Here is a 112005-nt window from a genome sequence, read left to right on the forward strand (position 1 = left end):
AGGCGGGTGGCTGAGACATCCGTGCGGTGGAAAGCCGCTGCGTGACCAAGCTGCGCAGCGCCGGCAGGTCGCTGAACTCCAGCGTGACCGGGAATGCCGTGATCGCCAAGTCGCGTTGCTCCGCCCCGCTGACGCGCAGCCGCGCGAAATCCTTCTCCGTCGTCACGAGGCTGAGCCCATCGCGCTTCGCGGCCTTGACCAGGGCCCCGATATCGTCCGCCGTGAACGGATGATGATCGGCAAACGCCTGCTCGGCCTTGATGTCGAGCCCGCTGGCACGCAGGGTCCGGAAGAAGCGCTGGGGATCGCCGATGCCGGCAAAGGCCAGGATCGGCCGCCCCATCAGTGCCGCCACGACCTGCGGATCGGGCTGCAGCCGAGCCCTGAACACCGGCTTTCCGGCTGCCGCGACGCGTGACGCAACGGCCTCGCTTGCGTTGCCTTCGCCGACCACGACGAGCGCGTCGGTGCGCGAGAGCTGCGGCGGCAGCGGCGCCCTCAGGGGCCCGCCAGGAAACACGCGGCCATTGCCGAGCCCGCGGACGCCGTCGAGCATGATCAGCGCGAGATCCTTGGCGATCGAGGGATTCTGAAAGCCGTCATCCATCAGGACGACGGACGCGCCCTGCGTCTTGACCAGCCCGATGCCTTCGGCGCGATTGCGCGACACCACCACGGGCACGCGGGCTGCCATCATCAGCGGCTCGTCACCGACATCGCCGGCGTCATGAGCGGCCGGATCGACCAGCACCGGCCCACGCAGCCGGCCGCCATAGCCGCGGCTCAGCACCACCGGCTGCTCGCCGAGCTCGCGCAGCAGATCGGTCAGCGCCAGCACGGTCGGTGTCTTGCCGGCGCCGCCGACATGGTAGTTGCCGACGCAGATCACAGGCACGCCGGCGTTAACGCCCGCCTGCATCATACGCCGCGCAGCCACGGCGCCGTAGAGCAGCGAGATCGGAGACAGCAGACGCGATTGCCAGGATCGGGGCCGATGCCAGAAGGCCGGCTCACGCATCGCCGGCGGCTCCCATCTCCAGCCTGATCTGCAGCAGATACGGCTCCAGTGCGGACATCGTCCGCTCCAGCGCGCCGCCGAGCTGATCGACGACGCCGGCGCCTGCGGCGACGAGGGCGTTGCAGGCCTCGGGCTCGGCAAGCAGCTGCCTGAGCTGCCGCACCAGCGCGTCCGGATCATGCGCGAGCCGCGCACCGGCCGCCTTGTCCAGCGCCTCGTAGACGTCCGTGAAGTTGAAGACGTGCGGTCCATGCACGATGGCGGCGCCGAGCTTCACGGCCTCGATCGGATTCTGGCCGCCATGCTCGACCAGCGAGCCGCCCATGAAGACGACAGGTGCGAGACGATAGAACAGGCCGAGCTCGCCCATCGTATCGGCGACGTAGATATCCGTTCCGGCGAGCGGCTGCTCTTCCCGCGAGCGCAAGGCGCCCTGCAAGCCCGCGCCGGCGACGAGCTCGGCGATCCCAGGACCGCGATGCGGATGACGCGGCACGATCACGGAGAGCAGCGACGGATGCGATCGACGCAAAGCCTTGTGGGCCGCAATCAGGATCTCGTCCTCGCCGGGATGGGTCGACGCCGCAACGACCACTGGGCGGCCCCGCGTCATCGCGGTGAGCCGGTCCAGCTTGGCCGGATCGGCAGGCGGGGCCGGCACGTCGAGCTTGAGATTGCCGGTGGCGACCACGTTGCGCGCGCCGAGCGCTGAAAACCGTTCGGCATCGGCCTGCGACTGCGCGAGGCAGATGTCGAAGCGGCCCAGCAGGGCGGAGATCGTGCCGGCCATGCGGCGCCAGCGCGCGAACGAGCTCGGCGACATGCGCCCGTTGATCACGACCATCGGAACCCGCCGGGAGGCACCAGCCAGGATCAGGTTGGGCCAGAGGTCGGACTCGATGAAGAGCCCGATCGAGGGACGCCAGTGATCGAGAAACCGCTCCACGAAGCGCGGCGTGTCGTAGGGCACGTATTGGTGGATCACGTCGGGCGGAAATCGCTTGGCGACGATCGCGGCCGACGTCACCGTGCCGGACGTGAGAAGGATGCGGATGTTCAGCGCGCGCAGCCGCTCGATGAGGGCCGCCGCCGCCAGCACCTCGCCGACGCTGGCGCCATGGATCCAGACCAGAGGTCCGTGCGGGCGGGTATCATGGCTGAGGCCACGCCGCTCGTCGGTCCGCTCCGGATCCTCCTTGCCATGCTTGAGCCGCTGCCTGATCAAGGCCGGCGCAAGCGGGACCGCAGCCGAGGACAACCCGCGGTAGACGCGCAGGGCCATCGGCAACGGGCTAGCCACTGGACGCTCCCGACACCGGCGGCGGACAGGCCTCGGGGCGGCCGACGATCTCGTAGGCGCGGCGCATGCATTCGTTCAGCGTCGCCTCGAGGTCGAGACGCGCCTGTTCCATCATCGCGGCGTCGGCATCACGCGGCACGTTGATTTCCTTGATTCCCACCAATGCGCCGCGGCCGAATGGCAAATTGATGGTGGTGCTGTCCCAGTTCTTCAAGCGGATGAAGCGGCTCGTGACCATTGCGAAGGGCATGATCGGACGTCCTGACTCACGCGCGAGCATGATGATGCCGAGACCCGCAATCCGCGCGCGCTTCGGCACATCGGCGGTCGATGCCACGTTATAGTTGTCTTCTAGCGCCCGCACCATCTCCTTGAACGCCCCCACCCCGCCTTTCCGGTGGAAGGAGCCGCCATGATCCCCGGAGCCGCGGATGGTTCCAATGCCGAGGCGCTCGGCCGCGATCGCATTGAACTCACCGTCGCGATGCCTGGAGATCAGCACCTTGGCGCGATAGCTCGGCTTGTTCTTGATGAAGGGGGTCAGCAGATGCTGACCGTGCCAGAACGCGAAGATCGCCGGCATCTGCGGCTCGACGATGTCGTAGACATCGCCCGGCTCATAAGTGAAGCGGTTGGTGAGCCACACCAGCCGCAGGTACTCGGCCGCGAGGAACCCGACGGCGCGCTGGAACCAGCCGCTGCGCAGCGTATTGCGGATCAGATGTTTCAAGTGGCGCGCTTTGCGTCTTACTTCGCATCCTGACCGGGATCGAGCAGCCGGTGCAGGTGGACGATGAAATAGCGCATGTGGGCGTTGTCGACCGTCATCTGCGCCTTGGCTCGCCAGGCGGCGTGGGCCGCCGCGTAGTTGGGGTAGACGCCGACGATGTCCACCTTGTCGAGATCCTTGAACTCGTTCTTGTCGAGGTTGACGAGCTCGCCGCCGATCACGAGGTGAAGGAGCTGCTGCGAGGCGCTATCTGTCATCGGGTCCGTTCCTAATCAGCGCCTTGCAGGCGACGTGGAGGGTGCAATCCCAGAGGGCATTCAGTCCGGTGGTAACCTGCGGTATTGCGCGACGATATCAGCATGTCGATCGCAGCCCGCTGCCACCAGCACCCCGTGCACCACTTCCGGACGATTATAGAGGATCGTCTCGCCGGACAACGCGGTCATTTTACCTCCCGCTTCCTGCACGATCAGATGAGCCGCTGCAAGATCCCAATCGCGGCTTTGTCCGCCTGCAAAAGCGGCATCGAGAGCGCCATGCGCGACCCGGCACAGGCGAAGCGCCAGCGAGCCGATTCTCGGGTGGAGCTCAAGCCGGGTCGAACCTGGTGCCAGCCTTTCGACCAGCGGTTTGGGACCGGCCACGCGGGAGAAATCGAGCGCGGTGCCCTGGCTGGCGCGAACGCACCGATCATTGAGCGTGGTGCCCTGCCCCTGCTCCGCGAAGAAAAATTCCTGGGTCACCGGGGCATAGACCGCGGCCAGTACCGGAGCATTGTCCTCGACCAAAGCGACGCTCACGCACCAATCGTTGCGGCTGCCGAGATAGGAGCGCGTGCCATCGATCGGATCGACGATCCAGACCCGGCGGTGACCGAGCCGGGCGCGGTCGTCGGCGCTCTCCTCGGACAGCCAGCCATAGTCGGGTGTTGCCGATCGCAGCCTGCGCTCGAGCAGCTCATTGACCGCCATGTCGGCTTCCGAGACGGGGGACGAGGCCCCCTTTGTCCATTTGCGCAGCTCGGTGCCGAACATCGCGTGCGCCAGCTCGCCGGCTTCGCGCACCGCCTGCCTCAGCAGCCCGGCATCTGCCGCCAGGCCGGTCTCACCGGATGTCTCGACCTCACCGTCCGCCAAGCGTCAACCCTTCGATGCGCACCGTCGGCGCATTGACGCCATAGCGGAATTCCAGATCGCTGGCCGGGGTCATCGACTTGAAGATCTCGAACAGGTGACCTGCGATCGTCACCTCGCTCACGGCATAGCCGATCTCGCCATTCTCGATCCAGAAGCCGGAGGCGCCGCGGCTGTAGTCGCCGGTCACGCCGTTGACGCCGGAGCCGATCAGGTCTGTGACGTAGAAGCCCTGCTTGATGTCGGAGATGAGCTCCTTGGCGGTCACGACTCCGGCCTCGAGATGCAGATTGAACGGACCCGGCGACGGCGACGACGACACGCCGCGATGCGCATGGCCGGTGGTCACCAGGCCGAGCTCGCGGGCGGTGCCGGAATCCAACAGCCAGGTCGTCAGCACGCCGTCATCGACCAGCGCCGTCTGCTTCACCTTCACGCCTTCGGCGTCGAACGGCTGCGAGCGCAGGCCGCGCCGGCGCAGCGGATCGTCGATGATGCGGATGCCCTTGGCGAACAGCTGCGCGCCGAGCTTGTCCTTGAGGAAGCTGGTCTTGCGCGCGATCGACGCGCCGTTGATGGCGCCGACGAGATGGCCGACCAGCGAGCCGGAGACGCGGGGATCGAAGACCACGGGCACCTGGCAGGTGGCGACCTTGCGCGGATTGGCGCGTGCCACCGCGCGCTCGCCGGCGCTGCGCCCGACGGCCGCGGGCGCCAGCAGGTCGGCGCCATGGGGCGCGGCCGTGTAGTCGTAGTCGCGCTCCATCCCGGTGCCTTCGCCCGAGATCGCCGTCGTCGAAATGCTCTGGCTCGAGCGCAGATAGGCGCCGTGAAAACCGTCGCTCGTGACCAGCACCATGCCGCCGATGCCGGCCGAGGCGGACGCGCCGCCGGACTTGGTGACGCCCTTGACCGCGACCGCCGCGGCCTCGGCCTCCTGCGCACGCCGCTCCAATTCCGCGGTCGAGGGAATTCTGGGGTCGAGCAGATCGAGCTCGGGAATATCGCGCGCCAGCAGCGCGGGATCGGCGAGCCCGACAAATTTGTCGTCGGGCGCCACGCGCGCCATCGCCACCGCCCGTTCGGCGAGCCGCGCAACGCCGTCGCCGCTGACATCGTTGGTCGACACCACGGCCTGGCGCTTGCCGACGAGCACCCGCAGGCCGACGTCGTCGCCTTCGGAACGTTCGGATTCCTCCACGCGACCGTCCCGAACCTCGACGCCTTGCGAGACGCCACGCACCGCGATCGCGTCGGCGGCATCGGCGCCGGCCTTGCGCGCGGCCTCCACGAGCCGCTCGGCAAGCGTTCTCAGGGCAGACTGATCGAGCAGATCTGATTGGGCGGAGGTCGATGATGCGGCTGAAGGGGAAGAGGTCACGAACACAATCCGATCGATGTCAGGTGGGCGGCGAAGACGGCTCAATCCAAACGAAATGTGGCCTGTTCACGCCGACTTCAAGCAGCACGGCAGACATCACATCGGATTGTCGGCAAGTCGGCAAGGTCTCGTCAATCATGCGGGGCAAGCGCTTGTCAATCATGACGGTAAGAGGGTCATGCGTGAGGTCTGATTAACCAGGCTTCTTAAGCTGATACGGGCGAGGCGCGTGGCAAGGTCTCACGCATCGACCGGGAACATAATCCCGGCGGGGAGACCAGGCCGTGAGGCGTCAAACAGCAACAGGCGGAAGCAATTCCGCTGGGTCGGGCCGCGCCCTGCGGCTCGACCCTCTTTCCCTGCCCGTCTCGTACAGCGCGCACGACACCCGTGCCGATGGCGGGATCCGGCAGATCGAATTGCACCGCGAGCGCGTGGTCCTGCGCCGTGCCGTCAGCGGCATGCGCATGGCCTTGAATCTGCGGGTCAGCGACTTCCTCGGCATCGCGCTGCGCGAGGTCGACGACACGCAGCTGATGCTGATCCTGCTTCACCGGGATCCGTCGCTGAGCATCCCGCTCTGCGTCAGCGAGGACGACGAGGAGATCGTTGCCGCCTGGGCGATGTGGAGCGAGACCTTCGCGCTCCCGCAACTCCAGGAGCCGAAGCGGGACGCCGCGCCCCGGCGTCGGCGCCGCAACGCCATCCGTTCGCGCCGCCCGCGTTTCCTGATGCGTCGCCGCGTCGGAGCCCCGCTCAATCCGGTGTCGATCCATCGTGGCGAGCGCGAGATCATCGCGCGGGACTGATCAGGTCGCGCGCAGCACGGCATCGACCAGCAGGCCGGCAAACAGCAGCAGTCCGGCATCGCGGTTCGATTTGAACAGGCGCAGGCACAGTGCGGGATCAGCGGTGTCGAGCCGTTGGATCTGCCAGCCGAGATGTGCGGCGAAACCGGCGAGGCCGAGCCACGCCGCGACATGGACATCGGCCGTGACGAACGCGGCTCCGATCAGCACGACGGCCAGCGAATAGAAGATCACGAGCGCCAGATGCGTGCGCTCGGCGAACAGTCGCGCCGTCGACTTGATGCCGATCAGCGCGTCATCCTCGGCATCCTGATGCGCATAGATCGTGTCGTAGGCGATCACCCACGAGATCGATCCCGCATAGAGCAGCAGCGCCGTGGCATCGAGCCGGCCGAAGGCGACGGCGAAGCCCATCAGCGCGCCCCAGGAGAAGGCCAGTCCGAGAACCACCTGCGGCCACCAGGTGACGCGCTTCATGAAGGGATAGATCGCGACGATCAAAAGCGAGGCGATGCCGGTCAGAATCGCAAACCGGTTGAACTGCAGCAACACGGCAAGGCCGATCAGGGCCTGGGCCACCAGGAAGGCGAGCGCCTGCTTGACGCCGACCTGACCGGCCGGAATCGGGCGGGAGCGCGTACGCTCCACCTTGGCGTCGAGATCGCGGTCGGTGATGTCGTTCCAGGTGCAGCCGGCGCCGCGCATCACGAAAGCGCCGACGAAATACAGCCCGATCCACGCCGGCAACATCGCCAGGCTGCCCGAGATTCCAGCGGCCAGCGCGGCCGACCACCAGCACGGCATCAGCAGCAACCAGGATCCGATCGGACGGTCGAAGCGGGCCAGCCGCAGATAGGGCCGGCTCCAGGCCGGCGCCAGCGTATCGACCCAGTTGCCGGTCGCGTCAGCTACGCGGACGGCGGTGTCGCTCATCGGGTGAGAACGTTGCCGGTCAGCGTATCGAAGGCCGAGCCGCCCTTCTTGCTCGTGTTCGCTTCGGGCAGTGCGGCCGACGAGCCGAGGACGTCGCTGAGGCCGGGCGCGGGGGCCGGGCCGCCGCCCTTCTGCATCTGCTCCGCGACGGTGCAGACCTTCTGCTGAATGCCTTCGGTGCCCTTGTGGTTGGTCTTCAGCTGATCGGCGATCTGGCCGGGGATGCCGCATCGCGCCGAATTGGCCTCGACGTATTTGATCATCTTGACCTCGGCCTGGCTGAAGCTCCGGAACAGCTTGCAGGCCTCGACCGGCGTGGCCTTGCGCTTGCTCGCCTCCTGGATCAGCTTGCCGCGGCGTTCGGCCTCCTCACGCAGCGGCACGAAATCCTTCATGCAGCTGTCCGACGGACCGGCCTGCTGCTGCGGCGGTGCGAAACCGCCTCCGCCGCCACCGAAGGCAGCGGGACCGGCGCTGGGGAAGGCGCCAGCGGGCGCGGCCGCCGGAGCGGCCGCGTTGCCGTTGATGGGCGGAAACGGTGAAGCGCTGCTCTGGGCCGGCGACTGTCCCGGCAACGGCGCGGGAAACGAGCTCTGCGCCGAGGCGGTCCCGGCTGAGAGCAGGACAGCGGCGGCGACGAACGGCACGAGGGGATGGCGGACGATCAAGGCTGGTTCTCCGGCAAGACCAAGAATCCTCAACACTTCCGGATGAAAGCGCGATCCGATCCGGGGCTTTTACGATTCTCGCCCGCCCAGCACAACCGCGGAGTTGACCGCCTCCGCGACGGAGGGCCGCAGCCAGAGGTTCCGTAACGGTGAGCCGCCCAGCTCCGGGTTTGCCGTCCCAGCTTCAGGCCGGGACATCCTTCATTCAACACCTCGATCGATTGCGGTGGCCGAAAAACGCCCGCGCCCGCGCTCAGGACGGCCCCGCTGATCCCCCGGTCGACGGAGACCCGGCGCCGGCATCGGGCGCGAAGTTCCAGGTGACCGTACAGACCTTGCGCATCACGGTCAGGGTGCTCTCGTGATTCGCCTTCAGCTGATCGGTGATCTTGGCGGGGATTCCGCACATCGAGGCATGGGCGACCGCAAAAGCGATCATCTTGGTCTGGGCGAGCTCGTAATCATGCACCAGCCGGCAGGCCTCGCCCGGCGCGATGCGGCGCTCGGTCGCCGCCTTGAGCAGCTTGGCCCGGCGAGCGGCCTCGTCGCGCAGCGGCGTGAACTCCTTCAGGCAGCCCTCCGGAGGGCGAAACCCGCCCGCCGTGGCCCCGCCGGGAGCCGCCGGGGTGGTCGGCTGCGGAGCCGCAACGCTCTTGTCGTCGGCCCGGGACGGCGCGCCGGATAACATGATGGCCGCGGCGAGAATCCAGAGAACCCAGGTGGAATGTCTGCTGATCACGGCTGTCTCTCCTCGCCGGGCTCAGACCCGCGGCGGGGGGCGGAGCCACGGCTCTCGGCATCGTCCCGAACCTGCGCGGGTCGAACGATCACCAGTCCTGCGGGCATCCAAACGGTAAAATCTGTCGACAGCACGGCGAAAACGGGCCATCGCCGGTGCCCCCTGCGAACCGGGTGCCGGCTATGCGGCCGGCGCCCGGTCCGGTAAGCCGTCTCCGTCCTCTCGTCACGCCCGTGCCATGCCCCAGTACGACTTCACCGCCCCGCGCCTGTTCGTCGATGCCCCCCTGCAGGAGGGTGGCGCCGTCGCGCTGGAGCGCAATCAAAGCAACTATCTCGGCAACGTGCTGCGGCTCGGCGCCGGCGATCACGTGCTGGTCTTCAACGGCCGCGACGGCGAGTGGCAGGCGGCGATCCAGGGCCGCAAGCGGCCGGACATCCTGACGATCCTGCAGCGGACCCGGCCGCAGGATCAGCTCCCGGACGTCTCCTACGTCTTCGCACCGCTCAAGCACGCGCGGCTCGATTACATCGCACAGAAGGCCGTCGAGATGGGCGCCGCCCGGCTCGTACCGGTGCTCACGCGGCACACCCAGGTGTCGCGGCTCAACGCCGAGCGCATGCGCGCCAACGTGATCGAGGCGGCCGAGCAATGCGGCATTCTCAGCCTCGCCGAGGTGAAGGACCCGGCGCCGCTGGAGCACTTCCTGCGCGAGCGCCCGGCCTCGCGCCTGCTCGTGTTCTGCGACGAGGCTGCCGAGGTCGCCGACCCGCTGCAGGCCCTGCAGCAGGCCGGCGAGCACGTTGGCATCGATCTGCTGATCGGTCCCGAGGGAGGCTTTGCTGCCGACGAGCGCGAGCTGCTGCTGCGGCAGCCGCGCGTGGTCCGGCTGGCGCTCGGGCCGCGCATCCTGCGGGCCGACACGGCCGGCGTCGCGGCGCTGGCCCTGGTCCAGGCGACCCTGGGGGATTGGCGGAGCCGTTAAGCCCGCCCTCGATTGTATCGCCCGACGCTCCCATTCAGTGTCGAAACCGTCGGGTGAGCATGCTAAGGGGCTGCCGCCGCACACAGGCGGCACGCATCCCTGATTGGAACCAAGACCGACATGACCGGACCCGCTCCGACCGGACCCGCCGCGTGGGCGGACACGCTGCTGCAATCCTTCGCGGAGGCCGGCTATACCCGCGCCGAGCCGGCGATCCTGCAGCCGGCCGAGCCTTTCCTGGACCTTTCCGGCGAGGACATCCGCAAGAGCCTGTATCTGACGACGGATGCCGGCGGCGAGGAGCTCTGCCTGCGGCCCGACCTCACCATTCCCGTCGCCCGCGACTATCTCGCGTCCGCCCGCGCCGGCCAGCCGGCCGGATTCAGCTATCTCGGCCCGGTGTTTCGTTACCGTGGAGGTCGCCCGAGCGAATTCCTGCAGGCCGGCATCGAATCGTTCGGCCGCAAGGATCATCCTGCGGCCGACGCCGAGATGCTGGCGTTGGCCATCGAAGCCACCGCAGCGGCCGGCCTCGCCGAGGTCGACATCCGCACCGGCGACGTCGCTCTGTTCACCGCCCTGATCGACGCGCTCGACCTCTATCCGGTATGGCGGCGCCGGCTGGTCAAGGACTTCAACCGCAAGCGCACGCTGGCCCAGGATCTGGAGCGGCTGGCGCTCGCCGAGGTGGCGCCGCGCAACGAGTACGAAGGCGTGCTCGCGGCGCTCGCCGGCTCCGACCGCAAGGCGGCGCTCGCACTCGTCACCGACCTGATGTCGATCGCCGGCGCCACCGCCGTCGGCGGCCGCACGGTGGCCGAGATCGCCGATCGATTCCTCGAGCAATCCACCCTGAAGAGCGGCGCCCTGCCGCGCCATGCGCTTGACCTGATCAAGCGTTTCCTCGTCATCAGCGGCAGCCCCACCGAGGCCGTGAAGCAGCTTCGCGCGCTCGCCTCCGACGCCAAGCTCGACATTTCGGCGGCGATCGATGCGCTGGAGGCGCGCACCGGCTTCATGGCCCAGCGCGGCATCGACGTCGGCAAGGTGCGCTTCGCCACGGCATTCGGCCGCGGCCTCGACTACTACACCGGCTTCGAGTTCGAGCTGCATCATCCCGGCAATGGCGACGAGCCTCTGGTCGCCGGCGGCCGCTATGACGGCCTGCTCAACCAGCTCGGCGCCGCCTCGTTCATTCCGGCCGTCGGCTTCTCGATCTGGATCGAGCGGCTGGCCCAGATCAGCGCCGCGGGCCATGCCGCGCGCGGGAGAGCATCATGAGCGGCCCCCTCGTCCTCGCCGTTCCCTCGAAGGGCCGCCTGCAGGAGAACGCGGAAGCCTTCTTCGGCCGCGCCGGGCTGAACCTGTCCAAGCCGGGCGGCGCCCGCGACTATCGCGGCACCATCTCAGGCCTCGACAATGTCGAGATCGCCTATCTGTCGGCGAGTGAGATTGCCTCGCAACTGGCGCGCGGCACCGTGCATCTCGGCGTCACCGGTGAGGACCTCGTGCGCGAGAGCATCACGGACGCCGACAAGCGCGTGCTGCTGATCGACACGCTCGGCTTCGGCGGCGCCAATGTCGTCGTCGCCGTGCCGCAGGCCTGGATCGACGTCCGCACCATGGCCGATCTCGACGACGTCACCACCGGCTTCCGCGCCCAGCACAATCGCCGCATGCGGGTTGCGACCAAATACATCAACCTGACGCGCAGCTTCTTCGCAAGCCATGGCATCGTCGACTACCGCATCGTCGAGAGCGCCGGCGCCACCGAGGGCGCGCCCGCCGTCGGCACCGCCGAGCTCATCGTCGACATCACCAGCACCGGCTCGACGCTCGCCGCCAACGGACTGAAGGTGTTGGACGACGGCGTCATCCTGCGCAGCCAGGCCAATCTCGTCGCCTCGCGCGACGCCGACTGGTCGGAGGGTCCGCGCGAGAGCGCCCGGATCATTCTCGACCACATCCATGCCCGCGCCCGCGCCAGCAAATACCGCGAGGTCCGCACCCGCTTCAAAGGGTGCGACGCAGCAATGCTGACCGAGGCGCACAATCGCTTCGGCGTGGTGGCGCCGTTCGGCGGCCCGACCTCGTCGGGCATGCTGACCCTGCACTGCCCGCCGGCGCAGATCTACGCGCTGGGCAGTTTCCTGCGCGCGCACGGCGCCGAGACCGTGTCGGTGGCGTCGCTCGACTACGTGCTCGACCGCGAGAATCCGCTGTTTGCCCGCCTCGAGGCCTTCCTGCGATCATAAATCGCCGTTCATCGTAGCGACAGGTGAGCGCGGCTACCATATGTTGGTCGGCGAACGAGGACTCCAAAGCGATGCTGGGTACTGACGTATCGGATCTGACCACGACTGCGGCCGACGCCGCGTCGCAGGGACTGTCGATCGTTATCCCCGTCTACAACGAGGGCGCGGGGCTGACGGCGCTGCATGAGCGGCTGAACGGCCTTGCCCGCATATTGCGCCAGCGCTTCGGTCTCGCCTGCGAGCTCGTCTATGTCGACGACGGCAGCCGCGACAACACGCTGGCGATCGCCCGCACCTTGCAGGCCGATGCGCTCGACGTGCAGGTGGTGTCGCTGTCGCGCAATTTTGGCAAGGAGGCGGCGCTGATGGCCGGCCTCGATCATGCCCGCCGCGGCGCCGTGCTGTTCATGGATGGCGACGGCCAGCATCCGCCGGCGCTGGTCGAGCAGCTCGTCGCACACTGGATCAAGGACGGCTACGACGTCGTCTATACGGCCAAGGCGCACCGCGACAACGAGCCGTTCCTGCGGCGCGTGGCGGTGCACGGCTTCTATTCCCTCATCAACTGGGGAGCGCGCCAGAAGATTCCCGAGGATGCCGGCGACTTCCGCCTGCTGTCGCCGCGGGCGGTCGCGGCGCTGCGCCAGCTGCCGGAGCGCAACCGCTTCTTCAAGGGCCTGGCGAGCTGGATCGGCTTCCGCCAGATCCGCGTCGACTACGAACCCGCGGCGCGCGCGCATGGCGTCACCACCTTCAATCTGACCAGCCTGCTCGGCCTGTCGATCGAAGGCCTGACCTCGTTCTCCGTGGCGCCGCTGCGCTTTGCCAGCCTGCTCGGAATCCTGCTGGCCTCGGCGGCCTTCCTGTTCGGGCTCTCCATCCTGTGGGAGACCTTCGTCAGTGGCAAATCGGTGCCCGGCTATCCCTCGCTGATGGTCGGCCTGATGACGATCGGCGGCGTGCAGCTGATCATGATCGGCATCATGGGCGAGTATATCGGCAAGATCCTGTCTGAGCTGAAGGCGCGGCCGATCTACTTCGTCGCCGAGCACAGCGAGAAGCGCGCCACGCTCGAGGCGCGCAGCGACGGCGGCGAAAGGACTGCCGCCGAATGAGCGAGGCGCCGCACCGGCGCATCTGGCTGTGCGCCGACGATTACGGCATCAGCCCCGGCGTCAACCGCGCCATCCGCGACCTGATCGCGCGCGGACGGCTGAACGCGACCTCGGTGATGACGGTGGGTGCGGCGATCGGGCGCGACGAGGTGAAGGAGCTGGTCAGCGTCGCCGCCGACAGCCCGCGCTGCGCCATCGGCCTGCACGTCACGCTCACCGCGCCGTTCCGGCCGCTGACGATGCATTTCCGGCCGTCGGAAGGCGGCATGTTCCTGCCGTTTCCAAAGCTGCTCCGCGCTGGATTGACCCGCCGGCTCGATCCCGAGCTGATCCGCGCCGAGGTCATGGTGCAGCTGACGGCGTTCGGCGAGTTGTTCGGCCGCGCGCCGGATTTCGTCGACGGCCACCAGCATGCCCAGCTCTATCCGCAGGTGCGCGAGGGCTTTCTCGCCGCCGTCAAGGACGCCGCGCCGGCGGCCTGGGTGCGCCAGGGCGGCCGCCATGCGCCGCTGACCCGGCGGCTGGCGGCGCCGAAGGCGCTGCTGCTCGACGCGCTGAGCGCGCAATTCCGCAAGCATGCAAAGCGGGCCGACATTGCATTCAACCCCGCTTTTGCCGGCGCCTACGACTTCACCAAGGCCTCCGATTTCGGGGCGTTGATGGATGGCTTCCTCGACGCGCTGCCCGAGCATGGCCTGGTGATGTGCCATCCCGGCTTCGTCGATGACGTGCTGATCGCGCTCGATCCGCTCACCAAACAGCGCGAGCAGGAGCACGCCTATCTCGCCGGCGAACATTTCCCCGCTTTGCTCTCGCGCCGCGGCGTGACGCTCGCCTGAACGGATCCGGCTCGCCGGCGACGAACAAATGCCATCTGGCGACGTTTTCACTGCGAAAGCGCCTCGCAAGTCCAACGGCGCTTTGTCGCATACCGAAATTTAATCCGCGGCCCGACTGGCCGGACCGCAAAGTCCCCCTAGATCTTGGCCGCGCTTCGCTGGAACAAGGCAAGCGGCAGGAGAACCACATGACACCGCAAGAACGCCAACTCATCGACGATCTGTTCGACCGGCTCGCCAGGTTGGAGAGTGCGCCGCGTGATGCCCAGGCTGCGGCCGCCATTTCCCAGGGGCTGCAGCAGGCCCCCAACGCCGTCTATGCGCTGGTGCAGACCGTGCTGGTGCAGGACGAAGCGCTGAAGCGCGCCAACGCCCGCATCGAGGAGCTCCAGCACGCCCAGGAGCCGCAGCAGGGCCAGTCGGGCAGCTTCCTCGATACGATGCGTGACAGCATCTTCGGCTCCGGCGGTGGTCGCGGATCGGTTCCCAACGTGCCGCCGCCCTCCTCCGGCCGGCCGGTCTGGAACAGCGGCCAGGCGCTTCCGCAGGGACAGCCGGGATATCCCCCGCAGCCCGGTCCTTACGACCAGGGCGGCTCGGGCCAGCCCCGCGGCGGCATGTTCGGCGGCGGGGGCGGCTCGTTTCTCGGGACTGCGGCGGCTGCCGCGGCCGGCATGGTCGGCGGGTCGCTGCTGCTCGGCGGCATCCGCTCGATGATGGGCGGCGGCCAGCACCAGGCCTTCGGCGACACCTCGCTCGCCGGCGGCGGCGGCAGCCCGTGGAGCGACCAGTCCAGCGGGTCGCTGGCGCGGGATGCCGGCCTCGACGACATCGGCCGCTCCGGCGACGGCGGCGGCCGCGCCGGCCTGTTCGATCAGGCGAGCTACGATGACGGCGGCAATGACGCCGACGCGGCCGATTTCGACGCCGATGACGGCTACGGCAACGATGACGACGGCGGCAGCGACTACGCCTGACGCCTCGCCCTCGCACACACCGCAACGGATCGAGAAGGCCGCCCCGTGGGGCGGCCTTGTTGCATCATGATCAGTGTCCGGACGCCGTGCGCGTCAGAGCACGATGACCCTGGTCCCGACATTCACCCGCCCATAGAGGTCGATCACGTCCTCGTTGCGCATCCGGATGCAGCCCGAGGAGACGTTGGTCCCGATCGTCCAGGGCTCGTTGGAGCCGTGGATGCGATACAGCGACGAGCCCAGATACATCGCGCGGGCGCCGAGCGGGTTCTGCGGGCCTCCCTCCATGTGGCGGGGCAAATCCGGCCGGCGCGCCAGCATCTCCGGCGGCGGCGTCCAGTCCGGCCATTCGCGCTTGGCGGAGATCGTCTTCACGCCCGACCAGGTGAAGCCGGGACGACCGACGCCGATGCCGTAGCGCATCGCGGTGCCCTGGCCCTGCACCAGATAGAGGAACTTGTTGGGCGTATCGATCACGATCGTGCCCGGCCGTTCTTTGCCGTCATAGTCAACGATCTGTTTCTCGTATTTCGGATCGAGCGGACGCTGTGTCTGCTCATACGCCTCCTCGTCCGGCGATCCCTGCTGAGGCGCGACGCCGGGCATCGACGGCTGCGCCCCGTAATATGACGGCTGCTGCTGATACATCGGCTGCGGCGGCGCACCGCGGCCGCCTTGCGGATCACCGAACAGGAATTCGATGAAGCCACCGCCCATCCGGGAGCGCTCGACATAGGCCGTGCGCACCGGCGCGCTCTGTTGCGGCGGCCCGCTATAGATGACGGTCGGCTGCTGAAATCCCTGGGCCGCGGCCCGATCCAGACCTGCATAAAGGACGCATGCGCCGGCCAGCAGCGCTGTGGGGAATGATCTGAACATCGACGTACTCTGTACTGTTTCGTCTGAAGACTGTTCGTCGCGCGAGGCAGCAATGCCGTCGCGTATCGTCAATAAAGAGCAAAACCCGATCGCTTTGGTAAACGCAGAGCCCGCCGGGATTCACCATCGCTGCAGGCGGCGGCGGTTTCGATCGCTAGCGTTTATTTTGCGTGAAGGCCGGACGTGCATGGTTAATAGCTGATGCACGGTGTGCGCGAGCGTTGCGCGTGCCCCGGTTCCTGGCGTGAACGTGATGTTAAATAGGCTCCGCGTAGAACTGATCCGAGCAAGAGGTCAGGGATATTGTCATGGCTGTTCGCAAGCGTTTCCGTATCGAAGAAGCAATCGTCGGCCATATGCCGGAGCCCGACTTCGTGGGTGGTGAGATCGGCCCCAACCACAAGGAAATCATGGACGAGCTGCGTGCAATCCGCGCGCAGATGGCCAACGCCATGCGCGGCGGTGGGAACGGCACGGCGAACGCCGCCATCGAAGAGTCTGCCGCACGCGAGGTCGCCGAGGCGCGCGCTCTGCTCGAGACCTATCGCGCGCAGATCGAGCAGTGCGAGAAGCTCAAGGTCGAGCTCGACCTGATCCATGACGCGATCAACCGCACCAAGGGCGAGATCGCGACGCTCCACGCCAAGAGCTTCAACGGCGAGGAGATGGCCAAGGTCAACGGTGAGCTCGGCGCGGTCGTCGGCGGCACGGAGCAGGCCACCCAGCAGATCCTCGAAGCCGCCGAAGCGATCGACCAGGCCGCGAGCGCGCTCGCCAAGGTGGACTCGGCCGATCAGCAGAGGATTCTGAGCGAAGAGATCCAAGAGCGCGTGGTCTCGATCTTCGAGGCCTGCAACTTCCAGGACCTGACCGGCCAGCGCATCAACAAGGTCATGACCACGATGAAGTTCATCGAGCACCACATCGTGGTGATGATGGACATCTGGGGTGGCGTCGACGCCATCAAGGCGCATGTGCCGCCGATCGTCGACACCCGCGAGGGAGACGCCAGGCTGCTGAACGGCCCGAAGGCGGAGGGTGATGTCGGCCACGCCTCGCAGGACGACATCGACGCGTTGTTCAACTGAGCTCATTCCCTGCGCCGGGCAGCGATCCGGCAGGAGATGGCACCCGACAAAAACGCCGGCGGAACCGCCGGCGTTTTTCGTTTGTCGACCGTTGCGGGATCCCTGCCTGGATCTCAGGCCCGTGGTCCGCAGCGGACATAGACCATCGTCTGGTAACGGGTAGCCGCGTCCTTGTCGATGAAGCGGGTGATCAGCACCCGGCCGTCGAAGGAGACCACCTCGCGGTCCTGCTCGCCGCCGGGCGGTCCGGCCGGACCGATGTAGTTCTTGCCGCTGGCCGAGCCCTTCAGCCGGAGTTCCTGCGGAGTGGCCTGGTCGGCCAGATGCATCACGACGCCGCCGGACGTTCCGGCCCCGATCGTATAGGGCTGCTTGCACTGCGCCAGCGCCATCTTCTCGGTGCGCGCGCGGTCATTGGGATTGTTGTAGGCCGCGAGACCCCATTTGCCCACGAGATCCTCGGCCCGAATCGTTGCCGGCACCTCCGGCTCGACCGGCGCCTCGGTCTCCATCGGGCGGCTCGGCGACAGATTGAAGCCACCGCCGCACCCCGCCAGGAAGATCGTGAGCGCCGACGCGATACCGAGAGTGGCAATCGGCCGCGCGCACCGTGAACTCGTCATGGCATCCCCTTAGGAACAAGATCATGGCTGCCCCGTCCGGCAACCAAGCGCAAAACGCGCGTCAGAGCAACGACGTCGGATGACGACGCCGCTCCACTAACATGTCTGGCCCGGTTCAACATCCCCTAACAGCCTCAAGAAGGGCTTAACCGCCGGCCTTTGCTTGACAGGAACAGCGGCAAGCCATATTTCCCCGAGCGGTCTTTAGCACTCGGAGGGCACGATTGCTAAAGCTGCGCGCCCGGTTGGTGGCCCAGTTGGGCGCCAATTGTGGCCGCATTCAGATTTCCTCCGACAGCAACCTACCAAAGCACCCGCAAAGGGATCCGTCATGGCCAAATCGAAGTTTCGTCCCCTGCATGATCGCGTCGTGGTTAAGCGCATCGACGCCGAAGAGAAGACCAAGGGCGGCATCATCATTCCCGATTCCGCCAAGGAAAAGCCCTCGCAGGGCGAAGTCGTCGCCGTCGGCCCGGGCGGCCGCGACGAGAGCGGCAAGCTGATCCCGATCGACGTCAAGGTCGGCGATCGCGTGCTGTTCGGCAAGTGGTCCGGTACCGAGGTCAAGCTGGACGGCGAGGAGCTCCTGATCATGAAGGAGTCCGACATCATGGGCGTGGTCGCCTGATCCGAACCGCCTGGGGGGCCTCGCCGCCGCCCCGGGCCACTAGCGCTTTGCAACCTCGTTCAGGCAACAGTCGGGCGATCACGCCCCTGGCCGTCGAGGTCCACTCGAGGAGAGATTTCAAATGGCAGCCAAGGACGTCAAATTTGCCGGCGACGCACGCGACCGCATGCTGCGCGGCGTCGACATTCTCGCCAACGCCGTCAAGGTGACGCTCGGCCCGAAGGGCCGCAACGTCGTCATCGAGAAGAGCTTCGGCGCTCCGCGCATCACCAAGGACGGCGTCACCGTCGCCAAGGAGATCGAGCTGGAGGACAAGTTCGAGAACATGGGCGCGCAGATGCTGCGCGAGGTCGCCTCCAAGACCAACGACACCGCCGGTGACGGCACCACCACCGCGACCGTGCTGGCCCAGGCCATCGTCCGCGAGGGTGCCAAGGCGGTTGCCGCCGGCATGAACCCGATGGACCTCAAGCGCGGCATCGACATCGCGGTGGCCGCCGTCATCAAGGACATCGAGAAGCGCGCCAAGCCGGTCGCGGCCTCCTCCGAGGTCGCCCAGGTCGGCACCATCTCCGCCAATGGCGACGCCGCGATCGGCAAGATGATCGCCCAGGCGATGCAGAAGGTCGGCAACGAGGGCGTGATCACGGTCGAGGAGAACAAGTCGCTCGATACCGAGGTCGACATCGTCGAAGGCATGAAGTTCGACCGCGGCTATCTCTCGCCCTACTTCGTCACCAACGCCGAGAAGATGACCGCCGAGCTCGACGACGTCTACGTGCTCTTGCACGAGAAGAAGCTGTCGGGCCTGCAGGCCATGCTGCCGGTGCTCGAAGCCGTTGTGCAGTCGGGCCGTCCGCTGCTGATCATCGCCGAGGACGTCGAGGGCGAGGCGCTGGCCACCCTGGTCGTCAACCGCCTGCGCGGCGGCCTCAAGGTCGCCGCCGTCAAGGCGCCGGGCTTCGGTGACCGCCGCAAGGCCATGCTCGAGGACATCGCGATCCTGACCGGCGGTCAGCTGATCTCGGAAGATCTCGGCATGAAGCTCGAGAACGTCACGATCAAGATGCTCGGCCGCGCCAAGAAGGTCGTGATCGACAAGGAGAACACCACGATCGTCAACGGCGCCGGCAAGAAGGCCGACATCGAGGCGCGCGTCGGCCAGATCAAGGCGCAGATCGAGGAGACCACCTCGGACTACGACCGTGAGAAGCTGCAGGAGCGTCTGGCCAAGCTCGCCGGCGGCGTCGCGGTGATCCGCGTCGGCGGTGCGACCGAGATCGAGGTCAAGGAGAAGAAGGACCGCGTCGAGGACGCCCTCAACGCGACCCGCGCCGCGGTGCAGGAAGGCATCGTCCCCGGCGGCGGCGTCGCGCTGCTGCGCGCCAAGAAGGCGGTCGGCCGCATCACCAACGCCAATTCGGACGTCCAGGCCGGCATCAACATCGTGCTGAAGGCGCTCGAGGCTCCGATCCGCCAGATCTCCGAGAACGCCGGCGTCGAGGGCTCGATCGTGGTCGGCAAGATCCTGGACGAGAAGTCCGAGACCTTCGGCTTCGACGCCCAGACCGAGGACTATGTCGACATGGTCGCCAAGGGCATCATCGACCCGGCCAAGGTGGTCCGCACCGCGCTGCAGGACGCCTCGTCGGTCGCCGGCCTCCTGGTGACGACCGAGGCGATGGTCGCCGAGCTGCCGAAGGACGCGGCTCCGGCGATGCCGGCCGGCGGCGGCATGGGTGGCATGGGCGGCATGGGCTTCTGAGCCCTGGGTTCATCACCAAGACTTCAGGAAGGCCGCCTCCGGGCGGCCTTCTTTTTTGCAGAGTGTGCGGGTGGGGGTGCAGCGATTGCAAATCGGCGCTACAGCTTAAGGCCGATTCCGTCCCACAAGGATTTTCAGATGCGCGCGATTTTGCTTGCGCTGGCCGTGATTGCAGCGGCCGCGCCGGAACTCGGTTGGGCCCAGAGCAAGAGCGGGACCAAGGCCCCCGCCAACGAGACTCGCTATTTTACCGCGATCGACGGGCTGATGGACGGCAATGCCGACGTCATCCTGAAGGAGACGCGCCAGGGCAAGACCGTCACGGCCGCGACGCTCGACGTCTGCTATCCCGTGGCCAAGAATTCGGACCGCAAGGACCGCTTCGTCGTGAGCCTCACCGTCAATGGCCAGACCCTCACCGGCGCGACCCAGAGCAACGGTGCCAAGGAGCCGGTCACGGTGAAGCTGAACCGCAAGCCGACCGGCGACACGTTCGAGTTCCGCGGCCAGATCACGATCGGCAAGACCGTCACCGAGGTGGCGTCGACCGACAACTCCGATGTCAGCGAGAAGGAGTTCCAGGAGAGCCAGTCGAGCGACGACGGCATCAACGCCCAGCCGAAGGACTTCACCGACGTCTCGCCCGAGGCGGTGTCCGTTCGCCTCAAGCTCGACGCGGTGACCGACTTCCTGAAGAGCCTGAAGGGCGAGAACGTCGAGGTTTCGCTGCCGAGCCTCATCGTGAGTTGCGATGCCTTGCGCGCGGGCGAGCAGACCATCAGCATGACCGTCGACCCGGACCGCGCCGGCGCGCTGATCGCCAAGGCGCGGGCCACGAACGGCGTCGTGACGGCGGGCTGGACCGCAGGCACCGTCGAAATGGACCGCACCATCCGCTTTGCTGCGGCCGACTGGCGCGACGGCGACAAGATCAACAGGGACAAGCTGGCCGGCGCCATCTCCGACGTGCTGGCCAGGACCTACAACGCCAAGCCCACGAGTGCCGTCTGGAACCCGGTCACCGGCAAGCTGAAGCTGACCCTGAAACGTCCGAGCCAGCTGATGCCCAGCCTCGAGCTCACGGATGTCATCGAGGTCACCAGCCTCGTCTCGGCCGACAAGCCGGGCGTCGCGGATGCGCTGATGCTCTGGATCAGCAGCCCGACCACGACAACCGTCGACGAGGCCTCGAGCGCCAAGCTGATCCTGTCCGACGAATCCTCCGGCGATGAGGAAGGCGACACCCGCGACGATGGCGGCGCCATCGACGAACTGGCGAAGGTCTTCAAGGCCAAGCGCTGGGACGCGGACAACTCGGTTTGGAAGTAAGGCGAGCTATCACCGCAGCCGCCGCGATCTCGGTCTCACCCTCCCCTGGAGCGCAGGGCAATCGCATGTGGCGATCGCCGTTTGTGCTCGTCTCTCTCCACGTCGTCATGGCCGGGCTTGTCCCGGCCATCCACGTCGGCCGGCATGCTGAGAACGACGTGGATGCCCGGGACAAGCCCGGGCATGACGGAGTAACTAACTTGCACGATCGTTCGTAGCGACAGCCCGGAATTTCCGCATGCGATTGCCCTGCCCTGGAGGGGCAGGGTCGCAGCGGCGCCTACACCTCGATCGATGTAGCTGCGATTATGGAAGCGCCCATCCCGTCTCAGTTGGTGTTCAGCCGGAACCGCAGCGTCTTCGGTCCGACGAAGATGATCAGGTCGCCCTGACGCTTCCAGTTGGTCACCGCGCTCAGTGCTGCGATCAGCTCGTCATCCGCCTGGGCGCGCGCCGCCGGGCAGTTGCGGTCCTCGATCTTGCCGGCGATGAAAACGATGGTGTTGCCGGCGACCGAGAACTGCCCCTTGCCGCCCTTGCACCAGAGCTCCAGCACGGTGTCACCATTGTCGCCGATGTCGAGATCCGGCACCCGTTTCGATCCGGGCATTGGCAACGCGTCGAGCGTCATTTCCATGCCGAACGGAAATTCCTCCGCCGACGCGGCGGCGAGCGCCAGGCCCGACATCGACAACGCCACCATCGCCACGGCGCAGCCACGCTTCAACACTTGCATCGTTCCTCTTCAGACCAGTCACGTGGGGCTCGCCTCGGGAGCGATGGCCGTGACCACCGCCAGCACGGCTCCCGCACAAATGTGTTCCAAACATAGCAAACCCCGCGACGCCGCGGCGTCGCGGGGCTTTGTCTCTGGCGGTGTTGCTACTTCAGCACCATCGCCGTGAACGGATAGACGTAGGCCTGCAGGGTCACGAACAGGCCGACCAGACAGGCCAGCACGATCGAGTGCAGGAAGACGTAGCGCAGGATCGAGCTCTCGTGGCCGTACCAATTGGTCGCGGTCGAGGCGACCACGATCGATTGCGCATCGATCATCTTGCCCATCACGCCGCCGGAGGAGTTGGCCGCCGCCATCAGCACCGGCGACAGGCCGAGCTGCTCCGAGGTGATCTTCTGCAGGTTGCCGAACAGCACGTTCGAGGCGGTGTCCGATCCCGTCAGCGCCACGCCCAGCCAACCGAGCAAGGTGCCGAAGAACGGATAGAGCACCCCGGTCGCGGCGAAGGCGAGACCGAGCGTCGCGTCGACGCCGGACAGCCGGGTCAGCGTGCCGATGGCGAGCATCGCCGAGATCGTGATCAGCGAGATCGCGCAGAGCCGGATGGTACGGCCATATTCGGCGATCAGCTTGCCCGGCCCGACGCCCATCAGGAAGCCGGAGATGATTGCGGCAATCAGCATGCCGGTGCCGGTGAAGGTCAGATAGGTGAACGAGAACACCGCGCCCTCGGGCGTCGGCTTCGCGGCCACCGGCGGAACCTTGTTGATCAACTTGTCGAGCTCGGGCACCGGATAGTTCCAGGAGAAGATGCCGTTCGCCCAGGTCTTGAAGGCGCCGTTACCCCAGATCAGCATGATGATGCAGACGATGATCCACGGCAGCAGCGCGCCCCACAGCTCGCTTTGCGTCAGCGGCGTGCGGTCCAGCGGCTTCTGCGCGGCCATGGTGGACGCGGATTCGTCACGGCCGCGCAGCGCCGGCGACAGCCACAGCTGGCGGGGTTGCCAGACCTTCAGGAACAGGATCAACGCGCCCATCGAGATCAGCGAGGCGCCGATGTCGACGATCCACGGATTGATGTAGTTCGAGATCAGGAATTGCGGCACAGCGAAGGAGACGGCCGTGACCAGGATCGCCGGCCACACGTCCTTCATGCCCTTCCAGCCCGCGAACGCCCAGATCACCCAGAACGGCACGATCAGCGAGAACACCGGCAGCTGCCGGCCGACCATCGCGCCGAGGATATAGGGGTCGAGCCCGGTGACCGAGGCGAGGCCCTGGATCGGCGTGCCCAGCGCGCCATAGGCGACCGGGGCGGTGTTGGCGATGAGCGACAGGCCGGAGGCCGCCAGCGGCGAGAAGCCCAGGCCGATCAGCACGGCGCCGGTGATCGCGACCGGCGTGCCGAAGCCGGATGCGCCCTCGAAGAAGGCGCCGAAGGAGAACGCGACCAGCAGCAGCTGCAGCCGGCGGTCCTCGGTCACGCCGCCGATCGCCCGCTTCAGGAGCTCGAAGCGTCCGGTCGAGACCGTGACCTGATAGAGGAAGATGACGTTGAGGACGATCCAGCCGATCGGGAAGAAGCCGGTGATGACGCCGAGCATGGTGGCGCGCAGCGACATGTTGGCCGGCATGGTGAAGACGAAGATCGTGATCAGGTTGGTCAGCACGACCGCGATGATCGCCGCGATATGCGCCTTCACCTTGCCGCTGGCGATCAGCACGAGCAGCGTCACCACTGGTACGGCGGCGGCCAGCGTCGACAGCGCCGGGCTGCCCAACGGGTCGTAGATTTGATTCCACATCGTGACTTCTCCCCCCACGTTCTTGTTGTTGGACCCGATCCGGCGGGGCGGATCAGCTCAGTTCGCCACGACCTCGAGGCCTGGCAGAAGGACGGAAAGCGAGAACACGAAGCAGGCCATGCCAAACTCTGCTCAAATTCTCGCGACATCTGGCGGGGTCGGCGATCCCTCTCCCTCACCGCATGCTACGGTTTGACGCAGGTCACGGACAAGCGGGTGGTCGCCGGACACCTTACGACTTTCGTCTAGACAGGCATCCAAGCCTGCGGAATTCTTCTTCCATGTCAGCCAGTTAAGCCCCTTTCTCAGGAGCAGCCCCTCTGTGAACAATTTACGCTCGACCCTCGCCATCGTCTGGCGGATCGCCATTCCCTACTTCCGCTCCGAGGACAAGGTCGCCGGTCGCATCCTGCTCGCCGCCGTCATCGCCATCGAGCTCGCATTGGTCGCGATCGACGTGCTGGTGAACCAATGGCAGGCCCGGTTCTACAACGCGCTGCAGGAATACGACTGGAACAGCTTCATCTGGGAGATCGGCGTCTTCGTCGTGCTCGCGACGACCTTCATCGTGCTGGCGGTCTATCAGCTCTATCTCAACCAATGGCTGCAGATCCGCTGGCGGCGATGGATGACCGAGGCCTATCTGCGCCGCTGGCTCGGCGACGCCAGTCACTATCGCATGCAGCTCAAGGGCGACGCGGCCGACAACCCGGACCAGCGCATTGCCGAGGATGTGAAGCAGTTCGTCGAGCAGACGCTCAACATCACCGTCAATCTTCTCAGTTCGGTCGTAACCCTGGCCTCGTTCGTGGTCATCCTGTGGGGCCTCTCGGAAGCGGCGCCCCTCACGCTGTTCGGCATGGAGTACCACATTCCCGGCTATCTGGTCTGGGCCGCTCTGTTCTATGCGATCGCTGGAACCGCGCTGACGCATTGGATCGGATCGCCGCTGATCAACCTCTATTTCGAGCAGCAGCGCTTCGAGGCCGATTTCCGCTTCAACCTGGTGCGCGTCCGCGAGAACTCCGAGCAGATCGCGGTGTTGCGCGGCGAGGCCGCCGAGCAGACCCTGCTGGCGAGCCGCTACGGCCGCGTGGTCGCCAATTTCTACCAGATCATGAGCCGCACCAAGCGGCTGACGGCGGTCACGAGCGGCTACGCGCAGGTGGCCACGATCTTTCCTTATGTCATCGTCGCCCCCGCCTATTTCGCCAAGAAGGTGCAATTGGGCGGCATGATGCAGACGGCGTCCGCGTTCTCGAGCGTGCAGCGCGCGCTGTCCTTTTTCGTCAACGCCTACCGGACCCTGGCCGACTGGCGCTCGACCGTCGCCCGCCTCGACGGCTTCGAGATGGCGATCGAGAGTGCCAAGACGCTCTCGGCCGAGCCGCAGACGATCGATGTCGTCAGCCATGCGGGAGACAGCATCGAGCTCGCCCAGCTGCTGCTCAAGCTGCCCAACGGCCTGCCGCTGATCGCGGCCGACGGCTTCAGCATCAAGAACAGCGAGCGCACCTTGCTGACCGGGCCGTCCGGCGCCGGCAAGTCGACGCTGTTCCGCGCCATCGCCGGCGTCTGGCCGTTCGGCAGCGGCGCGATCAGCGTGCCCGCCCATGCCAAGCTGATGATGCTGCCGCAGCGCCCCTATTTCCCGATCGGCCCGCTCAAGGCAGCCATCGTCTATCCCGCGGCCGCCGATGCGTTCGGCCTCGACCGGATCAAGCAGGCGCTGATCGCGGTGGGCCTGCCGCTGCTGGCGGATCGCCTGGAGGAGGACGGCCATTGGAACCGGATGCTGTCGCTTGGCGAGCAGCAGCGTCTGGGGATTGCCCGCGCCCTGCTGCACGCCCCGCAATATCTGTTCCTCGACGAGGCCACAGCATCGCTGGATGAGCCGGGCGAAGCCAGGCTCTATCAGGTCATCGCCGAGCAGCTGCCGCAGACCACGGTGGTGTCGATCGGCCACCGCTCGACGCTACACGCCTTCCACGACCGCAAGGTCGAGCTCGTTCGGGACGGCGACCGATTCTCGCTGCGGCCGACCGGACAGGGTGCGGATGTCCCGGCGGGCAGCGCAGAGTAGCTGATCCGGGACGAAACGGGCCAGACGGCCCGAAGTCCGGTGGCCAGCGCAGGAACGTCCGCGCCGGCCACCGGCAGACGGGCCAGCGACGGACAGGTCAACGGCTCGGCATCCCGCGCAGGCGCCAAAAGCAGAAGGGCGGCAGATTGCTCTGCCGCCCTTCGCTTTGGAGAATTCAATCCGCCTTGCGGAGAATTACTTCAGGTTGGTCATCGCGGTCAGGTCGACCGAGAGCTTGGCGATGCCGGTCGCGCCGCACCACTTCGAGCCGACGCCGGTCGGGTTGATCGCGGTCACGTTGGTCGTGCCGCTGCCGGTGAAGTCGCTGGTGAAGGCGTTGCAATCACCCTTCGACAGGTTGGTGTCGGAGTAGCGCAGGTCCAGCGTGAACACCTTGTAGGTGAAGCCGACGCCGATGTTCCAGGTGTTGTAGTCGGCATACTTGATGCCGTTCGGGAAAGCGGCCGTGCCGTAGAACGAGTCGGAGGTGCCGAACCACTGGCGGCCGAACTCACCCGACACATACATGCCGACGCCGCTGGCGCCGAAGGTCGTGCTGGGCGCGGTCCACTTGCCGGTGACCGAGGCGTAGTTGCCCCAGGCGCCCGTGTTCAGGAAGCTCGGGGTGTAGAACTCGGTGACGCCGAACGTCCAGTTGTCGTTCACCGTGTAGTTCATCTTGCCGTAGACTTCGAAGAACGAGACGTCCTTCTTCATCACGTTCAGGTTGGTCAGGGTGTTGGCCTGGCACTCTGCGCTCAGGGCGCGGCCGGCGAAGTCGGTCACGGCGCCGCCGCCGTAGTAGCAGGTGCCGCCCGGATACAGGTAGCCCCAGACACCGATGTCGAACGCGAAGGCGCCGAAGGTCGGGCGGACACCGCCGTAGATGTCGATCTCGGCCGCGGCGCGGTTCGGGAAGGAGATGCTCTCGCCGGCGACGCCGACGTAGAACTGCAGGTCCTTGTTGACGTTGAAGCGCGGCTCGAAATAGGCGGCGACCGACGGCTTGTGGTTCGACTGGGTCACGCCGCGGAACACGTAGTCGTTCATGATCGCGGCGCCGAACGCGATGTCCCAGGGATCGAACGCCACCGGCGGCGGGGCCTTGTAGGCCTTCACCGCCATGTCAGCGGCCGAAGCCGACCCCGAAATCATTGCCAGCGCCGTTGCCAACAAAGCCAACTTCTTCATGACGTTCCCCATCACCCAAATTTCGAGCACCGGTCCGATGTTCGGCCCCCCAGGGCACAATCAAGACCAACTGCGTCATACAGTCTCGATTTGTGACAGCGTCTCGCCGCAGGTGAAGCAAAAAAGCGAGGCATCTGCTGACTTTTTGGGCGATTTGACAATTCTACGGCAGGTTGTCGGCAGGCTGTGGCATTTGAACAACAAGTTTTCGTGGGTGAGATCCCCGCAGCGTGCACAAAGGCGCGAGTTTGTGGCGCGCTTTCCTCACATCTGCCCGCGACGGCGCCCGCGGATTCGCCCGGCCGTAGATTTGCGGGAGCGGCCGCTCCAGGGGTGAGTCGGCGAGCGAACCGGCCCAAAGCCCGGCCAAAAGCAAAGAGGCCGCAGCAATGGCGCTGCAGCCTCTTTCGTCAGGGGTGGCCTCTTCGTCAGGGGTGGCCTCGCTGACAGGCCGAGCTCACCCACCGCGCCCTCTGCACCCCGCCGAACCGGGATGTGGCCGGCTGAACAGCGGGCGCTGCGGACGTCAGCTCTCGGAGGGGGTGCCTTCCTCGCCCTCGTGGGCCGGCTCGCTCGGCATGGCCCAGCTGGCCTCAGCCGATTCGGTCTCGTGTGTCGCCGGAGTCTCGACCAGCGGCGCCATCTTCGGAGCGCGCTTCTTGGCCGCCTTCTTCGGCGCGGCCGGAGCCTTCGCAGCGGACTTGGCAGCCGGCTTGGCAGCGGACTTGGCTGGAGCTTTGGCAGCAGACTTCGAAGCGGATTTCGCGGCCTTCTTGGCGGGCGCCTTCTTGGCCGGAGCCTTCTTCGCCGGAGCCTTGGCGGCCTTCTTCGGCGCCGCCTTCACCGCCTTCTTCGCCTTCTTGGCCGGAGCCTTCGCAGCCTTCTTGGCGGACTTCGTCGCTTTCTTGGCAGCCTTCTTGGCGGTCTTCTTCGCGGCCTTCTTGGCCTGCGCCATCAGCTTCTTTTCCTTTTTGTCTTTCTTGTCCTTCTTCGACTTCTTGTCCTTCGCCATCGAAACCTCCTGTTGCCGCCGAACGCTCACATCATCCGGCGGGACGGGCCGGCAATCCGCACGCGCCCATCCTTCAATTCAATCCTGGTCGCGGACCGCCCGTCGCCCAGTCGAGAAGTTCAACGGTGTGGACGACGGGAACGGTCGTACCGCTGGCAATCTGCATCATGCAGCCGATATTGCCCGCAGCGATTACATTCGGCCTGACCGTCGCGATGTTGGCGACCTTCCGATCGCGCAGTCTCATCGCAATGTCGGGCTGGAGAATGTTGTAGGTCCCCGCCGAACCGCAACACAAATGACTCTCCGGTATATCTTTCACCACGAATCCGGACTTGGAAAGCAATTCTTTCGGAATGCTCGTGATTTTCTGCCCATGTTGCAGCGAACATGCGGAGTGATAGGCGACGACGACGTCGTCATGCGCGGCTTCCGTCTTCAGTTCGAGCGTCGCGAGATACTCGCTGATGTCCTTGGCCATCGCCGACACGGCCGCAGCCGACGCTGCAAATTGCGGGTCCTCGCGCAGCATGTGGCCGTAGTCCTTGATGACGGTGCCGCAGCCCGACGTCGTCACCAGGATGGCGTCGAGCCCGCCGCGCGCCGCCTCCGCGATCCACACGCCGACATTGGCTCGCGCCCGCGCCAGCGCATCGGCATCCTGCCCCATGTGATGGGTCAGCGCACCGCAGCATTGCTCGTCCCGCACCAGCACCACCTCGATGCCGTGCCGGGTCAGGACGTTGATCGCGGCCTGGTTGATGCGTGGCGCCAGTGCCTGTTGCGCGCAGCCCTGCAGCAGCGCCACGCGACCGCGCCGCGCGCCCTGCGCCGGAAACACGCTGCCGCCCGACGGCCCGGGCGGCGGCAGCGCCGCGGCCGGGGCGAGGTCCAGCATGGCCCGGAGGCGACGCAACAGGCTCGGTGCCGGCGTGGATGACGACGACGATGCCGGCAGCAGCGCCTTCAACGGCCGCCCCAGCCGGGCCAGCGTCATGGCCAGGCGAAACTCGCGCGGCCGCGGCAGCACATAGGCCAGCACGGCGCGCAACAGCCGGTCCATCGGCGCGCGCTGATAGGTCTGCTCGATCCGCCCCCGCGCCTGGTCGACCAGATGCATGTAGTGCACGCCCGACGGACAGGTCGTCATGCAGGACAGGCACGACAGGCAGCGGTCGATGTGCTTGACGACGTCTGCCGTCGGCGCCTGCTCCTTCTCCAGCATCTGCTTGATCAGGTAGATGCGGCCGCGCGGGCTGTCGAGCTCGTCGCCGAGCAGCACATAGGTCGGGCAGGTCGCGGTGCAGAAGCCGCAATGGACGCAGGCGCGCAGGATCTTGTCGGCGACCGCGATATCGGGATCGGCGAGCTGCGCCAGGGTGAACTCGGTCTTCATACCACAACGCTCCGCCTGATACGCCCGCGGTTGAGAATCGTCTTGGGATCGAAGGAGACGCGCACCCGCTCCTCCAGCGCGGCGACTCCCGGCGGCTGCGGATGGAAGACGTCGACCGCCAGCCGCATCTCGTCCCAGGCGCGCAGCAGCATCGCGTGGCCGCCGGCGGCGTCCGCGAGCTTGCGCACCACGCTTGCGGAGGCATCCGCCTGCGGCGGCAGCGCCGCCCAGATCAGGCCGCCGCCCCAGTCATAGATCACCTCGCCGCCGGTCTGTTTCACCAGCGCCTGCCCGATCGCGGCGCCCGACACCGGCGGGCAAACGATCCGCCACACCGGCCACGCCCCGAGCGTGCCCTGGGCCGCGAACGGCGTGACGTCGCGGATGGCGCTCCACGCGTTGGCCGAGACGTCATCGGCGATGATCTCGGCCGCGCCGAACGTCGCGAGCTGCCTGGCGAGCGAGCCCGCGCGATGCACCGCCGAGGCCGTGATGCCCTCCAGCCGGATGACCGTGACCGCCTCGCCCCGCGCGCCGATCGCGCCGAGCCCATCCACCTCCGGCCGCACCGTCGAGGCCGGCAGATGCGCCGCGGCCGAGACATCGAACGGCGAGCCCAGCGCCGCCGTCATCGCCCGGTTGGCCCTGAGATCGTCGAGCCCGCGCAGCACCAGGGTCCGCTCGGCCTCCGGCCGCGGCATCACCTTCAGCGTCGCCTCGGTCATGACCGCGAGCGTGCCCCAGGAGCCCGCCAGCAGCTTGCAGAGGTCATAGCCGGTGACGTTCTTCACCACCTTGCCGCCGGTCTTGAAGCTCTCGCCGAAGCCGGACACGGCATGCGCCCCGAGCAGATGATCGCGCACCCCGCCGGCGCGCACCCGCCGCGGCCCCGCCAGCCCCGCCGCGATCATCCCGCCCAGCGTTCCCCGCCCCGTGGTGCCCAGCAGCGGCCCCGTATCCATCGGCTCGAACGCGAATTGCTGGCTCTTCGAATCGATCAGCGACAGCAGGTCGCCCAGCGGCGCCCCGGCCTGCGCCGTGATGATCAGCTCGTTCGGCTCATAGGAGACCACAGCGCTCAGCGCCGACAGGTCGAGCACGGCATTGGTCGCCGTCACCTGCCCGATCCCACGCTTCGAGCCATGCCCGATCACCTCGATCGGCTGCTCATTGGCGATCGCCGAGCGGACCACCTCCTCCACATCGGCTGCGTTCCGTACTCTGAGGGCGTCCACCACTGCTCGCCTTGCTTGTTGATGATGCCGAGTGGCGTGCTGCCACCGGCGTTGGAGTCGTTCTAGAGCATGATGGGCGAAAAGGGCAGCCCGGTGTGGCGAAAAGATCGTGCGGGGACAAGGAGATGAGAGGGAACGACGGACACGCCTGGCGGAACGTCCAAGGTCTTGGAGCGCGGACTCGCCAGGACCGCCGCCGTCGTGACACGAGCCATCCCCCCACGCGCGGTGCGCCCCCTCTCCCCGTCCTTCACGGGGAGAGGGTCGGGGCGAGGGGCGCCGCACGGGTGGTGCCTTTCGTAGTTCGTAGGGCGGGTAAGCGCAGCGTAACCCGCCGACCTTTCGCGCCACATGGCGGATGACGCCTTCGGCTCATCCGCCCTACGCGCGGCGGGCCGCTACGCAGCGCGCCGCCCGGCCTTCTTCGCCGCCTTCCGCTTGGGGACCGCCTTTGATGCCCCCTTGGACGGCGCCGACGTCAGCTTCACCCCGAGCGCGCGGAGCACGGTTAGAATAGTAGCAAACTCCGGATTCCCATCCTCTCCCAGCGCCCGATAGAGCTGCTCGCGCCGGATGCCGGTCGCCTTCGCGAGGTCCGACATGCCGCGCGCCCGGGCAATGGTGTTGATCGCGGCGCGGATCTCATCCGCGGTGCCATCCTCGAGCGCCGCCGCCAGAAACTCGGCCTGCGCCTCCGGCTCCTCCAGGTACTCCGCGGCGTCAAAACGTGTCGTTGCCATCCGCTATGCCTCTCTCTTCGCCAATGCGTGGGCACGCCGGATGTCCGACCGTTGCGTGCTCTTGTCACCACCGCAGAGCAGGACGACCAGGACGTCTCCACGCTGCCGATAGTAGATCCGGTAGCCCGGCCCGTAATCGATCCGCATCTCGGAGACACCTTCACCGACCGGTTTGCTTTCGCCGAGATTGCCATTCGCGGCCCGCTCGATCCGTGCAGCGATCCGGGCTCTCGCCTTCATATCGCGCAGGCCGCAGCCACGCCTTGAACTCGACCGTTCGCCGGATTTCGACCATGACGGCATACTGTACCTTAAAAGGTACACCCCGACAAGGACCGGGATAGACCGCAGAAAACGTCCGTCGGGCGAGTCAGCGATGCGTACCCGCAGATCTTTCGAAACACAGTGCGGATCATGCCTTCGGCCAATCCGCCCTACGGGCTGGGTGACATGATGCGGCAAGCTGTGGATGCCGACACACGGCAATACGGGGTATTCCACATGGTGCCCAGGCCGAGCGCCTCGTGTAGTTTAGTGCGCTGTCACCGCAATCCCTGTCACCGTAATCCCAGAGGCGGCCGTCCGTGCGGTCCGAGCGCCACATCCCAACCTCCATTGCGACCATGCGAATACGGCTTGACTCGAATGCTGGCCAGAACCTTGCCTCGATGCCCATGTTGCGGCTTCGTCCCAAAGTCAAAAAGAAGAAATTTGTGACGCAGTATTACTAATCCGCCTTACGCGCTGGACCCTTTTTGATTTTCTGGTCAGTGTTTGCTCAAGAAGTACCAAGCTACTAAGAATAAGCTTACGATACCGAATACGGCAAGAAAGTAGGCTAGCGATTGGTACTGAGCTAGCACAAGGGCGTCGGCATAATCATAGCCAAAACGGTCCACCCATATTGTCTTCGCTCGCCGCTCGACTCCAGTGAGAGAAACCGTTCTCCAAAACCAGACTGAAGTGTCTGCTTTCCAGACCGAAACGCGCTTTTTGGCCATCATTGCGCTGCCGTGGAATGAGGCCATGACGATGCAGGCTATCAGCAGAGGGATCACGATGGATTGTAGCTCGGGTGACATTTCGCCCTCAGTTGCCGGACTCCGAATTTGCCGCCCCGAATTCTCTAGCTCATTAGCCGAATGCGAACTTTTCCATTCGGATACTCACCATTAGAGCAGTTGATCAGTTCGTCTCTTATACAAAAATGGAAAACCTTGTGGCCGAAGAACAAACACCAGAATACGCCATTCACATAAAGACACTCCGTCCGGCAGCTGTTTCAACTGAACATTCGATGAAGCGCTGGCAGGAAATTGTAGAGCGAAGAACACTTCGGTCGCGCGAGGAGCTGATGCCTGTAGCACTCCAGCTTGTCCAGGATCAAGCGGTGGCACACCAGTTCCGGGCAGTGCATGGATCCGACAACAAGGAGTTGGCGAGCCAATTTATCGATGACATAGAACGAAGCGCGCGGACGATCGATCCGGATGTAACGCAGGCAGATGCTACAAGGATAACCGTGCTTCTTATGGAAATGCTAACGAGCTCGGGTGAGGATTCAGATGGCACACGCTAGCATTGGGAGCGCCTCCCACTATCCTGGCATCGAAAGCACTGGAAGTGATGCTTCTGCATAGCGACCGGCGCGTCTGATCAGCTCGTCATGGGCGCCGTCCTCGACCAGGCGGCCGTTCTCGATGGTGATGATGCGGTCGACGGGCGCGCGTTTAAACTCCTGCTTGCGCGAAACAGACCAACACATCGGAAAGAGTGCGTCGGGCAGATCACCTCGGCGACTTTGCGCGATCTTACTGCCTCATGCCGCCCGGCTTAGCCAGTTCGCCCGGGGCAGAAGGACGTCTTTCGCGAGGGGTTTCAAAGTCCAACGGCCCGCTCGTCCGATGCGCCAAATTTTTCTTTCGTTTTTATCGAAATCATGTATACTTCCCCCATCCCATCCCTCCGAGAGGGGCGTACGCGCGGTCGTCACGATACGTGGGGTGGGGATGTGGTGGCCGTGTCGGGTCGCAGCGTGGCTTCGTGTCGCGCCGACGAACGATTTCGATGCGGACGTGAAATCGTGTGGGCCTGGCCTCCCGGTGCTGAGGTCAAGCCGGCGATGACGCCTCTGCGCGTCGCGTTGGCGACGGGGACAAGAACGCCGATCCCCGAGGCGAGCACGTATAAGCGTTAAGACCGCCACGCGGGGAATGCCGGATGTTCGGCTGAACCTGTGGTGACTGCCGCCTGCTTTTTTTGTTGCAGGCGGGCCATGGGTGAGGCCTTCACCCGGCATTCCCCGTGCCCTCTCGATGGTCTTGGAGGGCGGACGGACGCATCACCTGGGCGGAGGACGCCGCGGGATTGCGGGCGTGTGTCTGCGGGGTGGAATGTGGATGGAGGCAGGCTCTCTCTCCACGTCATTCCGGGGCATCGCGAAGCGATGAGCCCGGAATCCATATTCACGAGCGGCTGTTGTTGGAGCGAGATGGAGCTGCCGGCGTGCCTCACATAGCGGACTGTGGCTATGGATTCCGGGCTCGCCCTGCGGGCGCCCCGGAATGACGTGCGGAGAGAGAGGGTGCGCGATCGAGCAGTCGCCGTGCGTCAGAGGGGACGATGGATGAGTGGGGCAACCTCTCTCCACGTCATTCCGGGGCATCGCGAAGCGATGAGCCCGGAATCCATAACCACGAGCGGATGTTGTTGGAGCGAGATGGAGCTGCCGGCGTGCCTCTCACAGCGGCCTGTGGTTATGGATTCCGGGCTCGCCCTGCGGGCGCCCCGGAATGACGTGGGGAGAGAGTGTCGCGTGAGGTCGAGCAGATGTGGGGGGCAGACGACAGATGACACCGCCCTACCCGCAAGCCCCCGCCTCAGAACCGCGGCAGATCCGGAAACGCCAGCTTGCCCGCATGGACATGCATCCGCCCGAGCTCCGCACACCGATGCAGCGTCGGAAACACCTTGCCCGGGTTCAACAGCCCCTGGCTGTCGAACGCGCATTTCACGCGCTGCTGCTGGTTGAGGTCGATCTCGGTGAACATGTCGGGCATCAGATCGCGCTTCTCGATGCCGACGCCATGCTCGCCGGTGAGGACGCCGCCGAGCTCGACGCAGCAGCGCAGGATGTCGGCGCCGAAGGCTTCGGCGCGCTCCATCTCGCCGGGCTTGTTGGCATCGTAGAGGATGAGGGGATGCAGATTGCCGTCGCCGGCATGGAAGACGTTGGCGCAGCCCAGCTGATACTTGTCCGACAGCTCGCGGATGCGCGCGAGCGCCTTGGGCAGCGCGCCGCGCGGGATGGTGCCGTCCATGCAGAGATAGTCCGGCGAGATCCGGCCCACCGCGGGGAACGCCGCCTTGCGGCCGGCCCAGAACAGATTGCGCTCGGCCTCGGAGGTCGAGATCCGGCAGGTGGTCGAGCCGCAGCCATTCGCGATCGCCTCGACGCGGCTGATCAGCTCGTCGACCTCGACGCCGGGACCATCGAGCTCGATGATCAGCAGCGCCTCGACGTCGAGCGGATAGCCGGCATTCACGAAGGCCTCGGCGGCGTGAATGGCCGGCTTGTCCATCATCTCCATGCCGCCGGGGATGATGCCGGCTCCGATGATGCGGGCGACGCATTCGCCGGCGGCCTCGACCTCGGCGAAGCCGACCATCAGCGCGCGCGCCGTCTCCGGTTTTTGCAGGATGCGCACGGTGACCTCGGTGACGACGCCGAGCAGCCCTTCCGAGCCGGTGATCAGGCCCATCAAATCGTAGCCGGCGTTCTCGGTGCACTTGCCTCCGATGCGCAACACCTCGCCGTTGATCAGCACGATCTCGCATCCCAGCACGTTGTTGGTGGTCATGCCGTATTTGAGGCAGTGCACGCCGCCGGAATTCTCCGCGACATTGCCGCCGATCGAGCAGGCGATCTGCGACGACGGATCGGGCGCGTAGTAGAAGCCGGCATGCGCCACCGCCTGGCTGATGGCGAGGTTGGTGACTCCCGGCTCGGTGACGACGACGCGGTTGTCGAAGTCGATCTCGCGGATGCGCTTGAACTTGCCCAGCCCGAGCAGCACGCCGTCGGCCAATGGCAGAGCGCCGCCCGACAGCGACGTGCCGGAGCCGCGCGGAACCACCTTGATGCCTTGTTGATGGCAATATTTGAGAACCGTAGAGACCTGTGCCGTGGTCTCCGGCAGCACCACGACCATCGGCGGCTGGCGATACGCCATCAATCCGTCGGACTCGTAAGGCAGCATTTCGGCGGCGCTGTCGATGACGCCCTCGCCTGGGACAATCGCGCGCAGTGCAGCAACGATCTCGCCGCGGCGCGCCAGCACCGCCTGATCAGCCTCCGGCATCATGATGGCCATCGCGCGCGTCTCCTGACCTCGATTTCGACCGTCATATCAACCACAACCGCGGCGCTTTGGGTAGGCGGACGCGGCCGGTTTCGCTGTTTGCCGCCGCGCAAAGTTCGCGGCGATCAAATGAACCCTATCCCGATGGACGGCTTGTCTGAGGGCGGAGGCCATGCCACAAACCTGCGCACGATTTTTGTCTCGAAACCACAGAGCCTGATCCATGAAGAAACTGACTTTGACTGCGCTCGTCGTGATCGCCTCGTCGTCGTTGACCTCGGCCGTGCTGGCGCAGGATGCCGCCGCCGGCAAGACCTCCTTCAACAAGTGCCTGCCCTGCCATGCGATCGGCGAAGGCGCGAAGAACAAGGTCGGCCCGGAACTGAACGGTCTCGACGGCCGCAAGTCGGGCTCCGCGCCGGACTACAACTATTCGGAAGCCAACAAGAACTCCGGGATCACCTGGAACGAGGCCGTGTTCAAGGAATACATCAAGGATCCGAAGGCCAAGATCCCCGGCACCAAGATGACCTTCGCGGGCATCAAGAACGAGACCGAGATCAACAACCTGTGGGCGTACATCGCCTCGTTCGACAAGGACGGCAAGCAGAAGCAGTAAACGGCGGCGCGACTCCCGCGCAGCCCTCGAAGCCCCGGCCGCGCGCCGGGGCTTTTTCGTTTTCAGGGTGCGGCCGCCGCAGTCGCCGTGAGCGCGCCGACCATCCGCTCGACCTCGGCGGCAACGAGCTCCGGCACGGCGTTCTGCACCATGTGGCCGAGATCGGGCACGACGATCAGGCGGGTCTGCGGCAGCACCTGCGCCAGCCGCCGCGCATGAATGTCGGTGTAGACGGTCTTGTCGGCGTCGCCGGCCAGGATGGTGACGGGGACTTTGATCTCGGCGTAGCGCGGCGACTGCTCGATCACCGCCTGCTTGAGGGTGACGAGGTCGAGCGCATTGGCGAGGAATTCGCGCGGTCGCAGCAGCAGCGGCGTCGCGCTCTGGTCGACGAAATCGTCCGGCATCTGCTGCGGTGCAAACACGCCGCGGGCGCCGGGGCCCATCAGCGCCAGGCCGAGCGGCAGGGTGATGGTGTGGGCCAGCAAGGGGCCGATCACCGGCGTGGTCACCGCCGCATTGTACTGCCCGACCCCGCCGCGCCAGGGATAGGCGACCGGCGCCAGCATCACGAGGCCGGCGACGCGGCCCGGAAAGTCGAGCGCCATGCGCAGGCCGAGCGCGCCGCTCCAGGAATGCACGACCAGGATCACCGGGCCGGTCCCGAGCCGCCCGAGCGCCTCGTCCAGCATCCGCGCCTGCGCGGCAGGCGTGGAATCCTCGGCCCGCGCTCGCGGGCTCCAGCCATGGCCGGGACGATCGACCAGCAGCACCCGGTGGCGCTCCGCCAGCATGTCGCCGAGCGGCCGGCGCATCGCCTCGAGGTTCGAGCTGGCGCCGTGGAGCAGCAACAGCGGCGGCTTTTTGCTGTCGCGGGGGCCGATATCCACAAGATTGATCGTCGCCCCATCGACATCGATGGCCTGCCCTTGCGCCGGATAGCGGCGCTCGACCACTGCGACGCCGGCCCTTGTGAGCAGCGCGAGGACGGCCAATGCGCCCACCAAGAACATTGATATCATTGATAGTTTTCTGCCTGTCACGGAGACAGTTACGAGCCGGATCGGCGGGAGTTGCAGATCCGGCAGCCGGGTTTGGCCGTTACGACCGGAAATCCTGTCATCACGGCGTCGTCGGCCATTTTATAACCATGGTCGGGACTTTTCCTCGCAATCGGCTGATGGCCGTGAATTACTTCCGGTCGGGTCATTGCGCGGTGCGACCTGCGATGACCGGCCCTGCGTTTAGTTTGGTGTTTTGGGAGGGGGTTACCGATGAGTGTTCGTTCGAGCGAGACGGCCATCGACGAGATCGTCGCCAGCTGCAATGGCGATCTTCGTGGCGCGCTGAAGGCCCTGCTGCTGGTCAACGAGCATCTGGAGGCCGAGATCGCGCAGCTGTATGCCGCAGCCGCGCAATATGGCCTGCCGGACCGCCGCAGCACCGCCTTTCACTGAGCGGCCTGACCGGCGGCTCGCGCCGATCCGTCCCCCCGTCAGTCCTCCTGCGTCATGTCCTTGTTCGGGCACGCGTTGATGGTCGATCGCGCCAGCTTGGCGTCGTCTCTCGACTTGAACGGGCCGGATGCGAACCAGATGTCCCCGATGATGACGGGATTGCTGGTCACGATCTCGCAGCGATTGGTGGCGCGGTTTCCCACCACCCAGAACAGGTCGTCGGCCCAGGCGGCCGTCGCCGTCATCCCCAACAGCACCGTCGTCAGCACCGCACGCCTCATCGCGCCGTCTCCTGCCCAGGTTTCATCCGATCAAACGGCAGTTGGGGGCGCGCGGATTGGCCGGCAAGCACGACCGTCGCAACATGGTTAATCAGCCGTAAAGGCTCAGATGTCGCGGCCCTCGACCTTCTCGGTCAAGGTTTTGACGAGTTCCGGCACCTTTTCCAGGTGCGGATTGACCTCGAGCGCCTTGCGGAAGGCATCCAGCGCGCGCTTTTCCTCGCCGAGGTCCTGCATGATCATGCCGAGACCGGCGAGCGCGCCGAAGTGCCGCGGCTCCCGGACCAGCACCTGCTGGATGTCGGCGAGCGAGCGGCCGTAATCGTTCTGCAGGTAATAGATGGTCGCCCGCCGGTTCCAGGCCTCGACATAATCCGGCCGGAGCTTGATGACCGAATCGAGCAGCTTGAGCGCGACCTCGTTCTGCTTCGCGTCCATCGCCGCCTTGGAGCGCGACATCAGCAGCGCGACGGTATCGCTGGGGGTCTGCAGCCAGATCGCCCAGATCCGCGCCTCGACATGCTTGGCACTGACATCGTCGGGCGCGGCCTTCAGCGCGCCGAACAGGAAATCGAGCCCCTTGGTCTTGTCGGCGCCGACCTTCGGCAGCTTCGACGGCGCTTCCGGGGGTTTTGGTTTGGCGCCCGATCGCGGCTCACCCTGCGCAGAGGCGAGGGAAGGGACCGAAATCAGGGAGGCGGCGAGCAGAATCGCCCGGAAAGTTCGCTTGGCCATGCGGCAAGTGTAGACGCAGAAAGCGCGCCCTGCAAAGCAGAGCGCGCGTCAAAGACCTGTGAGGAGGCTCGGCAGGCGCGGGCCGGATCAGCCGGTCGATCAGCCCTGGCGGGCCTTGAAGCGGCGCTGGACCTTGTTGATCACATAGACGCGGCCCTTGCGGCGGACCAGACGGTTGGCGCGATGGCGGCCACGCAGCGACTTCAGCGAGTTACGGACCTTCATGGGACATCCTGATACGTTCGAAAGGCCGTGTTGGACAGGCCGGAAGTGGCAAATAGAAAGGGATTTCCGCAAGCGACAGGGTCGCCCGGAGTGGCCGGTTTCTAACCACCGACTTGGGCGATGTCAACGATTGAGGCGCCGGCTTCAACAGGGCCCGCGCCTGAGGTGGCCCAGGGAACCGGCCGCCGGACCAATTGCCGATTGCCAAATTCGTTATATCGTATAATCAATTTGACAAAGCCAAGAACCGAACGCCGGGAACGCCCATGCCAAAACTCGCTCTGCCCAAGATCGACGACGTCGTCGCCATCGACATCCACACCCATGCCGAGGAGCCGTGCGGCATGCATGCCGACGACGGCTACGACGATTTCCAGGCCCAGATGGCCGACTACTTCAAGTCGCCGCACAAGCATCCGCCGACCGTGCCGGAGACCGCGGCCTATTACCGCTCGAAGAACATCGCCGCCGTGATCTTCCCGGTCGATGCCGAGCGCGAGACCGGCTTCCGCCGCTACAAGAATGAAGAGATGCTGGAGATCGCCTCCGAGCATCTCGATGTGCTGATCCCGTTCGTCAGCATCGATCCGCACAAGGGCAAGCTCGGCGTCCGCGAAGCGCGCCGGCTGATCGAGGATTATGGCGTCCGCGGCTTCAAGTTTCACCCGACCATGCAGGGCTTCTACGCCAACGACCGCCTCGCCTACCCGCTCTACGAGGCGATCAATGACGGCGGCGCGATCGCGCTGTTCCACACCGGCCAGACCGGCGTCGGCTCGGGCATGCCGGGCGGCATGGGGATGCGGCTGAAGTACTCCAACCCGATGTACATGGACGACGTCGCGGCCGACTTCCCCGACCTCAAGATCATCCTCGCCCATCCCTCCTTCCCCTGGCAGGAGGAGGCGCTGTCCGTCGCGACCCACAAGCCGAACGTCTACATCGATCTCTCGGGCTGGTCGCCGAAATACTTCCCGCCGATCCTGGTGCGCTACATCAACTCGATTTTGCAGGACAAGATGCTGTTCGGCTCGGACTGGCCGGTGATCACGCCGGACCGCTGGCTGGCGGACTTTGCCAAGCTCGACATCCGAGAGGAGATCCGGCCGAAGGTGCTGAAGGCCAACGCGCGCAAGCTGCTCGGCATCTGAGATCGCTCCAGGCGCCGTGGCCATCGGTCATCGCGCCTGCTTCCAAGGGAGGTTGTCGCCGTGCCGTTCAAAGCCGCCCCCTTCAAGGCTGTCGTCTTCGATGCCTATGGCACGCTGTACGACATCCAGTCGGTGGCGGCGGTGACCGAGCAGGCCTTTCCCGGCCATGGCGACCTCATCACCCAGATCTGGCGCATCAAGCAGCTCGAATACACCTGGCTGCGCTCGCTGATGCAGCGCTATCAGGATTTTGCCGTCGTCACCCGGGAGTCGCTGATCTACACGCTGCGCATTCTCGGTCTGCAGGCCGATGCCGGCACGTTGGATCGCATCATCGCCAAGTACCTCGACCTCGATCCTTACCCTGACGCGCAGACTGCGCTCGCCGCGATGAAGGATCATCGGCTCGCGATCCTCTCCAACGGCAGCCCCGCGATGCTCGACGGCCTGGTCAAGGCCAGTGGATTCGACACGTTGCTCGATGCGGTCGTCAGCGTCGATGCGCACAAGATCTTCAAGCCGAGTCCGCAAGCGTATGCGCTGATCGAAGAGACGCTCGGACTTCCGCCGGCCGAGGTGCTGTTCGTGTCCTCCAATCCCTGGGACGTCTGCGGCGCCAAGGCTTTCGGCCTCAACGTCGCCTGGATCGAGCGGGTCAACCCCGAGGCCATGGCGGCGGCGTGCGTCAAGACCGACCTGGTCGCGCCGCTCACTTTGTTCAAGGCGCTGCGCACGCAGATGGACGAGTTGGGTTTTGCGCCCGACTATCGTATTGCTGCGCTGTCCGAACTGCCCGAGATCGTTGCATCGCATGAGCCTTGAATCCGTCCGCGCCTTCTTCGCCGCAAAAGCCCCCGACATCGACGTCCTCGTCTCCAGCCAGAGCTCAGCAACAGTCGCGCTCGCCGCCGAAGCCTATGGCGTGGAGCCCGCCCGCATCGCCAAGACGTTGTCTTTGCGCGTCGGCGACCGCGTCATCCTGATCGTCGCAGCGGGCCACGCGCGCATGGACAACAAGAAGGTCAAGGCGCTGTTCGGCGGCAAGCCGAAGATGCTCGGCCTCGACGAGGTCGCCGACATCACCGGCCACGAGGTCGGCGGCGTCTGCCCGTTCGGGCTGAAATCACCGCTCCCGGTGTATTGCGACCTTTCGCTGAAGGCGTTCGACATCGTCGTCCCCGCAGCAGGCTCCACCCACAGCGCGGTGAAGATCACGCCGGACCGGATGGCCGAGCTGACATCGGCCGAATGGGTCGACGTGTGCGAGGTGCAGCCCTGAGCGGCTGATGTCGGGAGGCGTGATCACCGCTTCTTTGCCTTCGCCAGCTCCTTGACCAGAAACTCCGTCAGCACCTCGACCCGTGCGGGCCGCGGGCCGCCGGGCGGCATCACCAGATGCATTGCGCCTTCCGGCTGGCTCCAGCCCTTCAGCACCACCTCGACCTCGCCAGAGGCGACGGCCTCGCCGACGATGAAGTCCGGGAGATCGGCGATGCCGAGCCCGGCGAGCACCGCCGGCAGCAGCGCCTCGCCATTGTTGACGCGCAGCTGTCCTGCGGGGCGCACGCTGGCCTGCTCGCCCGCCGCATTGGTGTAGTGCCAGACGCCGGCAGTGGAGAGGTAGGCGTAGCCAAAGCATTTGTGCTCGGCGAGATGCATCGGATGCGTCGGCCGCCCGTGTCGCTTCAGATAGGTTGGCGACGCCACCGTGTAGCGCGGCATGGCGCAGAGCCGGCGCGCGACCAGCGAGGAGTCCGGCAGCCGCGCGATGCGCAGCGCGAGATCGAAGCCCTCGCCGATCAGATCGACGGTGGCATCGCTCATGTGCAGGTCGATCGAGACCTCCGGATACTGCTCCAGGAAGGCCGGCAGCAGCGGCGCGATCTTCTTGACGCCGAAGGTCATCGGCACTGCGAAGCGCACCAGGCCGCGCGGCGTCAGCGACTGCGCCAGCGCCTCGGTCTCGGCGGCCTCGCCGTCGGCCAACAGCTGCGCCGCCCGCTCGGACAGGCGCTGGCCAGCATCGGTCAAAGCGAGGCGGCGCGAGGTGCGGTTGAACAGCCGCGTGCCCAGCCGCTCCTCCAACCGGCTCACCGCCTTGGAGACGGAGGCCTTGGAGAGGCTCAGCTCCTGCGCGGCGCCGGCGAAGGAGCGCAGCTCGACGACCTTGGCGAAGATCGCCATCGCCTCGAAATCGGGAAGTCGCGCCATCAGCTCGGATCTCGTTTTTGGAAACAATAGGTTTCAATAGTTTCTATTTCTATACCCCGGCCGCTCCTCTATTCCAATGACCAACAGCACGGCGGTCCGGTCGACCGTCGCAACCACAGGAGCAGACCCATGATCGAGTTGAAGCCCTTCGCGGCGCTGGGCGGCGCCGACCACGGCTGGCTGAAGGCCAAGCATCATTTCTCGTTCGCGAGCTATTACGACCCGAGCAACATGGGCCATGGCGCCCTGCGCGTCTGGAACGATGACGAGATCGCACCGAATACCGGCTTTCCCGCGCATCCTCATCGCGACATGGAGATCATCACCTATGTCCGCGAGGGCGCGATCACCCATCAGGACAGCCTCGGCAACAAGGGCCGCACCGAAGCCGGCGACGTCCAGGTGATGAGCGCCGGCAGCGGCATCCGCCACTCCGAGTACAATCTCGAGCCGACCACGACGCGGATCTTCCAGATCTGGATCGAGCCGGCCACCGAGGGCGGCCAGCCGACCTGGGGCGCCAAGCCGTTCCCGAAGTCGGACCGCTCCGGCAAGCTGGTCACGCTCGCCAGCGGCTTCGCGGATGACGCCGATGCGCTGCCGATCCGCGCCAAGGCCCGCGTGCTCGGCACCACACTGAAGGCCGGCGAAACCGCCGAGTACAGCGCCGACAAGGCCAGGCACCTCTATCTCGTCCCCGCCGCCGGGGCCGTCGAGGTCAACGGCATCCGCGTCAACGCCCGTGACGGCGCCGCCATCCGCGACGAAGCCAAGCTCACGATCACCGCGCTCGAGGATTCCGAGCTGGTGCTGGTCGACGCCGCCTAACCAATCCCGCTCACCCTCATCCCCACGGAGCACACCATGACCAAGGTCCTCGTTCTTTATTACTCCGCCTACGGCCATATCGAGGCGATGGCCAACGCCGTCGCCGAAGGCGCCCGCGAAGCCGGCGCCACCGTCGACATCAAGCGCGTGCCGGAACTGGTGCCCGCCGACGTCGCCAAGGCCTCCTACTACAAGCTCGACCAGGCTGCGCCGATCGCCAAGGTCGAGGAGCTCGCCGACTATGACGCGATCATCGTCGGCACCGGCACCCGGTTCGGCCGCATGGCTTCGCAGATGGCGAATTTCCTCGACCAGGCCGGCGGCCTCTGGGCCAAGGGCGCGCTGAACGGCAAGGTCGGCGGCGCCTTCACTTCGACCGCGACCCAGCATGGCGGCCAGGAAGTGACGCTGTTCTCGATCATCACCAACCTCCTGCACTTCGGCATGACCATCGTCGGCCTCAACTACGGCTTCGCCGGTCAGATGAAGCTCGACGAGGTCACCGGCGGCTCGCCCTACGGCGCGACCACCATCACCGGAGGCGACGGTAGCAGGCAGCCGAGCGAGAACGAGCTGGCGGGGGCCCGCTATCAGGGCCGCGTGATCGCCGAGACCGCAAAGAAGCTGCATGGCTGATGCGACTGGGGCGGCACTTCCGCGATCGAAGTGCCGCCCCATCTCGTCGAAAGAATGTAAGGGAGTCCGCAATGCCCGCCATGCTCGAACTGGTGACGCTGGCCCGGCTGGCCCGCCATCCCCTGCAGATGATGGCGCGCCATTGGTACTGCAAGGGTCTCTACCGCGCGAGCCGCGGCCAGCGCCGCTGTCCGGAATGCACGGCTACAAGGGCTTGATCTGCACCTTCTTGAACTTCACCACGCCCGAGCCGTATTGCAGGGCGATCGGCCCCGCCGCGTGCTTGCTGTCGTCGACATCGGCGGTCTTCTCGCCGTTGAGCATCACGGTCAGCCGCGTACCCTTGGCAGTGATCTCGTAGGTATTCCACTTGCCGCCGGCCTTCGGCATCGGATCGACCTTCGACACGTCGACGATCGCGCCGGTGCCGTATTTCGGGTCGGGGCGCTTGTCGAAGATGTTGACCTCGTAGCAGATGTTGGAATCGATCTTCGCCGACTGGTCGCAGCGGATGAAGATGCCGCTGTTGGCGCCGTCGTCGACCCAGAATTCGGCCTTGATCTGGAAATCCTTGTAGCTGGCCTTGGTGACCAGATACGACGGGTCCTTGCCGTCGAGCTTGTCGGCCATCAACGCGCCGTCCTTGGCCTCCCAATTGGCCTTGCCGACCTCGGTGAACTCGACCTTCTTGTCACCATCGACAAGGGTGACCCAGCCGTCATCGGCCGACGCCATCCTGGTCATGGTCAACGCCGCGCCGGTCATCACCAAGCCAGCCGCGAGCACGCCCCAGCGAATACGCATCGAAACTCCTCCCTGCAGTTTTCTGTCGCTCCGCCACGATAGCAAAGCGCCGGACAATGCAAACGAGTTTCGATGCTGCACCTGCTCTGTCGCCGAACTACACAGCCGTCGACCGCGCAAAATCGACATAGATCTCGCGCAGCCGCGTTGCCACTGGTCCCACCTTGCCGTCGCCGACGGGCTTGCCGTCGATCGTGACGACCGGCTGCACGAACGAGCTCGCGCTGGTGATGAAGGCCTCCTTGGCCCCGAGCGCTTCGGCGACCGTGAACAGCCGCTCCTCGATCTTGAGCTGGCGCTCCTCGGCGAGCTTGACCACGGCCTTGCGGGTGCAGCCCGGAAGGATGGCGTTGGAGTTCGGCCTGGTGACGATGACGTCGTCCTGGGTCAGGATGAAGGCCGACGACGACCCGCCCTCGGTGACGTGGCCGTCCTCGACCATCCAGGCTTCGCCCGCACCGGCAACTGCTGCCGCCTGTTTCGCCAGCACCTGCGCCAGCAGCGCCACGCTCTTGATGTCGCGGCGCGCCCAGCGGATGTCCGGCACGGTGATGACGCCGATGCCGGTCCTGGCCGAGGACGCATCGACGATGTTTTTCGCAGTCACGAACATCACCAGGGTCGGCTTGACGTCGCCCTTCGGAAACGGGAAGTCGCGGCCTTTGTCGGCGCCGCGCGTGACCTGCAGGTAGACCATGCCCTGGTCCAGCCGATTGCGTGCGACAAGCTCCTTCTGCAGCTCTTCGATGCGCGACAGACTCTCCGGCAGCGCGAGGCCGATCTCGCTGACGGACCGCTCCAGACGGGCAAGGTGCGAGGCGCTGTCGACCAGCTTGCCGTCGAGCACGGCCGCCACTTCATAGATGCCGTCGGCGAACAGGAAGCCGCGATCGAGCACCGAGACCTTGGCCTCGGAGAGCGGCACGAAGGCACCGTTGACGTAAGCGATCGGGTCCAAGGCGTGTCTCCTTCTTTCATCGGCGCTCGCACTATCATTGCGTGCGCTAGTCGCTTCTCTCGACGTCATTCCGGGGCGATGCGGAGCATCGAACCCGGAATCTCGAGATTCCGGGTTCGCCCTGCGGGGGCCCCGGAATGACGGGCCCGCTCAATGCGACAGGATCTTCGACAGGAACTGCTGCGCGCGCTCGCTGCGGGGCTGGCCGAAGAACTCGTCCTTCTTGGCATCCTCGACGATCTCGCCGCGGTCCATGAAGATGACGCGGTGGGCGACCTTCCTGGCAAAGCCCATCTCGTGGGTGACCACCATCATGGTCATGCCCTCGCGCGCGAGATCGACCATGACGTCGAGCACCTCGCTGATCATCTCCGGGTCGAGCGCGGAGGTCGGCTCGTCGAACAGCATCGCGATCGGGTCCATGGCGAGCGCACGCGCGATCGCCACGCGCTGCTGCTGGCCGCCGGAGAGCTGCGCCGGAAACTTATCCGCCTGCTCCTTCAGCCCGACGCGCTCCAGCAGCTTCCTGCCCTTGGCTATCGCTTCCTCGCGGCCGCGTCCCAGCACCTTCTGCTGGGCGAGGCAGAGATTGTCGATGATCTTCAGATGCGGAAACAGCTCGAAATGCTGGAACACCATGCCGACGCGCGAGCGAAGCTTCGGCAGATTGGTCTTGGAATCATTGACCTTGAGGCCGTCGATCGTGATCGAGCCGTCCTGGAACGGCTCCAGCGCATTGACGCATTTGATCAGGGTCGACTTGCCCGAGCCCGAGGGGCCGCAGACCACCACGACCTCGCCCTTGGCGACGGAGGTGGTGCAATCCTTCAGCACCTGGAAGCTCGGGCTGTACCATTTGTTGACGTGGCTGATTTCGATCATGGGAGCCGACTACCTGATGATGGCGATGCGCGACTGCAGGCGGCGGACGCCGTAGGACGCGATGCAGGAGATGGTGAAGTAGATCAGGGCTGCGAACAGATACATCTCGACCAGACGGCCGTCGCGCTGCGCGACCTTGGAGGCGGCGCCGAGGAAGTCGGGGATCGAGAGCACATAGACCAGCGACGTGTCCTGGAACAGCACGATGGTCTGGGTCAGCAGCACCGGCAGCATGTTGCGGAACGCCTGCGGCAGCACGACGTAGCGCATGGTCTGCGCATAGGTCAGGCCGAGCGCGGAGGCCGCGGCAGGCTGGCCGCGCGAGATCGACTGGATGCCGGCGCGCATGATCTCGGAGAAATACGCCGCCTCGAACATGATGAAGGTGATCAGCGACGAGGCGAAGGCGCCGACCTTGATCGGGCGCGACGAGCCGGTGATCCACTGCCCGATATAGGGGACCAGAAAGTAGAACCAGAAGATCACCAGCACCAGCGGCAGCGAGCGCATGAAGTCGACATAGAGCCCGGCGATCCAGCCCATCACGCGATAGCCTGATAGCCGCATCAGCGCGATCAGCGTGCCGAAGATCAAGCCGCCCGTCGCCGACAGCGCGGTCAGCGTCAGGGTGAAGGTCATGCCGTCGATGAACAGATAGCTCAGCGAGCGGCGGATGACATCGAAATCGAAATTGGCCAGCATCTCATTTGCCCGTGATGTAGCCGGGGATCGCCACGGCGCGTTCGAGCAGCCGCATGCCGATCACGACGATGACGTTGATGACGAGATACATCAGCGTGGCGGCGCTGAACGCCTCGAACACCTGGAACGAGAATTCCTGCATCGCGCGCGCAGCCCCCGTCAGCTCGATCAGGCCGATGGTGATCGCAACCGCGCTGTTCTTGACGGTGTTGAGGAATTCGGATGTCAACGGCGGCAGGATGATGCGGAACGCCATCGGCAGCAGCACGTAGCGATAGGTCTGCAAGGTGGTGAGGCCGAGCGCGGTCGCCGCCATCTTCTGGCCGCGCGGCAGCGAGCCGATGCCTGCCGCAAGCTGCACGGCGACGCGCGCCGACATGAAAAGGCCGATCCCGACAGCCGCCGTATAGAACGGCGCATTGGGCAGCTGCTTCAGCCACAGACCGGCGGTGCGAGGCAACAGCTCCGGCAGCACGAAGAACCACAGGAACAGCTGCACCAGCAGCGGCATGTTGCGGAAGAATTCGACGTAGAGAAAACCGATCCAGGTCGCGAGCTTGGACGGCAGCGAGCGCAGGATGCCGACGAACGTGCCAAAGATCAGCGCGATCACCCAAGCCGACAGCGAGGTCACGATCGTGACCTTCAGCCCCGCCAGCAGCATGTCGAAATAGGTGCCGGCCCCGGTCGGGTTCGGCTCCAGGAAGATGTGCCAGTTCCAGGTGTAGTTCACGGGGGTGTCCTGAAAGGGTTAGCTCAGCACTGAGCCGATGCGATCAGCTGATATGATCGGGGTCATCGGATCAAGCTCATTCCATCCGGCTGATGCAATCGATGGGCCAGTGTTGCCCTATTCACTCCAGCTCATAGCCCGACGGCTGCCGAGCCGGCAGCACGCACCCTCTCCCCGTAAGTACGGGGAGAGGGTGTAGAGCGTCGCCGCGGCGACGGCTCGAGTCCAAGCTTTGCGAGCTGCATCACGCGGCAGCCGCAATTGGAGAGAGCAGCTTACGGCTTGTACGATTCCGGATCCGGCGAGTCCGACGGCTTGGCGAACTCGGCCTTCAGCTCGGCCGACATCGGGGTGTTCAGGTTCAGGCCCTTCGGCGGGATCTTCTGCATGAACCACTTGTCGTACAGCTTGGCGCCCTCACCGCTGGTGTAGATCTTGGCGGTGGCGGCATCGACGACCTTCTTGAACTGCGGGTCGTCCTTGCGCAGCATGATGCCGTAGGGCTCCGGCTTGGAGAACGCGTCGCTCGAGATGACGTAGGCGGCGGGATCCTTCGACCCGGCGACGAGGCTCGACAGCAGGATGTCGTCCATCACGAAGGCCACCGCGCGGTCGGTCTCGACCATCAGGAAAGCCTCGGCGTGATCCTTGGCCGGGATGATGTTGATGCCGAGGCTGCGCGCGGCATTGGCCTCGGTGAGCTGCTTGATGTTGGTGGTGCCGGCGGTCGACACGACCGTCTTGCCCTTCAGATCATCGATCTTGGTGATGTTGCTCGCCTTCTTCGAGACGTAGCGGCTGGCCGTCAGGAAGTGGGTGTTGGTGAAGGAGATCTGCTTCTGGCGCTCGGCATTGTTGGTGGTCGAGCCGCATTCCAGATCGATGGTGCCGTTGGCGAGCAGCGGGATGCGGGTCGACGACGTCACCGGGTTGAGCTTGACCTCGAGCTTGTCGAGCTTGAGCTCCTTCTTCACGGCATTGACGATGCCCATGCAGATGTCGATCGCGAAGCCGATCGGCTTCTGGCTGTCATCGAGATAGGAGAACGGGATCGAGGAGTCGCGGACGCCGAGCGTGATGGTGCCGGTCTCCTTGATGTTCTTCAAAGTCCCCGTCAGGTCCTCGGCCTGCACCTGGCCGGCGCAGAGCGCGGCGGCGAAGGCAAGACCAAATAGGCGAAGCTGCTTCATCTGTATCTCCTCAATCCGGCTGATCGCCGGATGCTTGCATGAACTTCAACAAACTCAAAATGCCCCCCCAGCCTCGGACGATCTTTCGGCCGGGAGAGCGCGGGCACCATAGACCGCCCCGCGGCGGGAAGTTCTCGGACGCTTGCGACAAATTGCCTGTCGGACGTCCCCTTCGACAAGGCCGACGGGCCTATGCCGCAGCGCCAAACGCGGTGATGGTAAACTACGGAGGCCGCGGGGATGAGGCGACCCGACGAAAGTCGGAACCGCAGCGATTGCTCCTCACAGCGGCTTCCGCAGCTCACCCAGATCCCAGAACAGCCCCGCCATCAGACCCAGCGCCTCCTCCGTGACATCCAGCAGAATGTGCTCGTCCGGCGCGTGCTGCGAGCAGCCGGGATAAGAGTGCGGAACCCACATGGTCGGCATCTTCAGCACGTCGGCAAACACGTCGTTCGGCAGCGAGCCGCCGAAGTTCGGCAGCACGGCTGGCGCCTTGCCGGTGCTCATGCGGATCGAGTCCGCAGCCCATTTGATCCAGGGGCTGTCGATGTCGGCGCGCGAGGCCGCGAAGCCTTGCGTCATGCTGACTTCGATCATCGGGAAGCCGTGCGCGACGAGATGGGCCTTCACGTCTTCGACGATGGTGTCGACCTTGGTGCCGACGACGAAGCGCAGTTGCAACACGGCACGGGCGCGGCCGGGAATCGCGTTCGCCGGCTTGTCGATATTGCCCGAGGAGATCGCCAGCACCTCGAGCGTGTTCCAGGCATACAACCGCTCCGCCGGCGTCAGCCCCTCCTCGCCCCAATTGTCCGAGAGCGCCGGCTCGTCGGCGGTCGGCTCGACCTTCACGTCGGCGAGGATGGCACGGATCGCATTGGTAAGGCGCGGCGGCTTCAGCGAGTCCAGCTTGATGCGGCCTTGGCCGTCGACCAGCGTGGCTATGGCATTGGCGAGGATGGTCGCGGGATTGGCGAGCACGCCGCCCCAATTGCCGGAGTGATTGCCGCCTTCGCGCAAATTGACGTCGAGATGCAGCCGGATGCCGCCGCGGCAGCCGAGAAAGATGGTCGGACGCGCGGTCGACAGCCGCGGGCCGTCGGAGCCGATGAAGACGTCGGCCTTCAGCGCCTCGCGCTTGAGATCGGCGACCTTGGCAAGGTCGGGCGAGCCGATCTCCTCGCCCATCTCGATGATGAACTTGGCATTGAAACCGAGCTTGCCGCCGCGGGCCTCGCGTACCGCGCGCAGTGCCGCGATGTTGATGCTGTGCTGGCCCTTGTTGTCGGCGGTGCCGCGGCCATAAAGCCTGTTGCCGTCCGGCGTCACCGCCCAGGGATCGCGCCCATCGCGCCATTCGCCGGCCATGCCGTCGACGGTGTCACCATGGCCGTAGCTCAGCACTGTCGGGGCGCTGGCGCTCTCGTGATAGGTCGCGATCAGGAACGGCGCACGGCCGCTCGGCGACGGCACGATCTCGGAGGTGAAGCCGAGCTCGGCGAAGGATGGCGTCAGCTCCTTGGTCAGATAGGCGGCGAGCTCGTCCTTGCGCTCGGGATTGAGGCTCTCGGTGCGATAGGCGACCCGGCGGCCCAGCTCGGCCAAGAAGTCACCGCTCGTCAGGCTCTGACGGGCACGGGCGATTGCATCAATCCTGGTCATGGCGCTTTTCCAGTCACAACGAAGGCGGCGTCATATCGGGATCAGGAGGCGAGCGGAAGGGGCTGGCTTTGAATTCAGTGGGACGGCGGGCAAGTCTCGGATTTCGGAACTTGATGAGCGCACCGGTGTCCAGAAGTGCTGCGGCTCGCTCGGTGTACCTCGCCCCGCTTGCGGGTGAGGGGGTACAGGTCTCTCCACAAACGCTTCCCGTGCGGCTGCCCCTCACCCCAACCCTCTCCCCGTGAAGAACGGGGAGAGGGAGCGCACCGTCCAACCGGCGCGAACTCCACTCGATCACTGCTCGGGCTAGCCTCTGAGCTGACTGCTCGCGGCGTCCATCGTCACAAACGTTCTCGTTCTCGCGGTGCGTTGCGCACCCGAGTGATTGCCATGAACACCCTCCCAAGACAGAGGGCGCGGGGAATGCCGGGTGAAGGCCTCACCCATGGCCCGCCTGCAGAAAGATAAGCAGGCGGCAGTCACCACAGGTTCAGCCGAACATCCGGCATTCCCCGCGCGACGGTTTTCACGCTTATCGCGAGCTCTCCCCGGTGTCCGGCTTGATAGCCACCCTCATCGGCGGGATCATCCCCCGTCGACTTGGCACCAGCGTCGGGGTGCCAGGACCACACGCCTTCACGTCCGCCAGATGCCGTTCGTCGGCGCAGGCTTCCCCACGCTGCGGCATGCCGACAGCCGTCGCTTCCCCACCTCGCGTGTCGTGACGATCGCGATGCGCCCCTCCGTGGGAGGCGGGATTTCGGAAATAAAGCATATATTCGGGTATTCGTAAAGCGATTTGTTGGAGGCTGTTTGTGAGGTCGTCATTCCGGGGCATCCAAGTGCGGGACGGCAAAGCCGTCCGGCACTTGGATGAGCCCGGAATCCATAGCCACAGGCGGTCATGAGGAGAGACAGAGGTCATGTCCATCCCGCTTCCAGAAATCCGACTGTGAGTATGGATTCCGGGCTCACGCGGGTCGTGGACCCGCGTGCCGCGGAATGACGACTGTGGTCGTGGATGGACCGCCCCTCTCAGCTTGACGCCTGCTCAATTCACCGCGTTGCTGACCATCACCTCGATCAGCTTGGCCCCGGGACGGCGGAAGGCGTCGGAGAGTACGGGCTTCAGCTGACCGGGATCGCTGATCCGCATCGACTCGCAGCCGAGCGACTTTGCCAGCCCGGCGAAATCGACCGGCGGATCGACAAAGTCCATGCCGATGTAGTTGTCGTCGCCGTGGAACGACAGCAGCCGCTGCTTGATGATGCGGTAGCCGCCATTGTTGACGATGACGACCGACAGCGGCAGCTTGTGATGGGCCGCCGTCCACAGCGCCTGGATCGAGTACATCGCGCTGCCGTCGCCGGAGTAGCACACCACCGGGCGGTCGGGATTGGCCAGGCTGACGCCGACCGAGGCCGGCAGGCCCCAGCCGATGCCGCCGGAGGCGAGGCCGTGATAATTGTAGCGGTCGCGATACGGCCACAGCGCCGTCATGTAGCGCGCCGAGGTCAGGCCCTCGTCGACCAGGATGCCGTGCTCCGGCATCGCCTCGGCGACCTGCAGCGCCAGATAGTCGGGATCGATCGGCGCCTTGTCGCGCGCCGTTTCGATCTGCGCCGTCAGCGTCCGGCGTCGCGCGCTCCAGTTCTTCGAGGACAGCTCCGCGACGCGCGCCTGCGCCGTGGCTTGCAGGGCCGAGCCGCCGAGTTCGCGCAGCCGCGGGGTGAGTTGCTGAAGGGTCTCGCGAACGTCGGCCTTGAGCGCAATCTCGGCGCCGAAATTCTTTCCCAGCTCCCAATCGACCAGACCGATCTGCACGATCGGCAGGCCCTCCGGCAACGGCTCGATCTCGCTGTGGACGGACATCCGCAAGGGATCGGCGCCGAGCACGATCAGCAGATCGTGCGGAGCGAGCAGATCCCGCACCTGCTTCTGCGCGCGCGACAGCGAGCCGATGTAGCAGGGATGCTCGGACAGGAAGTGCGCGCCATAGGGCGCGGACTGCTGATGCACCGGAGCACCTAACACCGACGCGAACTCGGCGGCAGCCTGCAGCGCATCGCTCTTGACGATCTCGTCGCCGGCGATGATCACCGGCCGCTGCGCCTTCAGAATCCGCTGCGCCAGCGCCTCCAGCGCCGCCGCCGACGGCTGCACGCGGGCATCGACTCGCGTCGAGCGGCCGAGCTCGATGCCGGCCTCGGCATTGAGGATGTCGCCGGGCAACGAGATGAACACCGGCCCCGTGGGCGGCGTGGTCGCGACCTTGGCAGCGCGGCGGACGATGCGCGGCAGGTCCTCGAGCCTCGTCACCTCGACCGCCCATTTCACCAGCGGCTCGGCCATGCGCACCAGCGGGCCATAGAGCAGCGGCTCCATCAGGCCGTGGCCCTGCTCCTGCTGGCCGGCAGTCAGGATCATCGGCGTTCCCGTGAACTGCGCGTTGTAGAGGGCGCCCATCGCATTGCCGAGGCCGGGTGCGACATGGACGTTGCAGGCGACGAGGCGGCCGGACGCGCGGCTGTAGCCGTCGGCGATCGCCACCACGAGGCTCTCCTGCATCGCCATGACGTAGGTGAGATCGGGATGATCCTTCAGCGCGTGCATGACCGGCAACTCGGTCGTGCCGGGATTGCCGAACAGATGCGTGATGCCCTCGTCCTTGAGCAGCGCGAGGAAGGCCGAGCGTCCGGCGGTGCGGTTTTTCATGAGGCTTGCTCCGAGCAATGCGGCCTTGTTTGTTATGGCAAACTCTCACCGCGTCATGGCCGGGCTTGTCCCGGCCATCCACGTCGGTCGGCACGCGTGGAAGGACGTGGATGCCCGGGACAAGCCCGGGCATGACGACGTGGAAGCAGACGGGCGAAAAGCTTGGATCCTGGCTCTTCGCAATGACGGTGGAAGGAGCGGACTACGCGTTCACCGTCGCGTCATACACCGGATAATCCGTGTAGCCCTTCTCCTCGCCGCCGTAGAAGGTCGGGCGGTTGTAGGGCGTCAGCGGCCAGCCGTGCTGCAGGCGTGCGGGCAGGTCCGGGTTGGAAATGAAGTAGCGACCGAAGGCGATGGCGTCGGCCTGGCCGCCGGCGATGGCGGCTTCGGCCGGCTCGCCGGTGAAGCCGCCGGCACCGATCAGCACGCCCTTCCAGATCGGTCGGAACAGGGCAATCGCCGACGGCACGTTCTGCCAGTTGACGTCGGCGCGGCCAGCGCCGGAGGAGCGCGGCTCGATCAGGTGCAGATAGGCGATGCCGAGCTTGTTCAGCGCCTCGATCGCGTGCGTATAGAGCGGCATCGGATCGGCCTCGCCGGAGCCGTTGGCGATGCCGTAGGGCGACAGCCGCACGCCGACCTTATCGGCGCCGCAGGCTGCGATCACGGCCTGCGTCACCTCGAGCAGGAAGCGGCAGCGGTTCTCGATTCCGCCGCCATAGCGGTCGGTGCGCTGGTTGCTGCGGCTCTGCAGGAACTGCTCGATCAGATAGCCGTTCGCGCCGTGCACCTCGACGCCGTCGAAGCCCGCGGCGATGGCGTTGCGCGCAGCCTGGCCGTAGGCCGCGACCAGCGCGGGGATCTCGTCGGTCTCGAGCGCACGCGGCGTCTCGTAGGCTGCGAGCTTGCCGTCAGCCGTCATCGCCTTGAGATCGTCGCCGATCGCGATCGCCGACGGCGCCACCGGCAGCGCGCCGCCGGGCTGGAACGAGGAATGCGACACGCGGCCGACATGCCACAGCTGCAGGAAGATGATCCCGCCCTTGGCATGCACCGCATCGACGACCTGCTTCCAGCCGGCGACCTGCGCCTCGCTGTAGATCCCGGGCACGTTCGGACTGCCGGTGCCGGTCGGCAGCACCGGCGAGGCTTCGGCAATGATCAGTCCGCCCGGCGTCGCGCGCTGCGCGTAGTATTCGACGTTGAGCGGCCGTGGCGCGAGCGTGGCCTTGTCGGCGCGCATCCGTGTCAGCGGCGCCATCACGACGCGATGCTTCAGGCGATAGGGACCGATGTGAAGCGGTGAAAACAGTGCAGCCGGCATTTCTCCCCCAATTTCATTCGACCATGCGCCGATTGCGGTCATCTTGTTCGCAAAAGCTGGTAGTGGCAATGTCCGCCAGCCCCTTGCGCGAGCAGACCATCCATGCCGAAACCGACCGCCCTGCCGTCCCTCAGCCTGCGCATCGACCTCGATGATGGCAGCCGGATCGGGCCGGGCAAGATCACGCTGCTCGAGAACATCGAGCGCCACGGCTCGATCTCGGCGGCGGGGCGCGCGATGGAGATGTCGTACAAGCGGGCGTGGGATCTCGTCGACGAGATCAACCGGGTATGCCGCCAGCCGGCAGTGGCGCGCCAGACCGGCGGCCGGAACGGCGGCGGCGCGGCGCTGACCGCATTCGGCGAGCAGCTGGTCGAACGTTACCGCCGCATCGAGCGCGACGCGGCCTCGGCCGTCAGGAAGGATCTCGCGGCACTGCGCAGCGATATCGAGAAGCCGAGGAAGGACCGCGGCAGCAAGGCCGTCTCATAGCCGCCCCAGGCGCGCGGCTGCAACCGGGCGGCGCCGTCTCGCGTTGCAACCATGAGAGCGGCCATGCGATCGGCCGAATGATCTTGCGGCCGTGTCCAGACGTCATAGACCATTCATCCATCATCCTGCCGGAGAAGCTGCCGTGCCCCACCCTGCCCTGTCTGCCGATCATACTGCCGTCGTCACCGGAGGCGCCTCCGGCATCGGCCTCGCCGCCGCGCTGCGCTTCGCCGGGCTCGGCATGAATGTCTGCATCGCCGACGTCGACGAGGCGCGCCTGCGCGAGTCGGCCGCACGGCTGACAGCGGCCGCGACGCGCGGCGAGGCTGCGGTCATGACGGCCAAGGTCGATGTCAGCAGCCGAGCCAGCGTGGCCGCGCTCGAGCAGGCGGTGCGCGCGCGGTTCGGCACGGTCGACGTGCTGATGAACAATGCCGGCATCCAGCCGGGCAGCAGGATGTTCGGCCCGGAGGACAATTGGCAGCGCATCCTCGGCGTCAATCTGTGGGGCATCATCCACGGCTCGCAGGTGTTTGCAGCGAACATGATCGCGCAAGGACGACCGGCGCTGATCATCAACACCGGCTCCAAGCAGGGCATCACCACGCCGCCCGGCGATCCCGCCTACAACGTCTCCAAGGCCGGGGTGAAGGCGTTCACCGAGGCGCTGCAGCACGAGCTGCGCAGCACGCCAAACTGCCAGGTGACGGCGCATCTGTTCATCCCCGGCTTCGTGTTCACGCCGCTGACCGCCAATGGCCGGATCGAGAAGCCTGCCGCCGCATGGACGCCGGAGCAGACCGTCGACTTCATGCTGGACCACGTCGCGGCCGGTGACTTCTACGTACTGTGCCCCGACAACGACGTGCCGCGCGCGCTGGACGAGCGGCGCATCCTGTGGGCGGCCGGCGACATCGTCGAGAACCGGCCGCCGCTGTCGCGCTGGCACGCCGACTACACCGACGCGTTCGCGGCCTTCGTAAAGAAATCGCCATGATCGGGCCACACCGCCGCATCGCAGTGTGACGTCGGATGGCGCCCCTTGCGGGTTCCCGACGCGTCGGATCGCCGCAAAGGCGGCCGGCGCATCGCCCGCCTCCGTCGCGAGGCGCCCAATCGTGGCGAAGAAATCTCTTGCAACAATTGCATTTGCGGCCACGGCCGCGCCGCGCCCGCCGTTTGCGACGTTCGCGGCGGGGGATTCGTCAAGCGTAGCAGGGATGGCCGACGCCCGCCCGACGCCGCACGACAATCTGACGCAGAGGCATTCCACAATGCTTGCGCGAAGCGGCCACGAAGCAGGCGGCAAATGGCATGACCACCCGCACCACATCCGCCGCGACGCCTTGCGCCGGCGGACATGCGTCGGTGCGCAGCCATGGGAGTACGTCGGTCATGTCGCGCCATCACCACCATCATCACGACAGTCACCACGAACACCATCATCACGACCACCACCATCATCACCACCACAATCATCACAATCATCATTGCCAGCCGGCGCCGCAGCCCCCCACGCCGCCGACACCGACGCCTCCGACCCCGACGCCGCCCGCGCTCGGCTTTGTCGATCTCGGCGTGGTGTTCAACGACGCGACGCGGTTTCTCGAAGGCGGGCTGTGGCGCAACGTGGTCGACGAAGGCGGCCAGGGGCTCGGCAGCGTCTACAACTACACGGGCGATCTCACCGTGATTCAGGACGGCCTGAAGGCCATGGTCGCGGCCGGCCAGTTCTGCGGCCAGACGCTCACCAGCGTCAACAAGATCCTCGCCGACATCGCGATCGCGCAGGATGCCGCGATGGCTTCGGTGACCGGCGGCGGCGCGTTCGGCAGCATTGCCGCGGCGGAGACCGCGCTGCGCAACGCGCATCTCGACATCATCAACGTCGTCAACAATGATGCGACGCTCGCGGCCAAGGCCACCAATGCGGACGGCGTCACCGGCTTCCTGCAAGTGCCGGCGCTGCTGCCAGAAGGCGTGACGGCCGCAACCGCCGCCAAGGGCACGCTGGCCGAGCTCGGCCTGATCTTCAACGATGCCGCCAACCGGCTGCTCGGCGGCGTCAACGACAGCAATGTCGACGTCATCCAGGACGACGTCGATGCGCTGATCGCCGGCCTCAATGCCCTGGTCGCCGCCAATCCGCTGCAGTTCGGCGGCCTCACCGGCGTGCATGCGCTCGCCATCATCGACCAGCTGGCGCTGGTCAACACCCACATCAACGGCGCGGCGGGCAATGTCGATATCGGCCGCGCGCTGAACGACGACTTCCTCGACATCATCGACATCGTCGCCGGCGACACCAACCTCGCCAACATGGCGCAGCAGAACGGCCTCAACGGCTGGACCGGCTTCGGCGATTTCCTCAATCCGACGCCGGCCTATCAGGACAACCAGGCGCAGACCGATTTCTGGGCCATGTTCATCGCCCAGTCCAACGCGCTCGGCAAGGCGGCGATCGCCGCCGTCAATGCCGGCGATGCCGCGGCGATGGCCAAGGTCACCGCCGACCTGATGGTGTTCAAGAAGGACGTCACCGATTTCGACGCGGCGCAAGGCGGCATTTTCCAGGCTCGCTTCGACAACGAGCTGCTCGGCGACCAGAGCACGCTCGGCGCGGAGATCGCCAAGATCCTCGAGGGCTTCCAGACCGGCAACAAGGCTCTCGTCGCCGCGGCCGCCGACCAGATGCACCAGAACGCGGCCGATGTCGGCGGCAACAACATTCCGGTCAATGGCGGCGATTATGATGTCAACGGCACCACGATCGCGCAGGTGCTGGCGACCACGGGCGGCGCTGCGGCCGCCATTGCCAGTGCCGCGGATGCGAGCGCCGATACCGCGGCCGTGCTCGCGGACATTCTGGCCGCGCCGGCCTCGAACGTGATCATGCTGCCGACGGCGGCGCACGTCTCACAGGTCAGCGCAGGCGCAGCGGCGGCCGTCATCGATGCGCAGCTCGTGGAGGCCCCGGTGATCGACATGTCGCACCATCAGCATCATCACATGTGGGCGTGATCCGCGGATGCCTCGGGCGCCTGCAGCAGCAGGCGCCTGACCAGCGCGAGCGCGGTTTCCGTGGCCGGATCAGCCGCAATCACCGAGACCGCGAGCACGATGAGATCGACCGGCTGGTGCGACAGCACGATCACATGCGTCGCATGCCGCGCATTCATCAGCGCCACCATGCGCTCGACGGCAGGATCGGTCGCGGGCAGCCCCCAGGGCGCATCGGCCCGGCGCAGCACGCGTCGTGACGCGAGAAAGTCGCGCAGGACGGGCGGATCGTAGCCGGCCAGCGCGGGCTCGCGACAGCGGCGCGCGCTTTCGAAGACCGGCTGGCGGGTGAGCTCGGCAATCAGCTCGTCGCGCGTGATGGCGGTCGATGCGCCGATCGAATCCAGGACGCCCGGCTCGCGCGCCTCCAGCACCGCGCGCAAGGCATCGCCCATCAGCCCGATCGTGAGCACGCCGGCGATCGCCACCGCGCAGAACCGCGTGAGTTGCGTTGCGTCGACGTCCGGCGACAACGCGGCCGCGGCGGCGCCGAGCAAGGCGGCCCCCGAGATCCGCAGCAATGTCAGCCACACGCCCTGGCGCTGCGCCTCGGCGCTCGCGCCGGCGATCAGGATCGCGGTCACGGCCAGCAGCGCGCCGAGCGCGCCGAGCCGCACCGGCATGCCCGGCGCCAGCACGCGGAAATCGGTGATGATGAAGGGAATGACGATGAGGGCGCCGAACGCGACACGATCGATGGCGCGATTCTCCCAGGCCAGGAGGCTCGGGCGATCGCGACGGAGCAGCAGGACGGCGCAGACGGCGAAGCCCGCGAGCTGAAAGGCCGACAACACCATCGTGTGGTGGTTTTCGAGCTCCACCGGGCCAAGCGCACCGGCCAGGGCGAGCACGAGGCCGCCGAGCACCGTGGCGACCTTCAGCCCGCGATGGACATGCCTGCGCAGCAGGCCCTCGGTCACGATCACGGCGCCGAGCGGGATCAGCGCCGCCGGGATCAACGAGATGCGGTCGAGCGTCGCGCTGTCGGTCCACCAGGCGATGCCGCGCAGCAGAAACAGCGCGGCGACGACGGCCAGCAGCGCCACCAGCCGCGCCGTCAGCGGTCCCCTGGGATCGCGCCGATGCAGCGTGGCGGCGGCAACCGCAAGGCCGATCGCGCCGCAGAGATTGACGACGGAATCGGCGACCACGCCCGGCATCATGGCACGGCCTCGCTGGACGGCCGACGCGGACGCAGGGTGCCGAAGGCCCTGGTGTCGTCGAGCCAGTGCAGCAGCGGCAGGATCATCCGCTGCAGCGCCAGCACGGCCGAGGTCGCCAGCAGCGCCGGCACCGAGCCGGAGGGGATCTCGCGCAGCAGATAGCGCCGGGCGGCGGTGAGATCGATGCGGCCGAGTTGCAGCAGGTCGTCGCCCCTGAGATAGTCGAGCTCGCGTGCGCAAAATTCGTTGTAGACGTCGTCGCGGTGCTTGGGCGCGTCGTCATACGTCTTCTTCAGCGCATCCGAGCCCCCGGTATAGGCATTGGTGATGACGAAGCGCGCCTCATCGAAGCCGGCTTCGTCGCCGACGCCGAACACGGCGCGATGTCCTCGCATGATGCCGCGCGCAAGCTGCAGGTGATCGAAGCTCTGCCGCGCCTCGGACTGCGGCGACGGATAGACGTCGGAGAAGGTCTCGCAGACCATGCCGGCCACCGCCGGCACCTGGGTGACGTTGGAGATCCATTTCGGCCGCAGGCCATCGCGGATGAACAGCAGCAAGGTGGTGAGACCATAGAGCACGCCGGACAGGCCTTTGCCGCGCGCCTCGGGATCGACCATCACGAGGCCAAGATGGATCACGTCCTGGGTGTCGCCATCGCGCGCAACCTGCATCACCGCGAGCGCGTTGAACGCAATCGGCCGGCCGCTCGCCGCGTCGGAGACCAGCGTGATGATGGCGCGGGCAAGCGCCTCGCGCCGCCCTGAGAAGATGCCGTAGGTGAGATCCCCCGCCGCAAGCGTCTTGCCGGCGATGCTGCGGAGGTCGGCGACCAGCGCGGCCAGCGCCGCGTCATCCAACGTCGTGCCCGGGCTCTCGACGATGCGCGTGCGCAGGTCGGCATGGGTGCGCAGCGACAGGTCCATCGCCTCCTGCCCCAGCGCTGTCAGCCAGAAGCCGATGTTCGCTCGGATCCGCCTGGCCGCTGCGACGATGTTCATTCCCCTCATCCGCCCGGCGCCAACGCAGCTGGCTCGCCGGAGCCTTGCCTGCCTTTCGCGTCATATGCGCCGCGGGCGTTAACACGCGATCACGCCGAGCGGCCAGGCCGTCAGCACGGTAAACGCAGCTTGAACGATGGTCGTTGCAACAAAGTCTGCCCGTGTGTGGCTGCCCCTCACCCCAGCCCTCTCCCCGTGAAGAACGGGGAGAGGGAGCAGACCGGCGCCGTAGCGTTGGCCGTCGCCCATCAGTCCTAGTGTGTCGATCAATTCTTGCTCGGAGAGCAATCCATCATACTGACGCCGATTCATCAGCGCAGACTGCCCACTCCGGTCGGACTGCGCTCCCTCTCCCCGTTCTTCACGGGGAGAGGGTTGGGGTGAGGGGCGCCCCGCGCACCGGCCTCTCCTGGAGGGCAAAGAGAGGCCAAGAGCCACGCCTCACGCCGCCTTCGACACCTCCATCAGCAGGCGCTCGGCGCGGGCGTCCTCGATGCGGTTGACGAGCTTGCCGCTCTCGTGGCGGTCCCGCAGCGTCTTGGTCAGGGTGACGCAGGTCTGCACCAGCATGACGATCCCCATCGTCAGATAGCCCTTCATCCAGAGATCGATCGGCATGAAGAAGACGCCGAGCGCGACGAGGAAAGCGGACGCGCCGAAAGAGGCGTAGGAGAAGGTGATGAAGGCGCTGCTGTGGGGCTGGGTGTTCTGGTTCATGGTCGGCTCCTTTGGATTTCGGTTGGTTGCGTTGGGAAACGGGAAATGACGAAAATCAGTTGGCCGGAGCAGTGCGGCCGGCCTTCAGCCGCGCCAGTACGTCGTCCGCCGTGGTCTTGATGCGCGGGCCGAAGCCCTGCTCCGCGAGCTTCTCGGCCGTGGTGATCGGGCCCGTGGCGGCGTCGAGCTCCATCAGCGCCTCGTCGGCAGCCTGGGCCTCCATCTGCCGCTCGCGCAGCCGCTTCAGGGTCGCCTCGGCCTCGGGCAGCGTGCACTCGTAGGGACGCGCGGCCTCGATACCGCCGCGGCGCAGATTCCGCACCGCCTCCGCGGCACGCGCGATGCGCCGGCCGCGGTCGAGCTCGGCGATGCGCGCCTCGGCTCCCGACACGTGCTTCTTCAAGCGCGCGATCTCGGTGGCGAACAGCGCCCGCGCGGTCTTGGCGGCATCGCGCTCGGCCTCGAGCCCGGCGATCGCCTGAGCCGCCTCGCGGGCCAGATCCTCGCGGCCGCCATCGAGCGCGGCGGTGGCGCGCACCTCGAGATCGGTGATCCGGGCCAGCGTGGCCTCGAGCCGCTTGCCCTCCTGCTGGTCCTGCGCGATGGCCAATGCCAGCGCGCGCTTGCTGCGCTCGACGGCTGCGGCCGCATCGCGCATCTGCTGATCCAGGATCACCAGCGCGGTCCGATCCTGCAGCTCCTCCTCCGCGACGGCGACGGTGCCCCGAAACAGCGTCAGAACGGTCTTGAACATTGTGAACTCCCTGTTATGAGCATCGCTCATGGGTTTTCTTGTAGCGCAAACCTGAGCGTTGCTCAAGAACTATTTTGAGCATCGCTCAATATTTTGGTGACCGATGTCCAAGACACTGGAAAGACGAGCGAAACAGCGCGATTCCCTGATCGAGGCGGCCGAGCGGATGGTCCGGACCAGGGGTCTGGCCGGCCTGAAGACGCGCGATCTCGCCCAGGAGATCGGCGTTGCCAATGGCGCCGTCTACAACCTCGTCGCCGATGTCGACGAGCTGGTGCTGATGGTCGGCTCGCGCACCCTGGCGCGGCTCGACGCCGATCTGTCGGCGGCCGAGAGCGCCGGCCCGCCCGGCCCGGAGGCGGCGCTGGTGCGCATCGCGATTGCCTATTGCGATTTCGCCGCTCACAACCTCGAGCTATGGCGCGCGCTGTTCGAGCATCGCATGCCGGCCGACAAGCCGCTGCCGGACTGGGCGATCGCCGACCAGATGCACCTGTTCCGCCACATCCACCAGCCGCTGGCCGCGCTGTTTCCGCAGCGCTCGTTCGACGACATCAGCGTCACCGCACGCAGCCTGTTCTCGGCCGTCCACGGCATGGTCGCGCTCGGGCTGGAGCAGAAGCTGATCGCCGTGCCCGTGGCGGCGCTCCGCGAGCAGATCGCGACCATGGTGAAGGCGATGGTGACCGGGCTGGTGGCCAATTCGCCGGAGCCGGGCCATGCGCTGTGACGCTTTTCACATGCCAGACTGCGGCCTCCACTCGCGCTCGCCTCTGAACACAATTTCATCAGCGCGCCCCGGCTCGCCCTTGATAGATTGACGACGGCGGCACGCTGTTGCCGCATCGAGCGATCGGAGCAACCCAACCCATGTCACTGTTCATCCGCGGCGGCACGGTGGTGAACCATGATCATTCGCGGCGCGCCGACGTCCTGATCCAGGGCGGGAGCATTCTCGCCGTGGGCACCGCGATCGAGCCGCCGCTGTCGGCCGAGGTGATCGATGCCGGCGGCTGCTACGTGCTGCCGGGCGGCATTGATCCGCACACCCATCTCGAGCTCGGCTTCATGGGCACGGTGTCGGCCGACGATTTCGAATGGGGCACCAAGGCGGGGCTGTCAGGCGGCACCACGATGGTGGTGGATTTCTGCATCCCCGATCCCGGCCAGTCGATGCTCGCGGCCTATCAGGATTGGCGGCGCAAGTCGGAGAAGGCAGCGGCCGACTATGGCTTCCACATGGCCGTGACCTCCTGGTCGAAACAGGTGTTCGATGAGATGGAGATCGTCGTCCAGACCTACGGCATCAACACCTTCAAGCATTTCATGGCCTACAAGGGCGCGCTGATGGTGGACGATGACGAGCTCTACAATTCGTTCGCGCGCTGCGCGGAGCTCGGCGCGATGCCGCTGGTCCACGCCGAGAACGGCGACGTCGTGGCGCGGATGCAGGAGGCGATGCTGGCGCGCGGCATCGACGGGCCGGAGGGCCACGCCTTCTCGCGGCCGCCGGAGGTCGAGGGCGAGGCGACCAGCCGCGCCATCATGATCGCCGACATGACCGGCGCGCCGCTCTATGTCGTGCACACCAGCTGCCGCCAGTCGCATGAGGCGATCGCCCGCGCCCGCGCCGCCGGCCAGCGGGTCTATGGCGAGCCGCTGATCCAGCATCTGCTGCTCGACGACAGCGAGTATCGCGCCGCGGACTGGGACCAGGCCGCGGCCTGCGTGATGTCGCCGCCGTTCCGCGACCGGTCGCATCAGGACAGCCTGTGGGCCGGGCTGCAATCGGGCTCGCTGCAAGTGGTCGCGACCGATCATTGCGCGTTCACCCTGGCACAGAAGCGGCTCGGCCGCGGCGACTTCCGCAGGATCCCGAACGGCACCGGCGGACTCGAGGACCGCATGCCGCTGCTGTGGAGCGCGGGCGTCGCCACCGGGCGGCTGACGAAAGAGGAGTTCGTCGCGGTCACCTCGGCGAACATCGCGCGCATCCTCAACGTCTTCCCGCGCAAGGGCGCCATCATGGCCGGCTCCGACGCCGACCTCGTGGTGTGGGACCCGGCCGCGCACAAGACCATCAGCGCGAGCAAACAGGTCAGCCGTATCGACTACAACGTGTTCGAAGGCTTCACCTGCACCGGCGGGCCGGCGGTGACGGTGTCGCGCGGCCGCATCGCCTGGCGCGACGGTGAGCTGCGCGCGGACGCCGGCGACGGCCGCTACGTCGAGCGGCCGGCTTTCCCGCCGGTGCATGTCGCCAATTCCACCTGGAAGGAGATCACCGCGCCACGAGGCGTCGCGCGCGACATGATCACGCCATGATCGACGCTTCAAACTATGCGCGGCCCGGCGGCATTTACCGGGCGGAAACCGTTGCTGGCGTTGAATGCGAGTATGGCACAGTTGCGCATGGAAGTTCGCGATTCGGCCGGCACCAAGCTGCCGGGCTATGGCGACGCATTCTTCGACCTCAGGCTCCCCGGCGATCACTGCCGCGTGGCGCAAACCCTGCTCCGGATGATCCGCGGCGACGATCACCGCTCACCGGTTCACAGCGTGCACTTCTTCCGCGACGACGCCGAGATCGGCCGCTGGTCGGTCGAGGACGAGCACGTGGAGATGACGGTGATGGACGCCTTCGCGCACACGCCGCCGGCGGCGGCGTAGCCTCCTCGGCGCCGAAGGACCTCTCCTGACCGCAGCGCCTCACGCGCGGCGCGGATGCGCGCTCTGGTGCCACGCCCAGGCCGAGCGGATGATGGTGGCGAGATCGGAGCGCTTCGGCATGAAGCCGAGCTGCTGCGCGGCGCGGCGGCAATCGGCAACCAGGATCGGCGGATCGCCGGCGCGGCGTTCGCGCACCACCAGCGGCACGTGCTCGCCGGTTTCTTCGCGGATCGCATCGACCACCTCGCGCACCGAATGGCCGCGGCCGGTGCCGAGATTGTAGGTCCCGCCGGCATCCCCCGCCAGCAACCGCTCCAGCGCGGCAATGTGAGCGGCGGCAAGGTCGTCGACATGGATGTAGTCGCGCACCGCGGTGCCGTCGGGCGTGTCGTAATCCGTGCCGAAGATCGCAAAATCCCCGACATGGCCGAGGATCGCCATCAGCGCGCGCGGAATGAGATGCGTCTCGGGATCGCGCAGCTCGCCGATCCGTCCCGCTGCGTCGGCGCCGCAGGCGTTGAAATAGCGCAGTGCCGTCGCCGACAGCCCGTAGGCCGCGTGATAATCGGCCAGGATCTGCTCGATCATGTATTTGGAGCGGCCATAGGGATTGACGGCCCGGCCGGCCGCGCTTTCCGGAATCGGATCCGGTCCGGCCTCGCCATACACCGCGCCCGTCGAGGAGAATACCAGCCGCCGGCAGCCGGCCTCGCGCATGCCCTCCAGCAGGCCCAAGGCGCCGGCGACGTTGTTGCGATAATATCTCTGCGGGTCGACGACGGATTCGCCGATGGCGCTCGATGCCGCGAAGTGCATGACTGCCTGGACGTCGTAGCGCCGGATGGTCTCCGCGACGGCGCGGCTGTCGGCGATGTCGCCCACCACCAGCGGCCCCCATTGCGCGAAGCTGCGATGGCCGGTCGACAGATCGTCATAGCAGACCGGCGTGAAGCCGTTGTCGGCGACCGCCTTGCAGCAGTGAGCGCCGATATAGCCGGCGCCGCCGGCGATCAGGATCGCGCCCTTCGTTCCCATGCGTCGCGACGCCTTCGTCCCGGAGATGAAGTGGTGAAGCCCGAACGCAGCACGCGCCGCAGCATAGGTCGGGGTTGCAGCGGAGGCAAATGCAGGTGCCAAGGCGCCCGCTGCGAAGCTCCATCTCGGCAATGCCGTTCATCGCTACAACCGCGCGAGCGGAGATCGATTAACCTCCGCAGTCCCAGGCGTGGCTGACGATGAGAGGTCGATGCCGGATGTTGTTGGCATTGCAGCCGCAGCGGCGACATCTAGCCGTGAACAAGTCCCGTACCGTGAGTCGCGGCTGATTCGGACGCGGTTCGTTCCAGCCGCGTTCCGAACGTTAACGGCCACGCGCAGCAGCGTCGCATTCCGGGACATCGCGCCCGCGCCGGTTGCAGAGCCGGTCTAGGCCAGCATCTCCAAGCGCGAACCTGGTGTGAAGCAGTGCCGTCACGACCGCTGGCCGGCCGAGCGTGCAAGTTCCATTCGGCGCCCCGGATATCGGCGGACCTATAGCGCATGCCTCCCAACCCCGAGTACGGGTGCCGCGTGGCGCGGAATGCAGTACAAGTCGTCCGGCGTGATCAGCGTCTGGCGATGCAGGAGGCGGTGTCGTGAGCGAAACATCGAGCAACGTCGATACTGCTTCGCGCGCGGCATCGACGCAGCCCCCCTCGCCCGCCGCAGCACCCGGCCTGTGGGCGCGTCTCGCCATTCCGCTGCTCGCCGTGATCGTCGCGCTTGCCTTCGTGGCGCTCGCGACCAGCCGCTGGACGGCGTGGACCGGCAATGCAACGACCCAGACGACGAACGACGCCTATGTCCGCGCCGACCTGACCCAGCTTTCCAGCCGTGTCGCCGGCGAGGTGACGAAGGTTGCGGTCAGCGATTTTCAGCAGGTCAAGGCCGGCGACCTCCTGGTCCAGATCGATCCGGCGGATTATCAGGCGCAGGTCTCGCAGGCTGAAGCCAATGTCGAGGCGGCGCAGGCAGCGCTCGACAATCTCAGCAACCAGGTCGAGCTGCAATATGCGACCATCGCCCAGGCCGAAGCGCAGCAGGTTTCGGCCGGCGCCGCCGAGGTGCTGGCCCGCCAGGAGGAGGAGCGCCAGCAATCGCTGTCGCAGAGCGAGGCAGGGACCAAGCAGCGGCTGGAGCAGGCGACGGCGGCCTATGCCAAGGCGCAAGCGGACGTGCGCGCGAGCCGCGCGGTGATCGCCGCGCAGCGTCATCAGCTCGAGGTGCTCACCGGCACCAAGAAGCAGCGCGGCGCAGATCTGGCGGGCGCAAAGGCCGCGCTGGCCGCGGCGCGGCTCAAGCTCGGCTACACCAGGATCACCGCGCCGTTCGACGGCGTCGTCGGACAGCGTCAGGTCCAGGTCGGCGACTACGTCAATATCGGCAGCAGCCTGATCGCCGTGGTGCCGCTGCCGCAGGTCTTCGTCATCGCCAACTACAAGGAGACGCAGCTCACGCATGTCGCGCCGGGCCAGCCGGTCGACGTCACCGTCGATTCGTTCCCGGGCGAGAAGCTGCACGGCCGGGTCGAGCGGATCGCGCCGGCTTCCGGCTCGCAATTCGCGCTGCTGCCGCCGGACAACGCCACCGGCAATTTCACCAAGGTCGTGCAGCGCATTCCGGTGCGCATCGCGCTCGACGGCAACCAGCCCCTGCTGGCACGGCTGCTGCCGGGCATGTCGGTCGTGACCCATATCCGCACCGCAGGCGCGGCCGATGGCGCCAAGTGAGCCGGCAAGCGAGAGTGATCGCGGACCGCTGTCGCGCGGCGGCCAGGCCGCACACCCGCTGTTCGCGGTCGGGGCCGTGCTGCTCGGCTCATTTCTCGCCAATTTCGACAGCCGGCTGACCTCGGTCGGCCTGCCCGATCTGCGCGGCGCGTTCTCGCTCGGCTTCGACGAGGGCGCCTGGCTGTCGACGGCGGCGATCGGCTCGCAGATCCTGATCGCGCCGGCGGTGGCGTGGCTCGCGACCGTGTTCGGCCTGCGCCGCGTGCTCGGCATTCCCAGCCTGATCTATGCCGTGGTGTCGCTGATCATTCCCTTCGTGCGCGACTACCCGACCCTGATCACGCTCGCGATCATCCACGGCATGCTGCTCGGCACCTTCGTGCCGGCGACCTTGATGATCGTCTTCCGCAACCTGCCGATCCGCTGGTGGCTGCCGGCGATCTCGATCTACTCCATCCGCGTCGGCTTCGCGCTGGATACCTCGACCTCGCTGGTCGGCTTCTATGTCGAGCATCTCGGCTGGCAGTGGCTGTACTGGCAGGGCGTCGTGCTGGCGCCGCTGATGGCGGCGATGGTCTATCTCGGCACGCCCGCCGAGCCGGTGAATCGCACGCTGCTTCGAAATGCCGACTGGGGCGGCATGCTGCTGCTCGGCAGCGCCGTGGCGATGATCTATGCCGGACTCGACCAGGGCAACCGGCTCGACTGGCTGCAATCCGGCACGGTGGTGGCGCTGCTTGCCGGCGGCGCCGTGCTGTTCGTTCTCTTCCTCGTCAACGAGGCCCTCAGCCCGCAGCCCTGGGCGCATTTCAACGTGCTGTTCTCGCGCAACATCGGGCTCTCGCTGGCGGTGATCCTGCTGTACACCCTGACCAGCCTGTCAAACGCGTCGCTGGTGCCGAATTTCCTCGCCACCATCACGCAGCTTCGCCCCGAGCAGAGCGGCTCGCTGCTGTTGATCTACGGTGCGTTGCCGCTGATCGTGCTGGTGCCGCTGTCGATCTGGATGCTGCGCCATGTCGATGCGCGCCTCGTCGTCGTGCTCGGGTTCAGCGCCTTCGCGGCGGCCAATCTGTGGGGCACCCAGCTCACCCATGCCTGGGCGCGCGAGGACTTCATCGGCATCGTCGTGCTGCAGTCGATCGGCCAGGCGCTGACCTTGCTACCGATCATCATCATGGCGCTGTCGAATTCCGATCCGGCGCGCGCGACATCGTTCGCGGCCTACATCCAGATCATGCGGCTCGGCGGCGCCGAGATCGGCGTCGCGCTGATGGGGACGTGGCTGCGCGTGCGGGAGCAGGTGCATTCGGCGTATCTCGGCCTCAACATTCAGAGCGGCGATGTCGACGTCTCCCGCGCGCTGCAGCGGCTGACCAGCTATTTCGCGGCCCACGGCGGCGCCCAGGCCAAGGCACGCGCGGTCGGCACCTTGGCCTCCCAGGTGCAGCGCGAGGCCAACGTGCTCGCTTATCTCGATGCGTTCTGGCTGTGCTTCTGGCTTGCGATCGCCGCGCTGCTGCTCGTCGCCTTGATCACGCGCGCGCCGCCGGGGCCGTTCTCGCCGACGCCAATCGGTTTGCGAGCGGCGTGGATGCGGCGGTTCGGATCGTCGGCGACGTGAGCTTTGCCGCGCGCTGAGATTAACGTTTGAAGTGAAGAAAAGCCGCGCGAGACAAGCGCTCGCGCTGGATGTTGCGTGTCTGCTCAGAACACCACGACATCTAGCCGTGAACAGATTTCAAACCGCGATGCGCGGCTGATTCGGACGCGGTTCGTTCCAGCCGCGTTCCGAACGTTAACAGCATCGCGCTACGCCGTCGCATTCTGGGACATCATGCGCGCGTGAGTTGCGGCAGCTCATCCAGCGGCCATTTCGGACGCTTGATCTTGGCGTACGGCAATTTCGTCACATCACGCGCGACCACGCCGGGCGCATCGACCATGATGATGTCGGCCGCGATGGGCGCAAATGATGCGCGGAAATGCTGCGCGGATTTCACCACGACGAGCTTGCGCGTCGCCGGATCGCAGCCGAGCTGGGTGAAGAAGTCTTTCCCGAACGCCTGGCAGCGGAACGTCGTGATGACGACCTCGACGCCGTTGCTCGCGATCAGCGCGCAATCGCCGAGCTTGGCCGGCGTGCCGGCGAGGCCCGTCATCACCATGTTCTCATTCAGCGCCTTGATCTCCCACGTCGCATCGACCGGATCGCCCGACAGCGGGCCGATCTTGCCGCCGATCCGCAAGGGCAGCTTGGCGCCGACGCCGGCATCGAAGGCGATGCGCACCGCGATCGGATCCCACATCGGGCCGACGCAGACGTTCTCGATCTTCCGCTCGAGCACGCGGCGCAGGATGAAGGTGGAATCGCCGGGCGCGCCGCCGCCGGGATTGTCGCTGGCATCGCCCAGCACGATGGTGCCGTCCTTCGCCAGCGCCTGGTCGAGCGCGGCATCGACGCCGGGCATGCGCTCGGTCACGGCGTCGCGCATCCCGATCAGTTCATCCGCGAGCTTCCTCGCCAGCGCTTGCGCTTTGGCGCCATCGGGATCTTCAGCGGCGTCGCTGTAGACCAGCACCTTGGTGCCCATGGACGGCGTATCGCCCCAGCCGAAGCCGTGCACGATCGAGACCGAGACGATGCCATCCTTGCCCTCCATCGCGGTGGTGCGGTCGACGAAGCTGCGCACCGGCTCGCGCGTCGTGTGCAGGGTCACGATCATGTCGGTGTCGACCAGCGCCTTGCGCAGCTCGAGCCGCTTCTCGGCCAGTTCCGTGCAGTGTTTCACCAGGTCCTGCGCGCGCTCGAGGATGTCGGTGTGCGGATATTCCTTCCAGCAGATCAAGAGATCCGCGCTGTCCACCATCAGCTCGCTCATGTGGACGTGCGGATCGAGCGTCGCGCCGATCACCACGTCGGGGCCGACGATCTTGCGAATCTGCGACAGCAGCTCGCCCTCGCAATCGTCATAGCCGTCGGCGATCATCGCGCCGTGCAGCCCGATCAGCGCCATGTCGACCGGCAGCGCGGCCTTGAGGTCGGCGAGGATCTGGTCGCGCAAGGTCTCGAACGCCGCGCGCGTGACGAGCCCGTTCGGCACCGCCGCCGCCACCAGCCCCTCGATCAGCGTCCAGCCCTTGGACGGTCCGACCTGCCGCGCCGCCCAGAGCGGCCCGCCATGCATCTGCATCTTGTCCGGATGCGTCCCTGCCGGAAAGTACGCGCGCTCGTGGAAGGTCGCGAGCCCCGTCGGCATCGGCGCAAAGGTGTTGGTCTCGGTGGCGAGGGCGGCGGAGAAGACACGCATGGAGGAGAAGCTCTTTGTTGGCGCGATGACGATGAGGCAGCCGCAGGGGACCGCATCGCGTCCACAAGCACAAGACCGCGCGGGGACAGAGCGCCCCGTCGCTCAGCGCATAGGCTCAAGCAGGCTGAAACTATCTCAACGTCACGTTGGGTTTTTGCGAGAGGCGGTAAAGATTCAAAGCCTCTCTGATCTTCGCGAGGTATTTGCCCGGCACGTAGCCGTATAGGCAGGTCTGTTCGGACGGGCCTCGCTGTCCTGCCGGTCCGCGGACAGGTCTCAGATCAAGCCCCGGCCAAACAAACGCGTTGTACTCGCTGACGTCTACCCACGACCGATCATCGTCAAGGCCAAGCCGCTGCTTGATCGACAAGGGAATGCCAAGTTTGGAAACATCGCCCATGGACGGCGCAGCATGCGTGATCGGTACAACATAGACCAACCGCCCTGGGCCAATGCCAGTCTTGATGAGGACGACCAGCGACGGCCTGTCCTTCCGTCCTGATGTCTCTCCGCGCTCTTGTTCATGTTTCCAGAGAAATGAATAGCTCAGGACCATTCCGGCCTGTGGTTCGTCAGGAATGAACACCGCGCAACTCAGCGCCGGATGCCGGGATTCGTCTCCGGGCTCGGATCGTCCTCGTAGTCATAATCGTGCTCAGAAGGGACCTCGGCGTTGTTCATGATCGCCAGATCGGCCTCGGAAAGCTCGAGCGTCGATCCGGCTCGTCTGTAGGAAGCCCAGAGCTGATGAAAGGTCTCCGCAGACACGAGATAAATCGTCTCACGCCCCGACTGCGTGATCTGCACGGGCTCCTTGAGGGCCTGATCGTGCCAAAGGCCGAAGTCCTTTTGAACGTCTGAGGCGGCGACCGATTTACCCACTGGGACCTCCCGCACGAACCGCCATAACTTTATGCGTCCGCCGGCCTTGTTTCAACGTGCCTCGAGCAATCGGCGACCGCACCATGCTTCCATGGCCAATCAGCTTCGCACCGACTGATCCTCGATCGCCTTGATCGCAACCGCCGCGACCTGCGTCAGCGCCTCGCGATCGGCGCCGGAGGACGCCATCACGCTCATGCCGGTGATGACGGCGGAGACGTAGCGCGCGAGCGCGGCGGGGTCGGCGCTCGGACCCAGATCGCCCTCCGCCTTCGCCCGCTCGAAGCGATGCCGGAGCTGCTCCTCGGTCTTCGCGCGGCGCGCGGCCAGCTCGAACGGCACGTTGGCCGAGCCGGAGCCGCAGGCGAGACCGCCTTGCACCAAGAGGCATCCGGGCGGATTGGACGGGTCGGTCTGCTTCTCGGCGACGCCCATCAGCATGCGTGACGTGACCTCGCGCGCGGTCGGGGCACTCAACACCTCCGCCATCCAGGCCTCGCCGCGCAGGGTGTAACGGTCGAGCGCGGCCTTGAGCAGCGCCTCCTTGCTGCCGAACGCCGCATAGAGGCTGGGCGGATTGATACCCATGGCCTCGGTGAGCTGGGCGATGGTCGCGCCCTCATAGCCGTGCCGCCAGAACACCTCCATCGCCTGGTCCAGCGCGATGTCGCGGTCGAATGTCCGGGGCCGTCCGATGCCCATCTGCAATTCTCCTACTTTGTCTCCGCCCCGAGGTGTTTTTTATCTAGTTGCGATTCCTAGCCATTTCTTTGATCTGCCGCAGCCGCCAAAGTTCCATCTAGGATTTTCGTAGCATCCGATACATAAGTCTCTTGCGAACGGGTTGCCAGCGCCACATCTGTAGTGAGCACTACAAATCTGGAGCGCGACAATGCCTTCGCCCGAACCAAGTTCCCCCAGCCGCCTGAAGCGGTGGCTGAGCACCGTTGCCGTCGCCGGCGTGGTGATCGCCGCCGGTTCTTACGCCGGTTCGCAGTATTTCCATTTCAGCCCCGTGCCGCAGGCGGCTCACGCCGCGGCGCCGGAGCAGGCCGTGCCGGTGACCGTCTCCGTCATCGAGCCGCGCAAGGCCAGCCTGTGGGACGAGTTCTCGGGTCGGCTCGAAGCGGTCGAGCGGGTCGAGGTCCGGCCGCGCGTGGCCGGCGCCATTCTCGCCACCAATTTCACCGAGGGCTCGCTGGTGAAGGCCGGCGACGTCTTGTTCAAGATCGACCCCGCGCCCTACGCCGCCGAGGTCGATCGCGCCCAGGCGCAGCTCGAAGCCGCCCGCGCCCGCGCGTCCTTCGCCGCCAACGAGCTGGAGCGCGGCGCACAGCTGGTCGGCAGCTCCATCGTCACCAAACGCGACTTCGACCAGCGCGACAACGGCAATCGCGAGGCGATCGCCAACGTCAAGGCCGCCGAGGCGGCGCTGCAGGCGGCCAAGCTCAATCTCGACTACACGCAGGTGCGCGCGCCGGTCGACGGCCGCGTCGGCCGCATCGAGGTCACCGTCGGCAATCTCGTCGCCGCCGGCTCGGCCTCACCGGTGCTGACCAACCTCGTCTCCGTCAATCCGATCTATGCGAGCTTCGACGCCACCGAGGATGTCGTGCTGCGCGCGCTGGCCGCCGTGGCCGACGCCTCCGGCAAGCGCGGCAATCTCGACCGCATCCCGGTGGAGATGACGACCTCGGGCGGCACCACCGCATCGGGCCACATCCAGCTGATCGACAACCAGGTGCAGGGCCAGACCGGCACCATCCGCGTCCGCGCCGTGTTCAGGAACGAGACCGGCACGCTCATCCCCGGCCAGTTCGCCCGCGTCCGCATGGGCCAGCCGCAGCAGCAATCGCTCGTTCTGCTCGACGAGCGCGCCATCGGCACCGACCAGGACAAGAAGTTCGTCATGGTCGTCGGCGACGACGAGCGCGCGGTGTACCGGCCGGTCACGCTCGGCGGCAGTGTCGAGGGTCTGCGGATCATCTCGGCGGGCTTGAAGCCGGGCGAGCGCGTGGTGGTCAACGGCCTGCAGCGGGTGCGCCCCGGCGCGCTGCTGAAGACGCAGGTGGCCGCGATGGGCGCGCGGGATGCGGTGGACGGGAAGCAACTGGCACAGCGCTGATCATGTCGGACAAAGGCCGTCACCACACACGCGCTGCCCACCCTCCCCTGGAGGGGGAGGGTCGGCGCGCGCAAAGCGCGCGGCGGGGTGGGGTGACGGTCTCAGCGATGCGCGATCTGCCGGCTGCCCTTCGTTTCTCTGGAGCGGCGACCACGATCACGTTGAGCACCGCATGAGCGGAGGGGCCGCCACCCCACCCCGGCTCGCATTCGCTGCGCTCATGTGAGCCGACCCTCCCCCTCCAGGGGAGGATGGGCACCGGGCCAGCCGATCGAGCTATCTGGACAACAACTACTGACCTCCCGACCACGGGGCCTTCCATGAACCTCTCCAAATTCTTCATCGACCGGCCGATCTTCGCAGGCGTGCTGTCGACGCTCATCTTTCTCGGCGGCCTGATCGCCCTGTTCTCGATGCCGATCTCGGAATATCCCGACGTCGTGCCGCCGTCCGTGGTGGTGCGCGCGACCTATCCCGGCGCCAATCCCAAGGTGATCGCCGAGACGGTGGCGACGCCGATCGAGGAGCAGATCAACGGCGTCGAGAACATGCTCTATATGAGCAGCCAGGCGACCACCGACGGCGCGATGACGCTCACCGTCACCTTCAAGCTCGGCACCGATCCGGACAAGGCGACGCAGCTGGTGCAGAATCGCGTGCAGCAGGCCGAGCCGCGGCTGCCGGCCGTCGTCCGCCAGCTCGGCGTCATCACCAAGAAGAGCTCGCCCGACCTCACCATGGTCGTGCACCTGAACTCGCCGAACGGCCGCTACGACACCACCTATCTGCGCAACTACGCGGTGCTCAACGTCAAGGACCGGCTGGCACGCATCGACGGCGTCGGCGACGTGCAGCTGTTCGGCGCCGGCGACTATTCGATGCGGGTGTGGGTCGATCCGCAGAAGGCCGCCGAGCACGGCCTCTCGGCCTCCGACATCGTCAAGGCGATCCAGGCGCAGAACGTCGAGGCCGCCGCCGGCGTGGTCGGCGCGTCGCCGAACGTCAAGGGACTGGACCTGCAGCTCTCGGTCAATGCCGAGGGCCGTCTCTCCAACGAGGACCAGTTCGCCGACATCGTCGTCAAAACCGGCGCGCATGGCGAGGTCACGCGGCTGCGCGACGTCGCCCGCATCGAGCTCGGCGCCTCCGAATACGGCCTGCGCTCGCTGCTCGACAACAAGCAGGCGGTGGCGATCCCGATCTTCCAGGCGCCCGGCTCCAACGCGCTGCAGATCTCCGACAACGTCCGCGCCACCATGGCCGAGATCAAGAAGACGATGCCGGAAGGCGTCGAGTATCACATCGTCTACGACCCGACGCAGTTCGTGCGCTCCTCGATCGAGGCCGTCGTGCACACGCTGTTCGAGGCGATCGTGCTGGTCGTGATCGTCGTCATCCTGTTCCTGCAGACCTGGCGCGCCTCGATCATTCCGCTGCTGGCGGTGCCCGTCTCGATCGTCGGCACCTTCGCGGTGATGCATCTGTTCGGCTTCTCGATCAACGCGCTCAGCCTGTTCGGCCTGGTGCTCGCGATCGGCATCGTCGTCGATGACGCCATCGTCGTGGTCGAGAACGTCGAGCGCAACATCGAATCGGGGCTGTCGCCGCGCGACGCCACCTATCAGGCGATGCGCGAGGTGTCCGGCCCAATCATCGCGATCGCGCTGGTGCTGATCGCCGTGTTCGTGCCGCTGGCCTTCATCTCCGGCTTGACGGGACAGTTCTACAAGCAGTTCGCGCTGACGATCGCGATCTCCACGGTGATCTCGGCCGTCAACTCGCTGACCCTGTCGCCGGCGCTGTCGGCACTGCTGCTGAAGGGCCATCACGACCCGAAGGACCGCCTCACCCGCGTCCTCGACAAGTCGCTCGGCTGGTTTTTCCGCGGCTTCAACCGCGCCTTCGTCCGCGCCTCCGACAATTATAGCGGCAGCGTCTCCAGGGTGATCACGGCCAAGGCCGCGGTGATGATCCTGTACGTGCTGCTGATCGGCGCCACCGCCGTCCTGTTCAAGCAGGTGCCGGGCGGCTTCGTGCCGGGCCAGGACAAGCAGTACCTGGTCGGCTTCGCCCGCCTGCCCGACGGCGCCACGCTCGATCGCTCCGAGGAAGTCATCCGCAAGATGAGCGACATCGCGCTGACGCAGCCAGGCGTCGAGAGCTCGATCGCCTTTCCCGGCCTGTCGATCTCCGGCTTCACCAACTCCTCCAATGCCGGCATCGTGTTCTCCGGCCTGAAGCCGTTCGACGAGCGCAAGGATCCGTCGCTGTCGGGCGGCGCGATTGCTCTCGAGCTCAACAAGAAATACGCGGGGATCCAGGACGCCTTCATCGCGATGTTCCCGCCGCCGCCGGTCAACGGCCTGGGCACGATCGGCGGCTTCAAGCTGCAGATCGAGGACCGCGCCGGCCGTGGCTACGAAGCCTTGAACGACGTCACCACCGCCTTCATGGGCGCCTTGCAGAAATCACCGGAGATCGCCGGCGCGTTCTCCAGCTTCCAGGTCAACGTGCCGCAACTGTTCGCCGACATCGACCGCACCAAGGCGCTGCAGCTCGGCGTTCCCGTGACGGAGGTGTTCAACACCCTGCAGATCTACCTCGGCTCCTACTACGTGAACGACTTCAACAAGTTCGGCCGCACCTACTCGGTGCGCGTGCAGGCCGACGCGCCGTTCCGCGCCCGGGCCGACGATATCCGCCAGCTCAAGGTCCGTTCGTCCACGGGCGAGATGGTGCCGCTGTCGGCGCTGCTCAACGTCCGCCAGAGCGCAGGTCCCGAGCGCGCGATCCGCTACAACGGCTTCCTGTCGTCGGACATCAACGCCGCGGCGGCGCCGGGCTTCTCGTCGGGCCAGGCGCAGGCAGCGGCCGAGAAGATCGCGGCGGAAGTGCTGCCGCCGGGCTTCGCCTTCGAATGGACCGACCTGACCTATCAGGAGTTCATCGCCGGCAACTCGGGTCTCTGGGTATTTCCGCTCGCGATCCTCTTGGTGTTCCTGGTGCTGGCCGCGCTCTACGAGAGCCTGACGCTCCCTCTGGCGATCCTGATGATCGTTCCGATGGCGCTGCTGGCGGCAATGGCCGGCGTCTACATCTCGAAGGGCGACAACAACATCTTCACCCAGATCGGCCTGATCGTGCTGGTCGGCCTCTCCGCCAAGAACGCGATCCTGATCGTCGAATTCGCGCGCGAGCTCGAATTCGCCGGACGCACGCCGCTGCGCGCCGCGATCGAGGCCAGCCGTCTCCGGCTGCGGCCGATCCTGATGACCTCGATGGCGTTCATCATGGGCGTGCTGCCGCTGGTGCTGTCGACCGGCGCGGGCTCCGAGATGCGGCGTGCGATGGGGATCGCGGTGTTCTCCGGCATGATCGGCGTCACCGTGTTCGGCCTGTTCCTGACGCCCGTGTTCTACGTGCTGCTGCGGACGCTGACCGGCATGCGGCCGCTCGTCCAGCATGACGGCCACGGCACCGTGGCGGCCCAACCCGCGGAGTAAACAGGAATGTGAACGCGCGTGATGTCGAACGTCGAGAAACGCGATCGTCCCTTGATTCGTAGAGACAATCGACAGTCGGCGTCCCCATCACGCTCCACCGATGATCCGTTTCACGATCAATTCTACCGAACTGTGAAACGGATCACAGACCAGCGCAGCGGGATGGAGGACGCCAACTCCATCACGTTGCGCCGACCCGGCGGCCTTTCCCGCACCAGGCCGCCGGGTCATCTGACCTTTAGGAGTTGCAGCATGGATTTTTTGAATCAAATGGTGGCAGCCCGGCTGATGAAGACGGCGGAGGGTTTCGAGCGCATCGGCGCGCACCGCGCCACACACCGCCTCCCGGCCCCGCCCCAGCGTCTGGGCACGACACCGACGACGCTGGCGCTGGTGGTCGATCGCCAGGGACGTGACCCGTCCGCCGCGCCCTGCTGCTCAGGCGCCGACGGCGTCTGATGGCGACAGTGTGGCGGGCCAGGCCCGCCACACCAGGCCTCATGTGAACGCAGGCTTGGTCTTCTCGACCCAATCGGCAAAGCTCTGCGGCGCAACGCCGGTGATCGTCTGATAATCGTCCGTCACCTCGGCGACCCGCCCCTGAGCCGTATTCGGCTCGAACGACGCGAACACCTCCGCCAGCGGTCGCGGCAGTCCGGCGCCGACCATGCCCTGAATGAGACCTTCGAGGGGCACCTGCACCACCTCGATCGGCTTGCCCAACGCGGCCGAGATGATCTGCGCCTTCTGCGCCTTGGTCAGCGCCTCCCCACCACTGAGCGTGAAGATCTGTTTGCCGCCGGCGCTGCCGGCGAGAACCGTCGCCGCCGCGCGCGCGAGATCGTCGCGCGCGATGTCGGCGCTCGCACCACCCTGGTCCGCCGTGAACCAGCGGCCCGAACCGAGGATCTGCGGCAACGAGCTCATCAGATTTTCGAAGTACCAGTGATTGCGCAGCACGGTCCAGCCGGCGAGCCGGCTCTCTTGCAGAGCGGCCTCGGTCAGCGCGTGATCCGACGCGATCAGGATCGGCGAGCCTTCGGGCTTGGGCATCGACGTGTAGACGACGTGACCGACGCCGGCCTGCTCGGCTGCCGCGATCGCGCTCTTGTGCTGCTGCAGCCGACGGCCCGGCCGGTCGAGCGCATCGGTGCTGATCAGCAGCATCCGCTCCGCCCCGGCGAACGTCGCGACAAGCGAGCCTGCATCGTCGAAATCGGCGCTGCGGACCTGGACGCCTTGCGCCGCCAATGCCTGCAACTGCTCCGGCTTGCGGGTGGTGGCGATGATGCGGGAGGCCGGCACGCCGAGCGTGGTCAGCAGGTGGCGGATCACGGCGCGGCCGAGCTGCCCGGCGGCGCCGGAGACGAGAACGGATGGAGACATCGTTAACCTTCGTTACGAGGGGCTGGGATGGGCAGGACGTTGGCTTTCGGCCGCAGTCGCCCTAAAGTCTCGTTTCGAGACCAGCACTACATTAGGAACCGCGATGACCCGCCGAAAGAAGGCAGTTTTCTGGGAGATAGGCACATGAAGGGAACTGCCCCTCGTGTCGCAGCGACGACTGATGGACCCGGCGACGACGGCTCCAGCCGCTGGAAGGCGAAGTTCGCCTCGATCGACGATTGCCCGATCCGCACGGTGATCAATCAGATCGGCGACAAATGGAGCCTGCTCATCCTGGCCGTGCTGGGCTGGCGGCCGCACCGCTTCGGCGAGCTGCGGCGCGAGATCAGCGACATCTCGCAGCGGATGCTGACGCAGACTTTGCGCGACCTGCAACGCGACGGGTTGATCGCCCGCCGCGTGCTGCCGACGGTGCCGCCCAGCGTCGAATACAGCCTCACTGACGTCGGCCGGAGCCTGCTCGGGCCGATGTCACACCTGATCGGCTGGGCCGAGCAGCATCACGCCGAGATCAAGGCCTCGCGTCAACGCTTCGACGCGAGCATCGCGTCGGACTAATCGACGGCATGGCGCCAGACAGCCGCGTCACGGCGCGACGTGACGACATCGATGCGGACGATCGGCGTTGGTGCTCGGACTGCGGCGCCGGAACGGCTCACGGCCGCTTGCATCCTGCGCGATCGAGCATGTCCCTGACGATCAAGGGCGTTGCCGGTGTTTGCGCCGCATCGGGCGCTGCGGCAGCGGAGCTCAGCGCCTGACCGGCCTGCGCGGCACTCAAGTTCAACGATGTCCGGCAGGTCGCGCGCCCCATGCTGGCGACTGCGCCGGCGGCCTCGCCGACGCCGGCAAGGTAGGCGGTGAGAACCTGCTGGGCCGTGCGGTCGGTCGGCGCCTTCTCCAGCATCTGAATCACCTGGGCGACCGATATCTGGCCTTGGGAGGTGGACGGCGCGGCGCTGGATGGCGACGTCGCCGCGATAGCTGACGCGAAGACGACGACCGTGGGGGTCAGTTTGGCCAGGCAACGAGACATGAAATGGCTCCTGAGTGAGTGGACGATGTGTTTCTTCGGAATCGCATCTGGCAGCCTCGCGCACGTTCCCGATTCCGCACGCGCAGCTTGGAGTGCCGCCCGCGATCGACCCTCCCCCTCCAGGAGAGGGTGAGACCGGTCGCGCAGAGCCGCAGTCGAGCGGAGGACAGATCTGTCGTGCGAAAATAAATTATTGTCAAACGATAATTTTTGGATCAACCTATCGCCAGGTCGTCGAGAGACCCATCAACAGCGGAGCCGTTCGACCATGACGCAGACAGCAGAGACATTCGGCACGACTGCCGCGCACGACAGGCGCGGCGATCGCATTCGGCGGCTCAGCCGATTGATGTCGGCGGGCTGCCTCGCGACATCCGCTCTGCTTGCCGCGGCCATGGCAATCTATTGGGCCGTGACGCCGACACACACGCTGTTCAGCCAGGCCGGAATTCCGCATGCTCCGGTGACCGAGATCGACCCGTCCACACGCGCGCTCGCATTCGCCATCGCCATGATCCCGCTGGGCACGCTGATCTGGGGCCTCTTGAGCGGACGTCGTTGCTTCGATGCCTTCGCCGCCGGCCGCATCTTCTCGCGGGACTCGATCCGACAGCTCCGTGCATTCGCGACCGCTGTCGCAGCATCAGCCCTGTTGAAGCCACTCGCTGCTGCGGCGCTGTCCGTCGTCCTGAGCCTGCAACAGCCGGCGGGACCGAAGACCCTCGCGCTGAGCATGGGATCGGACACGCTGCTAGCTCTGATCTTCTCGGGGACGGTCGCGGTCATCGCCTGGGTGATGACCGAGGCGCTGGAGATCGCCGACGAAAACAATCAGTTCGTCTGAAGGACAGCACATGCCGATCCGAGTGCGGCTGGGCGTGATGCTCGCCGAACGCAATGTGAAGTCCAAAGACCTCGCTGAATATGTCGGGATCACCGAGGCCAACCTCTCCCTTCTCAAGCAGGGCAAAGTGAAGGGTGTGCGCTTCGAGACCCTCGAGCGGATCTGCCGGTTTCTGGGCTGCCAGCCCGGAGACCTCCTGAGATATGAGGAGGCGCCGTCGGCCGAGACGGACATCGGGTGACACCACAACCACGATAGCTGCTGATCACGACGGCCGGACCCGCACTCGCGCGAAGCCGGCGGCCTGCCACGAGAGGCTGGCGCGCCCGCGCGTCGCTGCAACGCCGCTGATGCAGTGCATGAACGCCAAAATAGCATCATGTGACGATCAAAACTCGCGCTTGCCACGGCTTGGTCGAGCCGATAGCTTTTTTGAACATTTCAAGCGCCTGGGATCATCGAGCATGCTTTTTCTGCGGACCACCTCCACGACGGCAATGGTGTCGAACACGACGGATCGGACGGCCAGAGGCGCAGTTGCAACCGTGTCGAAGACGGCGCTGGTGGCTGCAGCCGCGTTGCTCGGCGTGATCGCCTCGGCGCAGGCGCGCGATCTCACCGTCGTGTCGTGGGGCGGCAACTATCAGGACGCGCAGCGCAAGATCTACTTCCAGCCGTTCGCCGCCAAGCTCGGCGCCACCGTGCTCGACGAGAGCTGGGACGGCGGCTATGGCGTGCTGCAGGCCAAGGTGAAGGCCGGCGTGCCTAACTGGGATGCGGTGCAGGTCGAAGCCGAGGAGTTGGAGCTCGGCTGCAGCGACGGCATCTATGAGAAGATCGACTGGAGCAAACTTGGCGGCAAGGACGGCTTCATCCCGGCCGGCGTCAGCGATTGCGGCGTCGGCGCCATCGTCTGGTCCACCGGCATGGCGTTCGACGGCGACAAGATCAAGGATGGACCGAAGACCTGGGCGGATTTCTGGGACACCAAGAAGTTTCCGGGCAAGCGCGGCCTGCGTAAGGGCGCCAAGTACACGCTCGAATTCGCGCTGATGGCCGATGGCGTGCCGACGGCCGACGTCTACAAGGTGCTGAAAACCAAGGAGGGCGTCGAGCGCGCCTTCAAGAAGCTCGATGCGCTCAAAGCCGACATCGTCTGGTGGGAGGCCGGCGCGCAGCCGCTGCAACTGCTGTCATCGGGCCAGGTTGCGATGACCTCGGTCTATAACGGCCGCATCACCGCCATCAACCGCACCGAGGGCAAGCATTTCGGCTTCGTCTTCCCGGGCAGCATCTACGCCGTCGACAGCTGGGTGGTGCTGAAGGGCTCGCCGAACAAGGACGCCGCGATGAACTTCATCGCGTTTGCGAGCCAAGCCGACAACCAAGCCAAGCTGCCGGAATACATCGCCTACGGCCTGCCGAACATCGCCGCCGCCAAGCTGGTGCCGGAGAAGTACGCCGCGGAGCTGCCGACCACGCCCGACAATCTCAAGCAGGCGATCGCGCTCGACGTCGGCTTCTGGACCGACAATTCGGAAGAGCTGTCGAAGCGCTTCAACGCCTGGCTGGCGCGCTGAGGTCCCTCGTCAATCGGGCGCGCGATCCGTCGCGCGTCCGCCCGCCTCGGTCATGAGTTGCGGCGTGACCAGCGCCGAAAGCCAGCGTACATGGACAGCCCCTTCATTTCGTTCCGGCAGGTGGTCAAACGCTTCGGGCCGCTGACCGTCGTCGACCGTCTCGATCTCGACATTGCGCGCGGCGAGTTCATCGCCCTGCTCGGCCCCTCCGGCTCCGGCAAGACCACGCTCTTGATGATGCTCGCCGGCTTCGAGCAGGCGACCAGCGGCACGATCGCTGTGGACGGCGCCAGGGTCGACGGACTGCCGCCGCACAGGCGCAACATGGGCGTGGTGTTCCAGAACTACGCGCTGTTTCCGCATATGAGCGTGCGCGACAACATCGCCTTTCCCTTGAAGATGCGCAACGCGCCGAAGGCCGAGATCGCGACGCGCGTCGCGCGCGTGCTCGACATGGTCAAGCTGTCGGCAATGGCCGAGCGCAAGCCGGCGCAGCTCTCCGGCGGCCAGCAGCAGCGCGTCGCGCTGGCGCGTGCGCTGGTGTTCGAGCCGCAGGTGGTGCTGATGGACGAGCCGCTCGGCGCGCTCGACAAGAAGCTGCGCGAGCAGATGCAGCTCGACATCCGCGACCTGCATCGCCGGCTCGGCCTGACCATCGTGTTCGTGACGCACGACCAGGACGAGGCGCTGACGATGTCCGACCGCATCGCCGTGTTCAACCACGGCAGGATCGAGCAGATCGGCACGCCGCGCGAGATCTACGAGCTGCCGCGCACGCCGTTCGTCGCCGAGTTCATCGGCGAGACCAATCTGCTGTCGTGCAAGGTGGAGGAGCAGGCCGGCGAAACGGTCCGGCTGACGACGGACGGCGGGCTCACGCTGTCGGCGCATGCCGGCGCTGCCGGCATCGACGGCGGCAAGGTGCGGGTTTCGATCCGGCCCGAGGCGATCCGGATCAACGATCACGCCGCGGCGACGGCGAACCGCGTCACCGCGCGCATCCTCGACGCCGTGTATTTCGGCGATCACATGCGCCTCGTGGCTGTTGTCGGCGAGCAGCGGCTGATCATCAAGGGCGACCGCATGAGCGAGGCGGCAGAGGTGGGCCGCGACGTCGCGCTGTCCTTTGCGGCGTCGGATGTCTGGGTGGTGGGATCATGCGACCAGACCTCGGCCAGCGCCTGAAGGCGGCCCTGCTGCTCGCGCCGCTGCTGGCGTTCATGCTGTCGTTCTTCGTCGTCCCCTTGGTGACGATGATGAAGTCGGCGGTGTCCGATCCCGTCGCGACCGAGGCGCTGCCGCGCACGGCGAAAGCGCTGTCCGGCTGGGATCGTAGCGGCGCGCCGCCCGCCTCCGCTCAGACCGCGTTTGCCGAGGACATCCGCGCGCTGAAGAACGACGAGCAGTTCGGCGATCTCGTCCGCCGCCTCAACAGCGCGCAATCCGGCTTCCGCAGCCTGCTCGGCAAGACCCGGCGCGCGCTCGACGGCAGCGGCGCCACTGATCTCACTGCGATCGATTCACGCTGGAGCGAGACGTCCTGGTGGGTGACCATCGCCGAGGCCGTCGCCTCGCCCTGGACCGACAAGAACCTGCTCGCGGCCGTCGATCTCGAACGCAATGCATCCGGCAACATCGCGGCAATGCCCGAGGGCGCCTCGGCCAACCGGCTGATCATGATCCGGACCTTCATGACCTCGGCGCTGGTAACGCTTGCCTGTATCCTGATCGGCCTGCCCTATGCGATGGTCGCAGCCTCGGTCGAAGGATGGCGCCGGCAGGTGCTGCTCGGCGCCGTGCTGCTGCCGCTGTGGACCTCGCTCCTGGTGCGCACCGCCGCCTGGTACGTCGTGCTACAGGACAACGGCCTGATCAACGCGACATTGAAGGGGCTCGGCCTCACGTCATCACCGGTGCCGCTGATGTTCAACCGGCTCGGCGTGGTCATCGCGATGACCCATGTGCTGCTGCCGTTCATGGTGCTGCCGATCTTCAGCGTGCTGATCGCGATCCCGCGCAACCTCATGCCGGCGGCGGCCTCGCTCGGCGCGCATCCGCTGCGCGCCTTCCTTCATGTGCTGCTGCCGCTGTCGATGCGCGGCGTCGTCTCCGGCGCGCTGCTGGTGTTCATGGCCGCGCTCGGCTACTATATCACCCCCGCGCTGATCGGCGGCGCCAACGACCAGATGATCTCGTCGGTCATCGCCTATTACGCAACGGGCGCGGCGAACTGGGGCATGGCGGGCGCGCTCGGTCTGGTGCTGCTGGCGATGACGATCCTGCTCTATGCCATCTATATGCGGCTGACGGTCGAGGAGCAGCGCGCATGAGGCCGTTGCCGATCATCAAGCTCATATTCGCGGCGTTCGTGGTGATCTTCCTGCTCGGGCCGCTGGTCGCCGTGCTGCCGTTGTCGCTGACCGACAGCGTCTTCCTCAACTATCCCATATCAGGCTATTCGACGCGCTGGTTCAAGGAGCTCGTCACCGCCGAGTCCTGGCGGCTGTCGATCGTGAACAGCCTGCTGATCGGCTCCGGCACCACGGTGCTCGCCACCCTGCTCGGCACGCTCGCCGCACTCGGCCTGCGCGGCAGGCGCGCGTCGCTGCTGGTCTCGACATTGCGAACGGTGTTCCTGCTGCCGATGGTCGTGCCGGCGGTGGTGCTCGGCGTCGGCATGCAGCTGATGTTCGCGCGCTACGGCCTCACCAACACCTATCTCGGAGTCATCATCGCCCACACCGTCGTGGCCGTGCCGTTCGTGCTGGTCAATGTCTCCTCCGCGCTGCAGGGCGTCGACATCCGCCTGGAGCAGGCCGCCGCCAGCCTCGGGGCCACGCCACCGACGGTGCTGGTCTCGGTCACCCTGCCGATCGCGCTGCCCGGCATCATCTCCGGCGCGCTGTTCGCGTTCGCGACCTCGCTCGACGAGGTCGTGCTGACCCTGTTCGTCGCCGGCCCCAACCAGCGCACCCTGGCGCGGCAGATGTTCGCCACCATTCGCGAGAACATCAGCCCGGCGATCGTCTCCGCCGCCGCGGTGTTCATCCTCGGCACGATCGTGCTGTCGCTCGCGATGCTGGCCATCCGGCGGCGGATGGCGTGAGCCCGAAGCCCGGTGCCTCGATATCGCGATCCAGCTCGCGCGACGTCCTCTTCGTTCCAAGCTCCCGTCATTCCGGGGCAAGGCCGCAGGCCTTGAACCCGGAATCTCGAAATTGGCTTGCGTCTATTTCCAACAACCTCGAGATTCCGGGTTCAATCGCCGACGCGCATCCGCTACGCGGTTGCGCCTCGACGATTGCCCCGGAATGACGGGGCAATGCCATTAACGTGTCCCGCGACGGGATAGGATTTCGCCCTACCCCGCCTTCACGTATTTCCGCCAGTCGTGCTCCTCCTTGAACCCGAGCACCTCGCGCGTCTTGCGGTTCGACAGCGGCGCTTCGCGCTCGCCGAGCTCGCGGGTCACCGGCACGCCGGGGCAATAGCGCTGCAGCAGCTCCCGCGTCGGCATGTTGGCCGTGACCGTGTCATTCACCGCGTTGAACACCTGGAAGCCGAGCCCGTCCTTGGCGATCGCCAGATGCACGATCTCGCCGAGGTCGCGGGCATCGATGTACGACCACGCATTGCGCTTGCGCGACGGCGGGTCGGCGAGGAAGCGCGGGAACATGTCGTATTCATGCGGCTCGATGACGTTGCCGATGCGCAAACAATAGATGTCGATGCCGTAGCGCATCGCAAACGCGCGAGCCGTCTTCTCGTTGACGACCTTCGAAAGCCCGTAGGAGTCCATCGGGTCGGTGTCGTAATCCTCCTCGAGCGGAAAGCTGTGGAAGTCCTTGTCGCCCTCGGCAAAGCACACGCCGTAAGTCGTCTCGCTGGAGGCGATGATGATCTTGCGCACGCCGAGCTTGGCCGCGGCCTCGATGACGTTGTAGGTGCTGATCGTGTTGACGCGGAAAGTCTCGTTGTCGGGCTCGATCAGCACCCGCGGGATCGCGGCGAAATGCACCACCGCATCCGGCGCCTGTGCGGGCCGGCCGGCCGCAAAGCCGCCGCGGCCGAAATGCGTGGTCAGCGCATTGAAGGCCTGGCCGCTGTCGGCAAGATCGGCGATCAGCGTATTGATGCCGGGATGATCGAACGGCTCGAGGTCGACATTGAGGAGCTCGTAGCCCTTGCTCTGCAGATGCGGCAGGGCATGACGCCCGGCCTTGCCCGTTCCCCCGGTGAACACCACGCGCTTGGCTGTCATGTGTTTCCTCATCCCTGCTGTTCTGTATCGTTCAGCGCTTCTATCAGCTTCTGCAACGTCCGCTCCATAGGAACTCTCCGGCCAATGACGCTCCGCTGATCCACCTCGGGCGCGATCGTACGTTCGTCATGCTGACGCCCACGGATGCATGTTGCCAGCCGTTTCTACATTCCCCGCTTCCTGTGTTGTCCAGCCCGCGTCTGCGTGACTTGCTGATGAGGCTCGTTCGCAAAATTTTTCGGCGGCTGCGTAACCAAAGTTCCCTTTTTTGGAGTAGGTATTAGGGTGCGGTCACAATGTATTGGGACGGCAGGCCCGTCCCTGAAGGGATATTGTCATGAGATTGTCGTCGACTGTCGTCGCCTCCTCGGCTGCCGCCGTGCTGGCAACCGTCCTGCTATGCGGCCCTGCCGTATCGCAAATCACACCAGGCCCCGCCACCTCGCTTCAGGGCGTGACGGTCGACGCACCGAAGCAGGCGACAAGGCTCCCGAGGTCGAAGGCCACCGCCGACGCCCCGAGCTCTCGCCGCGCACCGTCAGCCGCCCAGACGGCTTCGTCGACCACGTCCGCCCCCCCGACAGGCTCTGTGGAGGAGAGGCTCGCCAAGCTTCAGATGACGAGCAGCAGCTGCAACGGCGGCTGCGAGACGAGCTTCAAATCCGCGAAGGCGCCGTGGGTCGGCTGCGCCCTGTCGGGCCAGGAATTCTCGCATTTCGATCCGGCCTGCAGCGACACGCTCAAATACAGGGACTACGCCGATTGCGCGGGCACCAAGGCCTTCCTCGGCTGGGATCGCAACAAGGTCTGGCTGCATTGCACCAGCCTGCTGGCCGGCGGCAAGTTTCAGGTCGCCGAGTTGAAGCGAGCCAAGCGCGCTCATTAGTCGGCGGCTTCGTTCCTCAGCCTCATGCGCCGTAAGGTCTTGGCGGCCTGCGCTCGACGCAGGCCGCCGTTTCTTTGCACCCGCACCCTGCCCGCCGTAGAGCGGGAGACATCATTGATGTCGTAGGCCTCGCAAGCCCGGCGCTCCGACGTCCTGGCCGGGATTGTCCGCTCCGTTCAACTGGAGATTGGCGCAGTGCGAGGCAGGAGCCCGCCTCGCAGCCAAGATCTCCAACGGCGTGGCAATGACGAGGGCGGAAATCCCGATCGGCGCTGTCAGGTACAAGGGGAGCGGCAGAAGCATCTAAGCCATGAGCGCCGCGAATTGCCATCAAGCAGTCGTTTGGGTGATCAGCTGACCATAGCGGACTTCGTCCTGACACGAACGCGGCCTTGATACCAACTCCGACACCGAAGACATCGACCTGTGATCGCCGTGAGTTCACCTCGATCGCTACTTCCCACACGCCTGCTTGCATGCATCGAAATTCGAGCGCGCCGTGGCCAAGCACCGCGTCAGCTCTTCGATCTCCTTCCTTGGGTAGTTGCACATTTGCACATCCCGCCTGTTCTCGGCTTTGCATATCTCCATGCATCCGTTGGCGGCCTCGGCAGGCACGATCGAGACGGCCGGCATGAGGGCCAGCAATCCCGCGACGATCGATCCCAATGCCTTCATTTCACCCTCCTCGCTGTTCGCCGGCACTGCCGTTGCCGACACGACGCTTCTTCCAACGATAGCGGTCTTCGCCCGCGCGTTTGCCTCCCGCCCGCGAGAACATCCGAGCAGACACAGAGCCGCTTCGGTCTCGAACGCGCCCTTGGCGGCTGGCCTTCGTGTCAGCGCAAGAGACGGTCGCAAAGCAGATTGGAATTGCGTCCGTAGGGCATTGATTCAGGTCAACCTCAACGAGCAGTATGACCATAGCGGTTGCTGTTCGCGAATAAGTCAGCAGGCGGACGACACCGGGCTCGTGCAGACTCATGCGCCCAACGGCGCCCCTGCGGCGATGAACCTTCGGGCTTGCTCGCGCGACTTTATCCATATTGGGCGAGATCAAGGTCGCAAATGACGACTCTGGCCAGAGCTATTTCCAAAGTCTTTTCCGATTCATCAACCGGCATTTCAGACGCGCTGCTCAAGCAGGTCTTGCTGGCCGCTGCCGCAGTCTTGCTGGTGGCGGCGCTGGCGCTGACCTACGGGCTTGATCTCAGTCCCGGCTTGTTCTGACCGGGCGACGTCCGGCGAGCCTGCAGCGGAATGAGGGCAAGCAGCGCGGCCAGGGCAACAACCGAGGATCGCATGCGACGTGTCCTCCATTCTTGGTGAGGTAAGAACCAAGTTTTGTCTTGGCCAAGACCCTATGACGAAATCGTCTCGCCGCCACGGCGATTGCCTCAGGGGCCGACCAAGCGGCACTCTCGGCCCCCCGACTCGTTTGCCCTGCAGACCGCGCTCTGCAGCAGCTTCATCTGCTTCTGCGAAAACTCCTTCGACCAGTCCCGTATGTTTGCCCGCATCGCTTCCAGCATCAGCCCGCGGAGAGGATCGTCTCGGAGCTTTCCGATGATGATCCCTCGACCGACGCCGGTGAGGGTGCACGCGCCGGGGTAGACAAGGATCTTCAGGGTCTCGGCATCTATTGATCCCTTGATCACCCGTTCGATCCGCGCATTCAGAACGACGATCGGACGACCGCTGGCATCGCTCGCTTGCGCCTGATCGTCGATTGTCGCTTCGATGGCAACCGGGGCGTCGATATCGGGCGGGACATGTTCGAAGATGATGGCCTGCATGGCACTTGGCGGACAGGGAATGATGCCGGCACCTGCGCCGGTGTAAGCAGCGCAGCAGAAAAGCCAGCAGATCACCCATGTCCGCGGATCAGCAAGCGAAGTCTTGATCATCGCGGGATGATGTCACTGCTTTGCAAAGTCCACAATGCATCAAGGACGACGAGGCGGTTTCCGTCAATGACGCACAAGCGGACGACGGCCGCCTGTTTCCTCCGGCGCGGACCGAGAAGGCTCGGCGGGCTAGGGGGAGACGGCGAACGATCTGATCTCGATTGGTCGGATCAAGAAGTCATCAATCTCGCGAAGCAGCTCAACAATCCCCCGAAGGGGGAAATCGAATTCCGAACGATGCAACCAACGAAGTCGTGCGCCTCGGGTCAAAAGCGGACGTTCAGCCCTCCGGCGGCTAAAATCTGCTGCTTCCAGAAAGCCGAATTTTTCTCTTTCCTTTTTTCCGAATCCGTGTTTATCTGTCGCCATCCCGTCTCACACGAGGGGCGCTTCGCGGTCGTCACGAACGTCGAGGCGGGATGCGGTGGGCGTGTTGTTGTCGCAGCGTGGCTTGTCCGCGCCGACGAACGGCAGCGATGCGCACGGTCAAGTCGCGTGGTCCTGACACCCCGATGCTGGTGTCCCGCGCAATGCGCGAAAGCGCATTGTCGCGATACGGTGGCCAGAAAGCCCGGCGCACCGGGGAGATCGCGAAGCAGCCGTCAAAACCATCGCGCGGGGAATGCCGGGTGTTCTCGGCTGAACCTGTGGTGACTGCCGCCTGCTTTTTTGTTGCAGGCGGGCCATGGGTGCGGCCAGCGCCCGGCATTCCCCGTGCCTCTTCTCAGGAAGAGGGACATCGATCAGCAAAGCTCGGACGCGAAAGCGCGCCGCGAGGCCGCGAAGCCATGTCTCAGCGCCGTCATCACAATCCAACCGCCGTCCTTGCGGGCGAAGCGAAGCAATCCAGAGTCACGAGTGCAACTCTGGATTGCTTCGTCGCTACGCTCCTCGCAATGACGGAGGGCGTGGCTGAACAAACTCGGCTGGATGGCCGGTTCAATCGAGCCGGGCTTGATCGGGTCACGACGACGGGGCATCGGAGCCTGCGCTCGCAGTTGCGGTCGGGCAGCCGGCGAGCTCGCGTTCACCCCGGAGGACACGTCAATGATCATGAAACCGGACCAGGATGGGCCACCAGCCGCTTCGGCCGATGGTGGGCACGACAGGGGCGAAAATCAGGACGGCGATCAATGATTTAGTAGACCTCACCAGCGTTTCAGGCCCGTTGTTCGCAAACAGGAATTTCCGGCGGCGCCCGCACCGCCCCAGGGGCGGTCGTCGAGCTATGGCGGGGTTCAGGGTCCTGGAACGCTACCGCCCTTTCCCCACACCAACCGAACATGTGATGTCTCATCCAGTCCGTCGCCCAAGTGGTTCGTGCGGATCTCCTGGCGGCTCGAAGCAAATGCGCATTGCGCGATATGACGAGATCCAGCGGTCGATGGGATCAGCTGCACAACGCAATCTAACCGACAGGTTCAAATCAGCACCGGTGGCGGGGGTCTTCCGAAATACCCATCGCGGAAGCGAACATGTGTGCGTGTAGTTCGCTGGCGTTCGCGTGTAGACGACGGCGAGGATATGTGGCGCGAGGGTGCCTTGAGATGCGTCGCCCAGGTCTGGGGGCCGGCAATAGCCTCGGCTCTGGTGCTTCAGAAGCGCAAGGCGGTCATGAGAGCGCCGGCTGAAATCTCCGCGGAGTCGGCCCGCAGCAGTTTCAGCACGATATCCCGGCCTGCATTGGGCAGAATGCCATCGCAACATGCGTGGAATTTTTGCTCCCGATCGGCCGGCGAGAACGGGTTCGCCCCCGTACCCTTGGGATGCCGGACCTCCCGGACGAGTTTCCGGCCATCCTTCAGCGTGACAGTCACGCGGTGAGGCGGCCTCTTGTCCGGATCGAGAACCGAGGGCGTGGACAGTGCGCGCATTTCGACAAGCGGCATCAGGCGCCGGGTTTCCGGATCATTCACGGCCTGCTGGGTCATGTCAGCGAGCGAAAGATGGCCGCGCCGCAGCACGACCGCTGCGCAATAGGGCATCGAGAATTGGGCTTCCTTCGGGGTTCTGGGGTCGGGGTAGCGCAGGTTCACCACGTTCCCGAATTCCACCTCTGCGAGGACATGGGTGACATCCTTCACCGCGAAGGGTTCTTCGACCTGAAGCAGCATGACCGCGTCGAGAATCCGGTGCGTGGAGCCGCAGGAGGGATGGCGCTTGAAAGCCAGTCCCCATCGCTCGATGGCAAGCTCCCGCCCGATCGTCGGGAGAGCCTCGCCTCCATCCGGGCCCGCGCCATAGAGCGCGAGATAGCCGTTGGGGTCATCCAGCGGCTCCGGATTGGCTGTCAGCCCTGCGGCGGCCAGCACGCTCGCCTGCACGCCCGCCTGCGCGGCAAGGCCGGCGTGGAGGGGTTTTGCGTCGTATCCGAACTGTGCTTTCGGGCCTGCCGCCATGCTGAGCGCCAGACTGATGGCCGTCGCCGTGGCCTCCGGGCTCAGGCGCAGCAATCGGGCGCAGGCTGCCGCCGAGGCAAGCGCCCCGATTGTCGAGGTCCCATGCCAGCCGCGATCCGTATGGTCCCTTGTGAGCAGGCTCCCGAGGCGGGCCATCACCTCGCTGCCGACGATGAAAGCATCGTGGATGTCCGACAGGCGCATGCCCTTCTCCTCGCCAAGCGCGAGCAGGGCCGGATGGACCACCACGCAGCAATGGCCGAGGCCGGGGAAGAAATTGTCGTCCATTTCGGCGGTGTGGCCGATGGCCCCGTTGATCAGAGCCGCCACGGCGGCCGAGCTGCGCAGCCCGCCGCCGCCGACAAGGCTTGCCTTGCCGCTTCCCGTCGGCGCCAGTGTTTCGCGAAGCTTCCGCGCGACCTCGGTTCTCGCACCGGCTATCGCGCTCGCGACGAAATCCTCGAGCGCATGCTGGCTGCGTTCCCGCGCCAGGGCGGACCATCCGTCGAACGGTGTTTCCGTGATCCAGAGGGCGAGGTCCTGCGTCTTCTTCATCGGTCTATCCTGTCGAAACGTGGCGGGTCTCGTGATGGAGCGGAGCGCGGCATCGCACCGACAGCACCGAGCCGTTCCGCTCGAAGGCGTTCTCACGCGACACGAGCGGGCGCCTCCAGAAAGTCGGGGTCGATCAAATGGCAGGCCGCCACGCCGCCATTGGCCGGCATGAGGGCGGGATCGCGTTTCGCGCATTCGTGGACGGCGATCGGACAGCGGGGGTGAAACACGCAGCCGGAGGGCGGGTTGGTCGGATCTGGGAAACCGCCCTTCAGCCCGATATCCGGCACCCCGGCCCCCGGCTCGGGGCTCAGCACGGAATGGAGCAGCGCGCGCGTATAGGGATGCTGCGGCTTCGCGAAGAGATTCGCGGAGGGCGCGACCTCGACCATCCGGCCAAGATACATCACGCCGACGCGATCGGCGATATGCTCGACGACCGCGAGGTTATGGGAGATGAACAGATAGGTGAGCCGGAAATCGCGGCGCAGCTCCATCAGCAGATTGAGGATCTGCGACTGCACGGAAACATCGAGCGCCGAGGTCGGCTCGTCGCAGACGATGAGTTGCGGATTGAGGATCAGCGCCCGCGCAATGGCCACCCGCTGGCGCTGGCCACCCGAAAGTTGGCTCGGAACATTGCTGGCGAAGCGGCTCGGCAGCCCCACGCGATCGAGCATGGCCACGGCCTTGTCCATGCGCTCCGATCTGTCGCCGATGCCGTGGATTTCCAGCGGCTCGGCCACGGTGGCGGCAATGGACCGGCGCGGGTTCAGCGAGGAATACGGGTCCTGGAAAATGGGCTGAACCAGCCGGGCGAGTTCCCGCCGCTCGATCGCGGTGATGTCCTGTCCGCGAAAGCGGACCGCGCCCTCGCTTGGCCGCATAAGGCCGGTGACGATACGGCCGAGCGTGGATTTTCCGCACCCGCTTTCGCCCACGATGCCGACGATCTCGCCCTCGGCGATATCGAGGTGGACGCCGTTCACCGCGTTGAGCGTGGCCGGGTTGCGAAACAGACCCTGCGCGAGGGTGAAGCGCTTGGTCACACCCCGTATGGAAAGGATGGGGGTGCTCATCACGCGGCCTCCACTTCATCGGGACTGGATTTGAGGCAGCGCCAGCGATGGCCTCCGGTCTGGATTTCGGAAATGTTGCCGGCGCAGGTCGCATCCGACAGGTCGCAGCGCTCGCGGAAGGCGCAACCCTGCACATGGCCGATCAGCGAAGGCACGTTGCCCGGAATGGCGCCCAAAGCCTCGCCGGGTTTCGTGCGGCCAGGCACGGGGATGCAGGCCAGCAACCCGCGCGTATAGGGGTGCTTCGGCGCGCGAAAGATATCTCCCACCGGCCCTTCCTCGACGATCTCACCGGCATACATCACAGCCACCCGATCCGCGACGCGGGCGACGAGCCCGAGATCATGCGTGATGAGCATCATCCCGAGGCCGAATTCCCGCCGCAGGCTCGCGAGCATGTGCAGGATCTGCGCCTGGATGGTCACGTCGAGCGCGGTCGTCGGTTCATCCGCGATCAGCAGCTTCGGGCCGCACATCAGCGCCATGGCGATCATGACTCGCTGGCGCAAACCACCGGAAAGCTGGTGCGGATATTGGGTGAGGCGTCTCTCGCCATTGGCGATGCCCACCTTTTCCAACAGGAAAAGAGCGCGCTCCCGCGCTTCAGCCCGCGAGGACCGGCGATGGCGCAGATAGCCCTCCATCAGCTGATCACCGATGTTGAAGATGGGGTTCAGCGAGGTCATCGGCTCCTGGAAGATCATCGCGATCTCGTCGCCGTTGAGATGCTCGGCCTCGCTCGCGGCGAGGGGGCGGCCATGATAGGCGAGCGTGCCGAAGCTGCGCTGCGCCGCTTTCGGCAGCAGGCCCATGATCGACATCGCGGTCATGGATTTGCCGCAGCCCGATTCGCCCACCAGGCAGAAGGTTTCGCCCGCCTTCACCTCGAAGGAAATGCCACGCACCGCGCGGAGCGTGCCGCGCCCCGTGGTGATATCGACGCGCAGATCCTCCACGCGCAGCAGCGGATGCTCGTTCATGGTCGAGCCCGGAACGTCCGGCATCTCAGCCCCTCCCCTTCGGAACGATCAGGTCACGCAAGCCGTCACCCACGAGGTTGATGGCAAACACCAGCAAAGCCAGCATGCTGCCCGGCAGCGCGATCATCCAGAATGCGAAGAACATCATGGTCTTGGCTTCCGAGATCATCAGCCCCCAGGAGGGCAGCGGAGGCTGCACGCCAAGCCCGAGGAAGGAGAGCGCGGCCTCCAGAAGGATGGCGCTCGCGGCTTCCACGGTCGCCACGACGACGAGTTGCGGGAAGACGTTCGGCAGAACCTCGCGCAGGATTATGCGCGGCACGCTCGCCCCGGCCGCTTCCGCCGCCGCCACGTAGTCCAGCGAGCGGACCTGCTGGGTTGCCGCCCGCATCACCACCGCGATGCGATCCCATTTCAGCAGCCCCAGCACAAGAATTACGATGAGCAGCGAGTTGCCGATGAACGCCACGACCGCGAGTGCGACGAGCACGACCGGAATGGCAAGGCGCGTGGTGACGATGAAGGTGATGAAGAGATCGACCCGACCGCCAAAATATCCTGCGAGCAAGCCGATGCCTGTTCCCACCAGCCCCGAAATCACCATCACGGAGAAGCCGATCAGCAGCGAAATCCGCGCGCCATAGATCATGCGCGAGAGATAATCGCGCCCGAGATTGTCCGTGCCGAGGAGATGCGCGGGGTTGGCGCGCGGGTTCCAGAACGGCGGCAACATGCGGCGCGTGAGATCCTGATCGTAAGGGTCATGAGGCGCAAGCAGCGGCGCGAAGACCGCCATGAAGACGATGATCCCCAGCAGGATGAGCCCAAGGGTGAGGCCGCGATGGCTCAGCACCTTGTTCATGAAGGCGCCGGCGCTGCTGGCGGAAGGCGAAAGGGAAGCGGACGTCATGCGAGCCTCACGAGACACGGATGCGCGGGTCGATCCACGCATTGATGAGATCGGCGATGAGCGTCAGCAGCACATAGGTGATGGCCAGCAGCAGCAGGATCACCTGCGTCACCGGGAAATCCTTGTGCGTGATCGACTGGTAAGCGAGGTAGCCGAGACCATCGAGCGCGAAGATGGTCTCGATCACGATGGAGCCGCCCAGCAGATGGCCGAGTTGCACGCCCGAGAGGGCAACCACCGGCACCAGAGCGTTCGCAAGCGCGTGTTTCAGCACCACCTTCGCCTTCGAGAGACCCTTGGCGCGCGCCGTGCGGACGAAATCCATCTCCAGCGCGTCCACCATCCCGGCCCGGACGATACGCATGAAGGGCGGCGTGATGTAATAGCCCAGCACGATGGAGGGCAGCACGAAATGCAGCCAGGTTTCACTGCCTGAAACCGGCACCCAACGCAGGCTGACGGCGAAAAACATCACGAGGATCAGCGCAAAGAAGAAATTCGGCAGCGCCTGTCCCACCACGGCGATGCCCAAGGCCAGGCGATCGATGAGACCGCCCTGATACACCGCCGAGAGCACGCCCAGCGGAATGCCCAGCGCAAGAGCGAAAAGAAGCGCGGCGAGCGAGAGGATGACCGTGTTGCCGATCTTGTCGGCGATCAGCTCCATGACGGGAGACTTGAAATAGAGCGAATTGCCGAAATCGCCCGTCGCCGCGCGGCCCAGCCAATCCAGATATTGCACGATCAGAGGGCGATCGAGGCCGTGAGACGTGCGAACCGCCTCGATGTCCTCCAGCCGCGCCCCTTCGCCCGCCAGCGCGATGGCGACATCGCCCGACATGCGGATGAGAAAGAAACTGAGGATGGAGACGAACAACGCCACGAAAAACGCCGTCGCGAGACGTTTCAGGCAATAATGCAGCATAGCGGGACTCGATTGGCTCGCGGAAGGGAAGGCACGGCCCCTTCCGCACGGATTCATGTGGCCGGATGCAAAGAGTGGGGGTTATTTCCAGCTCATTTCCCAGAAGCGGGGAATCTCATCCGGATAGGTGTTGAAGCGCAGGGCCTTGTTCGCCACGTATTGGGTCGTCAGCGAATAGAGCGGCACGGCGAGCACCCGTTCCTGGATCAGCGTCAGCGCCTTGCGGTAAGCCTCCTTGCGCGCGGCAGGGTCCACGGATGTATCCGCCTTTTCCAGAATGTCGCGGATTTCAGGGTCCCGTGCCATGTCATCCGCCCCGAACTTGAAGAAGTTCGGCGTGGAGGCGGACGCATCATTCACCGAGAACGATCCCCAGGTCTGGTGCGATACAGCGACCTTGTTCGCGCGGATCTGTTCGCGAATGGCAGCATATTGCATGAACTTGAGGTTGGCCGTGATGCCGACAGCGCGCAGCGCGCCGATCATCGCCTCGGTCTGGTCACGTTCGCGATAGGAGACGATATCGAATTCAAGCTTGTTGTTCGGCCCGAATCCGGCCTCCTTCAAGAGGTCACGCGCCTTGTTGGGATCATAAGCGTAGATCGGCGCACCGGTATCATCGCAGCCGAACTGGCTCGGGAAGCAGACCACGTTGATCAGCCGCGCCTTCTCACCCAGAAGCTGGCGCACCATCTGCACTTTCGGCATCGCATGGGCGATGGCCTTGCGGACGCGAATGTCGCGCATCGCGGGGAACGGACTGTCCTCCCGCGTATTCAAGTTGAGGAAGACGATGCGCATCGTCTCGCCTTCGACCGATTGCAGATGCGGCACGCTCTTCAGGGCGAGAGCCTGGTCGGCCTGCACACCCATGATGAAATCAAGGTTTTCGGCCATGATTTCAGAATTCTGGGTCTGCCGGTCCGGAAGGAAGCGGATCTCGAGATTCTTGATCTTCGGAACTGATTTTTGCAGCTCCTTCGGGTAATCCGGATTGGCGACGAGCTTGATCGATTTGCCCTGCACCTGCTCCACGACGCGATAGGGGCCGGTGCCGACCGGCTTCTGATTCATGCCCTGCGGACCAACCTTCGCGTAATACTCGTTCGGATGAATGACCACCGGGCCGGCAAGATATTCGATCGCGGCGGGGAAGGGCTGTTTCAGCTTCACCCGTACCTGATACTTGCCGAGTTTCTCGGCGCCCGCGATCCAGTGCACGTTCGTCTGGGTGACGACCTTGTTGTCCGGCTTCGCGACGAAATTCAAGGTGTAGACCACATCGTCGGCGTCGAATTCCTCGCCGTTATGAAACTTGATCCCCTCGCGCAGGGTGAGATCGAGCGTCGTGTCGTCCGCCCATTTCCATTCCTTGGCAAGCTGACCCTTGTATTCATTGGTGTTGGGGTCGCGATAGATCAGCGTATCCCAGACCAGTTGGCCCATGATCACGCCGACGCGCACGTTGTTGAAGAAGGGGTCGACACTTTCCGGCACCTGCTCATAAGCGAAGCGGATGGTGTCATCCTTCTGCCCGGCATTGGCGGGCGCAATGGCCACCATGCTGCTGGCCAGCAGCGCGAACGCGCATGTCTGTACCAGTACTTTCCTGAATGGCATTGGCGTCTCCCGCGTAGGCCCTGACCTGCCCGCCGAAAAGCTGCACGAGGCGTTGCGATGCCGCAATAAGAATGATTAGATGAAAGCATTGCCTTTTCGGCAACACTCGCATCTCGTCAGGATTCCTACCCATGGACAGCACAGCCCTGCGTTATTTTGCTGCCGTGGCGCGAACGGGGTCCGTGCAAGCTGCGGGGGAGGTTCTTCACGTCGCAGGCTCTGCGATTTCCCGCCAGATCGCGGGACTGGAAGCGCAGCTTGGCATTCCCCTGTTCGAACGGCACGCACGGGGAATGCGCCTCACCCACGCCGGTGAAATTCTGGCGAACCACGCCCGCCGGCAGGAGCTGGAGAACGAGCGGGTCAGCGCGGATCTGCAACGCCTGCGGGGGCACGAAACCGCCGTCTTGCGCATCACCGCGGTGGAGGGAACAGCGCAATATGCCATGCCCATGGCCATCGCGCGCCTTCAGCGCCTACGGCCAGGCGTGCATGTGAAACTTTCGGTCCTCAGTTCACGCCTCGTGACCGAGCGTGTGCGCTCGGGCGAAGCGGATATCGGCATCGCCTTCTCGCTGGCGCCACAGCCCGAGATCCGGGTGCTTCGCCGGCTCAATGGCGCCATCATGGCCTTCGCAAGTACCGATCACGCCTATGCCGGCCGCTCGAGCCTGACCCTGAAGGATCTCGAGAAGGTTCCCATGTTTCTGATGGGGACGGAAAACACTGTACGCCAGCTTTTCGACATGGCCTGCGCGCATGAGGGCGTAGCGGTAAAACCCGTTCTCGAAACCACATCCTCGGCCACCATTCATCAGCTTGTCTTGACGGGGGCTGGCCTTTCCATCGCCAGCTTCCTGTCCATGGTCAAGCACGTGAAGAATAGAGGAGTGGTTGCACTGCCACTCGCGCATCCGATTCTCGAGCAGCGCTCCATTCAGGTGCAGGTGCTGACAGGCCGGCGGCTGCCGATGATCGTCGAGGAATTCCTCCAGTGCCTCGATGAGGTCATCAGCGATATCGAGTCCTTCGCGCCGGGAAAGACATTGCGACTGCCGGATTGAATGTCATTCCGCAATGGCATCGCGATGAGGCAAGCGTTGCTGTTTGAGCAATCGCCAAATGCCGAGTTTCTATTGGATTCGAGCGCTTCGCCTCCGCATGATCGGAGACCATTCGCTCGAGATCTCCGAACATGCCCTTGCCGTCGGTTCATTCTCCTTCGCTCTCGACCCGATGGCATGTCAGCAGGCCGGCCTTACGCACTGAGGGCGGCATTGTCGTGGCGCAGAACCGCGTGGCATCCCGCATTGGGGCCGAGGTTCTGAAGGCGGGCGAAGCGGTGGCCGAGGACGATCTTCGCTGACACTTCTTTGTTATCATCCTCTCCCCCTTCGGACATCCCATGTTCTCAATCCCCATTCTCCTCGACCAGATCCGCCGTTGGGTGGAAATCGAAACCCCCACAGAACGCCCGGACCAGCTCAATCGCCTGATGGATGAGGTGATGGCGGATCATGCCGGCCTGCCCGTCTCGCTCGAACGAATAACCGGTTCGGAAGGCTGCGGCGATCATCTGGTCGTCCGCTCGAACTGGGGTCAATCCGAGCCAGGAATTCTCGTGCTCAGCCATCTGGATACAGTGCACCCCATGGGCTTCATCCAGAACCGCCTGCCCTTCCGCGTGGAAGGCAACTCCGCCTTCGGCCCCGGCATCTATGACATGAAGGCGGGCGCCAGCCTTGCCCACAACGCCCTGCGTGCCACCGCGCAAGCAGGTGGCGGGCCGCTCGGCATCACCCATCTCTACGTTTCGGACGAGGAGATCGGCAGCCCGACCTCCCGCCCCTTGATCGAGCAATTCGGCAAGAAGGCGAAGTATGTGCTGGTGACGGAGCCGGCGCGCGATGGCGGCAAGATCGTTACGGCGCGCAAGGGAATCGGCTGCTTCGAGGTCGAGATCCACGGCAAGGCTTCGCATGCCGGGGCCAAACCGCTGGAGGGACGGAGCGCCGTGCGGGAGCTTGGCCATGTGATCCTGGCGCTGGAGGGGCTCTCTGACGAGAAGCGGGGCATCACGGTAACAGTGGGCGTGGTTTCAGGCGGCACGAAGCGGAATGTCATTCCCGATTTCGCGCAGGCCCAGGTCGATCTGCGGGTGCCCGATGCGGAAGCAGCGCAAGACATCTGCGCCCGGATTCTGGGGCTCCAGCCCAAAACCGACGGCGTGACGCTCACCATCACCGGCGGCATCAACCGTCCCCCCTTCGAGCAATCACCGGGAGCAAAGCTGTTGTTCGATCACGCCCATGCGGTGGCCGCCGAAATCGGCTTCGTGCTTGAGGGAGTCAGCACAGGCGGCGGGTCGGATGGCAATTTCACCGCTCTCTATGCGCCGACGCTCGATGGCCTCGGACCGGACGGGCTGGGTGCGCATACCGATCACGAGCAGATTTTCATCGATACGCTTGCCCCGCGCGCCGCCTTGCTGGCCGGGCTCTTCCAGACGCTGCGGTGACCGCGGGACGGCAAGCCTCGTCAGGCTCCTCTCTGCAGATCGCCAAACCCGTCTTCCGTGCGGCCACGCAGATGATATTCCGCGCCGAGCCATCCGGCATAACCCAGTGTCTCAATGAGCCGGAAGAGCGCGGGCAGAGGCATCCTCGGTAGTGTGCGGGAAAGCTTGTTAAGCTTGGCGTTCTCGTCTTCCTGTGCCTTCAGCCGCCTGGCGTCGGAGACTTTCATACCGCCGTACTTCACCTTCCACTTGTAGAAGGTCGCACTGCTGTCCCGTGCTTGCGGCAGACGTCAACCGTCGCTTGGCTGACGTGCCGTTGTCGTGCATCACCGACGAACCGCCCCATCAGTTCGATCGGATCCCCTTGTGTGTCGCCGCCTCCGCTTCAAACGCTTGCTTCCCCTTTGCGGCCCACAGCGCTCGCGCCCTTTCGCCCTGATCGCTTTTGAGCTTGTCGGCCATCGAGAGCAGTGCGCCGAGAATGATGGAGCGGTCGTCGCCGGTCAGGTCTACGACCCCAGCTTTCACCACGAGGCCGCCGAGTTCGATGAGGTGTCGCGTTCGCTTGCGGCGCTCGACCTGCCACGTGCGCATGTCACGTCGCGCCCTTGCGACCTGATGCCGGTTGCACGCCGCCCGGTTGCGCCGGAGCGCCGTCCCTGTCGCGATTAGTTGCCGGTACAGATCGCCGCGGCCGTCCCTGAAAGAACGCGGCCCCGCGCCTGGCCCACGCCTCCCTCTTCCCGGCCTCTTTCGTCTCAACCAGCAAGATGAGTGCGCCGGCCAGTTCTTCAGCGGTGAGCGCGTCAGCCCCAGTGGCGATCAACAATTCGCCGAGCTGGCGGACCTTGCGATTCTTAAGCCCGCGCGCTTTGTCTTCGAGTGCCTTCAGGTCCGCATCAAAGTCTCGTGGTTTGCGCATCGTCGTCTCCATCGCGTTGGTGGAGAAATGATAGTTGGGTGGCCTGCACAAAGCTGCAATGTCGTCAGGACGGCCTGGGACGGTGTAGTCCTTCCCGAGATTTTTTCGAGGGAGGGCGCGCTTATACGTCGTTCCGACGTGCGCTTCGCTGTGCCAGTGATCTGATCGCGATGGCGATCTATCATCTTCACGTCAAGGTCATTGGCCGCAAGGCCGGGAGCAGCGCGGTGGCTTCAGCCGCCTACCGCTCGGGCTCGCGGCTGCGCGACGAGCGGCTCGGCCGCGATCAGGATTTTTCTGGAAAGCGCGGCGTCGTCCATTCCGAGGTGATGCTGCCGGAGAATGCGCCGGAGGCGTGGAGCGACCGCGAGCGGCTCTGGAACGATGTCGAAGCGTTCGAAGTCCGCAAGGACGCCCAGCTGGCCCGGGAGATCGAGTTCGCCCTTCCGCGAGAACTGACTGAGGCGCAAGGCATCGAGCTGGCTCGGGACTTCGTTCAGAGCGAGTTCGTCCGTCGCGGCATGATCGCCGATCTCAATGTGCATTGGGACAGGGCCGAAGACGGCCTGCCCAAGCCGCACGCCCATGTCATGCTGACGATGCGCTCGGTCGATCAGAACGGCTTTGGCCAGAAGGTGCGAGAGTGGAACCGTACCGAGCTGGTCGAGCGCTGGCGCGAACGCTGGGCGGAGCTTGCCAACGAGCGGCTGGCTGAGCTCGACATCGACGCGCGGATCGACCATCGCAGTCTGGAAGCCCAGGGCATTGCGCTGGAGCCGCAAAGCCAGATCGGCGCGCCCGCCAAACGGATCGAGGTTCGAGGCATCGCAGGCGAAGGTGGTGAGGCCGATCGCGCCGAGATGCACCGCGAGATCGCGCACAACAATGGCGCGCGGATCATCGCCGATCCCAGCGTTGGGTTGGAGGCCATCACCCAGCAGCAATCGACCCTCACACGCCGCGACCTCGCCAAGTTCGCGCATCGTCACAGTGACGGGCTCAGCCAGTTCAACCAGGTCATGGGCGCGATGCAGGCAGCGCCCGATCTGGTCGAACTCGGCAAGGACGCCCGCGGCGAGGATCGGTTCACCACCCGCGGAATGATCGAGGCCGAACAGCGCCTGCACCGTGCTTCTGAGCTGCTGGCGGACCGTGATCGCCATGAGGTGTGCGACGCGGACCGTCAAGCCGCTTTGGCGCGGGCGGAAGCGCGGGGCCTGGTCCTTTCATCCGAGCAGGCCAAGGCGCTGGCGCATGTCACGGACGGGCGCGATCTAAGCGTCGTGATCGGCCATGCCGGAACGGGAAAGAGCGCCATGCTGGGGGTGGCGCGGGAGGCCTGGGAAGCAGCTGGCTTCGAGGTCCGGGGCATTGCGCTGTCCGGCATTGCCGCAGAAAACCTCGAGAGCGGATCGGGCATTGCGTCGCGCACGATCGCCAGCCTGGAGCATGGCTGGGGACAGGGCCGCGACGTGCTCACACCCCGAGATGTACTGGTGATCGACGAGGCGGGCATGGTCGGCACGCGCCAGCTCGAGCGCGTGCTTTCGCATGCGGCCGAGGCCGGCGCAAAGGTGGTGCTGATCGGCGATCCGCAACAATTGCAGGCCATCGAGGCGGGCGCGGCGTTCCGCTCCATCCATGAGCGTCACGGCGGCGCGGAAATCGTAGAGGTGCGCCGCCAACGGGAGCACTGGCAGCGTGAGGCCACGCGCGATCTGGCAACCGGCAAAGTGGTCCATGCGCTCGGAGCTTACCGCGCCCACGGCATGGTTCACGAGGCCCAGACCCGCGAGCAGGCGCGCGGCGATCTGATCGCGCGCTGGGACCGCGACCGGCACGCGTCACCGGGACGGACCCGGATCATCCTCACCCACACCAATGACGAGGTCCGGGCACTGAACGAAGCAGCGCGCGAGCGGATGCGGGCTGCGGGCGATCTGGGGGACGAGGTGCAGGTGACGGTCGATCGTGGCGCGAGAGCCTTCGCCAGTGGAGATCGCGTCATGTTCCTGCAGAACGAGCGTGGCCTCGGCGTGAAGAACGGCACGCTCGGGACCATCGAACAGCTCAGCGCGCAAGCCATGACCGTACAGGTCGACGTTGGCCCGTCCGTGCACTTCGAGTTCAAGGATTACAACCGCATCGACCATGGGTATGCCGCGACGATCCACAAGGCGCAGGGCATGACGGTTGACCGCGTCCATGTGCTGGCAACGCCGGGTATGGATGCCCACAGCAGCTATGTCGCGCTATCTCGGCACCGCGACGAGATAGGCCTACACTATGGCCGCGACGATTTTGCGGGTCAGGAGCGGCTCACCCACGCCCTGTCGCGAGAACGTGCGAAGGACATGGCCTCGGATTACGACTGCGCCGATCCGGTCCAGAGCTTCGCCGAACGGCGTGGGATCACGTTCCGCGAGCGCGTAACTGAGATCGTACGCAAGATTGTGCCCGAGAAGCTGCGAGACATCTTCGACGGCCTGCGCTCTCCGGCTGATGTGGCCGGACTGGATAGCGGAGGGAGGCGGGAGCGGGCAACACCGGAAAGGGAAACCAGCGTTCCCGCAGCCGACCGGCGCGGGGCCGAATTGCCGGCAAGCAACGTCGCGCAAGATCCCGAAGCGGACGCCCGTCGCGTCCGGACACGAGCGCTGGTCCGCCATGCCCGCGCGGTAGATGCGATCATCGCGGTGCAGGATACGGGCGGCCGAGCGAGCAGCGAACAGGTGAAAGAGCTGCAAAAGGCGCGTGAAGCCTTCGAAGAGGTGCGCCCGTTTGGCTCGCACGACGCCGAGGCCGCCTACAAGAAGGACCCGGAACTCGCCCGCGAAGCGGCGGACGGCCGGGTCAATCGCGCCATCCGCGCGCTCCAGCTCGAAACCGAACTCCGCAGCGATCCGGGCCGCCGCGCAGACCACTTCGTCGAGCGATGGCGGAAGCTCGACCAGACCAGCCTGCGCCTATACCAAGCGGGCGACTTGTCCGGCTACAAGGCCACGCGCTCGGCAATGGGCGACATGGCGAAAAGCCTCCAGCGCGACCCGCAGTTGGAGTCCATCCTGGCAAGCCGCAGGCAGGAGCTCGGCATCGCATTCGAATCAGGCCGCCGGCTCGGCCAGGATCTGGCCTTCGTCCATGGCATTGATCTCGGCAGAGGCCGAGGCCTTGGAATTTGACCCATCCCGTTTGCCGCCGGCTCTACGCCACAGCTGGCAACGCGCGAACTCCTATTGTCCGCCTGCACCTATTCGGGCTCTGGTCTCGCCGGGCGTCAGAAGCGACCAGCGAGGGGCATCACGGCCATGCGCGAGCCAGACCGCATCATCAGGTTGAAAACCGTCCTCGCCAGGACCGGGCTGTCGCGGTCCACCATCTACCGCAAGATCGCCGAGGGCACATTCCCGGCCTCACTCAAAATCAGCAGCAACGGAACTGGTTGGCATGAATCCGACATCAACCGATGGATCGCAGATCCCGTCAGATGGCGTCCGCGACGCGAGCTCGATGATATCTTGTGAGCTCTATGGCACAACGATCAGGGACGACGTTTCTGGAGGCGCTTTCCTGAACTCACCCACCCCATCCTTTTCTACGCTACGGCATCCCGCTTCAGGGACGATCCCGCGAGATGCGGACGACGAGTTCGGACCGAGCTATATAATTCTACACATTGGAAATGCGCTTACGGCAGAGCGCGATGTCAACTGAAGGCGTTCCATGAGCCGGCGCCCCGCTCGATTTACCCAAGGCGAAATGGCACGAGCGATCCGCGCTGCAAAAGCGGCCGGCGCTTCATCCATACGAATTAGGCCGGACGGCACGATCATCGTCGACCTGGTCAGATACAAAGAAGAGCAGGACATCGATGAGACTGTTGAGCGCGAAGAGCATTTCGTGCTTTGATTCGCTTCATGCCCCGTCCTCGCAAGCCCTACCTTCACAAGGAGACCAACCGTCATGGCAGGACGGTCTGGTACGTTCGCAACAAGGACATCGGCGGCAAACGCACTCGCATTCGCGGCGAGTACGGCTCCATAGAATTCAACCGCAACTACGACATCGCTGTAGCCGACATGTTCAATCGGCCACGCCTCGCAGTCGATCCCAGCGAGGCCAGGGCGAAGGTCTTTGATGGTAGCCTCAAATGGCTATGGGAAGAATACAAGGCAAAGGCGCCTGATTGGCGCGAGATGAAGGCGAGCACGCACAAGCAACGCAACAGCCTGATGTTTCATGTTCTGGAGGCCAACGGCAACAAAAGAGCCGCCGCCATCCAGAAGCAGCACATCCTGGACGGGCTTGGGCGTCGCGCTCAGAACCCCTCCGCGGCCCGGCATTTCCTCACCACCATGAGACGGATGTTCGCGTGGGCTGTCGCGCAAAAGATTCTGCCGGTAGATCCGACCGAAGGAATCAAGACACCCAAGCCGGCGAAGACAGAAGGCTTCGTCACCTGGTCTGACGCCGACGTTCGGCGCTACTACAAGCGCTGGCCGCTCGGCACGCGAGAGCGCGTCATGATCGACGTCTACCTCTTCACCGGCTTTCGGCGGGGTGACGCAGCATCATTCGGCCCTGCCGACGTGACCGAACAGGTGCAAGAGCGGATTGGCCCTGACGGAAAACTCGAACAGATCTCCGTTCTGATCATCACGAAGCGCCTCGAAAAGGGGAGCGAGACCATTGAGGTCACCTTCCCGATGCTCGATGTCCTGCGCCGGACGTTGGAGGCAGGTCCGGTCGGAACCGAGACCTACATCGCGACCCGGCAGGGCAAGCCGATGACCAAGGAGAGCCTGGGCAACCTGTTCAAGGAGAAGTGCGTCGCCGCTGGGTTGGCGAATCGATCAGCGCACGGCCTACGCAAGGCGGCTGCGACCGTCGCCGCCGAAAACGGAGCAACGGAAGCCGAGCTGGATGCGATCTTCGGTTGGACCGATCGTCGGATGGCAAGCCATTACACGCGGAACGCCAACCGCAAGAAATTGGCGTATGGCGGCGTCGCCAAGCTCGAGCGAATGATCGGCTCCGCGGACCATAGAGCGAACGTCTATTCCCTCACCGACAAGCTAGGTGCGGGAAATCGAACGAAAAGCTCAATGAAAACAGCCGACGTCCGGAAGGGTGGTGGGCACGACAGGGATCGAACCTGTGACCCCTACCATGTCAAGGTAGTGCTCTCCCGCTGAGCTACGTGCCCTAGTCCAAGAAGTCCGTTCGGGTGGGCGTCCCTATATCGGCTCCCACGCGGGCAGGCAAGGACGCAAAATGCCGAAATTGGGAATAATCCGCGAATTGGCGGCGCAAGATCCCGGCGGCTCAGGCTGCCAGCATCTTGTTGACCTCGCTGACCAGCTCGCGCAGGTGCACGGGCTTGGACAGCACCTTGGCGTTCTTGGGCGCCTCCGAATCGGAGTTCAGGGCGACCGCGGCAAAGCCGGTGATGAACATGATCTTGATGTCCGGGTCGAGCTCGGAGGCGCGGCGCGCCAGCTCGATGCCGTCCATCTCCGGCATCACGATGTCGGTCAGCAGCATCTCGAACGGCTCCTCGCGAAGCCGCTGATAGGCCGACATGCCGTTGTCGTGGGGCGAGACCTGGAACCCGGCATTTTCCAATGCCTTGACCAGGAAGCGGCGCATGTCGTTGTCGTCTTCGGCGAGCAGGATCTTGTGCATGGTGGGAAGCAGTCTGGTCCGGGTGAGAGGCGGAGCGTTGCCGCCACTAAGCCTGACGGGCGGTAAATTTCGGGTGAAAGATTGCGCCTTTTGATCCGACATCGGCAAGGCAATTTGAGGGCCGAACCTGCGTCGTCCGGCCGACGGCGGCGCGCCAGCTCAGAGTTGTTCCAAACGGCGGATGAACTTTTTCATTGCTTTTCGCTTGGCAGAACGGCTCGGATTATCGAAGATGTCGCTTGGCGAATGCGCACTGCCTGCGTTGTCCAGCACGCTCTACGGCCGGAGGATACCGGCGCATCAATAAACGTGACTTCAACGCACGTGGCGTTCCACGCACGTGACCAAGGGGACGGCGCCCAGCGATGACGGACTTTGATGGCGAATCGCCGCCGTTCGAGATCATGGAGCCAGCCGAATGGCGTGCGCCCATCATCTTCAATTCGCCGCATTCCGGCTCGGTCTATCCGGACGAGTTCCTGCTGACCTCGCGAATCGATCTGCCGTCGCTGCGGCGCTCGGAAGATTCGTTCATGGACGAGTTGATCGCCGACCTGCTGACGCGCGGCTTCCCGGTCGTGCGCGTGCATTTCCCGCGCTGCTATGTCGACGTCAATCGCGAGCCCTACGAGCTCGACCCGCGGATGTTCACCGGGCGGCTGCCGAGCTTCGCCAACACCCGCTCGATGCGCGTCGCCGGCGGCCTCGGCACCATTCCGCGCGTGGTCGGCGACGGCCAGGAGATCTACCGCGACCGGCTCAGCGTCGACGAGGCGCTGCACCGCATCGAGACGCTCTACAAGCCCTATCACCGCGCGCTGCGCCGGCTGATCAACCGCGTGCACCAGCAGTTCGGCACGGTCGTGCTGGTCGACTGCCATTCGATGCCGTCGGTCGGCGTCTCGCGCGACGAGCCGAAGCGCCCGGACATGGTGATCGGCGATCGCTACGGCACGAGCTGCGCGTCGCTGCTGCCGGACCTGTTCGAGGACGTGCTCGGACGCCTCGGCTATTCGGTCGGCCGCAACAAGCCCTATGCCGGCGGCTTCATCACCGAGCATTACGGCAACCCGGCCTCGGGCCTGCATGCGATCCAGATCGAACTCAACCGCGCGATCTACATGGACGAGCGCAAGCGCGAGCGCGGCCCGCGCTTCGCCCAGGTCGCCTCCGATCTCGCCGTGCTGGCCGAGGTGCTTGCCACGGTGCCGCTCGGCGACCTCGGCCCATTCCAGGCCGCAGCCGAATAGAGCCGCACGCCGTCCTCCAGATCGGACGGGAGCCGCACGACCGGCGGCACAAAAAAAAGGGCCGCTTGAATGACAAGCGGCCCAAGTCTAGGGAGGAAACGCCCAAGGAGGGCAGCGATAACGCGAAGCGCTACCGCACCGCAACAATATGCAGATGCGCTGCACAAAACGCAAGAGTTTTTCCGCCCTTCCCCATGCAAAAAACACAGGCCGGGTTTGCACCCAACGCGACCCGCGTCGCGTTTTTATTCGAAACGTCAATGGGTTGATCGAAAAGTCAGATCAATCAAAACGGCGCGCGACGTTCACTTCGGGTTTCGCGTCGAAAGCGAGGGTGGAAAACCCGCGCCAGCGCGAGGGGCGCCGGTCACCGAATGATATCCAAGATGCCAATTCCTCGTTCCATATCCGGATGCGCGTCCCTCGGCTTTGAGATAGGCATGATCGGCTCATTGCCATCCGATTCCCTGATCGAAGGACGCGTTGTGACGGTCATCGACTTCTCTGCCTTCATCGGCCGCCTGGCGACGGCTGCGGGCGAAACCATCCTCCCGTTCTTCCGGACCTCGCTGCTGGTCGACAACAAGAGCAGCCGGCAGGATTTCGACCCGGTGACGGAGGCCGACCGCGCGGCGGAGGCGGTCATGCGCCGGCTGATCAAGGCAAACTTTCCCCAGCACGGCATCGTCGGCGAGGAGTTCGGGAATGAGCGCGAGGACGCCGACTATGTCTGGGTGCTCGATCCGATCGACGGCACCAAATCCTTCATCGCCGGCTTTCCGACCTGGGGCACGCTGATCGCGCTGCTGCACAAGGGCACGCCGGTGTTCGGCATGATGCACCAGCCCTTCATCGGCGAGCGATTCGCCGGCGACAACGGCTCGGCCAACTACAAGAACGCGGCCGGCGAGCGCCGGCTTTCGGTGCGGCGCTGCGAGCGGCTCGAGGATGCGGTGTGCTACACGACCAGCCCGCTGCTGATGAACGAGAGCGATCGCGCGATCTTCGCCAAGGTCGAGGCCGAGACGCGGCTGTCGCGCTATGGCGGCGATTGCTACTCCTATTGCATGCTGGCCGCCGGCCATCTCGATCTCGTCATCGAGACCGAGCTCAAGCCCTACGACATCGCGGCCCTGATCCCGATCATCAACGGCGCGGGCGGCGTGGTCACCAACTGGGACGGCGGGCCGGCGCAGAATGGCGGACGCATCGTCGCCGCCGGCGACAAGCGCGTTCACGAGGCGGCGTTGAAGCGGATCGCGGCGGGGTAATTCCGGTCCGTACAACTACGGGAAATGCACAACAGAATGCATTGTTAACAACGCGTTGACCTCGGCCGCCTAGGATTTAGTCAAATTTGATTGGGTTCCTGGGAAGGCGATGTGCATGTCTCGTTTCAGCGTTCGGCTCACGCACAAGATCATGGCCATCGCGCTGATCGGGATCGGCGCACTGGCCGCTTTCGGTGCCATCTACCTGGCCGGGAACGTCTCGCAGGAATCCTCCCGCCGCCTCGCCGCCAACGCCCGTGGCGTCGCCGACCTGAACCAGAAGCTGCTGACGGAGCTGCTCGAGGCACGCCGTGCCGAGAAGGACTTCCTGCTGCGACGCGATCAGAAATACGCGGCCCGACATGCCGAGCTCAGCACAGCGATCAAGCGCGAGCTCGACGATCTCCGCAGCAGCGCCGGCGCGATCGGCGAGGCATCCATCGCGTCCAAGATCGACGCCGTCGCCACCGGATTTGCCGTCTACAGCTCGGAATTTGCCGAAGCCGAAAAGTCGGAAGTCCGCCTCGGCCTCAAGGAGACGCTCGGCCTGTCGGGCTCGTTGCGCACGGCGGTGCACGACATCGAAGCCCGGCTGAAGGAGGTGGGCGATCCCAGGCTCACCAGCGGCATGCTGATGCTGCGGAGGCATGAGAAGGATTTCATGCTCCGCCGCGACGCGAAATACGTTTCCGAGCTGAAGGCCGCCGCTGTCGACTTCGCCAAGGCCATCGCCGGCGCGGACCTTGCGCCCGCAATGCAAGCGGACATCGGACAGAAGCTCGACAAATATCAGAGGGACTTTCTCGCCTGGGCCGAAGGATCCCAGGACGCAGCTCGGCACAGCGCCGCGATGTCCAAGGCATTCGCCGACATCGAGCCCGTCATCGCCGAGATCGGCAAGACCGTTGCTCAGCAATATGCCGCAGCCCAAGCCGCAGAAGCGGAGACCGGCAACGCCGTCAAGCGCGGCATGCTGCTGACGCTCGGCATCTCGCTGATCCTCGTCAGCGGCGTGTCGTTCCTGATCGGCCGCGGCATGTCCAACGCGATCCGCAACATGGTGCAGGCCATGACTCGATTGGCCGGCGGCGATGCGTCGATCCGGATTCCCGGCGTCGGCCGCCGCGACGAGATCGGCGAGATGGCCGGCGCGGTCGAGATCTTCAAGACCAACATGATCGAGGCCGACCGCCTGCGCGCCGAGCAGGCCGCGGCCGAGACCCGTCAGGCGGAGCAGCGCAAGACGGACATGGCGGCGCTCGCACGCAGCTTCGAGACCGCCGTCGGCGAGATCATCGAGACCGTGTCCTCCGCCTCGACCGAGCTCGAAGCCTCCGCGACGACCTTGACACGAAATGCGCAGCACGGCCAGTCGCTGGCGACCACCGTCGCCTCGGCGTCCGAGGAAGCCGCGGCCAGCGTGCAGTCCGTGGCGTCGGCGACCGAGCAACTGTCGGCGTCGGTCAACGAGATCAGTCGCCAGGTGCAGGAATCCGCGCGGATCGCGGGCGAGGCGGTCGGTCAGGCCCGCCGCACCAACGACCGCGTCAGCGAGTTGTCCAGGGCGGCCACGCGGATCGGCGACGTCGTCGAGCTGATCAACACCATCGCGGGACAGACCAACCTGCTGGCGCTGAACGCCACCATCGAGGCCGCACGCGCGGGCGAAGCCGGCCGCGGCTTTGCCGTCGTCGCCTCCGAGGTCAAGGCACTGGCCGAGCAGACCGCGAAAGCGACCGGAGAGATCGGCCAGCAGATCGCGAGCATTCAATCCGCGACCAAAGAGTCGGTGGACGTCATTCGCGAGATATCAGGAACGATCGAACGGCTGTCGCACATCTCGGCGGCCATTGCGGCCGCGATCGAGGAACAGGGCGCCGCCACCCAGGATATCTCCCGCAACGTGCAGCACACGGCGCAGGGGACGCAGCGCGTCTCCGACAACATCGTCGAGGTGCAGCATGGCGCGACCGAGACCGGCTCGGCCTCCGCGCAGGTGTTGTCAGCCGCGCAATCCTTGTCCGAGGAAAGCAGCCGCCTGAAGCTCGAGGTCGGCCGCTTCCTGGAGAATGTCCTGGCCGCATAGCTGGATCAGGCCGCCGCCCGGCGCAGATGCTCGACCAGCAGCTTGGCCGGGCGCGGCAGCGCCTTGAAGCTGCGGGCGCAGATCACCAGCCGGCGATCGGCCCAGGCATCGCGCAACGCGATCAGGCTGATGGGTAAGGTGCGCGCGCAGCGGCGAGCAGCCGCTTCCGGCACCACGGCGATGCCGATGCCGGCCGCCACCATCTGGCAGATCGCATCGAAATCGCGCAGCCGTGCGCGCACGTGCTGGCGGATGCCGAGCCGTGCGGCATGCCGGCCGATATGGACGTTGAGCGCAGTCCCCTGCGTCAGCCCGATGAAATCGTGCCCGGCCGTCTCGCTGAACTCGGCGTGCCTGCGTCCCGCGAACGAGCTCTGCCGCCCGGCCACCAGCATGAGCCGGTCCTCGCCGAAGCCGAAGCGCTCGATCGTCTCAGGCAGCGCGTGCTCGGCGGCGAATCCGAGATCGGCGCGGCCCGAGGCGATCGCGTCCGCGATCTCGGTGCTCTCGCGCTCCTCGACGTCGACATTGATATCCGGATTCGCACGCAGAAACGCGG

General features: G+C 65.6%; 107 protein-coding genes, 1 tRNA gene and 3 pseudogenes (3 of these 111 cut by a window edge). 51 read left to right on the plus strand and 60 right to left on the minus strand.

Annotated features, from left to right (window positions below; translation table 11 throughout):
- A protein-coding gene (locus QXZ94_RS19590; protein ID WP_172112467.1) for a DUF2093 domain-containing protein crosses the window boundary here: on the plus strand, positions 1-14 show its 3' end. 214 nt of this gene lie to the left of the window's left edge; the window shows 14 of its 228 coding nt (coding positions 215-228); its start codon lies beyond the left edge, outside the window; the stop codon is at positions 12-14.
- Here QXZ94_RS19590 and lpxK read toward each other — a convergent pair.
- The 6 genes in view from lpxK to QXZ94_RS19620 are tightly spaced (at most 60 nt apart) and all read right to left on the minus strand, a layout consistent with a single transcriptional unit that may run on beyond the window.
- On the minus strand, positions 1-1018 hold the 5' portion of the coding sequence (lpxK, locus tag QXZ94_RS19595) for a tetraacyldisaccharide 4'-kinase (RefSeq protein WP_315721789.1). 17 nt of this gene lie to the left of the window's left edge; the window shows 1018 of its 1035 coding nt (coding positions 1-1018); it begins with the start codon at positions 1016-1018; its stop codon lies beyond the left edge, outside the window. The genes QXZ94_RS19590 and lpxK overlap by 31 nt on opposite strands.
- Positions 1011-2318, minus strand: a complete 1308-nt coding sequence (locus QXZ94_RS19600; RefSeq protein WP_315721790.1) for a 3-deoxy-D-manno-octulosonic acid transferase — start codon at positions 2316-2318, stop codon at positions 1011-1013. The genes lpxK and QXZ94_RS19600 overlap by 8 nt, the downstream gene beginning before the upstream one ends.
- Positions 2311-3048, minus strand: coding sequence for a lysophospholipid acyltransferase family protein (locus tag QXZ94_RS19605; RefSeq protein ID WP_315721791.1), 738 nt, complete (start codon positions 3046-3048; stop codon positions 2311-2313). Before QXZ94_RS19605 ends, QXZ94_RS19600 begins: the two co-directional genes overlap by 8 nt.
- Before the next feature lie 17 nt (positions 3049-3065).
- Positions 3066-3305: a DUF4170 domain-containing protein gene (locus QXZ94_RS19610; RefSeq protein ID WP_008961403.1), complete on the minus strand. Its 240-nt coding sequence runs from the start codon at positions 3303-3305 to the stop codon at positions 3066-3068.
- 60 nt (positions 3306-3365) lie between these two features.
- Positions 3366-4112, minus strand: coding sequence for a 3'(2'),5'-bisphosphate nucleotidase CysQ (locus QXZ94_RS19615; RefSeq protein WP_409998758.1), 747 nt, complete (start codon positions 4110-4112; stop codon positions 3366-3368).
- Positions 4113-4170: 58 nt separating this feature from the next.
- Positions 4171-5562 (minus strand): TldD/PmbA family protein, encoded by a 1392-nt coding sequence (locus tag QXZ94_RS19620; RefSeq protein ID WP_315721793.1) that lies wholly within the window; start codon positions 5560-5562, stop codon positions 4171-4173.
- 284 nt (positions 5563-5846) lie between these two features.
- Between QXZ94_RS19620 and QXZ94_RS19625 the strand changes: the two genes are divergently transcribed.
- On the plus strand, positions 5847-6371 hold the full coding sequence (locus QXZ94_RS19625) for a DUF6101 family protein (protein ID WP_315721794.1): 525 nt from the start codon (positions 5847-5849) through the stop codon (positions 6369-6371).
- Here the strand turns inward: QXZ94_RS19625 and ubiA are convergent, their stop codons facing one another.
- The 3 genes from ubiA to QXZ94_RS19640 form a co-directional block, all read right to left on the minus strand.
- Complete coding sequence (ubiA, locus tag QXZ94_RS19630; protein ID WP_315721795.1) at positions 6372-7304, minus strand: 4-hydroxybenzoate octaprenyltransferase; 933 nt, start codon at positions 7302-7304, stop codon at positions 6372-6374. It abuts the gene before it with no gap.
- Positions 7301-7972 carry a hypothetical protein gene (locus QXZ94_RS19635; RefSeq protein WP_315721796.1) on the minus strand — a complete coding sequence of 224 codons (672 nt, stop codon included), beginning with the start codon at positions 7970-7972 and terminating at the stop codon, positions 7301-7303. Before QXZ94_RS19635 ends, ubiA begins: the two co-directional genes overlap by 4 nt.
- A gap of 253 nt (positions 7973-8225) precedes the next feature.
- Entirely contained in the window at positions 8226-8711 is a 486-nt protein-coding gene (locus QXZ94_RS19640) for a hypothetical protein (RefSeq protein ID WP_315721797.1), read from the minus strand.
- Between the two features lie 238 nt (positions 8712-8949).
- On the opposite strand from QXZ94_RS19640, the gene QXZ94_RS19645 reads away from it, so the two are divergent.
- The 6 genes from QXZ94_RS19645 to QXZ94_RS19670 all read left to right on the plus strand — a co-directional run bounded on the left by QXZ94_RS19645 (position 8950) and on the right by QXZ94_RS19670 (position 14882).
- The gene (locus QXZ94_RS19645; RefSeq protein ID WP_315721798.1) at positions 8950-9696 is read left to right on the plus strand and encodes a 16S rRNA (uracil(1498)-N(3))-methyltransferase; all 747 of its coding nucleotides are present in this window, start codon (positions 8950-8952) and stop codon (positions 9694-9696) included.
- 120 nt (positions 9697-9816) lie between these two features.
- A complete protein-coding gene (locus QXZ94_RS19650) occupies positions 9817-10977 on the plus strand; it encodes an ATP phosphoribosyltransferase regulatory subunit (RefSeq protein WP_315721799.1) in 1161 nt (386 codons plus the stop codon).
- On the plus strand, positions 10974-11951 hold the full coding sequence (gene hisG, locus QXZ94_RS19655; RefSeq protein ID WP_315721800.1) for an ATP phosphoribosyltransferase: 978 nt from the start codon (positions 10974-10976) through the stop codon (positions 11949-11951). The genes QXZ94_RS19650 and hisG overlap by 4 nt, the downstream gene beginning before the upstream one ends.
- A gap of 71 nt (positions 11952-12022) precedes the next feature.
- The gene (locus QXZ94_RS19660; protein ID WP_315721801.1) at positions 12023-13066 is read left to right on the plus strand and encodes a glycosyltransferase family 2 protein; all 1044 of its coding nucleotides are present in this window, start codon (positions 12023-12025) and stop codon (positions 13064-13066) included.
- Positions 13063-13905: a ChbG/HpnK family deacetylase gene (locus tag QXZ94_RS19665; protein WP_315721802.1), complete on the plus strand. Its 843-nt coding sequence runs from the start codon at positions 13063-13065 to the stop codon at positions 13903-13905. Before QXZ94_RS19660 ends, QXZ94_RS19665 begins: the two co-directional genes overlap by 4 nt.
- Before the next feature lie 188 nt (positions 13906-14093).
- Positions 14094-14882: a DUF2076 domain-containing protein gene (locus QXZ94_RS19670; RefSeq protein ID WP_315721803.1), complete on the plus strand. Its 789-nt coding sequence runs from the start codon at positions 14094-14096 to the stop codon at positions 14880-14882.
- Between the two features lie 93 nt (positions 14883-14975).
- On the opposite strand, the gene QXZ94_RS19675 is transcribed toward QXZ94_RS19670, so the two are convergent.
- Positions 14976-15761 (minus strand): L,D-transpeptidase, encoded by a 786-nt coding sequence (locus tag QXZ94_RS19675; protein WP_315721804.1) that lies wholly within the window; start codon positions 15759-15761, stop codon positions 14976-14978.
- 308 nt (positions 15762-16069) lie between these two features.
- Between QXZ94_RS19675 and QXZ94_RS19680 the strand changes: the two genes are divergently transcribed.
- A complete protein-coding gene (locus QXZ94_RS19680; protein WP_315721805.1) occupies positions 16070-16849 on the plus strand; it encodes a protein phosphatase CheZ in 780 nt (259 codons plus the stop codon).
- 113 nt (positions 16850-16962) lie between these two features.
- Here the strand turns inward: QXZ94_RS19680 and QXZ94_RS19685 are convergent, their stop codons facing one another.
- Positions 16963-17472: a hypothetical protein gene (locus QXZ94_RS19685; protein WP_172112485.1), complete on the minus strand. Its 510-nt coding sequence runs from the start codon at positions 17470-17472 to the stop codon at positions 16963-16965.
- A gap of 331 nt (positions 17473-17803) precedes the next feature.
- Between QXZ94_RS19685 and groES the strand changes: the two genes are divergently transcribed.
- The 3 genes from groES (at position 17804) to QXZ94_RS19700 (ending at position 21194) form a co-directional block, all read left to right on the plus strand.
- Positions 17804-18100, plus strand: coding sequence for a co-chaperone GroES (gene groES / locus QXZ94_RS19690; RefSeq protein WP_008961387.1), 297 nt, complete (start codon positions 17804-17806; stop codon positions 18098-18100).
- 121 nt (positions 18101-18221) lie between these two features.
- Positions 18222-19865 carry a chaperonin GroEL gene (gene groL, locus QXZ94_RS19695; RefSeq protein ID WP_315721806.1) on the plus strand — a complete coding sequence of 548 codons (1644 nt, stop codon included), beginning with the start codon at positions 18222-18224 and terminating at the stop codon, positions 19863-19865.
- A 138-nt stretch (positions 19866-20003) separates the two neighbouring features.
- The gene (locus QXZ94_RS19700; RefSeq protein ID WP_315721807.1) at positions 20004-21194 is read left to right on the plus strand and encodes a hypothetical protein; all 1191 of its coding nucleotides are present in this window, start codon (positions 20004-20006) and stop codon (positions 21192-21194) included.
- Positions 21195-21522: 328 nt separating this feature from the next.
- Here the strand turns inward: QXZ94_RS19700 and QXZ94_RS19705 are convergent, their stop codons facing one another.
- Complete coding sequence (locus QXZ94_RS19705) at positions 21523-21930, minus strand: META domain-containing protein (protein WP_315721808.1); 408 nt, start codon at positions 21928-21930, stop codon at positions 21523-21525.
- 146 nt (positions 21931-22076) lie between these two features.
- On the minus strand, positions 22077-23741 hold the full coding sequence (locus QXZ94_RS19710; protein WP_315721809.1) for an L-lactate permease: 1665 nt from the start codon (positions 23739-23741) through the stop codon (positions 22077-22079).
- Positions 23742-24063: 322 nt separating this feature from the next.
- On the opposite strand from QXZ94_RS19710, the gene QXZ94_RS19715 reads away from it, so the two are divergent.
- Positions 24064-25824, plus strand: a complete 1761-nt coding sequence (locus QXZ94_RS19715) for an ABC transporter ATP-binding protein/permease (RefSeq protein WP_315721810.1) — start codon at positions 24064-24066, stop codon at positions 25822-25824.
- A 195-nt stretch (positions 25825-26019) separates the two neighbouring features.
- Here the strand turns inward: QXZ94_RS19715 and QXZ94_RS19720 are convergent, their stop codons facing one another.
- From QXZ94_RS19720 to QXZ94_RS19745, 6 genes and pseudogenes are all read right to left on the minus strand, one after another.
- The gene (locus QXZ94_RS19720) at positions 26020-27015 is read right to left on the minus strand and encodes a TorF family putative porin (RefSeq protein ID WP_315721811.1); all 996 of its coding nucleotides are present in this window, start codon (positions 27013-27015) and stop codon (positions 26020-26022) included.
- Between the two features lie 526 nt (positions 27016-27541).
- Positions 27542-28027: a hypothetical protein gene (locus tag QXZ94_RS19725; protein WP_315721812.1), complete on the minus strand. Its 486-nt coding sequence runs from the start codon at positions 28025-28027 to the stop codon at positions 27542-27544.
- Between the two features lie 73 nt (positions 28028-28100).
- Positions 28101-29423 carry a glycolate oxidase subunit GlcF gene (gene glcF / locus QXZ94_RS19730; protein WP_315721813.1) on the minus strand — a complete coding sequence of 441 codons (1323 nt, stop codon included), beginning with the start codon at positions 29421-29423 and terminating at the stop codon, positions 28101-28103.
- Positions 29420-30658, minus strand: a complete 1239-nt coding sequence (locus QXZ94_RS19735) for an FAD-binding protein (RefSeq protein WP_315721814.1) — start codon at positions 30656-30658, stop codon at positions 29420-29422. The genes glcF and QXZ94_RS19735 overlap by 4 nt, the downstream gene beginning before the upstream one ends.
- A gap of 398 nt (positions 30659-31056) precedes the next feature.
- Positions 31057-31398: an addiction module antidote protein gene (locus tag QXZ94_RS19740; protein WP_315721815.1), complete on the minus strand. Its 342-nt coding sequence runs from the start codon at positions 31396-31398 to the stop codon at positions 31057-31059.
- A gap of 3 nt (positions 31399-31401) precedes the next feature.
- A pseudogene (locus tag QXZ94_RS19745) lies at positions 31402-31693 on the minus strand (type II toxin-antitoxin system RelE/ParE family toxin).
- 924 nt (positions 31694-32617) lie between these two features.
- On the opposite strand from QXZ94_RS19745, the gene QXZ94_RS19750 reads away from it, so the two are divergent.
- Positions 32618-32977, plus strand: a complete 360-nt coding sequence (locus QXZ94_RS19750; RefSeq protein ID WP_315721816.1) for a hypothetical protein — start codon at positions 32618-32620, stop codon at positions 32975-32977.
- A 1300-nt stretch (positions 32978-34277) separates the two neighbouring features.
- Here QXZ94_RS19750 and QXZ94_RS19755 read toward each other — a convergent pair.
- Complete coding sequence (locus tag QXZ94_RS19755; protein ID WP_315721817.1) at positions 34278-35771, minus strand: FAD-linked oxidase C-terminal domain-containing protein; 1494 nt, start codon at positions 35769-35771, stop codon at positions 34278-34280.
- A 211-nt stretch (positions 35772-35982) separates the two neighbouring features.
- Here QXZ94_RS19755 and cycA point away from each other — a divergent pair, with 211 nt between their 5' ends.
- Complete coding sequence (gene cycA / locus QXZ94_RS19760) at positions 35983-36378, plus strand: cytochrome c-550 CycA (RefSeq protein ID WP_315721818.1); 396 nt, start codon at positions 35983-35985, stop codon at positions 36376-36378.
- A gap of 62 nt (positions 36379-36440) precedes the next feature.
- Here the strand turns inward: cycA and QXZ94_RS19765 are convergent, their stop codons facing one another.
- On the minus strand, positions 36441-37400 hold the full coding sequence (locus tag QXZ94_RS19765) for an alpha/beta hydrolase (protein WP_315721819.1): 960 nt from the start codon (positions 37398-37400) through the stop codon (positions 36441-36443).
- Positions 37401-37652: 252 nt separating this feature from the next.
- Between QXZ94_RS19765 and QXZ94_RS19770 the strand changes: the two genes are divergently transcribed.
- The gene (locus tag QXZ94_RS19770) at positions 37653-37835 is read left to right on the plus strand and encodes a hypothetical protein (RefSeq protein WP_015669379.1); all 183 of its coding nucleotides are present in this window, start codon (positions 37653-37655) and stop codon (positions 37833-37835) included.
- 38 nt (positions 37836-37873) lie between these two features.
- Here QXZ94_RS19770 and QXZ94_RS19775 read toward each other — a convergent pair whose 3' ends face one another.
- The 3 genes from QXZ94_RS19775 to ykgO form a co-directional block, all read right to left on the minus strand.
- Positions 37874-38116: a hypothetical protein gene (locus tag QXZ94_RS19775; protein WP_315721820.1), complete on the minus strand. Its 243-nt coding sequence runs from the start codon at positions 38114-38116 to the stop codon at positions 37874-37876.
- A gap of 105 nt (positions 38117-38221) precedes the next feature.
- Positions 38222-38851, minus strand: coding sequence for a tetratricopeptide repeat protein (locus tag QXZ94_RS19780; RefSeq protein ID WP_315721821.1), 630 nt, complete (start codon positions 38849-38851; stop codon positions 38222-38224).
- Between the two features lie 99 nt (positions 38852-38950).
- The gene (ykgO, locus tag QXZ94_RS19785) at positions 38951-39076 is read right to left on the minus strand and encodes a type B 50S ribosomal protein L36 (protein WP_006611362.1); all 126 of its coding nucleotides are present in this window, start codon (positions 39074-39076) and stop codon (positions 38951-38953) included.
- Between the two features lie 266 nt (positions 39077-39342).
- On the opposite strand from ykgO, the gene QXZ94_RS19790 reads away from it, so the two are divergent.
- The 3 genes from QXZ94_RS19790 to QXZ94_RS19800 are packed head-to-tail and all read left to right on the plus strand — an operon-like array spanning position 39343 to position 41506.
- The gene (locus QXZ94_RS19790; RefSeq protein WP_257170772.1) at positions 39343-40227 is read left to right on the plus strand and encodes an amidohydrolase family protein; all 885 of its coding nucleotides are present in this window, start codon (positions 39343-39345) and stop codon (positions 40225-40227) included.
- Positions 40228-40287: 60 nt separating this feature from the next.
- Complete coding sequence (locus QXZ94_RS19795) at positions 40288-41049, plus strand: haloacid dehalogenase type II (protein WP_315721822.1); 762 nt, start codon at positions 40288-40290, stop codon at positions 41047-41049.
- Positions 41039-41506: a YbaK/EbsC family protein gene (locus tag QXZ94_RS19800; protein WP_315721823.1), complete on the plus strand. Its 468-nt coding sequence runs from the start codon at positions 41039-41041 to the stop codon at positions 41504-41506. The genes QXZ94_RS19795 and QXZ94_RS19800 overlap by 11 nt, the downstream gene beginning before the upstream one ends.
- Positions 41507-41529: 23 nt before the next feature.
- On the opposite strand, the gene QXZ94_RS19805 is transcribed toward QXZ94_RS19800, so the two are convergent.
- Positions 41530-42438: a LysR family transcriptional regulator gene (locus QXZ94_RS19805; RefSeq protein WP_315721824.1), complete on the minus strand. Its 909-nt coding sequence runs from the start codon at positions 42436-42438 to the stop codon at positions 41530-41532.
- Between the two features lie 129 nt (positions 42439-42567).
- Here QXZ94_RS19805 and QXZ94_RS19810 point away from each other — a divergent pair, with 129 nt between their 5' ends.
- The 3 genes from QXZ94_RS19810 (at position 42568) to QXZ94_RS19820 (ending at position 44120) form a co-directional block, all read left to right on the plus strand.
- Complete coding sequence (locus QXZ94_RS19810; RefSeq protein ID WP_315721825.1) at positions 42568-43266, plus strand: pirin family protein; 699 nt, start codon at positions 42568-42570, stop codon at positions 43264-43266.
- Between the two features lie 36 nt (positions 43267-43302).
- Positions 43303-43902 (plus strand): NAD(P)H:quinone oxidoreductase, encoded by a 600-nt coding sequence (gene wrbA, locus QXZ94_RS19815; RefSeq protein ID WP_257170767.1) that lies wholly within the window; start codon positions 43303-43305, stop codon positions 43900-43902.
- Positions 43903-43982: 80 nt separating this feature from the next.
- Entirely contained in the window at positions 43983-44120 is a 138-nt protein-coding gene (locus tag QXZ94_RS19820; protein ID WP_315721826.1) for a hypothetical protein, read from the plus strand.
- Here QXZ94_RS19820 and QXZ94_RS19825 read toward each other — a convergent pair.
- From QXZ94_RS19825 to QXZ94_RS19865, 9 genes are all read right to left on the minus strand, one after another.
- Positions 44107-44706 carry a DUF1080 domain-containing protein gene (locus tag QXZ94_RS19825; RefSeq protein WP_315721827.1) on the minus strand — a complete coding sequence of 200 codons (600 nt, stop codon included), beginning with the start codon at positions 44704-44706 and terminating at the stop codon, positions 44107-44109. The two genes, QXZ94_RS19820 and QXZ94_RS19825, sit on opposite strands and share 14 nt — an antisense overlap.
- Before the next feature lie 97 nt (positions 44707-44803).
- On the minus strand, positions 44804-45664 hold the full coding sequence (locus QXZ94_RS19830; protein WP_315721828.1) for a D-amino-acid transaminase: 861 nt from the start codon (positions 45662-45664) through the stop codon (positions 44804-44806).
- Positions 45665-45814: 150 nt separating this feature from the next.
- The gene (locus QXZ94_RS19835) at positions 45815-46546 is read right to left on the minus strand and encodes an amino acid ABC transporter ATP-binding protein (RefSeq protein ID WP_315721829.1); all 732 of its coding nucleotides are present in this window, start codon (positions 46544-46546) and stop codon (positions 45815-45817) included.
- Between the two features lie 9 nt (positions 46547-46555).
- A complete protein-coding gene (locus QXZ94_RS19840; protein WP_315721830.1) occupies positions 46556-47248 on the minus strand; it encodes an amino acid ABC transporter permease in 693 nt (230 codons plus the stop codon).
- A gap of 1 nt (position 47249) precedes the next feature.
- The gene (locus QXZ94_RS19845; protein WP_315721831.1) at positions 47250-47981 is read right to left on the minus strand and encodes an amino acid ABC transporter permease; all 732 of its coding nucleotides are present in this window, start codon (positions 47979-47981) and stop codon (positions 47250-47252) included.
- A gap of 275 nt (positions 47982-48256) precedes the next feature.
- Entirely contained in the window at positions 48257-49171 is a 915-nt protein-coding gene (locus tag QXZ94_RS19850) for an amino acid ABC transporter substrate-binding protein (protein ID WP_315721832.1), read from the minus strand.
- Positions 49172-49453: 282 nt separating this feature from the next.
- Positions 49454-50836, minus strand: coding sequence for a M20 family metallopeptidase (locus QXZ94_RS19855; protein ID WP_315721833.1), 1383 nt, complete (start codon positions 50834-50836; stop codon positions 49454-49456).
- A 1051-nt stretch (positions 50837-51887) separates the two neighbouring features.
- Positions 51888-53552, minus strand: a complete 1665-nt coding sequence (locus QXZ94_RS19860; protein ID WP_315721834.1) for a thiamine pyrophosphate-binding protein — start codon at positions 53550-53552, stop codon at positions 51888-51890.
- Between the two features lie 202 nt (positions 53553-53754).
- Entirely contained in the window at positions 53755-54879 is a 1125-nt protein-coding gene (locus QXZ94_RS19865; protein ID WP_315721835.1) for an alkene reductase, read from the minus strand.
- A gap of 102 nt (positions 54880-54981) precedes the next feature.
- Here QXZ94_RS19865 and QXZ94_RS19870 point away from each other — a divergent pair, with 102 nt between their 5' ends.
- The 3 genes from QXZ94_RS19870 (at position 54982) to QXZ94_RS19880 (ending at position 58392) form a co-directional block, all read left to right on the plus strand.
- Complete coding sequence (locus tag QXZ94_RS19870) at positions 54982-55371, plus strand: winged helix-turn-helix domain-containing protein (protein ID WP_315721836.1); 390 nt, start codon at positions 54982-54984, stop codon at positions 55369-55371.
- A 142-nt stretch (positions 55372-55513) separates the two neighbouring features.
- The gene (locus tag QXZ94_RS19875; protein WP_315721837.1) at positions 55514-56368 is read left to right on the plus strand and encodes an SDR family NAD(P)-dependent oxidoreductase; all 855 of its coding nucleotides are present in this window, start codon (positions 55514-55516) and stop codon (positions 56366-56368) included.
- Between the two features lie 398 nt (positions 56369-56766).
- Positions 56767-58392 carry a hypothetical protein gene (locus QXZ94_RS19880; protein ID WP_315721838.1) on the plus strand — a complete coding sequence of 542 codons (1626 nt, stop codon included), beginning with the start codon at positions 56767-56769 and terminating at the stop codon, positions 58390-58392.
- Here QXZ94_RS19880 and QXZ94_RS19885 read toward each other — a convergent pair.
- From QXZ94_RS19885 to QXZ94_RS19900, 4 genes are all read right to left on the minus strand, one after another.
- The gene (locus QXZ94_RS19885; protein ID WP_315726391.1) at positions 58377-59591 is read right to left on the minus strand and encodes a hypothetical protein; all 1215 of its coding nucleotides are present in this window, start codon (positions 59589-59591) and stop codon (positions 58377-58379) included. The two genes, QXZ94_RS19880 and QXZ94_RS19885, sit on opposite strands and share 16 nt — an antisense overlap.
- Positions 59591-60595 carry a hypothetical protein gene (locus QXZ94_RS19890; protein ID WP_315721839.1) on the minus strand — a complete coding sequence of 335 codons (1005 nt, stop codon included), beginning with the start codon at positions 60593-60595 and terminating at the stop codon, positions 59591-59593. Before QXZ94_RS19890 ends, QXZ94_RS19885 begins: the two co-directional genes overlap by 1 nt.
- 441 nt (positions 60596-61036) lie before the next feature.
- Positions 61037-61312, minus strand: a complete 276-nt coding sequence (locus tag QXZ94_RS19895; protein WP_315721840.1) for a YiaA/YiaB family inner membrane protein — start codon at positions 61310-61312, stop codon at positions 61037-61039.
- 55 nt (positions 61313-61367) lie between these two features.
- Complete coding sequence (locus QXZ94_RS19900) at positions 61368-62066, minus strand: PspA/IM30 family protein (protein WP_315721841.1); 699 nt, start codon at positions 62064-62066, stop codon at positions 61368-61370.
- Positions 62067-62169: 103 nt separating this feature from the next.
- On the opposite strand from QXZ94_RS19900, the gene QXZ94_RS19905 reads away from it, so the two are divergent.
- From QXZ94_RS19905 to QXZ94_RS19915, 3 genes are all read left to right on the plus strand, one after another.
- On the plus strand, positions 62170-62796 hold the full coding sequence (locus QXZ94_RS19905; RefSeq protein ID WP_315721842.1) for a TetR/AcrR family transcriptional regulator: 627 nt from the start codon (positions 62170-62172) through the stop codon (positions 62794-62796).
- A gap of 140 nt (positions 62797-62936) precedes the next feature.
- The gene (hydA, locus tag QXZ94_RS19910) at positions 62937-64391 is read left to right on the plus strand and encodes a dihydropyrimidinase (RefSeq protein ID WP_315721843.1); all 1455 of its coding nucleotides are present in this window, start codon (positions 62937-62939) and stop codon (positions 64389-64391) included.
- Between the two features lie 87 nt (positions 64392-64478).
- Complete coding sequence (locus QXZ94_RS19915; RefSeq protein ID WP_315721844.1) at positions 64479-64736, plus strand: hypothetical protein; 258 nt, start codon at positions 64479-64481, stop codon at positions 64734-64736.
- A 39-nt stretch (positions 64737-64775) separates the two neighbouring features.
- Here QXZ94_RS19915 and galE read toward each other — a convergent pair whose 3' ends face one another.
- Positions 64776-65771, minus strand: coding sequence for a UDP-glucose 4-epimerase GalE (galE, locus tag QXZ94_RS19920; protein WP_315726393.1), 996 nt, complete (start codon positions 65769-65771; stop codon positions 64776-64778).
- 599 nt (positions 65772-66370) lie between these two features.
- On the opposite strand from galE, the gene QXZ94_RS19925 reads away from it, so the two are divergent.
- Both QXZ94_RS19925 and QXZ94_RS19930 read left to right on the plus strand, forming a co-directional pair.
- Positions 66371-67504 carry an HlyD family secretion protein gene (locus QXZ94_RS19925; RefSeq protein WP_315721845.1) on the plus strand — a complete coding sequence of 378 codons (1134 nt, stop codon included), beginning with the start codon at positions 66371-66373 and terminating at the stop codon, positions 67502-67504.
- Positions 67491-69128 (plus strand): MFS transporter, encoded by a 1638-nt coding sequence (locus QXZ94_RS19930; protein ID WP_315721846.1) that lies wholly within the window; start codon positions 67491-67493, stop codon positions 69126-69128. The genes QXZ94_RS19925 and QXZ94_RS19930 overlap by 14 nt, the downstream gene beginning before the upstream one ends.
- 211 nt (positions 69129-69339) lie before the next feature.
- Here QXZ94_RS19930 and QXZ94_RS19935 read toward each other — a convergent pair whose 3' ends face one another.
- The 4 genes from QXZ94_RS19935 to QXZ94_RS19950 form a co-directional block, all read right to left on the minus strand.
- Positions 69340-70815, minus strand: coding sequence for a M81 family metallopeptidase (locus tag QXZ94_RS19935; protein WP_315721847.1), 1476 nt, complete (start codon positions 70813-70815; stop codon positions 69340-69342).
- A gap of 130 nt (positions 70816-70945) precedes the next feature.
- Positions 70946-71401: a plasmid maintenance toxin (PemK-like) gene (locus QXZ94_RS19940; RefSeq protein ID WP_315721848.1), complete on the minus strand. Its 456-nt coding sequence runs from the start codon at positions 71399-71401 to the stop codon at positions 70946-70948.
- Between the two features lie 8 nt (positions 71402-71409).
- The gene (locus tag QXZ94_RS19945) at positions 71410-71697 is read right to left on the minus strand and encodes a type II toxin-antitoxin system Phd/YefM family antitoxin (RefSeq protein ID WP_315721849.1); all 288 of its coding nucleotides are present in this window, start codon (positions 71695-71697) and stop codon (positions 71410-71412) included.
- Positions 71698-71796: 99 nt separating this feature from the next.
- Complete coding sequence (locus tag QXZ94_RS19950; protein ID WP_315721850.1) at positions 71797-72399, minus strand: TetR/AcrR family transcriptional regulator; 603 nt, start codon at positions 72397-72399, stop codon at positions 71797-71799.
- Positions 72400-72589: 190 nt separating this feature from the next.
- Between QXZ94_RS19950 and QXZ94_RS19955 the strand changes: the two genes are divergently transcribed.
- The 3 genes from QXZ94_RS19955 to QXZ94_RS19965 all read left to right on the plus strand — a co-directional run bounded on the left by QXZ94_RS19955 (position 72590) and on the right by QXZ94_RS19965 (position 77784).
- A complete protein-coding gene (locus QXZ94_RS19955) occupies positions 72590-73822 on the plus strand; it encodes an efflux RND transporter periplasmic adaptor subunit (RefSeq protein WP_315721851.1) in 1233 nt (410 codons plus the stop codon).
- Positions 73823-74142: 320 nt separating this feature from the next.
- Positions 74143-77325, plus strand: coding sequence for a multidrug efflux RND transporter permease subunit (locus QXZ94_RS19960; protein WP_315721852.1), 3183 nt, complete (start codon positions 74143-74145; stop codon positions 77323-77325).
- Positions 77326-77577: 252 nt separating this feature from the next.
- Entirely contained in the window at positions 77578-77784 is a 207-nt protein-coding gene (locus tag QXZ94_RS19965; RefSeq protein WP_315721853.1) for a hypothetical protein, read from the plus strand.
- A gap of 39 nt (positions 77785-77823) precedes the next feature.
- Here QXZ94_RS19965 and QXZ94_RS19970 read toward each other — a convergent pair whose 3' ends face one another.
- On the minus strand, positions 77824-78711 hold the full coding sequence (locus QXZ94_RS19970) for an SDR family oxidoreductase (RefSeq protein WP_315721854.1): 888 nt from the start codon (positions 78709-78711) through the stop codon (positions 77824-77826).
- Positions 78712-78855: 144 nt separating this feature from the next.
- On the opposite strand from QXZ94_RS19970, the gene QXZ94_RS19975 reads away from it, so the two are divergent.
- Positions 78856-79290: a helix-turn-helix domain-containing protein gene (locus QXZ94_RS19975; protein WP_315726395.1), complete on the plus strand. Its 435-nt coding sequence runs from the start codon at positions 78856-78858 to the stop codon at positions 79288-79290.
- A 97-nt stretch (positions 79291-79387) separates the two neighbouring features.
- On the opposite strand, the gene QXZ94_RS19980 is transcribed toward QXZ94_RS19975, so the two are convergent.
- Complete coding sequence (locus QXZ94_RS19980; protein ID WP_315721855.1) at positions 79388-79768, minus strand: chlorophyllide reductase; 381 nt, start codon at positions 79766-79768, stop codon at positions 79388-79390.
- A 268-nt stretch (positions 79769-80036) separates the two neighbouring features.
- On the opposite strand from QXZ94_RS19980, the gene QXZ94_RS19985 reads away from it, so the two are divergent.
- The 6 genes from QXZ94_RS19985 to QXZ94_RS20010 all read left to right on the plus strand — a co-directional run bounded on the left by QXZ94_RS19985 (position 80037) and on the right by QXZ94_RS20010 (position 85298).
- Positions 80037-80612 carry a DUF2975 domain-containing protein gene (locus QXZ94_RS19985; protein WP_315721856.1) on the plus strand — a complete coding sequence of 192 codons (576 nt, stop codon included), beginning with the start codon at positions 80037-80039 and terminating at the stop codon, positions 80610-80612.
- 10 nt (positions 80613-80622) lie between these two features.
- Positions 80623-80853 carry a helix-turn-helix domain-containing protein gene (locus tag QXZ94_RS19990; protein WP_172113245.1) on the plus strand — a complete coding sequence of 77 codons (231 nt, stop codon included), beginning with the start codon at positions 80623-80625 and terminating at the stop codon, positions 80851-80853.
- 223 nt (positions 80854-81076) lie between these two features.
- Positions 81077-82192 (plus strand): ABC transporter substrate-binding protein, encoded by a 1116-nt coding sequence (locus QXZ94_RS19995; RefSeq protein ID WP_409998575.1) that lies wholly within the window; start codon positions 81077-81079, stop codon positions 82190-82192.
- 90 nt (positions 82193-82282) lie between these two features.
- Positions 82283-83377, plus strand: coding sequence for an ABC transporter ATP-binding protein (locus tag QXZ94_RS20000; RefSeq protein ID WP_315721857.1), 1095 nt, complete (start codon positions 82283-82285; stop codon positions 83375-83377).
- 35 nt (positions 83378-83412) lie between these two features.
- Positions 83413-84522, plus strand: a complete 1110-nt coding sequence (locus tag QXZ94_RS20005; protein WP_315726399.1) for an ABC transporter permease — start codon at positions 83413-83415, stop codon at positions 84520-84522.
- Positions 84519-85298, plus strand: a complete 780-nt coding sequence (locus QXZ94_RS20010; protein WP_315721858.1) for an ABC transporter permease — start codon at positions 84519-84521, stop codon at positions 85296-85298. Before QXZ94_RS20005 ends, QXZ94_RS20010 begins: the two co-directional genes overlap by 4 nt.
- A gap of 255 nt (positions 85299-85553) precedes the next feature.
- On the opposite strand, the gene QXZ94_RS20015 is transcribed toward QXZ94_RS20010, so the two are convergent.
- Entirely contained in the window at positions 85554-86453 is a 900-nt protein-coding gene (locus QXZ94_RS20015) for an NAD(P)-dependent oxidoreductase (protein WP_315721859.1), read from the minus strand.
- 616 nt (positions 86454-87069) lie between these two features.
- On the opposite strand from QXZ94_RS20015, the gene QXZ94_RS20020 reads away from it, so the two are divergent.
- A complete protein-coding gene (locus tag QXZ94_RS20020; protein WP_315721860.1) occupies positions 87070-87339 on the plus strand; it encodes a hypothetical protein in 270 nt (89 codons plus the stop codon).
- Positions 87340-87792: 453 nt separating this feature from the next.
- On the opposite strand, the gene QXZ94_RS20025 is transcribed toward QXZ94_RS20020, so the two are convergent.
- Positions 87793-88017 carry a hypothetical protein gene (locus QXZ94_RS20025; RefSeq protein WP_172181189.1) on the minus strand — a complete coding sequence of 75 codons (225 nt, stop codon included), beginning with the start codon at positions 88015-88017 and terminating at the stop codon, positions 87793-87795.
- Between the two features lie 390 nt (positions 88018-88407).
- Here QXZ94_RS20025 and QXZ94_RS20030 point away from each other — a divergent pair, with 390 nt between their 5' ends.
- Positions 88408-88569: a hypothetical protein gene (locus QXZ94_RS20030; RefSeq protein WP_315721861.1), complete on the plus strand. Its 162-nt coding sequence runs from the start codon at positions 88408-88410 to the stop codon at positions 88567-88569.
- A gap of 167 nt (positions 88570-88736) precedes the next feature.
- On the opposite strand, the gene QXZ94_RS20035 is transcribed toward QXZ94_RS20030, so the two are convergent.
- The 7 genes from QXZ94_RS20035 to QXZ94_RS20065 form a co-directional block, all read right to left on the minus strand.
- A complete protein-coding gene (locus tag QXZ94_RS20035; protein WP_315721862.1) occupies positions 88737-89246 on the minus strand; it encodes a hypothetical protein in 510 nt (169 codons plus the stop codon).
- Positions 89247-90841: 1595 nt separating this feature from the next.
- Positions 90842-92200 carry an MmgE/PrpD family protein gene (locus QXZ94_RS20040; protein WP_315721863.1) on the minus strand — a complete coding sequence of 453 codons (1359 nt, stop codon included), beginning with the start codon at positions 92198-92200 and terminating at the stop codon, positions 90842-90844.
- A gap of 92 nt (positions 92201-92292) precedes the next feature.
- Positions 92293-93279 (minus strand): oligopeptide/dipeptide ABC transporter ATP-binding protein, encoded by a 987-nt coding sequence (locus tag QXZ94_RS20045; RefSeq protein WP_315721864.1) that lies wholly within the window; start codon positions 93277-93279, stop codon positions 92293-92295.
- Positions 93279-94283, minus strand: coding sequence for an ABC transporter ATP-binding protein (locus QXZ94_RS20050; protein ID WP_315721865.1), 1005 nt, complete (start codon positions 94281-94283; stop codon positions 93279-93281). Before QXZ94_RS20050 ends, QXZ94_RS20045 begins: the two co-directional genes overlap by 1 nt.
- A 1-nt stretch (position 94284) precedes the next feature.
- Complete coding sequence (locus QXZ94_RS20055; protein WP_315721866.1) at positions 94285-95169, minus strand: ABC transporter permease; 885 nt, start codon at positions 95167-95169, stop codon at positions 94285-94287.
- 7 nt (positions 95170-95176) lie between these two features.
- Entirely contained in the window at positions 95177-96094 is a 918-nt protein-coding gene (locus tag QXZ94_RS20060; RefSeq protein WP_315721867.1) for an ABC transporter permease, read from the minus strand.
- 81 nt (positions 96095-96175) lie between these two features.
- Complete coding sequence (locus QXZ94_RS20065; protein WP_315721868.1) at positions 96176-97780, minus strand: ABC transporter substrate-binding protein; 1605 nt, start codon at positions 97778-97780, stop codon at positions 96176-96178.
- Between the two features lie 65 nt (positions 97781-97845).
- Between QXZ94_RS20065 and QXZ94_RS20070 the strand changes: the two genes are divergently transcribed.
- Together QXZ94_RS20070 and QXZ94_RS20075 are read left to right on the plus strand one after the other, a co-directional pair.
- Positions 97846-98778 (plus strand): LysR family transcriptional regulator, encoded by a 933-nt coding sequence (locus QXZ94_RS20070; protein ID WP_315721869.1) that lies wholly within the window; start codon positions 97846-97848, stop codon positions 98776-98778.
- Positions 98779-99119: 341 nt separating this feature from the next.
- A complete protein-coding gene (locus QXZ94_RS20075; protein WP_315721870.1) occupies positions 99120-100232 on the plus strand; it encodes a M20 family metallopeptidase in 1113 nt (370 codons plus the stop codon).
- Between the two features lie 161 nt (positions 100233-100393).
- Here the strand turns inward: QXZ94_RS20075 and QXZ94_RS20080 are convergent.
- From QXZ94_RS20080 to QXZ94_RS20090, 3 genes and pseudogenes are all read right to left on the minus strand, one after another.
- Positions 100394-100578 (minus strand): annotated as a pseudogene (locus QXZ94_RS20080) (transposase); the annotation flags it as partial.
- Positions 100578-100826 carry a conjugal transfer protein TraD gene (locus QXZ94_RS20085; RefSeq protein WP_315721871.1) on the minus strand — a complete coding sequence of 83 codons (249 nt, stop codon included), beginning with the start codon at positions 100824-100826 and terminating at the stop codon, positions 100578-100580. The gene QXZ94_RS20085 and the pseudogene QXZ94_RS20080, both read right to left, overlap by 1 nt.
- A gap of 1 nt (position 100827) precedes the next feature.
- Entirely contained in the window at positions 100828-101154 is a 327-nt protein-coding gene (locus QXZ94_RS20090; RefSeq protein WP_315721872.1) for a conjugal transfer protein TraD, read from the minus strand.
- Between the two features lie 170 nt (positions 101155-101324).
- Between QXZ94_RS20090 and traA the strand changes: the two genes are divergently transcribed.
- From traA to QXZ94_RS34430, 4 genes and pseudogenes are all read left to right on the plus strand, one after another.
- On the plus strand, positions 101325-104336 hold the full coding sequence (traA, locus tag QXZ94_RS20095; protein WP_315721873.1) for a Ti-type conjugative transfer relaxase TraA: 3012 nt from the start codon (positions 101325-101327) through the stop codon (positions 104334-104336).
- A 126-nt stretch (positions 104337-104462) separates the two neighbouring features.
- On the plus strand, positions 104463-104678 hold the full coding sequence (locus QXZ94_RS20100; protein ID WP_035638195.1) for a helix-turn-helix transcriptional regulator: 216 nt from the start codon (positions 104463-104465) through the stop codon (positions 104676-104678).
- A gap of 199 nt (positions 104679-104877) precedes the next feature.
- Positions 104878-105063 (plus strand): hypothetical protein, encoded by a 186-nt coding sequence (locus QXZ94_RS20105; protein WP_009025502.1) that lies wholly within the window; start codon positions 104878-104880, stop codon positions 105061-105063.
- Positions 105064-105518: 455 nt separating this feature from the next.
- Positions 105519-106124 (plus strand): annotated as a pseudogene (locus QXZ94_RS34430) (tyrosine-type recombinase/integrase); the annotation flags it as partial.
- Positions 106125-106285: 161 nt separating this feature from the next.
- On the opposite strand, the gene QXZ94_RS20110 reads toward QXZ94_RS34430, so the two are convergent.
- Together QXZ94_RS20110 and cpdR are read right to left on the minus strand one after the other, a co-directional pair.
- Positions 106286-106360: transfer RNA gene (locus QXZ94_RS20110), tRNA-Val, on the minus strand.
- A 119-nt stretch (positions 106361-106479) separates the two neighbouring features.
- On the minus strand, positions 106480-106839 hold the full coding sequence (gene cpdR / locus QXZ94_RS20115; protein WP_006610087.1) for a cell cycle two-component system response regulator CpdR: 360 nt from the start codon (positions 106837-106839) through the stop codon (positions 106480-106482).
- 365 nt (positions 106840-107204) lie between these two features.
- On the opposite strand from cpdR, the gene QXZ94_RS20120 reads away from it, so the two are divergent.
- The 3 genes from QXZ94_RS20120 (at position 107205) to QXZ94_RS20130 (ending at position 111446) form a co-directional block, all read left to right on the plus strand.
- Entirely contained in the window at positions 107205-108089 is an 885-nt protein-coding gene (locus QXZ94_RS20120; protein WP_172181183.1) for an N-formylglutamate amidohydrolase, read from the plus strand.
- Positions 108090-108574: 485 nt separating this feature from the next.
- On the plus strand, positions 108575-109360 hold the full coding sequence (gene hisN, locus QXZ94_RS20125) for a histidinol-phosphatase (RefSeq protein ID WP_315726401.1): 786 nt from the start codon (positions 108575-108577) through the stop codon (positions 109358-109360).
- A gap of 115 nt (positions 109361-109475) precedes the next feature.
- Positions 109476-111446 (plus strand): methyl-accepting chemotaxis protein, encoded by a 1971-nt coding sequence (locus QXZ94_RS20130; RefSeq protein ID WP_315721874.1) that lies wholly within the window; start codon positions 109476-109478, stop codon positions 111444-111446.
- Positions 111447-111451: 5 nt separating this feature from the next.
- Here the strand turns inward: QXZ94_RS20130 and QXZ94_RS20135 are convergent, their stop codons facing one another.
- Positions 111452-112005: the 3' portion of a LysR substrate-binding domain-containing protein gene (locus QXZ94_RS20135; protein ID WP_315721875.1), read on the minus strand. It continues 337 nt past the right edge of the window; 554 of the gene's 891 nt are visible here — the last part of the coding sequence; its start codon lies off the right edge, out of view; it ends in the stop codon at positions 111452-111454.

Origin of the sequence: Bradyrhizobium sp. SZCCHNS2022, from assembly GCF_032377575.1 — a bacterium.
Taxonomy (GTDB): Bacteria; Pseudomonadota; Alphaproteobacteria; order Rhizobiales; family Xanthobacteraceae; genus Bradyrhizobium; species Bradyrhizobium aeschynomenes.

Coding starts and splice junctions, on each gene's coding strand:
- QXZ94_RS19740 (WP_315721815.1), bottom strand. CDS start 31,398: ATGGCAACGACACGTTTTGACGCCGCGGAGTACCTGGAGGAGCCGGAG.
- ubiA (WP_315721795.1), bottom strand. CDS start 7,304: ATGAGCGACACCGCCGTCCGCGTAGCTGACGCGACCGGCAACTGGGTC.
- QXZ94_RS19915 (WP_315721844.1), top strand. CDS start 64,479: ATGGAAGTTCGCGATTCGGCCGGCACCAAGCTGCCGGGCTATGGCGAC.
- QXZ94_RS19960 (WP_315721852.1), top strand. CDS start 74,143: ATGAACCTCTCCAAATTCTTCATCGACCGGCCGATCTTCGCAGGCGTG.
- QXZ94_RS19610 (WP_008961403.1), bottom strand. CDS start 3,305: ATGACAGATAGCGCCTCGCAGCAGCTCCTTCACCTCGTGATCGGCGGC.
- QXZ94_RS20015 (WP_315721859.1), bottom strand. CDS start 86,453: ATGACAGCCAAGCGCGTGGTGTTCACCGGGGGAACGGGCAAGGCCGGG.
- QXZ94_RS19680 (WP_315721805.1), top strand. CDS start 16,070: ATGGCTGTTCGCAAGCGTTTCCGTATCGAAGAAGCAATCGTCGGCCAT.
- QXZ94_RS19850 (WP_315721832.1), bottom strand. CDS start 49,171: ATGAAGCAGCTTCGCCTATTTGGTCTTGCCTTCGCCGCCGCGCTCTGC.
- QXZ94_RS19895 (WP_315721840.1), bottom strand. CDS start 61,312: ATGAACCAGAACACCCAGCCCCACAGCAGCGCCTTCATCACCTTCTCC.
- groL (WP_315721806.1), top strand. CDS start 18,222: ATGGCAGCCAAGGACGTCAAATTTGCCGGCGACGCACGCGACCGCATG.
- QXZ94_RS20005 (WP_315726399.1), top strand. CDS start 83,413: ATGCTGTCGTTCTTCGTCGTCCCCTTGGTGACGATGATGAAGTCGGCG.
- QXZ94_RS19810 (WP_315721825.1), top strand. CDS start 42,568: ATGATCGAGTTGAAGCCCTTCGCGGCGCTGGGCGGCGCCGACCACGGC.
- QXZ94_RS19975 (WP_315726395.1), top strand. CDS start 78,856: ATGAAGGGAACTGCCCCTCGTGTCGCAGCGACGACTGATGGACCCGGC.
- QXZ94_RS19665 (WP_315721802.1), top strand. CDS start 13,063: ATGAGCGAGGCGCCGCACCGGCGCATCTGGCTGTGCGCCGACGATTAC.
- QXZ94_RS19835 (WP_315721829.1), bottom strand. CDS start 46,546: ATGATCGAAATCAGCCACGTCAACAAATGGTACAGCCCGAGCTTCCAG.
- QXZ94_RS19705 (WP_315721808.1), bottom strand. CDS start 21,930: ATGCAAGTGTTGAAGCGTGGCTGCGCCGTGGCGATGGTGGCGTTGTCG.
- QXZ94_RS19800 (WP_315721823.1), top strand. CDS start 41,039: ATGAGCCTTGAATCCGTCCGCGCCTTCTTCGCCGCAAAAGCCCCCGAC.
- QXZ94_RS19720 (WP_315721811.1), bottom strand. CDS start 27,015: ATGAAGAAGTTGGCTTTGTTGGCAACGGCGCTGGCAATGATTTCGGGG.
- QXZ94_RS19955 (WP_315721851.1), top strand. CDS start 72,590: ATGCCTTCGCCCGAACCAAGTTCCCCCAGCCGCCTGAAGCGGTGGCTG.
- QXZ94_RS20050 (WP_315721865.1), bottom strand. CDS start 94,283: ATGCCGGACGTTCCGGGCTCGACCATGAACGAGCATCCGCTGCTGCGC.
- QXZ94_RS20055 (WP_315721866.1), bottom strand. CDS start 95,169: ATGACGTCCGCTTCCCTTTCGCCTTCCGCCAGCAGCGCCGGCGCCTTC.
- QXZ94_RS20035 (WP_315721862.1), bottom strand. CDS start 89,246: ATGATCAAGACTTCGCTTGCTGATCCGCGGACATGGGTGATCTGCTGG.
- galE (WP_315726393.1), bottom strand. CDS start 65,771: ATGGGAACGAAGGGCGCGATCCTGATCGCCGGCGGCGCCGGCTATATC.
- QXZ94_RS19725 (WP_315721812.1), bottom strand. CDS start 28,027: ATGGCGAAGGACAAGAAGTCGAAGAAGGACAAGAAAGACAAAAAGGAA.
- QXZ94_RS19990 (WP_172113245.1), top strand. CDS start 80,623: ATGCCGATCCGAGTGCGGCTGGGCGTGATGCTCGCCGAACGCAATGTG.
- QXZ94_RS20020 (WP_315721860.1), top strand. CDS start 87,070: ATGACGAGCAGCAGCTGCAACGGCGGCTGCGAGACGAGCTTCAAATCC.
- QXZ94_RS19995 (WP_409998575.1), top strand. CDS start 81,077: ATGCTTTTTCTGCGGACCACCTCCACGACGGCAATGGTGTCGAACACG.
- groES (WP_008961387.1), top strand. CDS start 17,804: ATGGCCAAATCGAAGTTTCGTCCCCTGCATGATCGCGTCGTGGTTAAG.
- QXZ94_RS19820 (WP_315721826.1), top strand. CDS start 43,983: ATGCTCGAACTGGTGACGCTGGCCCGGCTGGCCCGCCATCCCCTGCAG.
- QXZ94_RS19645 (WP_315721798.1), top strand. CDS start 8,950: ATGCCCCAGTACGACTTCACCGCCCCGCGCCTGTTCGTCGATGCCCCC.
- QXZ94_RS19765 (WP_315721819.1), bottom strand. CDS start 37,400: ATGATATCAATGTTCTTGGTGGGCGCATTGGCCGTCCTCGCGCTGCTC.
- QXZ94_RS19660 (WP_315721801.1), top strand. CDS start 12,023: ATGCTGGGTACTGACGTATCGGATCTGACCACGACTGCGGCCGACGCC.
- QXZ94_RS19950 (WP_315721850.1), bottom strand. CDS start 72,399: ATGGGCATCGGACGGCCCCGGACATTCGACCGCGACATCGCGCTGGAC.
- QXZ94_RS19775 (WP_315721820.1), bottom strand. CDS start 38,116: ATGAGGCGTGCGGTGCTGACGACGGTGCTGTTGGGGATGACGGCGACG.
- hisG (WP_315721800.1), top strand. CDS start 10,974: ATGAGCGGCCCCCTCGTCCTCGCCGTTCCCTCGAAGGGCCGCCTGCAG.
- glcF (WP_315721813.1), bottom strand. CDS start 29,423: ATGAAGACCGAGTTCACCCTGGCGCAGCTCGCCGATCCCGATATCGCG.
- QXZ94_RS19670 (WP_315721803.1), top strand. CDS start 14,094: ATGACACCGCAAGAACGCCAACTCATCGACGATCTGTTCGACCGGCTC.
- QXZ94_RS19700 (WP_315721807.1), top strand. CDS start 20,004: ATGCGCGCGATTTTGCTTGCGCTGGCCGTGATTGCAGCGGCCGCGCCG.
- QXZ94_RS20120 (WP_172181183.1), top strand. CDS start 107,205: ATGACGGACTTTGATGGCGAATCGCCGCCGTTCGAGATCATGGAGCCA.
- QXZ94_RS19840 (WP_315721830.1), bottom strand. CDS start 47,248: ATGCTGGCCAATTTCGATTTCGATGTCATCCGCCGCTCGCTGAGCTAT.
- wrbA (WP_257170767.1), top strand. CDS start 43,303: ATGACCAAGGTCCTCGTTCTTTATTACTCCGCCTACGGCCATATCGAG.
- QXZ94_RS19770 (WP_015669379.1), top strand. CDS start 37,653: ATGAGTGTTCGTTCGAGCGAGACGGCCATCGACGAGATCGTCGCCAGC.
- QXZ94_RS20090 (WP_315721872.1), bottom strand. CDS start 101,154: ATGCGCAAACCACGAGACTTTGATGCGGACCTGAAGGCACTCGAAGAC.
- QXZ94_RS20040 (WP_315721863.1), bottom strand. CDS start 92,200: ATGAAGAAGACGCAGGACCTCGCCCTCTGGATCACGGAAACACCGTTC.
- QXZ94_RS19685 (WP_172112485.1), bottom strand. CDS start 17,472: ATGACGAGTTCACGGTGCGCGCGGCCGATTGCCACTCTCGGTATCGCG.
- cpdR (WP_006610087.1), bottom strand. CDS start 106,839: ATGCACAAGATCCTGCTCGCCGAAGACGACAACGACATGCGCCGCTTC.
- QXZ94_RS20045 (WP_315721864.1), bottom strand. CDS start 93,279: ATGAGCACCCCCATCCTTTCCATACGGGGTGTGACCAAGCGCTTCACC.
- QXZ94_RS19755 (WP_315721817.1), bottom strand. CDS start 35,771: ATGGCCATCATGATGCCGGAGGCTGATCAGGCGGTGCTGGCGCGCCGC.
- QXZ94_RS19790 (WP_257170772.1), top strand. CDS start 39,343: ATGCCAAAACTCGCTCTGCCCAAGATCGACGACGTCGTCGCCATCGAC.
- QXZ94_RS19780 (WP_315721821.1), bottom strand. CDS start 38,851: ATGGCCAAGCGAACTTTCCGGGCGATTCTGCTCGCCGCCTCCCTGATT.
- QXZ94_RS19880 (WP_315721838.1), top strand. CDS start 56,767: ATGTCGCGCCATCACCACCATCATCACGACAGTCACCACGAACACCAT.
- traA (WP_315721873.1), top strand. CDS start 101,325: ATGGCGATCTATCATCTTCACGTCAAGGTCATTGGCCGCAAGGCCGGG.
- QXZ94_RS20085 (WP_315721871.1), bottom strand. CDS start 100,826: ATGCGCACGTGGCAGGTCGAGCGCCGCAAGCGAACGCGACACCTCATC.
- QXZ94_RS19905 (WP_315721842.1), top strand. CDS start 62,170: ATGTCCAAGACACTGGAAAGACGAGCGAAACAGCGCGATTCCCTGATC.
- cycA (WP_315721818.1), top strand. CDS start 35,983: ATGAAGAAACTGACTTTGACTGCGCTCGTCGTGATCGCCTCGTCGTCG.
- QXZ94_RS20060 (WP_315721867.1), bottom strand. CDS start 96,094: ATGCTGCATTATTGCCTGAAACGTCTCGCGACGGCGTTTTTCGTGGCG.
- QXZ94_RS19650 (WP_315721799.1), top strand. CDS start 9,817: ATGACCGGACCCGCTCCGACCGGACCCGCCGCGTGGGCGGACACGCTG.
- QXZ94_RS19980 (WP_315721855.1), bottom strand. CDS start 79,768: ATGTCTCGTTGCCTGGCCAAACTGACCCCCACGGTCGTCGTCTTCGCG.
- QXZ94_RS19710 (WP_315721809.1), bottom strand. CDS start 23,741: ATGTGGAATCAAATCTACGACCCGTTGGGCAGCCCGGCGCTGTCGACG.
- ykgO (WP_006611362.1), bottom strand. CDS start 39,076: ATGAAGGTCCGTAACTCGCTGAAGTCGCTGCGTGGCCGCCATCGCGCC.
- QXZ94_RS19900 (WP_315721841.1), bottom strand. CDS start 62,066: ATGTTCAAGACCGTTCTGACGCTGTTTCGGGGCACCGTCGCCGTCGCG.
- hydA (WP_315721843.1), top strand. CDS start 62,937: ATGTCACTGTTCATCCGCGGCGGCACGGTGGTGAACCATGATCATTCG.
- QXZ94_RS20100 (WP_035638195.1), top strand. CDS start 104,463: ATGCGCGAGCCAGACCGCATCATCAGGTTGAAAACCGTCCTCGCCAGG.
- QXZ94_RS20000 (WP_315721857.1), top strand. CDS start 82,283: ATGGACAGCCCCTTCATTTCGTTCCGGCAGGTGGTCAAACGCTTCGGG.
- QXZ94_RS19865 (WP_315721835.1), bottom strand. CDS start 54,879: ATGCCGGCTGCACTGTTTTCACCGCTTCACATCGGTCCCTATCGCCTG.
- QXZ94_RS19985 (WP_315721856.1), top strand. CDS start 80,037: ATGACGCAGACAGCAGAGACATTCGGCACGACTGCCGCGCACGACAGG.
- QXZ94_RS19825 (WP_315721827.1), bottom strand. CDS start 44,706: ATGCGTATTCGCTGGGGCGTGCTCGCGGCTGGCTTGGTGATGACCGGC.
- QXZ94_RS20025 (WP_172181189.1), bottom strand. CDS start 88,017: ATGAAGGCATTGGGATCGATCGTCGCGGGATTGCTGGCCCTCATGCCG.
- QXZ94_RS20105 (WP_009025502.1), top strand. CDS start 104,878: ATGAGCCGGCGCCCCGCTCGATTTACCCAAGGCGAAATGGCACGAGCG.
- QXZ94_RS19675 (WP_315721804.1), bottom strand. CDS start 15,761: ATGTTCAGATCATTCCCCACAGCGCTGCTGGCCGGCGCATGCGTCCTT.
- QXZ94_RS19970 (WP_315721854.1), bottom strand. CDS start 78,711: ATGTCTCCATCCGTTCTCGTCTCCGGCGCCGCCGGGCAGCTCGGCCGC.
- QXZ94_RS19935 (WP_315721847.1), bottom strand. CDS start 70,815: ATGCGTGTCTTCTCCGCCGCCCTCGCCACCGAGACCAACACCTTTGCG.
- QXZ94_RS19805 (WP_315721824.1), bottom strand. CDS start 42,438: ATGGCGCGACTTCCCGATTTCGAGGCGATGGCGATCTTCGCCAAGGTC.
- QXZ94_RS19855 (WP_315721833.1), bottom strand. CDS start 50,836: ATGACCAGGATTGATGCAATCGCCCGTGCCCGTCAGAGCCTGACGAGC.
- QXZ94_RS19930 (WP_315721846.1), top strand. CDS start 67,491: ATGGCGCCAAGTGAGCCGGCAAGCGAGAGTGATCGCGGACCGCTGTCG.
- QXZ94_RS19870 (WP_315721836.1), top strand. CDS start 54,982: ATGCCGAAACCGACCGCCCTGCCGTCCCTCAGCCTGCGCATCGACCTC.
- QXZ94_RS19885 (WP_315726391.1), bottom strand. CDS start 59,591: ATGCCGGGCGTGGTCGCCGATTCCGTCGTCAATCTCTGCGGCGCGATC.
- QXZ94_RS19890 (WP_315721839.1), bottom strand. CDS start 60,595: ATGAACATCGTCGCAGCGGCCAGGCGGATCCGAGCGAACATCGGCTTC.
- QXZ94_RS20130 (WP_315721874.1), top strand. CDS start 109,476: ATGTCTCGTTTCAGCGTTCGGCTCACGCACAAGATCATGGCCATCGCG.
- QXZ94_RS19965 (WP_315721853.1), top strand. CDS start 77,578: ATGGATTTTTTGAATCAAATGGTGGCAGCCCGGCTGATGAAGACGGCG.
- QXZ94_RS19860 (WP_315721834.1), bottom strand. CDS start 53,552: ATGAAAAACCGCACCGCCGGACGCTCGGCCTTCCTCGCGCTGCTCAAG.
- QXZ94_RS20030 (WP_315721861.1), top strand. CDS start 88,408: ATGACGACTCTGGCCAGAGCTATTTCCAAAGTCTTTTCCGATTCATCA.
- QXZ94_RS20075 (WP_315721870.1), top strand. CDS start 99,120: ATGTTCTCAATCCCCATTCTCCTCGACCAGATCCGCCGTTGGGTGGAA.
- QXZ94_RS20010 (WP_315721858.1), top strand. CDS start 84,519: ATGAGGCCGTTGCCGATCATCAAGCTCATATTCGCGGCGTTCGTGGTG.
- QXZ94_RS20070 (WP_315721869.1), top strand. CDS start 97,846: ATGGACAGCACAGCCCTGCGTTATTTTGCTGCCGTGGCGCGAACGGGG.